At 57.5% G+C, this 90,183-nt stretch carries 90 protein-coding genes (1 of these 90 cut by a window edge); 43 read left to right on the top strand and 47 right to left on the bottom strand.

Going from position 1 to position 90,183, the window contains the following annotated elements; all coding sequences use genetic code 11:
* Window positions 1-341: 341 nt before the first annotated feature.
* Window positions 342-1,712 (top strand): TIGR03808 family TAT-translocated repetitive protein, encoded by a 1,371-nt coding sequence (locus tag RBB47_RS02740; protein WP_305984190.1) that lies wholly within the window; start codon window positions 342-344, stop codon window positions 1,710-1,712.
* A gap of 5 nt (window positions 1,713-1,717) precedes the next feature.
* Here the strand turns inward: RBB47_RS02740 and RBB47_RS02735 are convergent, their stop codons facing one another.
* Window positions 1,718-2,521, bottom strand: a complete 804-nt coding sequence (locus tag RBB47_RS02735) for a dimethylarginine dimethylaminohydrolase family protein (protein ID WP_305984189.1) — start codon at window positions 2,519-2,521, stop codon at window positions 1,718-1,720.
* On the opposite strand from RBB47_RS02735, the gene RBB47_RS02730 reads away from it, so the two are divergent.
* The gene (locus RBB47_RS02730; RefSeq protein WP_305984188.1) at window positions 2,483-2,983 is read left to right on the top strand and encodes a GNAT family N-acetyltransferase; all 501 of its coding nucleotides are present in this window, start codon (window positions 2,483-2,485) and stop codon (window positions 2,981-2,983) included. The two genes, RBB47_RS02735 and RBB47_RS02730, sit on opposite strands and share 39 nt — an antisense overlap.
* Window positions 2,984-2,994: 11 nt before the next feature.
* Here RBB47_RS02730 and RBB47_RS02725 read toward each other — a convergent pair whose 3' ends face one another.
* From RBB47_RS02725 to RBB47_RS02715, 3 genes are all read right to left on the bottom strand, one after another.
* Window positions 2,995-4,023, bottom strand: coding sequence for an asparaginase (locus tag RBB47_RS02725; RefSeq protein ID WP_305984206.1), 1,029 nt, complete (start codon window positions 4,021-4,023; stop codon window positions 2,995-2,997).
* 36 nt (window positions 4,024-4,059) lie between these two features.
* Window positions 4,060-5,238, bottom strand: coding sequence for an aminotransferase (locus tag RBB47_RS02720; RefSeq protein ID WP_305984187.1), 1,179 nt, complete (start codon window positions 5,236-5,238; stop codon window positions 4,060-4,062).
* Between the two features lie 181 nt (window positions 5,239-5,419).
* On the bottom strand, window positions 5,420-6,163 hold the full coding sequence (locus RBB47_RS02715; protein ID WP_305984186.1) for an ABC transporter substrate-binding protein: 744 nt from the start codon (window positions 6,161-6,163) through the stop codon (window positions 5,420-5,422).
* 414 nt (window positions 6,164-6,577) lie between these two features.
* Between RBB47_RS02715 and RBB47_RS02710 the strand changes: the two genes are divergently transcribed.
* The gene (locus RBB47_RS02710; protein ID WP_305984205.1) at window positions 6,578-8,116 is read left to right on the top strand and encodes a SulP family inorganic anion transporter; all 1,539 of its coding nucleotides are present in this window, start codon (window positions 6,578-6,580) and stop codon (window positions 8,114-8,116) included.
* Between the two features lie 172 nt (window positions 8,117-8,288).
* Window positions 8,289-10,133, top strand: a complete 1,845-nt coding sequence (locus RBB47_RS02705) for an adenylate/guanylate cyclase domain-containing protein (RefSeq protein ID WP_305984185.1) — start codon at window positions 8,289-8,291, stop codon at window positions 10,131-10,133.
* 20 nt (window positions 10,134-10,153) lie between these two features.
* Here RBB47_RS02705 and RBB47_RS02700 read toward each other — a convergent pair whose 3' ends face one another.
* From RBB47_RS02700 to RBB47_RS02690, 3 genes are all read right to left on the bottom strand, one after another.
* Complete coding sequence (locus tag RBB47_RS02700) at window positions 10,154-10,690, bottom strand: DUF2165 domain-containing protein (RefSeq protein WP_305984184.1); 537 nt, start codon at window positions 10,688-10,690, stop codon at window positions 10,154-10,156.
* Window positions 10,691-10,802: 112 nt separating this feature from the next.
* On the bottom strand, window positions 10,803-11,090 hold the full coding sequence (locus RBB47_RS30985) for a phosphopantetheine-binding protein (RefSeq protein WP_371932727.1): 288 nt from the start codon (window positions 11,088-11,090) through the stop codon (window positions 10,803-10,805).
* 133 nt (window positions 11,091-11,223) lie between these two features.
* Window positions 11,224-11,550: a hypothetical protein gene (locus tag RBB47_RS02690; protein WP_305984182.1), complete on the bottom strand. Its 327-nt coding sequence runs from the start codon at window positions 11,548-11,550 to the stop codon at window positions 11,224-11,226.
* Between the two features lie 345 nt (window positions 11,551-11,895).
* Here RBB47_RS02690 and RBB47_RS02685 point away from each other — a divergent pair, with 345 nt between their 5' ends.
* Window positions 11,896-12,285, top strand: coding sequence for a DM13 domain-containing protein (locus tag RBB47_RS02685; RefSeq protein WP_305984181.1), 390 nt, complete (start codon window positions 11,896-11,898; stop codon window positions 12,283-12,285).
* 99 nt (window positions 12,286-12,384) lie between these two features.
* Here RBB47_RS02685 and RBB47_RS02680 read toward each other — a convergent pair whose 3' ends face one another.
* On the bottom strand, window positions 12,385-13,770 hold the full coding sequence (locus RBB47_RS02680) for a homospermidine synthase (RefSeq protein ID WP_305984180.1): 1,386 nt from the start codon (window positions 13,768-13,770) through the stop codon (window positions 12,385-12,387).
* On the opposite strand from RBB47_RS02680, the gene RBB47_RS02675 reads away from it, so the two are divergent.
* Window positions 13,703-14,989 (top strand): hypothetical protein, encoded by a 1,287-nt coding sequence (locus tag RBB47_RS02675; protein ID WP_305984179.1) that lies wholly within the window; start codon window positions 13,703-13,705, stop codon window positions 14,987-14,989. The genes RBB47_RS02680 and RBB47_RS02675 overlap by 68 nt on opposite strands.
* A 159-nt stretch (window positions 14,990-15,148) precedes the next feature.
* Here the strand turns inward: RBB47_RS02675 and RBB47_RS02670 are convergent, their stop codons facing one another.
* The 4 genes from RBB47_RS02670 to RBB47_RS02655 all read right to left on the bottom strand — a co-directional run bounded on the left by RBB47_RS02670 (window position 15,149) and on the right by RBB47_RS02655 (window position 19,724).
* Window positions 15,149-15,700 (bottom strand): GNAT family N-acetyltransferase, encoded by a 552-nt coding sequence (locus RBB47_RS02670; protein ID WP_305984178.1) that lies wholly within the window; start codon window positions 15,698-15,700, stop codon window positions 15,149-15,151.
* A gap of 11 nt (window positions 15,701-15,711) precedes the next feature.
* Window positions 15,712-16,842, bottom strand: a complete 1,131-nt coding sequence (locus tag RBB47_RS02665; RefSeq protein WP_305984177.1) for a type III PLP-dependent enzyme — start codon at window positions 16,840-16,842, stop codon at window positions 15,712-15,714.
* Window positions 16,843-17,397: 555 nt separating this feature from the next.
* The gene (locus tag RBB47_RS02660) at window positions 17,398-19,032 is read right to left on the bottom strand and encodes a pyridoxamine 5'-phosphate oxidase family protein (protein WP_305984204.1); all 1,635 of its coding nucleotides are present in this window, start codon (window positions 19,030-19,032) and stop codon (window positions 17,398-17,400) included.
* 71 nt (window positions 19,033-19,103) lie between these two features.
* Window positions 19,104-19,724 carry a glutathione S-transferase family protein gene (locus RBB47_RS02655; RefSeq protein WP_305984176.1) on the bottom strand — a complete coding sequence of 207 codons (621 nt, stop codon included), beginning with the start codon at window positions 19,722-19,724 and terminating at the stop codon, window positions 19,104-19,106.
* A 175-nt stretch (window positions 19,725-19,899) separates the two neighbouring features.
* On the opposite strand from RBB47_RS02655, the gene RBB47_RS02650 reads away from it, so the two are divergent.
* The gene (locus RBB47_RS02650; RefSeq protein WP_305984175.1) at window positions 19,900-20,811 is read left to right on the top strand and encodes a LysR family transcriptional regulator; all 912 of its coding nucleotides are present in this window, start codon (window positions 19,900-19,902) and stop codon (window positions 20,809-20,811) included.
* Window positions 20,812-20,823: 12 nt separating this feature from the next.
* Here the strand turns inward: RBB47_RS02650 and RBB47_RS02645 are convergent, their stop codons facing one another.
* Window positions 20,824-21,714: a LysR family transcriptional regulator gene (locus tag RBB47_RS02645; protein WP_305984174.1), complete on the bottom strand. Its 891-nt coding sequence runs from the start codon at window positions 21,712-21,714 to the stop codon at window positions 20,824-20,826.
* Window positions 21,715-21,826: 112 nt separating this feature from the next.
* On the opposite strand from RBB47_RS02645, the gene RBB47_RS02640 reads away from it, so the two are divergent.
* From RBB47_RS02640 to RBB47_RS02615, 6 genes are all read left to right on the top strand, one after another.
* Window positions 21,827-22,117: a putative quinol monooxygenase gene (locus RBB47_RS02640; RefSeq protein WP_305984173.1), complete on the top strand. Its 291-nt coding sequence runs from the start codon at window positions 21,827-21,829 to the stop codon at window positions 22,115-22,117.
* Window positions 22,118-22,196: 79 nt separating this feature from the next.
* The gene (locus RBB47_RS02635; RefSeq protein WP_305984172.1) at window positions 22,197-23,207 is read left to right on the top strand and encodes a zinc-binding alcohol dehydrogenase family protein; all 1,011 of its coding nucleotides are present in this window, start codon (window positions 22,197-22,199) and stop codon (window positions 23,205-23,207) included.
* A gap of 70 nt (window positions 23,208-23,277) precedes the next feature.
* On the top strand, window positions 23,278-23,829 hold the full coding sequence (locus tag RBB47_RS02630; RefSeq protein WP_305984171.1) for a thioredoxin family protein: 552 nt from the start codon (window positions 23,278-23,280) through the stop codon (window positions 23,827-23,829).
* A gap of 14 nt (window positions 23,830-23,843) precedes the next feature.
* Complete coding sequence (locus tag RBB47_RS02625; RefSeq protein WP_305984170.1) at window positions 23,844-24,224, top strand: VOC family protein; 381 nt, start codon at window positions 23,844-23,846, stop codon at window positions 24,222-24,224.
* Window positions 24,225-24,313: 89 nt separating this feature from the next.
* The gene (locus RBB47_RS02620) at window positions 24,314-24,709 is read left to right on the top strand and encodes a GFA family protein (protein ID WP_305984169.1); all 396 of its coding nucleotides are present in this window, start codon (window positions 24,314-24,316) and stop codon (window positions 24,707-24,709) included.
* A 93-nt stretch (window positions 24,710-24,802) separates the two neighbouring features.
* On the top strand, window positions 24,803-25,411 hold the full coding sequence (locus RBB47_RS02615; RefSeq protein ID WP_305984168.1) for a YceI family protein: 609 nt from the start codon (window positions 24,803-24,805) through the stop codon (window positions 25,409-25,411).
* 15 nt (window positions 25,412-25,426) lie between these two features.
* Here the strand turns inward: RBB47_RS02615 and RBB47_RS02610 are convergent, their stop codons facing one another.
* Window positions 25,427-26,428, bottom strand: a complete 1,002-nt coding sequence (locus RBB47_RS02610) for a hypothetical protein (protein ID WP_305984167.1) — start codon at window positions 26,426-26,428, stop codon at window positions 25,427-25,429.
* Window positions 26,429-26,909: 481 nt separating this feature from the next.
* The gene (locus RBB47_RS02605) at window positions 26,910-27,857 is read right to left on the bottom strand and encodes an EF-hand domain-containing protein (RefSeq protein WP_305984166.1); all 948 of its coding nucleotides are present in this window, start codon (window positions 27,855-27,857) and stop codon (window positions 26,910-26,912) included.
* 249 nt (window positions 27,858-28,106) lie between these two features.
* Here RBB47_RS02605 and RBB47_RS02600 point away from each other — a divergent pair, with 249 nt between their 5' ends.
* Together RBB47_RS02600 and RBB47_RS02595 are read left to right on the top strand one after the other, a co-directional pair.
* Complete coding sequence (locus tag RBB47_RS02600; RefSeq protein ID WP_305984165.1) at window positions 28,107-28,835, top strand: response regulator; 729 nt, start codon at window positions 28,107-28,109, stop codon at window positions 28,833-28,835.
* Complete coding sequence (locus RBB47_RS02595) at window positions 28,832-30,268, top strand: ATP-binding protein (protein ID WP_305984164.1); 1,437 nt, start codon at window positions 28,832-28,834, stop codon at window positions 30,266-30,268. The genes RBB47_RS02600 and RBB47_RS02595 overlap by 4 nt, the downstream gene beginning before the upstream one ends.
* A gap of 7 nt (window positions 30,269-30,275) precedes the next feature.
* On the opposite strand, the gene RBB47_RS02590 is transcribed toward RBB47_RS02595, so the two are convergent.
* Window positions 30,276-31,466, bottom strand: coding sequence for an alpha/beta fold hydrolase (locus tag RBB47_RS02590; RefSeq protein ID WP_305984163.1), 1,191 nt, complete (start codon window positions 31,464-31,466; stop codon window positions 30,276-30,278).
* A 169-nt stretch (window positions 31,467-31,635) separates the two neighbouring features.
* Between RBB47_RS02590 and RBB47_RS02585 the strand changes: the two genes are divergently transcribed.
* Window positions 31,636-31,872 (top strand): hypothetical protein, encoded by a 237-nt coding sequence (locus tag RBB47_RS02585; protein ID WP_305984162.1) that lies wholly within the window; start codon window positions 31,636-31,638, stop codon window positions 31,870-31,872.
* 190 nt (window positions 31,873-32,062) lie between these two features.
* Here the strand turns inward: RBB47_RS02585 and RBB47_RS02580 are convergent, their stop codons facing one another.
* A complete protein-coding gene (locus RBB47_RS02580; RefSeq protein WP_305984161.1) occupies window positions 32,063-32,980 on the bottom strand; it encodes a LysR family transcriptional regulator in 918 nt (305 codons plus the stop codon).
* A gap of 151 nt (window positions 32,981-33,131) precedes the next feature.
* On the opposite strand from RBB47_RS02580, the gene RBB47_RS02575 reads away from it, so the two are divergent.
* Window positions 33,132-33,992: an SDR family oxidoreductase gene (locus RBB47_RS02575; RefSeq protein ID WP_305984160.1), complete on the top strand. Its 861-nt coding sequence runs from the start codon at window positions 33,132-33,134 to the stop codon at window positions 33,990-33,992.
* Window positions 33,993-34,228: 236 nt separating this feature from the next.
* Here RBB47_RS02575 and RBB47_RS02570 read toward each other — a convergent pair whose 3' ends face one another.
* From RBB47_RS02570 to RBB47_RS02555, 4 genes are read right to left on the bottom strand one after another with little or no spacing between them, the layout of a single operon-like run.
* Window positions 34,229-34,636, bottom strand: coding sequence for a cupin domain-containing protein (locus tag RBB47_RS02570; protein ID WP_305984159.1), 408 nt, complete (start codon window positions 34,634-34,636; stop codon window positions 34,229-34,231).
* Window positions 34,637-34,652: 16 nt separating this feature from the next.
* Window positions 34,653-35,564, bottom strand: coding sequence for a DMT family transporter (locus tag RBB47_RS02565; protein ID WP_305984158.1), 912 nt, complete (start codon window positions 35,562-35,564; stop codon window positions 34,653-34,655).
* A gap of 10 nt (window positions 35,565-35,574) precedes the next feature.
* On the bottom strand, window positions 35,575-35,919 hold the full coding sequence (locus tag RBB47_RS02560; RefSeq protein WP_305984157.1) for an antibiotic biosynthesis monooxygenase: 345 nt from the start codon (window positions 35,917-35,919) through the stop codon (window positions 35,575-35,577).
* Window positions 35,916-36,248 (bottom strand): NIPSNAP family protein, encoded by a 333-nt coding sequence (locus tag RBB47_RS02555; RefSeq protein ID WP_305984203.1) that lies wholly within the window; start codon window positions 36,246-36,248, stop codon window positions 35,916-35,918. Before RBB47_RS02555 ends, RBB47_RS02560 begins: the two co-directional genes overlap by 4 nt.
* Before the next feature lie 79 nt (window positions 36,249-36,327).
* On the opposite strand from RBB47_RS02555, the gene RBB47_RS02550 reads away from it, so the two are divergent.
* Window positions 36,328-37,026 (top strand): helix-turn-helix transcriptional regulator, encoded by a 699-nt coding sequence (locus tag RBB47_RS02550; protein ID WP_305984156.1) that lies wholly within the window; start codon window positions 36,328-36,330, stop codon window positions 37,024-37,026.
* Between the two features lie 114 nt (window positions 37,027-37,140).
* A complete protein-coding gene (locus RBB47_RS02545; protein ID WP_305984155.1) occupies window positions 37,141-37,782 on the top strand; it encodes a LysE family translocator in 642 nt (213 codons plus the stop codon).
* Between the two features lie 386 nt (window positions 37,783-38,168).
* Here RBB47_RS02545 and RBB47_RS02540 read toward each other — a convergent pair whose 3' ends face one another.
* The 10 genes from RBB47_RS02540 to RBB47_RS02495 all read right to left on the bottom strand — a co-directional run bounded on the left by RBB47_RS02540 (window position 38,169) and on the right by RBB47_RS02495 (window position 55,720).
* Window positions 38,169-38,312 carry a hypothetical protein gene (locus tag RBB47_RS02540; RefSeq protein ID WP_305984154.1) on the bottom strand — a complete coding sequence of 48 codons (144 nt, stop codon included), beginning with the start codon at window positions 38,310-38,312 and terminating at the stop codon, window positions 38,169-38,171.
* 214 nt (window positions 38,313-38,526) lie between these two features.
* Complete coding sequence (gene metH, locus RBB47_RS02535) at window positions 38,527-42,255, bottom strand: methionine synthase (RefSeq protein WP_305984153.1); 3,729 nt, start codon at window positions 42,253-42,255, stop codon at window positions 38,527-38,529.
* 331 nt (window positions 42,256-42,586) lie between these two features.
* Window positions 42,587-43,498 carry a methylenetetrahydrofolate reductase [NAD(P)H] gene (metF, locus tag RBB47_RS02530; RefSeq protein WP_305984152.1) on the bottom strand — a complete coding sequence of 304 codons (912 nt, stop codon included), beginning with the start codon at window positions 43,496-43,498 and terminating at the stop codon, window positions 42,587-42,589.
* Between the two features lies 1 nt (window position 43,499).
* On the bottom strand, window positions 43,500-44,510 hold the full coding sequence (locus RBB47_RS02525) for a metalloregulator ArsR/SmtB family transcription factor (protein WP_305984151.1): 1,011 nt from the start codon (window positions 44,508-44,510) through the stop codon (window positions 43,500-43,502).
* Between the two features lie 115 nt (window positions 44,511-44,625).
* Complete coding sequence (locus RBB47_RS02520; RefSeq protein WP_305984150.1) at window positions 44,626-45,501, bottom strand: LysR substrate-binding domain-containing protein; 876 nt, start codon at window positions 45,499-45,501, stop codon at window positions 44,626-44,628.
* 473 nt (window positions 45,502-45,974) lie between these two features.
* Window positions 45,975-46,853, bottom strand: a complete 879-nt coding sequence (locus RBB47_RS02515) for a hypothetical protein (RefSeq protein WP_305984149.1) — start codon at window positions 46,851-46,853, stop codon at window positions 45,975-45,977.
* 15 nt (window positions 46,854-46,868) lie between these two features.
* Window positions 46,869-47,876 (bottom strand): hypothetical protein, encoded by a 1,008-nt coding sequence (locus RBB47_RS02510; protein ID WP_305984148.1) that lies wholly within the window; start codon window positions 47,874-47,876, stop codon window positions 46,869-46,871.
* 173 nt (window positions 47,877-48,049) lie between these two features.
* Window positions 48,050-50,410, bottom strand: a complete 2,361-nt coding sequence (locus RBB47_RS02505) for a mechanosensitive ion channel domain-containing protein (protein WP_305984147.1) — start codon at window positions 50,408-50,410, stop codon at window positions 48,050-48,052.
* Between the two features lie 210 nt (window positions 50,411-50,620).
* A complete protein-coding gene (locus RBB47_RS02500) occupies window positions 50,621-51,706 on the bottom strand; it encodes a DUF2336 domain-containing protein (protein ID WP_305984146.1) in 1,086 nt (361 codons plus the stop codon).
* A gap of 492 nt (window positions 51,707-52,198) precedes the next feature.
* Window positions 52,199-55,720 carry an indolepyruvate ferredoxin oxidoreductase family protein gene (locus tag RBB47_RS02495; RefSeq protein ID WP_305984145.1) on the bottom strand — a complete coding sequence of 1,174 codons (3,522 nt, stop codon included), beginning with the start codon at window positions 55,718-55,720 and terminating at the stop codon, window positions 52,199-52,201.
* A 146-nt stretch (window positions 55,721-55,866) separates the two neighbouring features.
* Here RBB47_RS02495 and RBB47_RS02490 point away from each other — a divergent pair, with 146 nt between their 5' ends.
* A complete protein-coding gene (locus tag RBB47_RS02490; RefSeq protein WP_248159419.1) occupies window positions 55,867-56,346 on the top strand; it encodes an Lrp/AsnC family transcriptional regulator in 480 nt (159 codons plus the stop codon).
* Window positions 56,347-56,381: 35 nt separating this feature from the next.
* Here the strand turns inward: RBB47_RS02490 and RBB47_RS02485 are convergent, their stop codons facing one another.
* Window positions 56,382-56,663 carry a PepSY domain-containing protein gene (locus RBB47_RS02485; protein WP_305984144.1) on the bottom strand — a complete coding sequence of 94 codons (282 nt, stop codon included), beginning with the start codon at window positions 56,661-56,663 and terminating at the stop codon, window positions 56,382-56,384.
* Window positions 56,664-56,843: 180 nt separating this feature from the next.
* Window positions 56,844-58,112: an FAD-binding oxidoreductase gene (locus RBB47_RS02480; protein WP_305984143.1), complete on the bottom strand. Its 1,269-nt coding sequence runs from the start codon at window positions 58,110-58,112 to the stop codon at window positions 56,844-56,846.
* 112 nt (window positions 58,113-58,224) lie between these two features.
* Between RBB47_RS02480 and RBB47_RS02475 the strand changes: the two genes are divergently transcribed.
* The 5 genes from RBB47_RS02475 to RBB47_RS02455 all read left to right on the top strand — a co-directional run bounded on the left by RBB47_RS02475 (window position 58,225) and on the right by RBB47_RS02455 (window position 63,998).
* Complete coding sequence (locus tag RBB47_RS02475; protein ID WP_305984142.1) at window positions 58,225-59,199, top strand: sodium:proton symporter; 975 nt, start codon at window positions 58,225-58,227, stop codon at window positions 59,197-59,199.
* 59 nt (window positions 59,200-59,258) lie between these two features.
* Window positions 59,259-60,029 carry a DUF2259 domain-containing protein gene (locus RBB47_RS02470; protein ID WP_305984141.1) on the top strand — a complete coding sequence of 257 codons (771 nt, stop codon included), beginning with the start codon at window positions 59,259-59,261 and terminating at the stop codon, window positions 60,027-60,029.
* Between the two features lie 118 nt (window positions 60,030-60,147).
* Window positions 60,148-60,822 carry a ribulose-phosphate 3-epimerase gene (gene rpe / locus RBB47_RS02465; RefSeq protein ID WP_305984140.1) on the top strand — a complete coding sequence of 225 codons (675 nt, stop codon included), beginning with the start codon at window positions 60,148-60,150 and terminating at the stop codon, window positions 60,820-60,822.
* A gap of 167 nt (window positions 60,823-60,989) precedes the next feature.
* Complete coding sequence (locus tag RBB47_RS02460) at window positions 60,990-62,600, top strand: APC family permease (RefSeq protein ID WP_305984139.1); 1,611 nt, start codon at window positions 60,990-60,992, stop codon at window positions 62,598-62,600.
* Between the two features lie 27 nt (window positions 62,601-62,627).
* Window positions 62,628-63,998: an MFS transporter gene (locus tag RBB47_RS02455; RefSeq protein WP_305984138.1), complete on the top strand. Its 1,371-nt coding sequence runs from the start codon at window positions 62,628-62,630 to the stop codon at window positions 63,996-63,998.
* A gap of 22 nt (window positions 63,999-64,020) precedes the next feature.
* Here the strand turns inward: RBB47_RS02455 and RBB47_RS02450 are convergent, their stop codons facing one another.
* Window positions 64,021-64,503: an NUDIX hydrolase gene (locus tag RBB47_RS02450; protein ID WP_305984136.1), complete on the bottom strand. Its 483-nt coding sequence runs from the start codon at window positions 64,501-64,503 to the stop codon at window positions 64,021-64,023.
* A 331-nt stretch (window positions 64,504-64,834) separates the two neighbouring features.
* Here RBB47_RS02450 and purB point away from each other — a divergent pair, with 331 nt between their 5' ends.
* From purB to RBB47_RS02430, 4 genes are all read left to right on the top strand, one after another.
* On the top strand, window positions 64,835-66,163 hold the full coding sequence (gene purB, locus RBB47_RS02445) for an adenylosuccinate lyase (protein ID WP_305984134.1): 1,329 nt from the start codon (window positions 64,835-64,837) through the stop codon (window positions 66,161-66,163).
* A 180-nt stretch (window positions 66,164-66,343) separates the two neighbouring features.
* Window positions 66,344-67,093 carry a metallophosphoesterase gene (locus RBB47_RS02440; RefSeq protein ID WP_305984133.1) on the top strand — a complete coding sequence of 250 codons (750 nt, stop codon included), beginning with the start codon at window positions 66,344-66,346 and terminating at the stop codon, window positions 67,091-67,093.
* A 31-nt stretch (window positions 67,094-67,124) separates the two neighbouring features.
* Window positions 67,125-67,679 carry an alpha/beta hydrolase gene (locus RBB47_RS02435; protein ID WP_305984132.1) on the top strand — a complete coding sequence of 185 codons (555 nt, stop codon included), beginning with the start codon at window positions 67,125-67,127 and terminating at the stop codon, window positions 67,677-67,679.
* A gap of 105 nt (window positions 67,680-67,784) precedes the next feature.
* Window positions 67,785-68,153, top strand: a complete 369-nt coding sequence (locus RBB47_RS02430) for a VOC family protein (protein ID WP_305984131.1) — start codon at window positions 67,785-67,787, stop codon at window positions 68,151-68,153.
* Between the two features lie 325 nt (window positions 68,154-68,478).
* Here the strand turns inward: RBB47_RS02430 and RBB47_RS02425 are convergent, their stop codons facing one another.
* Entirely contained in the window at window positions 68,479-69,282 is an 804-nt protein-coding gene (locus RBB47_RS02425) for an HpcH/HpaI aldolase/citrate lyase family protein (RefSeq protein ID WP_305984130.1), read from the bottom strand.
* A gap of 329 nt (window positions 69,283-69,611) precedes the next feature.
* Between RBB47_RS02425 and RBB47_RS02420 the strand changes: the two genes are divergently transcribed.
* Window positions 69,612-69,938, top strand: coding sequence for a hypothetical protein (locus RBB47_RS02420; RefSeq protein ID WP_305984129.1), 327 nt, complete (start codon window positions 69,612-69,614; stop codon window positions 69,936-69,938).
* Window positions 69,939-70,164: 226 nt separating this feature from the next.
* Window positions 70,165-70,416 carry a hypothetical protein gene (locus RBB47_RS02415; protein WP_305984128.1) on the top strand — a complete coding sequence of 84 codons (252 nt, stop codon included), beginning with the start codon at window positions 70,165-70,167 and terminating at the stop codon, window positions 70,414-70,416.
* A gap of 295 nt (window positions 70,417-70,711) precedes the next feature.
* Here RBB47_RS02415 and RBB47_RS02410 read toward each other — a convergent pair whose 3' ends face one another.
* Window positions 70,712-71,035, bottom strand: a complete 324-nt coding sequence (locus RBB47_RS02410) for a DUF1476 domain-containing protein (RefSeq protein WP_305984127.1) — start codon at window positions 71,033-71,035, stop codon at window positions 70,712-70,714.
* Between the two features lie 326 nt (window positions 71,036-71,361).
* On the opposite strand from RBB47_RS02410, the gene purC reads away from it, so the two are divergent.
* The 5 genes from purC to RBB47_RS02385 all read left to right on the top strand — a co-directional run bounded on the left by purC (window position 71,362) and on the right by RBB47_RS02385 (window position 73,584).
* On the top strand, window positions 71,362-72,126 hold the full coding sequence (purC, locus tag RBB47_RS02405) for a phosphoribosylaminoimidazolesuccinocarboxamide synthase (protein WP_305984126.1): 765 nt from the start codon (window positions 71,362-71,364) through the stop codon (window positions 72,124-72,126).
* Window positions 72,127-72,259: 133 nt separating this feature from the next.
* A complete protein-coding gene (purS, locus tag RBB47_RS02400) occupies window positions 72,260-72,499 on the top strand; it encodes a phosphoribosylformylglycinamidine synthase subunit PurS (RefSeq protein ID WP_305984125.1) in 240 nt (79 codons plus the stop codon).
* A 16-nt stretch (window positions 72,500-72,515) separates the two neighbouring features.
* The gene (locus RBB47_RS02395) at window positions 72,516-72,623 is read left to right on the top strand and encodes a phosphoribosylformylglycinamidine synthase-associated small membrane protein (protein ID WP_305984124.1); all 108 of its coding nucleotides are present in this window, start codon (window positions 72,516-72,518) and stop codon (window positions 72,621-72,623) included.
* Window positions 72,624-72,640: 17 nt separating this feature from the next.
* Window positions 72,641-73,309: a phosphoribosylformylglycinamidine synthase subunit PurQ gene (gene purQ / locus RBB47_RS02390; RefSeq protein ID WP_305984123.1), complete on the top strand. Its 669-nt coding sequence runs from the start codon at window positions 72,641-72,643 to the stop codon at window positions 73,307-73,309.
* Between the two features lie 20 nt (window positions 73,310-73,329).
* Window positions 73,330-73,584, top strand: a complete 255-nt coding sequence (locus RBB47_RS02385; protein ID WP_305984122.1) for a DUF2164 domain-containing protein — start codon at window positions 73,330-73,332, stop codon at window positions 73,582-73,584.
* Window positions 73,585-73,656: 72 nt separating this feature from the next.
* On the opposite strand, the gene RBB47_RS02380 is transcribed toward RBB47_RS02385, so the two are convergent.
* The 6 genes from RBB47_RS02380 to RBB47_RS02355 all read right to left on the bottom strand — a co-directional run bounded on the left by RBB47_RS02380 (window position 73,657) and on the right by RBB47_RS02355 (window position 79,865).
* Window positions 73,657-75,090 (bottom strand): MmgE/PrpD family protein, encoded by a 1,434-nt coding sequence (locus RBB47_RS02380; RefSeq protein WP_305984121.1) that lies wholly within the window; start codon window positions 75,088-75,090, stop codon window positions 73,657-73,659.
* Window positions 75,091-75,142: 52 nt separating this feature from the next.
* Window positions 75,143-76,654: a tripartite tricarboxylate transporter permease gene (locus tag RBB47_RS02375; RefSeq protein ID WP_305984120.1), complete on the bottom strand. Its 1,512-nt coding sequence runs from the start codon at window positions 76,652-76,654 to the stop codon at window positions 75,143-75,145.
* Between the two features lie 11 nt (window positions 76,655-76,665).
* Complete coding sequence (locus RBB47_RS02370) at window positions 76,666-77,124, bottom strand: tripartite tricarboxylate transporter TctB family protein (protein ID WP_305984119.1); 459 nt, start codon at window positions 77,122-77,124, stop codon at window positions 76,666-76,668.
* 64 nt (window positions 77,125-77,188) lie between these two features.
* Window positions 77,189-78,145, bottom strand: a complete 957-nt coding sequence (locus tag RBB47_RS02365) for a tripartite tricarboxylate transporter substrate binding protein (protein ID WP_305984118.1) — start codon at window positions 78,143-78,145, stop codon at window positions 77,189-77,191.
* Window positions 78,146-78,294: 149 nt separating this feature from the next.
* On the bottom strand, window positions 78,295-78,978 hold the full coding sequence (locus tag RBB47_RS02360) for a GntR family transcriptional regulator (RefSeq protein WP_305984117.1): 684 nt from the start codon (window positions 78,976-78,978) through the stop codon (window positions 78,295-78,297).
* 83 nt (window positions 78,979-79,061) lie between these two features.
* Window positions 79,062-79,865, bottom strand: coding sequence for an AraC family transcriptional regulator (locus RBB47_RS02355; RefSeq protein ID WP_305984116.1), 804 nt, complete (start codon window positions 79,863-79,865; stop codon window positions 79,062-79,064).
* A 110-nt stretch (window positions 79,866-79,975) separates the two neighbouring features.
* Between RBB47_RS02355 and RBB47_RS02350 the strand changes: the two genes are divergently transcribed.
* From RBB47_RS02350 to RBB47_RS02325, 6 genes are all read left to right on the top strand, one after another.
* On the top strand, window positions 79,976-80,512 hold the full coding sequence (locus RBB47_RS02350; protein WP_305984115.1) for a peroxiredoxin-like family protein: 537 nt from the start codon (window positions 79,976-79,978) through the stop codon (window positions 80,510-80,512).
* Between the two features lie 557 nt (window positions 80,513-81,069).
* On the top strand, window positions 81,070-81,282 hold the full coding sequence (locus RBB47_RS02345) for a hypothetical protein (RefSeq protein WP_305984114.1): 213 nt from the start codon (window positions 81,070-81,072) through the stop codon (window positions 81,280-81,282).
* Between the two features lie 288 nt (window positions 81,283-81,570).
* Complete coding sequence (gene purL / locus RBB47_RS02340; RefSeq protein WP_305984113.1) at window positions 81,571-83,769, top strand: phosphoribosylformylglycinamidine synthase subunit PurL; 2,199 nt, start codon at window positions 81,571-81,573, stop codon at window positions 83,767-83,769.
* 42 nt (window positions 83,770-83,811) lie between these two features.
* On the top strand, window positions 83,812-84,045 hold the full coding sequence (locus tag RBB47_RS02335) for a BolA family protein (protein ID WP_305984112.1): 234 nt from the start codon (window positions 83,812-83,814) through the stop codon (window positions 84,043-84,045).
* Between the two features lie 100 nt (window positions 84,046-84,145).
* Window positions 84,146-84,481 carry a Grx4 family monothiol glutaredoxin gene (grxD, locus tag RBB47_RS02330; protein WP_305984111.1) on the top strand — a complete coding sequence of 112 codons (336 nt, stop codon included), beginning with the start codon at window positions 84,146-84,148 and terminating at the stop codon, window positions 84,479-84,481.
* 827 nt (window positions 84,482-85,308) lie between these two features.
* Window positions 85,309-85,590: an antitermination protein gene (locus tag RBB47_RS02325; RefSeq protein ID WP_305984110.1), complete on the top strand. Its 282-nt coding sequence runs from the start codon at window positions 85,309-85,311 to the stop codon at window positions 85,588-85,590.
* Window positions 85,591-85,610: 20 nt separating this feature from the next.
* Here the strand turns inward: RBB47_RS02325 and RBB47_RS02320 are convergent, their stop codons facing one another.
* Window positions 85,611-87,218, bottom strand: a complete 1,608-nt coding sequence (locus RBB47_RS02320; protein ID WP_305984109.1) for a DUF427 domain-containing protein — start codon at window positions 87,216-87,218, stop codon at window positions 85,611-85,613.
* 204 nt (window positions 87,219-87,422) lie between these two features.
* On the opposite strand from RBB47_RS02320, the gene RBB47_RS02315 reads away from it, so the two are divergent.
* Window positions 87,423-87,689 carry a hypothetical protein gene (locus tag RBB47_RS02315; RefSeq protein ID WP_305984108.1) on the top strand — a complete coding sequence of 89 codons (267 nt, stop codon included), beginning with the start codon at window positions 87,423-87,425 and terminating at the stop codon, window positions 87,687-87,689.
* Between the two features lie 43 nt (window positions 87,690-87,732).
* Here the strand turns inward: RBB47_RS02315 and RBB47_RS02310 are convergent, their stop codons facing one another.
* The 4 genes from RBB47_RS02310 to RBB47_RS02295 all read right to left on the bottom strand — a co-directional run.
* Entirely contained in the window at window positions 87,733-88,374 is a 642-nt protein-coding gene (locus RBB47_RS02310) for a GDSL-type esterase/lipase family protein (protein WP_305984107.1), read from the bottom strand.
* Between the two features lie 155 nt (window positions 88,375-88,529).
* Window positions 88,530-89,015 carry a DUF427 domain-containing protein gene (locus RBB47_RS02305; protein WP_305984106.1) on the bottom strand — a complete coding sequence of 162 codons (486 nt, stop codon included), beginning with the start codon at window positions 89,013-89,015 and terminating at the stop codon, window positions 88,530-88,532.
* The gene (locus RBB47_RS02300; protein ID WP_305984105.1) at window positions 89,012-89,401 is read right to left on the bottom strand and encodes a DUF4149 domain-containing protein; all 390 of its coding nucleotides are present in this window, start codon (window positions 89,399-89,401) and stop codon (window positions 89,012-89,014) included. The genes RBB47_RS02305 and RBB47_RS02300 overlap by 4 nt, the downstream gene beginning before the upstream one ends.
* A protein-coding gene (locus RBB47_RS02295) for an isoprenylcysteine carboxylmethyltransferase family protein (RefSeq protein WP_305984104.1) crosses the window boundary here: on the bottom strand, window positions 89,401-90,183 show its 3' portion. 93 nt of this gene lie beyond the right edge of the window; the window shows 783 of its 876 coding nt (coding positions 94-876); the start codon falls outside the window, past its right edge; its stop codon occupies window positions 89,401-89,403. Before RBB47_RS02295 ends, RBB47_RS02300 begins: the two co-directional genes overlap by 1 nt.

The following is a 90,183-nucleotide window of genomic DNA, read 5'->3' as shown; positions in this document are numbered from 1 at the left end:
TGTCCCGGCCGGTTCTCTATTTTGATGATGCACTTAGCCCTCCCGACCCTGCGCCGCGCTCTGCAGCTAACTAGAAGCCGATCCGGGATCTTCGCTGTGAGCTCCCCCTTCATCCTGAAGAGGACCAACAGGTCCGTCTCGAAGGACGGGCCTCGTATTCCGGAGTATTCCGCCCACACTTCGAGACGCTGCTTCTGCGGCTCCTCAGGACGATGGGCAGGCGGTTCTTGTTAACCCAGTTTCCGGCCAAATCAGCCATTTCGGCATGCCCTTTGCTGATTTCAGGGTGAAAACCCGATCCGTTTCCCATCCTGGGACGTTTCAAGCAAATGGCACCGCCGATGACACGTGAAACTTCAAAATTGAACCGCCGGGCGTTTCTTGCCGGGACAGCCCTGTGCCTTTCCGGGACAGCTGCGGCGGCACAAATGAAAGTCGCGGATCTCCGGGGGTCGATCGATTCTGCGGATCTCGGCCTGCTTCCCAATGCCGCCGACGACCAGACGGCCCAGTTCCAGAATGCTGTCAACCGAGCAGTTGAGCGCGGTCGCGCCCTGTTTCTGCCGGCTGGCACCTACCCGGTCGCCAATTTACGCCTGCCGTCGGGCACTCTGATCGTTGGTGTTCCTGGCCGCACCCGGCTCGTTTATCAGGGCGGCGGTGGCCAACTGATCCGCGCGGAAGGCGTCAGCAACATCGGTCTGCATGGGATCACGTTCGACGGAGCCAACCGCTCCATTGGTGACTTCACCGAAGGCCTGCTCCACTTTGTCGGCATACGCAACCTGGTGCTCGACAATTGCGATATCGCAGGCTCTTCGAAAATGGGCGTTGTGCTTGACCGCTGTTCTGGCCGTGTCGAGAACTGCCGAATATACGGCGCAGCCGAAGCAGGCCTTCGCTCCAACGAAGCGGATGGGCTTGCGATCACCGGAAACACGGTGACCGACTGTGCAAACGGAGGCATCTGGGTCCACCGCTGGCGCGATGGTGAGGATGGCACCATCGTCTCCGGCAACCGGATCGAACGCATTGGTGCCCGTTACGGCGGCACCGGTCAATTCGGCAACGGCATCAACGTTTTCCGAGCCCACGGCGTGATGGTTACCAACAACCGCGTCACAGATTGCGCTTTTTCCGCCATCCGGTCGAACAGCGGTTCGAACGTGCAGATTCTCGGCAATTCCTGTCTGAGATCCGGCGAATGTGCGATCTATTCCGAATTCAACTTCCAGGGTGCGATCATCGCCAACAATATCGTTGATGGCGCCACCACCGGCATTTCGATTGCCAACTTCATGGATGGTGGACGCATGTCGGTCTGTTCCGGCAATCTCATTCGCAATATCTCCGAAGACGGCCCGTACCCGCCGGAAGTCGCTGGTTTTGGCATCGGCATTGCCGCGGAAGCCGACACGACACTGACCGGCAACGTCATCGAAGGCGCGCCGAAATTTGGCATGCTGCTCGGCTGGGGTCCCTATATGCGCAACATCGCAGCATCCCAGAATGTGCTGCGGGACTGCGGAACGGGCATTGCCGTGACGGTGGTCGACGGCGCCGGACCTGCCGCCATTACCAACAATATCGTTCAAGGATCAAAACTCGGAGCCATCAAGGGCTACAGATGGCTGGAAGCAGCCACTGGCGAACTGAACGGAAGTTCGCGCTATGCCAACCTGACCGTATCGGGCAATCAGGTCAGCGCCTGATCTCATCAAGATGGTGTCGCGAAGCGCAGAGAAAGACAGGAGAGCCCTCCATCGAGCTTGCGCGCCTCATGTGTCGGCAAAACGACGGTTGTGAAGCCCGCTACCTCGATGGCCGCAAGAGTTTTTGGATACCCTTCCGGCACAAGCACCACGTCGTTCACCCGGATGACGTTGGCTGAATACTCTTCCCCTTCCGGAACAATAATGATCGTTCGGTCGCCAAAGAAACCGCTGTCCGCCATCGCCCTCGTCGCCAAAATGACGCCGTCGCCGAGCGTTGAGCACGCGGTCTTGAAGTGTAGAACGCCCTCTGGCGTTTCGCAGACCTTTGCCGAATATCCCCAATCAGCAAGCAACCCGACAAAGGCTTCGGCTCCTGCCACGTCTGTGCGCGCCGACAACCCCACCAGGATCACGTCATCCAACATCAACACATCACCGCCATCGACGTGGCCAGAGCCCGGCAGCTCAACGACCCTGTCGAACCTTGCCTCGAGCGCGGTGCGGATCGCGTCGCCCTCTCCCTTGCGGCTTGCCGTTCCTGGCCTTAGTTGGATGGCACCTTCGGGAAGACAAAAAGCAGGGTCCTCGACAAAACAGCTGTCAGGAAATTCTTCGAGCGGTGGCAACATATCGACATGCAGGCCCGCCTCTTGCAGCGCGCGGACATAAAGATCATGTTCTGCCCGGAACGCGGCGCAATCCGGGTCACCACTGTCGACAGCGCGGATACCGTTTGCGACGCTTTCAGACGGCGAGCGTGTGATCGCATGGGTGAAACGAAACGACAGGCCCGGGCGGTGCGCCATAAGGAAACTCCAATGAAAACAACAAACCAGGCAGCATCCATCCGCAGGGCGAAATTGCAAGATGTGCCTGCCATCAAACACTGTATCGACCAGGCCTATGCACCGGTAAAGAAGCGATTGGCGGATCTTCCGGACGTCTCGGCAGGATTGGAAGAGGACGTTGAAAAGAATGTCGTGCTGGTCGCCGAGACAGGTAGCAAGATCGCCGGATGCGCCATTTTGGAAATGAATGGAGGTGTTGCCCACCTGATGAACATTGCGGTTGATCCAGCATTCAAGGGCCTCGGCCTGGGAAAGATGCTGCTCGCCGCCGTTGAAGACACGGCCATCCGAAACGGCGTTCGCGAACTACACCTCGCGACCCATGTCGGCATGCCGGAAAATGTTTCTCTTTATACGCACTTAGGCTGGAGTGAAACTTCAAGAAATTCAAATAAAGTTCTGATGAAAAAAGAAATTTAAACCTGGAAGATCTAGGGAAGAGACGTTTTCAAGGTCGAAAGGAATTCCTCTCGGGGCCTGATATGCCCCGCTTGGGTGCCACGGCGTGTAAGAACCGGTGGATTGACAAGTTTGTCCAGCAATTCAGCTTCGTCTTCATTGAGGTCGAGCACAGCTTCCAGAACAGTGGCCATCGTCACTTCGGCAGCCCGTGTCGCGCCGTCGTCGCACTTCAGCGCAATACCGAAGCCAAGTTCCGGAATAGCGGCGCAAAAGACACCCTCAGCACCGGTCTTTACAAAAACCCTGCCTTTGAACCCGTCCATCACCTGCGTACAGAAACGGCCTGCCCCGGCAACCATGTAGGGTTCGTTGATGCAGGCATCGTATATCTGGCGCGCTGCATCGGCGCGGAGCGGTTCCAGCCCTTCCCCGGAGCCAAAAACAGCGAAGGCTTTGGCAAAATTCCGCAGCGGCGAGGCATAGGTCGGAACCGAGCAGCCGTCAATTCCACAGACATCGTCGGTCAGTGTGTCCCCGGTCATCTGCTCTATGGCAAGACGCACTTCGCGTTGCACCGGGTGGCCGGGCTCAACGTAGCCACGTGTCGCAACGCCCATCGTCTTTGCAAGTCCGAGAAAGCCGGCATGTTTGCCCGAACAGTTGTTGTGTAACCCACAGGGAACTTCGTCGGCCAGGATCAGCTTGGCAGCATCTTCCATGCGTTTTGGCCATTGCGGCCCACACTCAAGATCATCCTCTGTCAAACCCGCCTTCATCAGCATGACACGCGCGGCGTTTGCATGAATTTCCTCACCATTGTGAGACGCGCAGGCCAGCGACAGTTCCGCATCGGAGAGATCGAGTGCGTCGGCCGCGCCGGACTCAACCAGCGGCAACGCCTGGAGGGCTTTGATCGCGGACCTGGGGAAAACCCTGGCCTCGATGTCGCCAATCCCGCAAACAAGCCGTCCGTTTGCATCAACGATTGCGACGCTGCCACGGTGTGTGCTCTCCGTGAGGCTGCCACGGGTAACATCCACCAGAGCCGGATTGTCCATATAGTTTCTCATTCTGATTGTCAGCGTTACGCCAAGCTAAGCGGATTCGGCATTTCTTGCGGCCAAAAAAGCCGCGAGGCGCGCTACGGCCTCGTCGATCACCCAGTCCTTCTTGCAGAAGCAGAACCGGATATAGCCAGTGGGCGCATCCCCGCCATAAAACGCAGACACCGGCACAGCCGCGACACCGGCTTCGCGTACGAGTGTTTCGCAAGCCGCGACATCGTTGTTTCCAAGGCCCATCCCGTCGAAACCGCAGGTGAGAAAATAGGTCGCCGCGCAGGGCAACACCGTAAAGCCCACGGATCGCAGACCTCTGGTCATCCTGTCGCGCTTGGCCATCAACTCTTCGGCGAGGTTCTGAAAATAGTCGTCTTCTTTCGTGAGGCCGTAGGCAACGGCCTTCTGCAGATTGGGCGGTGTCGTGAAAGTGACCCACTGATGCGCCTTGGCGATCGGATCGATCAGATTGGCCGGTCCGGTGACATAGCCTACTTTCCAGCCGGTTAGCGAGAACGTCTTGCCGGCAGAGCCGATACGCACGGTCCGCTCGCGCATGCCATCGAAAGTCATGAGCGGCCGATGCTGGGCTCCGTCGAACACCAGATGCTCGTAAACCTCGTCGCAGATCGCATAGGCGTCATGCTGCTTGCAGAGCTCGGCGATCAGCTGCAATTCGGACTCCGAAAACACCTTTGCCGTCGGGTTCATCGGATTGTTGATCAAAATTGCCTTGGTGTTTTGCGAAAACGCCGCACGGAGAGCGTCGGCGTTCAGATCCCAGTTCGGCGGATTGACGCGCACCCTGACAGGAATGCCGCCGGCGCGGCGTACCAGCGGCAGATAGCAGTCGTAGAGCGGTTCGACCAAAACGACTTCGTCTCCGGCCGACACCAGAGCCAGAATGCTGTCCGCCAGGGCTTCGGTTGCGCCGGACGTGATCAGAACTTCGCTTTGCGGGTCAATGTCCAAGCCATAAAAACGCTTGTTACTTCTTGCAACTGCCTCTCGAAGCTCCGGCAATCCCAGCATCGGAGGATACTGGTTCGGCCCTTCCGTCAACGCATTCGCCGCCGCTTCCAGAATATCGTCCGGCCCGTCGACATCGGGAAACCCCTGTCCGAGATTGACGGCGTTATGCGCCATGGCGAGACGCGACATGGTTTCAAAGACAGTTGTGTCTATGCCGGTAAAAACCGGGTTGGTCGGCTTCATGAGGTCTCCCTGGAATGACTTCTTTTGGTTCTATTCTTCCAGGCGACACGCGTCGAGTGTTTTTAGCATCACGAGCAGCAACAGGCACCGCACACGCACTTGATCTTCTTCCATAATCCCGCTGCGGGAAGATACCTGGTGCAGATCCGAAAACAGGTCTGATCTGACACCAGAGCGCGAATTAACAGGTGGAACAGTTGCCTGGCAGATTGCCGATGACGATGTCCTTAGTCTTGCGTTTGATGATTTGCTCCATCTCTCCGCTGTTTTTCATTTCCTGAAGGACTTCTGTGATTTTTGGCAGCAGCGCTGCGTTTTTCTCGTGAATGAAGTGGTAGAGATCTACCGGCATGACGGCCTTGTCCAGCGTGACGACACTGTCCAGGTCCAGAGCATGGATCTGGATCCTGCCGGCTGTCTCTTCTGCGATAACGGCGTCCAGTTTTCCGAGCGACAACATCTCAAAGAGTTCCTGAAAGGACTCCGCCTCCCAAACGTGATGGAAATCCTTGGTATAGGTTTCGAGCTGCACAACACCCTGAAGGTGTCCAACCCTGGTATTCTTGAGGTCAATGAACACTTCACCTGAACTTCTCAATCGGTTCACGAACACAAGGTTTTGCAACCGCAGCAGCGGGACATCGACCTTGAGAAGTTCCGGGAATTTCGCCCCAACGGCACCGACGCGAAGGACCTCTCCGTCAACAACGCCGGTCGAAGACACAATGAGGGACCGCTTTCCCGAGGTGAAATAGATTTCGACCTTGATGCCAAGCTTGGCATAAGCGTGCTTGAGAAGTTCAGAGCCGATTTGCCCGTTTGGCACCATCTCGATCGTGGAAAACACCAGCTTTTTCTGCGCCTGGACGCCTGTCGCAGTGCTTAGAAAAAGCACAACCAGCCCAATCTTGACCAGCCAACGCAAGATCAATGCTCCCCCACTTCCCCTCATGGCGCTCCCGCAGCGGAAGCACGTCAACCGTAGAATAAATTTACCGAGTTAAGATACAACCGAAAAAACCCGGTAGAAAAACAACCAGATTTCCTTGCGTAAGCGCATTACAACTCTGGATTACTGGAATGTTTCCGGTAGAAACAATCCCAACATCGGAACAGTTATTGATACCGGGGCAAGATGCGCTGTCGTGCTTGTGTGCATAGCTGATATTCGCGCCCACTCTTGCTGCATTGCAGCAAATCGATTAAAAGGGACAGAATTGATCCAGGTCAATGCGTACGTCCCGGCCCGCCTGGGTGACCGTCTCAACCAAATCAGAACTGTCTGGAGCCCGTCTTGTCAGCACGTGCCGAGGCCATTGCGCCTGTACAATCGACCAAAATGGATGCCGCGCGCATCAAAACGGAACTGCTGGCTGGCCTGACGGTCGCGCTGGCACTTGTTCCTGAAGCTGTTGCTTTCGCATTCGTTGCGGGTGTCAATCCGCTTGTCGGTCTCTATGCAGCATTCTTTGTCGGCCTGATCACGGCCTGCATCGGCGGACGGCCGGGCATGATCTCCGGTGCAACCGGCGCACTTGCCGTTGTCATGGTGTCACTGGTCGCGCAGCACGGCGTTGAATACCTGTTCGCGACCGTTGTTCTGATGGGCATCTTGCAGATTGGCGTCGGTGTTTTGAGGTGGGGTAAATTCATCCGGATGGTGCCGCATCCGGTCATGCTCGGCTTCGTGAATGGCCTCGCCATCGTGATCTTCCTTGCCCAGCTCGGCCAGTTCAAGGTTCCCGACGGTTTGGGTGGTCTGACATGGATGTGGGGCACAGAACTCTATCTGATGCTTGGCCTGGTTGCGCTCACCATGGCGGTGATCTGGTTCCTGCCGAAGATCACAACCGCCTTCCCGGCGCCTCTAGCTGGGATCCTGGTGGTCTCCGGGCTCGTGCTCGGCTTCAACCTGGACACGCGCTCGGTCGGCGATCTTGCTTCCATTGCAGGCGGCCTTCCCGAATTCCACATACCCATGGTTCCGCTGACGCTTGAAACGCTGCAGATCATCCTGCCCTATGCGGTGATCCTCGCGGCCATCGGTCTGATCGAATCCCTTTTGACGCTCAACCTGGTCGCCGATCTCACCAACACGAAGGGTGGCGCTTCCAAAGAGTGCGTCGCGCAGGGCTCGGCAAACATCGTGACCGGCTTTTTCGGTGGCATGGGCGGCTGCGCCATGATCGGGCAGTCGATGATCAACGTGAAATCGGGCGCCAGAACACGGATATCCGGCATTGCCGCGGCTCTGTTCCTGCTGTCCTTCATCGTTATCGCATCGCCGCTGATTGAGCAGATCCCGGTCGCCGCACTTGTTGGCGTCATGTTCATGGTCGTGATTGGCACGTTTGCCTGGGCCAGCCTCAAGATCGTTCACAAGATCCCGCTTACCGACGCAGTTGTGATGGTCATCGTCACCGGCGTCACCGTTTACGCCGACCTGGCTGTTGCCGTGGTCGTCGGGGTCATCATCTCCGCCCTCGCCTATGCCTGGAACGCGGCCAGCCGCATCAGTGCCCGCATTGGCACCAGCAAGGAAGGCTGGAAGGTCTACCGTTTGACTGGCCCCCTGTTCTTCGGCTCAACAACAGGGTTCGTTGACCTGTTTGACCTTCAGAACGACCCGCAGGATGTCGTCGTTGATTTCATGGACAGCCGCGTTGTTGACCATTCTGGTCTGGAAGCGATCGACGCGCTGGCTACCAAATACGAAAACGCCGGCAAACGCCTGCACCTGCGCCATCTGTCTCCGGACTGCAAGAAGCTGCTCGCCAAGGCCGGAAACATGGTTGAAGTCTCCGTGCTCGAAGACCCGGACTACGAAGTTGCCGTCGACTACGGTCAGACGTTCGAGGAGCCTCAGAAGGCATCCTGACAAGACTGGACCCTCCCGAAACACTGGCCCCGGAAGCACAGCTTTCGGGGTCTTTTGTTGTTTTCCGTCAAAGGAACAGCGTCAATTGCAAAAAGCCGTCGAACGAGCGCGCTGAAACCGCTATGACACTATTGGCTCTTCGATGATCTCTCCGCGGTCCCGGGAATTCACGGTGTTGTTTCGCAATAAACTTTTTATCACGCCAACCCTGGCAACTGTCATCGGGACATTCGTTGTCGTCACTGCTGCCGCAATCCTGATCGTGCAGGCGATCACGTCGGCAAATGTCGTTCGGCAACTGGGTGGCGGCCTTGTCGACCTGGGCATGGACACCGCTGAATCGGCGTTCGTCGAACAGCTCCACGCAGTCACCGAAACGGCGAACTACACCCGCGCCAGCTGGGCGCTCGGTGAGCTCACTTTTGACGATCCGGACTTGCTGGTCACCTTCATTTACGGCGCTCTGGCTCCGCAGGACAGGGTCTCGTTCATGGTGATGGTTGACGCGCAAGGGATTGGCGTCGATGTCGACCGGGGCGATGCTGAAGGCGACTTGCTCGGCGGTGAAGTCGATCTTGCCGCGGAAATTCCGAGCCTGGTGCCGGTCACGGAAAAGGCGGCGGGCCAGAAGGAACCGTTCTGGAGCGAACCGCTCTACATGCCAGGCCGCAAGCACACCTATTTTATCTACGCGCAGCCTCTGTACGAAGGTGAATCGTATCGCGGCGCTCTCATGATCGGAATGTCCCTGGAACGGATTTCCGACATGACGTGGAACATCTCGACGGACGACATCATCATCTTTCTGATGAAGCAGGACAGCCACGAAATTGTTGCGCATCCGCTTCTTTACGAGAATTTCGAGGACTTGAGCGCGGATAGTCCGCTTCTGCATGTCAGCCAGATATCCGATCTCTTTCTCTCCGATTATGCCGAGATGGAGAAGATCAACAATGCGGACTACGACATTGCCGACAATCTTGACCTTCACACCGGGTATGACAGAGACGGCGAAAAGAGGTTCATCATCGTCGATCAGGAAAGCGAAAGCCTGAAGGGCCTTCCTGCCCGTATTGGCGTTCACTTTCCGGCCGAGTTCCTGGACCAGCCACTTCAGACGCTTCTGATCGCCATTGTTGTCGGCCTCGGGCTTCTGCTTGTTTCGCTTCTTGGGGCCATTCTTCTGGCGCGCCGCATCGCTCGCCCCGTTCGCCGGGCTGCGCTGGCAGCCAAGGAAGTTGCCGATCTGAAACTGGACGAGGTCGAACCGCTGCCGCCGTCGGTCATTCGCGAACTGGACGATCTGGCGAAAGGCTTCAATGCCATGGTCGGCGGCCTGACGGCGTTCAACCGGTATGTGCCGCGCACATTGGTACAGAAGCTTTTGAGCGAAGGCCGGGCGGAAGCTCCACCGGAAGACCGGGAAGTCGCCGTGCTCTTCACCGACATTGCCGGCTTCACGGCTGCATCGGAGGGCATGTCAGCCAGTCAGACCGCAGCGTTCGTCAACCATCACCTGTCTCTTCTCGGCGCTGAAATCACCCGGCAAGGCGGCACCATCGACAAGTATATCGGCGATAGCGTCATGGCGTTCTGGGGGGCGCCTGACCATCTGGAAAATCCGGCAGAACAGGCCGCCCGCGCAGCACTCGGCATGGCTGAGGCCATCCAGCGGGACAACGAAACCAGACAGGAACGCGGAGAGCCACCTGTGCGCATCCGCGTCGGCGTGCATATGGGTCCGCTTGTTGTCGGTGACATTGGCGCACCCGAGCGCGTCAACTACACGGTGATCGGCGATACCGTGAACGCAGCAGCGCGGCTCGAAAGCCTCGGCAAGGAAATCGACGATAGTGCCGAAGTGATGATCCTGGTGTCAGGAGATGTTGCAAAGAACCTCGGCGCGGATTTCAAACAGGAAGAGATCGGCCCGCAAAAGGTCAAGGGAAAAGCAGAACCGATTGATGTGGTCCGGCTGTTGCCGCCACCCGATCCGGCATCGAGACATTCGTCCTGAACCACCGGACGGCAGAACCGTTACTCACTCATGCCTTTGTGCGAGCTGTCACCAAAGCTCTCCGGCGTGGCCAGGAATAGCAGGTTCAGAAAAATGACGGCGGTGAACCTGAAGGACGACGGAATGCCGTTCCACGTCTCCGATTGCCACATCAAAAACCACTCTCCGCCGATCACCATGAAGCCGGTGAACCAGAGCAATACGCCCAACAACAGCCCCAGCACAGCCCAGGTCTTGGCGTCATGAAATTCTTGGGAACTGCCCCGAAGGTTTTGGAGAAGCTTCAAGGAACCGGTCAGCAACAGCACGGCCACGACGAGTTCTACAGCGACGATGAACCAGAATGCAGCCTTATGAAGCACCGGGTTTTCGACGGCGCGCCAGGCAAAGGCATTATCAGGAAATACCGAATCCATGTTCATCACATGGATGACGAACCGAAGGTTCGTGTCGGGATCGAAGACGTTCGAGAGCCCGGCAACGAAAGCAAACAGGCTGATGCTGGCGGTGATCAGGACTTTGGCAAGCCTGAGGCTGAATTCCGTCGTAAGAAGCATCGTTCGAACAGCCAATCAAGAATGGAAGGAAAGACACGCAAATCAGCGTCCCAGCCTGCCCGATTTGATCTGGCCGTTGCAACCGTGTCTGACACGAAGATCCGGCATCAAGTCAGGCCGCGGAGGATCGTGCAGACGTCTGTTGAGCAGATTGAACCGAGCTTTCGACAGCTCCCGCAAACGCTCCGAACGTCCACTCTCCCTCCATGAGTTCGCCAGCCCTGAAGGCGTCGCTTGGCAGGCAACACCCGAGTTCCCGCTCGACCGCCATGATCAGGCCGATGGCGTCCAGACTGTCGGCGCCCAACTTACTTAAAGTAGAATCGGGTGTGATAATCCAGCACGCGAGATTCAGATTCCTGGCAACAATTGACCTGACTCTTTCAGCAATTTCAGACATTTAAACCCTGATGCATAAGTCTATGCGTACGTTATTTTGTTATAACGTCCGAATAGCACCCGGGTTGTATGAAGGCAATCTTTGTATCAGTAGATTTAACAGGTTTCCTTTGTGCGTTGCGCAACGGAATGGATCACCTCACGCGCGCCCTGCGTTTCGACAAGACCCCGGCAAGCCGGTAAGCAGCAGCCGAAGACACAAGAACCGCCAGTAGCCCGATCCCGAGATCCACAAAGGCCGGGTAAGGCAGGCGGAACGCAAACTCGAAAATCTCCATGTAGCTTGCCGTAAAGACAAGAAACAGGACGCCGGCGATCACGAACGTCACGCCGTCTTTGGAAAGTAGTCCGCGCCGGTTCTCCGACTGAAACATGTTTGAAACCAGAAAGTAGCCGAGAACGGCAAGAAAGAAGACAAGGATCGCCACCAGCAGCAACCCGGCATCGAACAGCACACTCATTTTTCAGGCCCGGATAGTTGGTTTGTTTCAAGATTGGACAAGGTCCTGGTGCGCAAGCGCTCGGCTTGCCGCATCAAAAGACTCAGTCCCGCACGCGGTTCCTTCCACCGCGAAGCGTTAGGTAGGCATGAAGGGTGATGCAATCCAGAGATCTGGATGATTTGTAATGATAAGGCCGAACTGGAGCCTTCTCTGCCGGTAAAGTGCCACTCGCTATCTTGTGACGCCTCGGGATCGGAATGTGCATTTCAATGGCAAGTGCTCGAGCCAATCTTAGGGCACAGGCCGAACAGCCTTTACCGGACTTCCCCGATGACCCTTTTGGGCAGATTAGGATCACAGACCATGACGAACCGCAGACAGTTCCTCGCACTCACCGCCGGACTGGCGGCCGCAACCGTGTCGGCAGGAAGCCTGCCGGCCCTTGCTGGCAGCGGCGCTCGTTCCGGCAATTTCTCCGGGCGCAGCAACCACGTAACAACCGGCAAGACCGAACTCAGCAGCAACAATGTCGTTCTGCAGAGCAACTTCAGCCTCGACGGCGCACCGGACCCGCGTGTCGGCCTTGGCAAGAATGGAAAATATGACCCGAAGACAGATCTTGGTGCCCTGAAGAAACTGAAGGGCAAGCAGAGCTACAAGATCGGCGGCATCGACACTTCCAAGTACAACGAAGTTTACATCTGGTGCCGTAAGTTCAACGTCCCGCTTGGCGTGGCGAAGCTCGGGAATTGAAGCTGATTGGAATACCTGGCCGCCCCGGCCTTGCGCCGGGGCCCATGGCTGAAAGAGGTCCCGGATCATGTCCGGGACGGCACGTCTTTCAACTTACCCTCAGCGCACAAGAATGTTCTTGAACTGCCAGGGATCTTTCTTGTCCAGGTCCTCCTTGAAGAAACCCGGACGGCCATCCAGCGGTGTCCAGTCGGTGTAGTACCCCTTGACCGGCCCGAGATAGGGCAATTGGATTTCAAGACAGCGCTTGTAGTCCATCTCGTCGGTTTCAACGATGCCCGCTTCCGGGTTTTCCAGAGCCCAGACCATGCCTGCGATCACGGCGGAGGTCACCTGAAGACCGGTCGCGTTCTGATAAGGCGCCAGCTTGCGTGTTTCCTCGACAGAGAGCTGGGAGCCATACCAGTAGGCATTCTTCTTGTGGCCATAGAGCAGGACTCCAAGCTCATCGATGCCGTCCTGGATTTCGTCTTCTTCCAGTACGTGCAGTTTCTCCTGAACCTTGCCCGCAGCGCCAAAGAGTTCGTGAAGCGACAAGACTGCGTCGTTTGCCGGGTGATAGGCGTAGTGGCAAGTCGGTCGGTAGGTGACCTTCTTGCCGTCCTCCAGCGTGAAGTAATCCGCGACCGAGATCGCTTCGTTGTGCGTTACCAGAAAACCGAACTGGGCACCGGGCGTCGGGCACCAGGTGCGTACGCGCGTGTTGGCGCCGGGCTGCTCCAGGTAGATAGCCGCGTTGCATCCCTTCTTGTGGCTCTTTGCGTTGGCCGGCTTCCACTTTTCGTGCGTACCCCAGCCAAGTTCTGACGGCTGGAACCCTTCTGACAGAAACCCTTCCACGGACCATGTATTCCAGAACGTGTTCGGCGGCTTCGGTTCCTTGGCACGTTGTGTGTCCCGCTCGGCGATATGGATACCCTTGACGCCGACCTTCTTCATGAGCTTGGCCCAGCCCTTGCGGTCCGACGGCTCCTTGAACTTGACGCCGGTTTCGTTCGCAACGTCGACCAGCGCCTTTTTCACGAACCAGGACACCATGCCCGGATTGGCACCGCAGCACGACACGGCCGTCGTGCCGCCCGGTCTCCTCTTCTTTTCTCTGCGTACGGTTTCACGCAACGCATAATTCGTACGATCGGCTGCCGAGGCGTTTTCATCGAAGTAGAACCCAAGCCACGGTTCAACGACCGTGTCGATGTAAAGAACACCGAGCTTCCGACAGAGCTTCATCAGATCGAGAGAAGACGTGTCCACCGAGAGATTGACGACAAACCCCTGCCCCTCTCCTTCCTTCAGAAGCGGTGTCAAAATGTCTTTGTAATTGTCCGGCGTGAGGGCAACCTTCTGAAACTTGTAGCCTCTGTCGGTCACCAGTTTCGCATCCGTGTCGACCGGATCGATCACCGTGAAGCGGCTCTTGTCGAAATTGAAGTGGCGTTCGATCAAGGGCAGCGTTCCCTTGCCGATGGACCCGAGGCCGATCATCACCAGCGGTCCGGTAATGGTTCCATGGACCGCATGTTTCGTAGCAGCAGCTTTCGCCGCGGGCTTTGCTGAGGTTTTGGCTGCGGGCCTGGCAGCCGGTTTCGCTGATGTTTTCGTGGCAGGTTTTGCTGCAGCCTTTGCCGGAGCTTTCGCTGCAGGTTTCGCAGGCGTTTTTGCAGCTGGCTTGGCGGCGGCTTTCGCAGGCGCCTTAGGTGCGGCTGGTTTTGCTGCTCCCTTTGCCGCAGGCTTGGCTGCTCCCTTTGCCGCAGGCTTGGCTGCGGTTTTTGCGGCGGGCTTGGCTGCAGGTTTCGCAGGCGCCTTCGCTGCAGCTGGTTTTGCTGCTGCCTTTGCCGGCGTTTTCGCAGGCGCTTTTGCAGCAGGCTTGGCTGCAGATTTCGCAGGCGCCTTCGCTGCAGCTGGTTTTGCTGTTGCCTTTGCCGCAGGCTTGGCAGCGGCCTTTGCTGTGGGCTTAGCAGCTGCTTTCGCCGGGGCTTTTGCGGCGGCTTTTGCCGCCGGCTTCGCAGCGGATTTCGCAGGCGCCTTCGTTGCCGTAGGTTTTGCTGCGGCTTTCGCAGCAGGCTTTGCTGCCGCCTTTGCCGCGGGCTTGGCTGCTGCCCTTGCTGCAGGTCTCGCCGCCGGCTTCGCAGCGGCCTTCGCGGCGGGTTTGGCCGCAGATTTGGCAGGCGCTTTCGTTGCAGCTGGCTTTGCTGCGGCTTTGGCAGCAGGCTTGGCAGCCGCCATTGCCGCGGGCTTAGCAGCTGGTTTCGCCGGGGCTTTCGCCGCGGGTTTGGCCGCGGATTTCGCAGGCGCCTTGGTCGCGGCTGGTTTTGCCGCGGCCTTCGCCGGCGTCTTTGATGCGGCTGATTTTGCAGTGCTCTTTGCTGCAGGCTTTGCCGCGGGCTTTGCGGCTGGTTTCGCTGGGGCTTTCGCAGCGGGTTTGGCCGAGGCTTTCGCTGCCGGCTTCGTGGCGGCCGGCTTTGCTGCGGCTTTCGCTAGCGATTTCGCTGTTGCCTTCGCCGGGGCTTTCGCAGCAGGTTTAGCTGCCGCTTTCGCGGCGGATTTCGCAGCAGGTTTCGTGGCAGTTTTGGCTGGAGCTTTTGCAGAAGCCTTTGCAGCAGGTTTTGCTGCGGCCGGCTTCGCCGCAGGCTTGCGTTTCGCCGCGGCTCTCGAGGCCGGTTTCTTCGGCGCGCCGCCGTTGGATTCGTCGGTCATGTTGTAAACTCCAATCCTTTTTGCCACCCGGTGAAATTGTGGTCGGGCCGGCTCAATCATGTTCCCCATAGAGAAGCGCACTTGTTGCGCCTTGCCTTACAGGTGACCGGTTTTTGTCCGGATTTCAAGTCTTTGACGCGCAATTTTCTTGACGCCACCAAGCCATCTACGCCGATGTAACAATGAGGTCTTCAGGTATACTTGCACGGTAGGTCGCTCCACCGCTCGGCTCCCCGCAGGCCGCAAGGGCACCTTCAAGCATCGCAAGCTGACCGGGAACAAGATCAACCCCGAGAAACCGCGCATGTGCGACTGGTCCCGGCAATGTGACCTTGTCGAGCAAACCGGATGAAAACCCGAATCGAGCGTAGTACCCCAGATCACCGACCAGGATGACCGAGCCATGACCGTACATTGCGGCCTGGGTGAGCGCGTGCCGCATCAGTCGGTCGCCGATCCTCGCACCCCGGAGTCCCGGCGCGACCGCCAACGGTCCGAGCAACAGGCTTTCCGCACCGTTCCGATCAGTGACAGACCAGAGCCGGACAGTTCCAACGAAGGTGCCGGCATCATCTAACGCAGCAAAGGCGAGGACCGGCAAACGGCCTTCGCGCAGCCGCTCGGAGGTCTTTGTGAAGCGCTCCTCCCCGAAGCTGAGGTCAAGCAGCGCCTCGCGGGCGCCGGTGTGATCCGGCGCCTCGTCGACAATCGCAATCATGTCGGCAATTCCTAGATGACGAAGGATGCCAGAGGCGCAAATCCGTTGAAGCCGACCGACGAATAGGTCGTCGTATAGGCACCGCAGGCTTCGATCAGCACCTTGTCACCGATGGAGAGACTGACTGGCAGCTCGTACGGCGTCTTTTCATATAGAACGTCGACGCTGTCGCAGGTCGGTCCGGCCAGGACGCAGGGAGCGGTCCGGTCGCCATCACGCGGGGTGCGGATTGGATAGCGGATCGCCTCGTCCATGGTTTCGGCCAGCCCGTGGAACTTGCCGATATCCAGATAGACCCAGCGGACTTCTTCCTGAGCGGATTTCTTGGAGATCAGGACGACTTCGGCTTCGATCATGCCGGCGTTGCCAACCATGCCGCGGCCGGGCTCGATAATGGTTGACGGCAGCCGGTTACCGAAATGCTTGGACAGCGCCTGGAAGATGGCTTCGCCGTAGCGCGGTACGCCCGGAACGTCCTTCAGGTAGCGAGTCGGGAACCCGCCACCCATATTGACCATCTTCAACTCGATGCCGCGCAGCGCCATTTCCCGGAAGACGCTTGCCGCCATGGCGAGAGCGAAATCCCAGGCTTCGAGATTGGCTTGCTGGGATCCGACGTGGAAGGAGACACCGTAGGCTTGGAGACCGAGACGGTGCGCGTGTTCCAGGACGTCGGGCGCCATTTCCGGGTCGCATCCGAATTTGCGGGAGAGCGGCCACTCGGCGCCGACGCCGTCACAAAGGACGCGGCAGAAGACCTTGGAACCGGGAGCGACGCGGGCGATTTTTTCGACTTCCTCGACGCAGTCGACTGCGAAGAGGCGGACGCCGTATTCAAAGGCACGCGCAATGTCCTTCTCCTTCTTGATGGTATTGCCGTAGGAAATCCGGTCGGGATCGGCACCGGTTGCCAAAACCATTTCGATCTCGCCAACGGAAGCACAGTCGAAGGAAGATCCAAGGCTTTCCAGAAGCGACAGGATTTCCGGCGCCGGGTTGGCCTTCACGGCGTAGTAGACAGAGGTGTCGGGCAAGGACCGGGCAAATGCCTCGAAGTTGTCACGGACGATGTCGAGGTCAACGACAACGCAAGGACCATCATCGTCACGTCGTTGCAGGAAGTCACGGATCCGCTCGCTCATGGGGATCTCCCCTTTCAAATCAGGCCGCAGGCGCGCAAATTCCGGTTGGCGCGCTGCAGTTCACGTCGCAGGGTGCCGCAATACGCACCGGGCCTCCCCCGGGATGGAACCGGAGGCCGGGTTGACTGCGGCGACGGTTGGGCGAATGCAGCACCGAACGTGCACGCAAACGCTTTCCCGCGTCGGGAATGCCGTTGATTGGATCGGAGATACCGAGCCGCACGTCGGGCAAGGATGTAACAAGTGCCTCTTCAGTGACGCCGGAGATTGGAACCCCCGGCAGAGACCAAAAAAGCCCTCTTACGTCGTTGCTTTAAGCCGTACGGATCTGCTGCCCGCCCCTTGGCGGTTTTTGTGGCAGCGGCCCCTTAAGAGATGTTTGGACAACACCCCATGAACGACCTCGGGCACGTGCGAATTTGGGCAGGCGCTATATGCGCTCGTTTGAGTTTCCACGCAAGCGGAAAATTGCAACCCACGCAGTTTTTTTCATGACGCTTTCGTGAGGCTGCCGGGGCAACCCCGGCGGGGTGGTCGGCAACGGGCTCCACACTCTCAAAACGTTTCGAAGTGGATCCTGTTTTCCGCAACACCCCTGGCGCTCAGATCAGCTTTGAGCTCGGCGAGAAAACCGGCAGGTCCGCAAAGGTAAAACGCTGCCTTCTTGTCCGGAACCAGGCGCGACAAGAGAGCCCCCGAGACCCGCCCTTCTTCCTGATAGTCCTGCCCCTTCTTGTCTTGTGAAGCGGGACGGCTGAAAACTGTATGGGTCTGGAGGTTTGTCCTGCCATCCGTCAGGCGGGCAAGTTCCTCGCGAAAGGGCGCGTGAAGACCATCGCGCGCACCATGGACGAACCAGATGTCGCGGCCGTTTTCCTGCGCAACCAGCTGATGCAGCATACTCAGGACCGGGGTTATCCCGACGCCGGCGCTGACGAGGACAATCGGCCCCTCTCCGTCCTCCACCACAAAGTCGCCGGCAGGTATCCGGCTTTCCAGCATTGCACCGGTATCAAGGTGATCATGGAGAAATCTGGACATCAGCCCCTTTGCTTCCCGTTTCACCGAAATCCGGTACCGGTTTTCACTTGGCGAACCGGAAAGCGAATAGGACCGCTGAACCTTGGCGCCAACCTCAGGGATCATAACTTCAATCGGCAGGTGCTGGCCGGCCTGAAAAGGCGCAAGCGGGCCGCCGTCACGCGCTTCGAAGACGAAAGATGTCACGTCCGCGCTTTCCATTTTCTTTTCGACGAGCCGGAGAGAACGGGCTGTGCTGCCGTCTTGTTGCCAGCGCAATCTCAAGGCCGACCGGAGTTCGACAATCTCGCCGATTTCAAGCGTGACGAGCTGGCGGGCGCCCGGAAAACGGGCGACCTCATCTGAATCGAAGTCAATGGATGCCCTGCCCGTCAGTTGCAACAGGCTTCCCGTCGCAAAATCCAGAAAAAGAAAACCAGCTCTCTCATCAACAAGAATATTGCCCAGTGTGTTGTAAAACCTGTTCCCGGCATAATCCGGGAACCTGATCGTTTGCGGATCGATGACCTCCACGAAACCGCGTTCCCCACCGCGATGCGAGACATCCATGCCATAGGCCCGGCTATCACCTTCTCCGCGGTGCCCGCTCGCAATGAAAAAAGTGTCAGCGTTCTTTATCCAGTCTGCCTGAACATTTGTCAGAGCGGTTCCTCTATGGGCTGGCCCTGCCGGTTCTTCCGTGTTCCACCAGTATTCGCGCGAGCGTATGTATTGCGGGCAGTTCCCGAAAGACTGGCCGACCGCGAAACGGATCCCGGTTTCGTCCGACGACACCACTTTGCCGTTGACCCGGTTGCGGCGGCGCGTTGCCAGTTCGATGCCCAGAAGGCCGATTTCAGACCCCGCCGCCAGAGCGGTCTCAAGCGCGTCACCTTTTGCCGGCCGCGAAGAGATCTCCAGCGAAACCGGGTTGGACGACTGCACAAACCCGACCTCTCCCTCAAGCACGGTCGCCCAAGGACGGCCGCTTTCATCGCGGGCGGAGACGACCATAAATGGCTGTGCCTTAAAGAAGGTCCGGTGCTGGTCCGGCATGAAGTCACGAATTGCACCCTGGGCCCAGAGCTCGACGTCACGATCACCGAGTTTTTCCTGTACCTTGCGCTCACCATCATGGAACGGCGATGCTGCTTTGGGCATTTGAACCATCGGTCTCACACTGTTCTCCTTTCCAGGGGCAAGAGACCGGACATGTCTGAAACACGCCCGGTCAGAACGCGCTAGGCAGCAAGGCCAACCTTGGTTGCCGGCATGGCCACGAAACCGGGCAGCGCCTCGATACGTTTCAGGAGCGCCCGAATGTTCGGGTAAGGATCGAGCGACACGTTTCCTTCCGGCGCATGGGCGGTGTACGAATAGATTGCAACATCGGCGACTGATGGCGTCTGGCCAACCAGCCACTCGCGTCCATCCAGATGTGTTTCCAAAATGTCAAACACATAAGCCGCGATCGCTTGGGCTTTTTCCGCGTCGAGCTGGGCGCCAAACACGGTCACAAGCCGCGCAGCCGCAGGTCCATTCGCGAGTTCGTTTGCCGCCATCGACAGGAATCTTTGAACTTCGGCTTCTTCGGCGGGATCGGTAGGCAACCAGTCGGGAGCGTATTTGCGCGCCAGATAAACCAGGATCGCGTTGGAATCTCTGACGACCGTCTCGTCGTCTTCGATCACCGGTACTTTTCCAGCCGGGTTCAACGACAAAAACGGCTCTTTCTTGTGCTCGCCGGCTGCCAGGTCGACAAAAACCAGCTCGTGGTTGATCCCGGTCAGATTGGCGAAGAGTTCGACCCTGTGACAGTGACCGGACCGCGGAAAGTTATGGATGCGGATGGCGTTGCTCATGGTGGTTTTCCCTGAAATGTCTCGTCTTGGAGCGGTACCGGACACCTGTCCGATGCGCTGATGGGAATATGCCACTTACCCAAATCAGAAATAATCCTCGATTTCATTCAATGATTATGTACAAATCATAGACAATATGTTCCGACCGGATCAGTGCTGCGGAGGACGATTTCTCGTGGACAGAATTGAAACAATGCGCGCCTTTGTTGCCGTTGCGCAGGAAGGCTCTTTCACCGCTGCCGGGCGCCGACTTGGCCTCTCGACGAAACTTGTCAGCAAATATGTTCAGCAGCTCGAAAGCCAGCTCAAGACGCAGATGTTCAATCGCACGACGCGCAGTGTGTCGCTGACCGATGTCGGTGCAGCTTATCTGGAACACTGCCGACCGATCCTGGAACAGATCGACGATCTGGATTCACTTGTGCGCGAACGTCAAGGCGCACTTGCCGGTCAGATTAGGCTGACCGCGCCGACAGGATTTGGCAGTACTCGGCTCTGCGAGGCTCTGGCGCCCTTTCTGCGCCAAAACCCGGATGTGGAGCTGGACATGCGGCTCACCGACAACAGGCTGTCGCTTGTGGAAGAAGGGCTGGACCTTGCGATCCGTATAGGGTCCTTGAAAGATTCCTCGCTGATAGCTCGCAAGCTTGCCGATATGCCGCTCGTGCTGTGTGCGTCGCCCGACTATCTCGAGCGCCATGGGCGGCCTCAGGACCCAAGAGCCTTGAGCACCCATACCTGTCTCGTCGACGGCAACAGCTCAGGCATGAACATCTGGCGGTTCCGATCGAATGGCGACGAGCAGGTTCTCAAACTGAACGGAAGCGTCCGCTCGAACTCCCCGGGCGCTTTGGCGCGTATGGCCATGGGAGGTCTGGGCATAACGATTGCGCCGCTATACGCGATAGAAGACGCGCTCAAGGAAGGGTGTTTGGAACACGTGCTACCAGACTTTTCAACCGACACGTTCGGCCTTTATGCCCTTTATCCGCCGAACCGTCATCTGACGCGCCGGGTGCGCGCGCTCATCGATCACCTTGCCACCGAATTCAGCGCCCGCTGGACGCTGCCTGTCGCGCAGTCCTAATCCAAAGCGACCCTAGGCTACGTCTCGAAAGACCTTTGCCAGATGGTCGGCAAATGCACGAACCCGGCGAGCTTGAGCTCGGCCAGGCGGAAAGAGAATTTGCAGCGGTGAACCGGGTGGTTCGAAGTCGGGAAGAAGCGCCAGCAAATTGCCCTCATGCAGGTCTGTCGCACAATCAAATTCCGATTTGAGCGCAATCCCGCGCCCTTCCAAACACCATTGCCGAACAAGAGCACCATCATTTGCAATCAGTTTGCCCCCGACCCTGACAGCGTGTTTTACGCCGTCACGCCCGAACTCCCATAAATTGTCTATGTTCTGACCGAAGCGCATCAAAAGGCAGTTGTGGTCCCTCAAGTCGGCAGGTGTCTGAGGTAAGCCATGCTTGCGTATATAGTGAGGCGACGCACACACGATGCGGCGGCGCGTGGCAATGTGCTTTACCCTCAAAGTGCTGTCGCTGATGGCGCCGAAGCGGACCGCAAGATCGATCCCCAGACCAACGATATCGACATACCCGTCAGACAGATGCAGATCTATCGTGATCGATGGATGCGCAGACTGAAAGTCGGCGATCGCGCCGGAAATAATGTTCCGTCCAACATCCTCTGGCGCACTGATCCGGATCAGGCCGGACAGACGCTTTGCGCCAGTGCGAATCCTGTTGTCCAGGTCCTCTACCTCCCCGAGAACGGTTCTTGCGCCCTCGACAAGTGTGCGCCCCTCTTCCGTCAGACTGATTGAGCGGGTCGTCCGGTTCAAAAGGACCACGCCGTAATGGGTCTCAAGTGCCGCCAACCGCTCGGACACCGTCGTCGGTGAAAGACCCGCTTCACGGGCGGCGCCAACCAGGCTGCCCCTTTCAACGATCAGGAGAAACAAGGAAATATTGTCGAGTAACATTATACGGAAATCCCGGATTGTTACTCCGATTACGGCCTGTTTATCCGAATTCGTCAAGCAGCTATCTAGGGGACGAACCCTAGCACTCATTGCCAAACAAGGAGACAGACCCATGGCCAAGCTCACCATCGTTGCCAACATCAAAGCCAACCCCGACAAGATCGAACTGGTGAAGTCCGAACTCCTCAAACTGATCGAAACGACACGCGCCGAGGAGGGCTGCATCAACTACGATCTCCATCAGGACAATGAAAACCCGGCCCATTTCATGTTCTACGAGAACTGGGAAAACCGGGACCTGTGGCAGACTCACATGAGCGCCCCGCATCTTGCGGCCTACATGACCGCCACCGAGGGCGCTGTTGCCGAGTTCACATTGAACGAAATGAGCGTAATCGGCTGACTCGAGCCATTTGAAAATCTCCAATCAACAAGGGTGTGATTCCAATTCGCGCCCGCTGATTCAGTCTTGGAAGAGATCCATGAAAGCCGTTGCCCTGACTCACTATTTACCGATCGAGAACCCGAGTTCATTTCTGGATGTCGACCTGCCGAAACCCGTGCCCGAAGGGCGCGATCTGCTCGTTGCGGTCAAGGCCGTTTCGGTCAATCCGGTCGACACGAAAGTGCGCGCCCCGAAAGAGGCCGTAGAGGAAACGCCACGTGTTCTTGGCTGGGATGCGGCAGGTGTTGTTGAAGCCGTGGGGCCGAAAGTCTCTCTCTTTAAGCCAGGCGACGAGATCTACTATGCGGGTGACATTACCCGGTCCGGTTCGAATGCCGAATTTCAACTTGTTGACGAGCGCATCGTCGGTCGAAAGCCGCAGTCATTGAGTTTCGCGGAGGCAGCTGCCCTGCCCCTGACGACATTGACCGCCTATGAAGCGTTCTTCGACCGGCTCGGCATCGACCGCGATGGCGGCAGCAAAGGTGAAAGCATCCTGATCATCGGAGCCGGCGGCGGTGTTGGCTCGATTGGCATCCAGTTGGCCAAGGCTGCCGGCCTGAAAATCATCGCGACCGCCTCGCGTCCGGAAACAACAAACTGGGTCCGGGATCTGGGAGCGGACGAAGTTGTCAATCACCGCGAGGATATGGTTGCCCAGGTCCGCGCGCTCGGCTTCGATTATGTTGACCACATCGCGATCTTCAACGACATGCGCCACTGGCACGCTGCAGTCGAGCTCATTCGCCCCGAAGGTGGCATCGTCGCCATTGATGACACAGATCTGCCGATGCCCATGGACAGGATGAAACTGAAAGCAGCGAGCCTTCACTGGGAGTTCATGTTTGCAAGAGCGATGTTTCAGACACCGGACATGATCAAACAGCACGAGCTGCTTACCTATGTCGCCGGCGAAATCGATACAGGACGCATCCGCACCACCCTCGACACCGTTCTCACCCCCATCAATGCCGCAAACATGCGGAAAGCCCATGCGCTCATTGAAACGGGGACCGCGAAGGGCAAGATCGTGCTAGAAGGCTTTTGATATCCTGAGCGGCAGCGAAACCGGCTGCGCTCTGTAAAGCGCTGACATCCAAATCCAGGGAACAAGCTCCATGGCAGCACTTCAACCACCTGTCTGTGACTTCGACTGGCAGGCCCCGCACTTCACCCTGCCGGGAACCGACGGCAAGACCTATAGCCTCGCTGAATTGGCCGGCGAAAACAGCACTCTGGTGATGTTCATCTGCAACCATTGTCCGTTCGTCTTGGCAATTCTCGACAAGATCATCCGTGATGCTCATGACATGAAGGCCCACGGGATCGGCGTGGTCGCCATCTGCTCCAATGACCACGTTTCCTATCCGGCCGACAGTTTTGAGAACATGCAGCTCATGGCGGAAAAGCATGCCTTTCCTTTCCCCTATCTGCACGACGCGGATCAGAGCGTGGCCAAGAGCTACGACGCCGTCTGCACGCCGGACTTCTTCGGTTTCAACAAGGATCTCGGACTTCAGTATCGAGGGCGTCTGGATGCGACCCGCATGGGCACCGCGCCGGCAGACTTGCGCCGCGAGCTTTTTGAAGCCATGAAACAGATTGTGGATACCGGCCGGGGGCCTGAAGACCAGATCCCGTCCATCGGGTGCTCCATAAAGTGGAAATAGGAGAACGGGCAGATATGCAGATCAATCAGCTCAACCATGTCAATCTGCGCACCACGCAGCTTGAAACCATGATTGCCTGGTACCAGGATTTCTTGGGCATGACGAGCGGCCCGAGACCCGATTTCTCATTTCCCGGCGCCTGGCTTTATGCCGGCGACACTGCCTTCGTGCATCTGGTCGGTATTGACGGTGAACCTGGGACGGGCTCCGAAGTGGAGCTGAAGCTGGAACACTTTTCCTTTTCGGCAACGGGCGCCGAAGAGTTTGAGACAAGGTTGCGAGACCGGGGTGAAACCTATCGCAAGTCCGGCATTCCGGAGATGAACATCATTGCCATCAATGTGTGGGATCCGGACGGCAATCACATTCACGTTGACTTTCAAGCCGGCGAGTGAGCGCAGCGCAGGCGGTCAATCTGAAGGCCTTCGACTATCAAGTAATGCCGGTCCGAAAACGCAATAACCGCTGAATGAGAGAGCCAACAATGATCGAAGGAAGCTGCCATTGCGGCGCGGTTCACTGGAGACTTTCTCAAAGACCGAATTCAGCGACAGCCTGTAGCTGCACCATCTGCCGCCGCTACGGCGCACTATGGGCGTACGGCCATATCGATCATGACATTGAAGTCACCGGAGAAACGAAGGCCTATCGGCGCGAAGACGGCGGAGATATCGACTTTCACTTTTGCACGAACTGCGGCTCGATCACGCATTACATCACCACCCATCGCCAAGAGAATGGACGCGTCCGCGGGGCGGTCAATTTGCGCATGAGCGAACTCGGAGCGGTTTCAGACATTCCAATTAGACACTTTGACGGCTTCGATCGCTGGGAAAGCCTGCCCCGGGATAACAGAACCGTGAAGGACCTCTGGTTCTGAGGTCTGGCCATTGCCGTTGCGCCGATACGCGCTAGCTCAGCTCTTAACAACCTGCACGCGCGCGCTCCCAACCGGTTTGGGACGGCGACAACAATGAGTATTCGCGAGGTGAGCATGCTGAAAGTTCTTGGAGCCACTTGCGTTTTGGCAATGGCAACCACCCAGGTCCTTGCCGAACCGCATCGGTATGAAATCGACCCGACCCACACGACAATCGCCTTCATGGTCGACCACATCGGCTATGCGGACACGCTCGGTGTGTTTTTGGAGTTCGAGGGCGGCTTCACCTATGACATGGAGACCAAGGAGCTCTCCGACGTCGAAATCACCGTCAAGACGGCCAGCGTGGAATCTTTCAACAAGGCCCGTGACGATCATGTTCGCAACAAGGACTTCCTGAACGTGGAAGCCTTTCCGATCATGACCTTTACCGCACAGGGTGGAACACCGCAGAGCGAGACGTCCGGAACGGTTGAGGGCAATCTGAGCCTCCTCGACAAGACGCAACCGCTCGTGCTGGACGTCACGCTCAACAAGGCTGAGAAGTATCCGTTCGGACACAGCCGTTTCACGCTTGGGATCAGCGCTCGCGGTACGGTTCAGCGAAGCGCATTCGGAATGACATATGCCGTCGACAACGGGTTCGTCGGCGACGACGTTCAGCTCATCATTGAAACCGAGGCAATGCGCGTCGAGGAATGAGTCCTGACCGTGGGCTTATACGGCCTTGTCCATAAGCGGACGCAAGGCCGGGTGAACGTTCGGGCTCTCTTCGCGGATGAACCGCAACAGAGCCTTTTCGTTCTCGTGCAGGACCCCGTCCCGGCCGATCCGGTCCACGAGCCAGCTTGCCTCGTCGTGGGTAACGACCTCGTTGGCGGCGATTTCCGCTTCCATCGAAGCGCCTCTGGCGGCGAACGGATCGGACTTGTCGGCATAAGCATCGCGAACACCGCTGATACCGCCGCTGACCATTTTGCGGAAGAAGCCGCCGAGGCCGCCCGAATAACCGCCCGGTTGGTCCAGCCAGTCTTCGCGGGCGAGTGCAACGTCGCGCGCAGGCGGCACAAAGCCGGACATCGCCATCAGGTGGTTCGCGATGGCCTTGGCAAAAAGTTCCGACCAGGCCGGTGCGTTTTCGGCTTCGATCGTTGCGTCGTTCAGATCAAACAGAATTTCCGCCTCGGCCCGTGAGATGGCGATGCCGCCGCAGCCGGCACCTGCATAAAGCACACGGCGCAGAATTTCGACTTCACCGTCGGAAATAACGCCTGGCTTGAGTTCAGAGCCTGAGCGCGTCGCTCCTTTGCCCGTTATCACGGAATCAGCAACTGTCTTCAAGGCGAACTGCTCAAGGCGCTCCGGTGCTTCGCGGGCCTTTTCAAGCACATGCAGAACGGCATCAAGCTCGGTTCGGCTGCAAACATGCCCGTCAGCAGTGATCTGGCCGATGAGCCAGTCCGCGTTTTCTTCCGAAGCGTATCCTTCCGGACGGGCCTGATGGACCAGGATATCGCCGATCGCCTCGGGGAACAGCTCGTACCATGTATCCGCATAGGTCAACCCGGCATTGTTCAGCTTGAACAACGCTGCGCCCTCATCGAGTGAAACCGCCATATCGCCGTAGATAAAACGGCGCAAGGTGATGACATCGTCTTCGCTGACATGTCCGCCTGCGATCTTCGCATCGACAAAATCGGTCAAATTCGGCTTGGTCATGGGACCTCCCTGAAACTAAGTGGGGATCATTGTGTCAGGAAAACCTTGAGAATCCCGTAACGCGGGAGCAATTCGGCGCGGTAGAGAGATTGCCCGGCAATACGTTCGCGATTTGGAAGATAATTTTCTTCAAACCCTATCCCGACGACGCTCGCCAGATCCGTCTAATGCGCGCACGGGAACGGGTCTTAAATCATCTATGTTTCGTGAGTTCCCTCTCTATTGGGGAGAGAGATCGACCAGTCGGCAAGACCGAATTTCAAACGCTGACCTGACCTGCTGAAGTTGAGAATGCCCCAAGGGAAGCAAGAACCGCGTTCCCAAGAACAAAGGTCCATGTCTCCGATGCGATGTCGCAATTCCAAAGGGCTGGTTGTTTTGAAAGACAAAAGGGAGCCACGGATGTGGCTCCCTTGTCGTTTCCCCGCATGTGGTGGGCGATGTTTGCGGGGAGACTGGTTGTTCAGCCTGAATTCCGCGATCAGCCGCGGTGTTTCTTGCCTTTGCCACCTTTCTTGCCGCCCTTGAAGTCGGCCTTGGTGATAACCCCGTCCTTGTTCCGGTCAGCGCGGTTCATCAGGTTGTCGAGGCGCTTGCCGGCTTCTTCCTGGGTGATCCCCAGGCTGCCGTCGGCATCAGCACGCTGGAACTGATCGACGATCCGGTTCTCGTTGACGGCCAGCCACAGCGGGCCGAAGTCTTCAAGCGTGAAGGAACCGCTGCCATTCGTGTCGGCAATTGCGAAGAGCTCCGCGCGCTTGGCATCGAATTCCTCGCGGGTGACCGAACCGCTGCCGTCGGCGTCGAAGAGACCCATGAACATACGGGCCTGACCACCGCGCCCGCGCTCGCCGCCACGGCCCCGGCGCTCGCCGCGCTCCGCGCGCTGCTGATTCTCGCCGTCATTTGCCGCGTCCTGGCCGCGCTGGCCACGCACACGTTCAACCGTTCCGTTCCCATCCCGGTCAAGGCGATTGAACATCCGGTTGGCGATCTGGTCCGCCTCATCCTGGGTTACGGTGCCGTCGCCGTTTGAATCCATGAACTGGAAAGCGCGAACCATCCGGTCATTTGAGCGCTCCATGAATTGGGCCTTGAACTCCTCAAGGCTGATCTCACCATTGCCGTCCGTATCGGCAGCCGCGAATTCCTGTGCCCTTACATCCGAAATTTCGGCTTCGGTGATCACGCCATCCGCATTGGCGTCAAAGCGTTCAAACAGGCGCTCAGCGCGCATCTCGTGGCCGCGCCTTTTACCGTGGCGCTCGCCCCGGTGTGCTACCTTCTGGCCGTTTATCTGCTCCATCTGTTGCCCCCCGTCCCCGGTCGCAGCTCCGCTTTGAGCGGAGGCAGGCAGGCCGGCGGTCAGCGCGGTTCCCGCGACACTCGCAGCCAAAGCGGCAATTGCAAACTTCTTGAACGGTTTCATTCCAACAACTCCTTGTTCGTTGATGGGCTCAAGGTAGGAGGCAATTGTCGCAGGAATACCCGCCGAATGGGCCTTAAGTGTCGCGATCTGTCCCGCTGGGCGCCGACGATACACTTTGTTACAAGTTCAATTCGCGCAGGACCCCGCCTGTTATTATTTTAGCCTTAGAAACAAGGGCCTTGATTGCCCGGACGACCTGATCGCGGTTCGGCGTGGCGCCTGAGCGGCGAAATTTGACTGGAGAGCAACGTGAGCGACCCGAGCCCGCATATTTTGGTGGTGGACGATCACCGCGACATCCGTGAGACGCTGGCGCGCTATCTCATCAAGAACGGACTGCGCGCAACGGTGGCCGAAAACGCCGCGCATGCGCGCAAGGCGTTGAAGGCAGCTTCGATCGACCTCGTTGTGCTCGACATCATGATGCCGGGTGAGGATGGGTTGTCGCTGTGTCGGCACCTTGTCGAGACCGGCTCCATGCCGGTGATCCTCCTGACCGCAATGGCCGACGATACCGATCGGGTGATCGGACTTGAGATCGGTGCCGACGACTATGTGACGAAGCCCTTCAATCCGCGCGAACTTCTTGCCAGGATCCGGGCGGTCTTGCGCAGAACGTCACTGGTGCCAAAAGAGCGCGACCCGATCCAGCAGGAGAAGCTTTTGTTCGACGGCTGGTCGCTCAACGTCTCGCGGCGCGAGTTGACCGACCCGGGCGGCGATGCGGTCGCACTTTCAAGCGGCGAATTTCAGTTGCTTTGCGCCTTTTTGAAACGCCCGAAGATGGTTCTGAACCGAGACCAGCTTCTGGACTTGACCACCGGACGAACACCTGCGGTGTTTGACAGGTCCATCGACAACCAGGTTTCGCGCCTGCGGCGCAAGATCGAAATCGACCCCAAGGACCCTAAAATGATCAAGACGGTCTGGGGCGGCGGCTACATGTTTACCGCCGATGTGAAAGAAAACGCTGAATGAACCTGCCCGACATGACGAAAAGGGTGCTCGGCTTCCTTTGGCCAAAAACGTTGGCATCCCAGCTGATTATTCTGCTCCTGGCTGCGATCTTCGCGGCACAGGCGCTGAGCATCTGGATCTTTCAGGACGAGCGGCGCATAGCGCTGGTTGCGGCAGCGCGCGACAACCTTCTGGCGCGGGCCGTGTCGGTCGCCGAGTTGCTGGAAGATACGCCCAAGCCGCTGCAAAACCGTTTGCTTGAAGCCAGCAGCAGCCGCTTCGCCGTGTTCTGGCTGGGCAACACGCCGCTTGCGCAGGAGCCGGGAACGTCCCGTTTTGAACAGCGGCTTCAGGGGATCATTTCAAGCCGGCTGCAGCGCGGTCAAACAGTCCACCTCAACATTCTTGCTGACGAACGGCGCGGCCCACGTAGCCGTGAAAGCAAAAAGGACGACCCGCCGAGCTGGCGCTCGGTCCCCAAGAACGAACGGCCGCACAATCTGCGCAAGATCATGAACAAACCGGAAGACCTGTCGTTGTCGATCCAGCTCAGTGATGGAGACTGGTTGAACGTTGCGACGAGCTACCGCCCGCCCTCGGGCACGTATAGGCCTCTTCTTGTTCAGCTCGGTCTGACCACCCTCCTTACGGTGCTTATCATCGGCTTCGCGGTGCGCAGGGTGACGCGTCCCCTGAAAACCCTTGCGGTGTCCGCCGAAAAATTCGGCCGCGGCGAGGAACAGGAACCTTTAGAGCCCAGTGGCCCAAGGGAAGTCAGGGCGCTGACCTCCTCTTTCAACGACATGCAGGATCGTCTCACAAGGTTCGTAAAGGACCGTACACGGATGCTTGCAGCAATCAGCCACGATCTGCGCACACCGATCACGTCACTCAGGATCAGGGCGGAATTCATCGACGACGACGAAAACCGCGAGAAGATGATCGAGACGCTCGATGAAATGGCCGCCATGACCGAGGCAACCCTTCGTTTCGCCAAGGACGAGGCCCAGTCCGAATCCGCAGAAGAAACCGACCTCGGCGCAATGCTGGAGAGCCTTGCGGGCGACCAGCAGGATCTCGGGCACAGCTGCAGTGTCAGCCTGGAAAAGGAGATCACGCTTTCCTGCCGTCCGCTCGCGCTCAAGCGCGCGCTGCGCAATCTGATCGAAAACGGCATTCGTTATGGCGGTGGTGTCCTGATCGAGGCGACGTCAACAGCCGAGGAGATCGTCATTCGCGTGCGCGACAACGGACCGGGGATACCGCAGGACAGGCTCAAAGATGTCTTTGAGCCCTTTGTGCGGCTGGAAGAATCCCGCAGCGAGGAAACCGGCGGCATCGGCCTCGGGTTGGCGATCACCAGGTCCATCATCCATGCCCATGGTGGCACGATCACGCTCAAGAACGGAACGGATGCGGGATTGGAAGCGGAGGTCAGACTGCCGCGAAAGTAAACGGCAGCTAAGTGTCTCTGTCATCTGCCAGAAAGGCCAGTTGAGCATCAACCACCTTGCGCCACGCGGAGTGGGACGGAAGCAGGACATGATTGTTGCTCTCAACCTGAAGGAATTCAGCGCCGGGAATTTCGGACGCCAGCAAACGCCCCTGTGACACGGGATGAACCGCATCGCCACTTGCGTGAATGACCAGCGTCGGAACCTTCACATCTGCGAGCCTGTTGACGACATCGAACTGGTCGAAGGCTTCCCTGATAGCGACAGCGTTTTCAGCGGAACTCGAGGCAAGCTGAATCTCGACCATATTGTCCATTTCCGCCTTCGAGGCCCCGGGGCAGAACACGGATGTGAACGCCACCATGAAGGGGCTGTCCGGCTTTCCCCAGCCTGAACGGATCAGGGCCATCAGGGCGCTTGCCTCTTCGCTCGCATATTGATGATCCCGCCTTGCGCGCCCTTGCGCAAATCCGCCGTAAAAAACCAGACGGCTGACGCGCTCCGGATAGGTAGCCGCAAAGATGATGGAAATGGGCACACCCTGGGAGGATGCGATCAAGGGAAACGTTTCGAGCCCCGCAGCATCGACGACCGCCTTGAGATCGGCGACATAATCTTCAATGTCCGTTCCTCTGAGATCCGCATCCGATAGGCCGCTCCCTCGCTGGTCGTAGCGAACTAGGCTGTGGCGGGCGCTGAGTTCTTGCAAATAAGGCGCCCAGACCGGACTTTCCCAGTCTTTTTCCAGGTGGGTCATGAAGTGCCCTGCCCGCACGATCGCCGGTCCCTTGCCGGAACGCGCATAGGCGATGCAGGTGCCGTCATCCGAGCGGGCAAAATGGATCGTCTGTTTGCATGGCGGCGCACCGGATTTTGCTACGGCCTCGCTGTTTGTCTTCACCGAAGCAATCAATTCCAGCCCGCGGCGCTGCACTGTGCGTATGACCGCCTGGGTCTTGCCGTTGTCACCGACAGCGGTCCTTGCCGCATTGATACGAGCACTGATCGTTGCCTCCGACACGATCCGTCCGTCCCAGACCCGTTCAACAATCTTGTCCTTCGAAACCAGTTTTCCGGCATTTTCCAGGAGCAGGCAAAGCAGTTCGAACACCTGCGGCTCGACAGAAACATCCGCCCCAAGTCTCTGAAATTTATAACTTTCCGTATCAAGAATACAATCTGCAAATTCGTAGCGCATGCCGCTCCCCGGGGACCTTGTCCGAGGCCGTCAAGGTACTCGAAGCGACGCATATCCGCAATTTGGCAAACCGAAAATCAAGAAAAACACAAGGCCTTCTAAAGGTCTCCTTCAAGCGCAGCGCCGCTGATCCGCGCATGCTCGCAGCATCAGATCAAGGAGCAACACAATGACCCCTGAAGAGATTGACATCAGAAGGCTTGAAGACGGATCCATCGATTTTGCCTTTTACGACCGCCGCGCGAGAGCGATCCGAAGCGATGAGGCGTATAAGGCAGTCGCCCTGGTGGCCACCGCAGTTAGAACCGCGTGGACATCGCTGACGAAGATGGCGTCGCGAAAGACGCACTGTGCATCGGACGCGGGTGTCGATAAGGTTCCGCAAGCCGCCCTGGCAAGTACTTGAAGCAGCGCGGTTCTCGCACGCGATCGCTCGCCACTTCATTCCAGGTTTGTTTCCCATCGAGACAGGACACTGTACTCCGTTTGCAAGGCAACCAAGCGAGCTTCGTTTCGCCGATACCGCACATTGAATGAATGACCGCTTTCCATCTCAGCTCATGCCTTGCATGCCGACTGCATTGCAGGCCGTTGCATCAATTCGAAGCAGATGCTGGATTGAGGCCGTCGACCGTTCGCACTTTCTCCGCGATGAGCTCAATGAAACGCGATATCCTGGCCGGGACGACCTTCGACGGATGCCGGACTGCATAGAGAGGCAGCTGTTTTTGCGTGTAGTCCGGGAGAACCGGAACGAGTTCGCCTCGGGCGATGTGGTGCGCAAAAGCCCAAAGCGGGCCTGTATGAATGCCCACGCCCTCGGTAACCGCTTTGACCGCAGACCGGACCGAGTTGATTGCAATACCGCCTGAACGCTTCACGCGCAAGACACGCCCGCCAGGCTCAGTAAGTTCCAAAGGATTTTGGCGATTGGCGGAGGCGAAAAAGACGTGATCATGATGCACCAGGTCGTCAGGATGTTGCGGCGTTCCCTTGCGCTTCAGATAGTTCGGAGAAGCCACCAAAACACGTGGCACATCCGCCAGTTTCCTGGCAATCAGGCTTGAGTCCGGGAGGTTACCGACACGCAGCGCAACGTCGATGCCAGTCTGGGTCAGGTCAACGAACCCACTCGCCAGAACCAGGTCATATTCAACGTCCGGGTACTTGTCTCGATAATCCAGTAGCCAGTCGGCGACAAATTCCTGTCCGAAATCAATGGCCGAGGTCACACGCAACAGCCCGCTGGGAACGAGATCTTCTCCGCTGACTTCTGCTTCCAGCGCCTCAAGTTGATCGATGATTGACGAAAGCCTCTCAAAATAGAGTTGGCCCTGCGCAGTCGCTGTTGTGGTGTTGCCACTGCGGTCCACAAGCTTAGTTCCAAGTCGTTGTTCCAAATGAGTGATCCGTCGCGAGATTCCAGACGGGTCCTGACCCAATGCGCGCGCAGCGGCGCGAATGGAACCCAGCTCGACCACTTTCAGAAATGCGATTTCACCTGCTTGCTTCATGGTGTGTTGCTATTTCATCCACACCAAGTTGTCAAAGCAACGACTGATGTTGCGAAATTCAATCACATAACTTCCGTTCACGAACGCCGAAGCCTTCATCGAGATCGATGGGACTTCAGACCCTGAGCCTCAGAAAACAGGAGACGAGGACATGACGCACCGTGAAAATTCCTTATCGCGCCGTTCGGTTTTGACCGGAATGGGAGTGGCCGCTCTTGCTGGCGCTGCTGCAACACAGGCCAGCGCACAAGTCGCCGGAGCCAAGCCCCTGGCAGGAAAGGTGGCTATCGTTTCAGGCGCACGCAACAACATGGGCCGCGCGTTTTCTGTAAAGCTCGGCGAGATGGGTGCCAATGTCGTGGTGCACTACCACCGCGCTGAAACCCGGGATCAGGCCGAAGAAACCGTTCGCTTGGTTGAGGCACAGGGCGCACAGGCTGCATTGACCATGGGTGACCTCGGCCAGGTAGACAACGTGCGTGCGATGTACAACACCGCCGAAGAGACCTTTGGCGGCGTCGATATCGTTTTGAATCATGCAGGTGCAATCCTCAAGAAGCCGTTGGCGGAGTTCTCTGACGATGAGTTTGAACGCCTGGATGCCATAAACAACCGCGGCCTTTTTTACAGCTTGCGAGAGGCAGCGACGCGCGTCCGCGACGGTGGCCGTATCATCAATACCGGCACATCTCTTCTTGCCGGGGCCGCTCCTGGTTACACAATCTACTCCGGCACCAAAGCACCGGTTGAGGAATATACCCGGATGCTTGCAAAGGAATTAGGCGCGAAACGGATCACGGTTAACTCGTTTGCGCCCGGTCCAGTGGATACGCCCTTCTTCCACGGACAGGAAACGGAGCAATCGGCAGCTTATGCCGCAAGGCTGTCAACCGAGCAGCGCCTAGGCGCCATCGAGGACATCGTGCCAATCGTCGCGTTCCTGGCCAGTGCGGAGTCCCAATGGGTCAATGGGCAAACGGTCTGGATCAACGGCGGTTATCTGACACGATAATTCCGCCGGCAGTGCTTGTTGCGTCCGGGATTTTGGTCGGACGTTCATCACACCCAAGCGACTGACGCCTTGTTCGCCTCTGCGACACAGCCTGCTTGATCAAGTGTAACTGGTCTGGGACCGAAATTGGGCGACGCTGTGAATGAAATTGCAGCGTCGTCAAAGTGGCGCGTGTTTCGTTTTTTGAATCGATGAAAGCCTATTGTTCAGTCGGCTGCACGTTAAGCGGATGTGTATTAAGGCCGAGCGTAGGTCGCTTCGTCCACTTCTTCGAGCCAATCCGCCACTGACCCGTCCATTTCCTCGTGGATCGCAAGATGCACCATCGAAGTGTTCGGGCCGGCACCGTGCCAGTGTTTTGCGCCGGGCGGTATCCAGACGACGTCACCAGGCAGGATCGGAAGTTTGTCCTGCCCCCAGAGCTGTACAAAACCCGCTCCGTCGAGCACCTGAAGTGTCTGCCCGAGAGGATGCGTGTGCCAGTGCGTCCGTGCGCCGGGTTCGAAGGCAACCCTTACCGCCCTCATGCGCGCGGGCACAGGAGCATCCATGACCGGGTCCTGCCAGACCACACCTGTAAAATAGTCCGGATTGGCGCGTTTGCTCGGCCTTGAACCGGCCTTGTAGACGGTCAGAAAGCTCATGAGATCTCCTTGCCAGTTATTTCACGGCGCTTGCCGGCTGCGACGCATTCCTGCCCCTCGGCCAGTTGATCAGAACGACGCCCAGAATGGCAAGGCAAATTCCGGCGAAGGTCTCCAGATCCAGGCTCTCGGACAGAAACACGACGCCGAGAAACACACCGACACCGGCACGCAGATAGGCCTGGCTCGCGGTGCCCATCGGGCCGAGCGTCGACAGCAGGCGGAAATAGATCAAAAAGGCAAAGGCTGTGCAGACCAGTCCGAGAACGATCATTGACACCCACCCGGTCGCGCCTGGCGTCAGTGTCCAGGGCGCTTCCGTCAAAAGGCTCAAAGGCACAAGGACAAGTGCGGAGCACATCAACATGCCCGTCGCCGGAACGATCGGTGGAAGATCCTTGAACAGATGTCCGCGCAGTGCCGCTATTCCGTACAGCGCAGCGCTCAAGAAGACTGCAAGCTGTGGAAGCAGATTCTGGCCGAGCGATTCCAGCGCACCAATGCCGATGATCATCACGACACCACTGAAACCGAGCAAAGCCCCGGTCAGCTGGCGCTTGCCAGGCAGCTGCCCGCGCTTGAGGAAAAGAAAAGACAGTGCAAACACCCAAAGCGGCGACGTGGAATTGAGCACGCTTGAGACCGCCGTTCCCGCGTATTGCTGCCCCCAGGCCAGGAACAGCCATGGCCCTGTGCCGTTCAAAAGAGACTGGATGAAAAATTGCTTCCAGTGACGCCGGTCGAGCGGCAGGCGTATCCCTCGAGCCATCATGATCAGCAAAAGCACCACGGAGGCCAGCAGTACGCGGACAGCCATCAGCGTTGCCGGGGGAACCGTTTCCAGAGCAAGTCCGATCCACATGTAGGACGAGCCCCAGCAAAGGGCGAGAACGCCCAGCAGTACAAATTCGAAAGATCGGTGAGGCATTTTGAATGCGCTAGCCGTTGACTTCGCGGCTGTCGGCAGGAGCCTGATCGCGGTCTTCCATGCCGTAGTCCCTGAGAACATGGGCAACCCGCAGACGATAGTCCTTGAATATGGTTGCCCGCCCCGCCTTCTGCGCCTTGCGGTGAGCGGTGAGACGCCGCCAGTTGTTCAAGGCCTCTTCGTCCCGGAAGAAGGACAGGGAGAGCAGCTTTTCCGGATTCGTCAGGCTCTGAAATCGCTCGACGGACAAAAACCCGTCGATCTCCTCCACAAGGGGCCGCATTTCCGCGGCGATGTCGAGATAGTTCTGTTTTTTGTCCGCATGCGGAATCACTTCGAATATCACTGCGATCATTGACTTTTTTCTCCCTCCCCATGCGGTGCGGACGCCAGTTTCAGGAAGGTGCGGTCCTCCCGCAAGATGAATTTTTCCCTTTGTGCGAACTCGTAGTTCAATTGACCGAGAGGATCCGACGCCAACTTCGCCCGGTAGGCCTCATAAGCCGCGAGGTTTTCGATGGAATAGACGCCGTAAGCGAGGGTCGTGGAGCCTTCATGAGGTGCGAAGTAGCCAATCAGATTCGCGCCACAACGGGGAATCGCCTGCCCCCAGTTACGCGCATATTGCTCGAACTCTGCGCGTTTGGTCGGATCGATGTGGTAGCGGATGAAACACGTGATCATGCTGCGGTCCTTTTGGGTGGTCATGATGATTCCTTTGTGCCATGGTTCGGCGCGAGAATGCTTCGATGGAGATCGAACTATGAAGGAAGGACCAGACATTGCCCGGATCGGTGCGCTGATCGGAGACCCGGCCCGCGCCAACATTCTGGGTGTTCTGTTAGGCGGAAAGGCACTGACGGCAACTGAACTGGCAACGGAGGCCGGCATCACGGGACAAACCGCGAGTTCACATCTCAAAAAGCTCGTTGATGGCGGTTTGTTGACGCAAACCAAGCAAGGCAGGCACAGGTATTTTGTGCTTTCGGGGCCCGAAGTCGCAGCCGTTCTTGAGGCCGTGATGGGACTTGCAGCGCGCAAAGGGCATACGCGGGTCCAAACGGGTCCGAGAGATCCAGCCATGCGCGTGGCACGGGTGTGCTACGACCATCTCGCCGGAGATATGGCCGTGAGAATTTTCGACAGCCTGCAATCGCGAAGCTTTCTGAAAGTAACTCAAGACAAAGGCGCACTTGGCCTCACGGAAGACGGGGAGCGCTTTATTTCGGGCCTCGGAATAGATCTTGCCAGTTTGAAATCAGCCCGGCGCCCGCTCTGCCGGGCCTGCCTTGATTGGAGCGAAAGGCGAAACCATCTCGCCGGATCACTTGGCGCAGCTTTACTCGTTCGATTTCAGCAGCAAGGCTGGCTACGTCGCGCCAAGACAGGGAGGACGGTCTTTGTTTCTCCAAATGGCGAAACGGAATTACGACGTCTCTTTCCGATTGAAGAACACCGCTGAATCCGGGGCATTGTCTGAAGGAAAGTCCGGTACGGTCATAGTTCGATCGCCGTCGAAGCACCTATGTTGCTGATCACCTTATGTTGACGGTCCACCGCAGAGTAGGAGACCGCAATGGAACAAATTTCAGTATTTCTGCCCGGAATTCTTCTGGCCTATTCGGCCTTTCTCCTCGCCATCATCAGCCCCGGACCGAATGTTCTTGCCGTCATGGGTACTTCCATGAGCGCGGGCCGCCTGGCGGGACTGGCGCTTTCACTTGGCGTAGCTGCCGGTTCGCTGACCTGGGCGACCCTCACCGTTCTCGGTTTGTCGGCACTTCTTGCAAGTTATGCCGTCGCTCTCACTTACATAAAGATTGCGGGCGGCGTCTATTTGCTTTGGCTTGCCTACAAGTCGTTCAAAGCAGCACGGTCTGATCGTGATGTTGAGGTCTCGGAATTGGATGGCGGACATGGCACCCGGGTCGGATATGCGGTACGCGGTTACGTGATCCAGATGACCAATCCGAAAGCAGCGCTAGCATGGATTGCGATAATTTCGCTCGGAATGCAAAAAGGCGCCCCGATTTGGGTTGGGGTCGTCATCGTACTGGGCACATTCGCGCTGTCGTTGTTGATTCATGCCCTTTACGCTCTGGTCTTCTCAAGCCCGGCGATGGTCCGACTTTATGCAAAGGCAAGACGCAGCATTCAAACCCTGCTCGGATGCTTCTTTGCATTTGCTGGCGCAAGACTGCTGTTTAGCCGTTCTTAAGACGGCTACCCGAACCCCTAGCTGAATGGCACGGAGCCAATTGACCCGGATTTCGGATTCGCCAGCGAAACGCGATCGGAGCGGTAACTTGGTTCATCACATTGAAAACTCCATCAGTCAGGCACGCCTGACACCCGGGTCATAATTGGACCAGTCAAGTCATCTCCGGTGTTGCGGAGCTCGCTCAAGACCCCACATTGCATCGCGCCGGACCCCGTTTTCGAGCTGAATTGCTTCCAGCACTTGGCTCCGCATTGGTCAAAAGAGCTCTGAAATACAAAAAACCCGGCATTCGCCGGGTTTTTTAGAGGTTAACAGACGCCAGGGGCACTCGGCGTCCAATCTTGTTGTCGTGTTTTTGGGGCCTGATCGGGGTTGGCCCAATTTCAGGAACCGCGTACCGATTCCTGAAATTTCGGGATTGCTTCCCGCCAGGACCGGTACAAACGAGCCGGAAGCCAAGCCAGCCGGTTCCGGTTGTAGTCCTGACGGTGCTGGACCAGGAGTATCCTGGCTACGTGCACGTTCATTTTTCTCTCCTTTGGGCACCGGCCGAAGCACGCGCCACATGATGAGATATATATTAGCGCACTCTGTGCACTTTACAAGGGCGCACTCGGTGCATTTTTGAAAAAATTTCCATTAAAAGTGCCGGATCGCTAAATTTACCCATAAAAATGAGACCTCCGGCGGAAGTTATCCACCGGAGGCCTCGAAAAAACTGGTATAATTTACAATATGCAGCTACTCCGCCGCTTCCATTCGGGCAGGATCGTAATTCAGAATCGGTGCCAGCCAGCGCTCGGCATAGCTAAGATCCCAGCCTTTACGCACAGCATAATCTGCAACCTGATCCTTCTCGATTTTGCCAACTCCGAAATAGTGGCTGTCAGTGTGGGCGAAATAGAGACCGGAAACCGATGATCCAGGCAGCATTGCCCGGCTCTCCGTCAACTGGATGCCCGTAAGCCGCTCCGCATCGAGCAAATCAAACAGCGTGTCCTTTTCCGTGTGGTCGGGCTGGGCCGGATACCCCGGTGCCGGACGGATGCCCTGGTATTTTTCCGCGATAATATCTTCAGCCGGAAGAGTTTCGTCAGCCGCATAACCCCAAAGATCTTTCCGCACAATCTCATGCAGTTTCTCGGCGAAGGCTTCGGCAAGCCGGTCCGCAAGCGCCTGGGAAAGGATCTTGTTGTAGTCGTCCCCTTCTGCCGCATAGCGGGCGGCAAGGTCGTCTTCACCATGCCCGGACGTCACCGCAAACCCGCCAACCCAGTCATTGATACCGGTATCCAGCGGCGCAACGAAATCGCTGAGGGCGATATTTGCACGGCCTCCGGCTGTCCGCGACATCTGCTGGCGAAGCGTATGGAAAGTCGCGAGTTCTTCACTGCGGCTTTCATCTGTGAAGAGACGGATGTCGTCTCCGACCGCATTCGCCGGCCAGATGCTGGCAACACCGCGCGCGGTAAGCAGTTTCTTCTCGACAATCTCGTCAAGCATCCGCCGGGCATCGTCATAGAGTGCTTTGGCAGCCGGACCGTAGCGATTGTCGGTGAGTACGGCCGGATATCGTCCCTTGATCTCCCAGGTCGCAAAGAACGGCGTCCAGTCGATGACCGGCACCAGCTCTTCCAGCGGGAAATCCTCAAAGACGGTTCTGCCCGGTTTTTTCGGGGCTAACGGCGGCTTGCCGTCAAAGTCGCATTTGAAGGCGTTTTGGCGTGCGACTTCAATTGATGTGCGCTGCTGTGTCCCACGGCTCGCCGCATGCTTTTCGGCAATGTCGGCATATTCGGTACGAATGTCCGCGAAGTAGGGCTCGCGGGCGCCTTCGCTCATCAGCTTGGTGGCAACACCAACCGCCCGGCCCGCATCCGTGACATAGATTGCCTGACCGCGTTCGTAATTCGGATGGATCTTGACCGCCGTGTGGATCTTGGACGTGGTGGCACCACCGATCAGAAGCGGCAGGTCGAGATTTTCGCGTTCCAGCTCTGCCGCAACGTGGCACATTTCGTCGAGCGATGGCGTGATCAGGCCGCTGAGCCCGATCATGTCGGCCTTTTCCTCTCTGGCGGTTTCCAGGATCTTGGCCGCGGGCACCATCACGCCGAGATCGATCACCTCGAAGTTGTTGCACTGGAGCACAACGCCGACAATGTTCTTGCCGATATCATGGACGTCGCCCTTGACTGTCGCCATCACGATCTTGCCGGCCGAGGAATGCCCGGTAAGTCCGAGTTCTTCCTTTTCCTTCTCCATGAAGGGCATCAAATAGGCTACCGCCTTTTTCATGACGCGCGCGGATTTCACCACCTGCGGCAGGAACATCTGTCCGGAACCGAACAGGTCACCGACGACATTCATGCCGTCCATCAGGGGTCCTTCGATCACATGGAGCGGACGATCGAAGGCCTGCCGGGCTTCCTCGGTATCCTCGACGACGAAATCGTCAATGCCGTGGACAAGTGCATGCTCCAAACGCTTGGCAACACCCCAGGTGCGCCAGGTGAGATCGGCTTCCTTCTTCTTGCCCCCCTCGCCTTTCCAGCGTTCGGCAGCATCCAGCATCCGGTCAGTGGCGTCGTCCCGGCGGTTCAGAACCACGTCTTCGCACAGTTCACGCAATTCGCCATCGAGGTCGTTGTAGACAGCAAGCTGGCCGGCGTTGACGATGGCCATGTCCATGCCGCGCTGGATGGCGTGATAGAGGAAAACCGAATGCATCGCTTCGCGCACGGCTTCGTTGCCGCGGAAGGAAAAGCTCAGGTTGGAAACGCCACCTGAGACGTGCGCATGAGGCAGGTTTTCGCGGATCCAGCCGGTCGCCTCGATGAAATCAACACCGTAATTGTTGTGCTCTTCAATGCCGGTGGCCACCGCAAAGATATTCGGGTCGAAGATGATGTCTTCCGGCGCGAAACCGACCTTTTCGGTAAGCACCTTATAGGACCGTGCACTGATTTCCGTTTTGCGCGCGAGCGTATCGGCCTGGCCCTTTTCGTCAAAGGCCATAACCACGACCGCTGCGCCGTAACGGCGGATCAGTTTCGCTTGCTCGACAAAGGCTTCTTCCCCCTCCTTGAGCGAGATGGAGTTGACGACGCCCTTGCCCTGGATGCACTTGAGACCGGCTTCGATAACCGTCCACTTGGAACTGTCAATCATCACCGGAACGCGCGCTATGTCCGGTTCCGCGGCAACCAGATTGAGGAACGTCACCATCGCGTCCTCTGAATCCAGCAGGCCCTCGTCCATGTTCACATCGATGATCTGGGCGCCGTTTTCCACCTGCTGCCGGGCGACATCGAGCGCCGTCGCATAGTCACCTTCCTTGATCAATTTGCGGAATCTCGCCGAGCCGGTGACATTCGTCCGCTCGCCGATATTGACAAAGTTGGTCTCCTTGGTCAGCACGAAGGGCTCAAGCCCAGACAACCGCATATGCCGCTCGATCTCCGGGATCTGACGTGGTGCCTTGTCGGCAACCGCATCGGCGATTGCCCGAATATGTGCCGGGGTCGAGCCGCAACAGCCGCCAACAACATTGACCAGCCCTGCAGACGCGAACTCTTCCAACAAGCTCGCCATGTGCTCCGGGCTCTCGTCATACTCGCCGAATTCATTCGGCAGACCGGCATTGGGATAGGCACAAACCAGCGTGTCAGCGACCCGCCCGAGTTCGTCGATATGCGAACGCATTTCCTTTGCACCCAGAGCGCAGTTGAGACCGACGGTCAGCGGATTGGCATGACGAACCGAATTCCAGAAAGCTTCGGGCGTCTGTCCTGACAACGTGCGTCCGGAGAGATCGGTGATCGTACCGGAGATCATCACAGGCAGGATGGTGCCGGTTTCTTCAAAGACTTCGTCGATCGCAAACAACGCTGCTTTCGCGTTGAGCGTGTCGAAAATGGTCTCGACCAGGAGAAGATCTGCCCCTCCGGCGATCAGGCCGCGCACTGCCTCGGCATAAGCGATCCTGAGATCGTCGAACGAAACGGCTCGATAGCCCGGATTGTTGACGTCCGGCGAAATGGACGCCGTCCGGTTGGTCGGCCCGAGGGCGCCAGCGACAAACCGCGGACGCGAAGGGTCTTTCTCCATGACGAGGTCGCAAGCTTCGCGCGCCAGTTTCGCGCTCTCGAAATTGAGTTCGTAAGCCAGGTCCTCCATGCCGTAGTCGGCCTGGGCAATTGTGGTGGAGGAAAAGGTATTGGTTTCCAGAATGTCTGCACCGGCTTCCAGATAGTCGACATGAATTTTTCGAATGGCGTCCGGCTGGGTCAGGCTCAAGAGGTCGTTGTTGCCCTTTACGTCGCTTGGCCAGTCGGCAAAGCGCTCACCCCTGTAACCCGCTTCATCCAGTTTCAGGTCCTGGATTTCAGTCCCCATGGCACCGTCAAGCACGAGAATACGGGTCTTGGCGAGGTCGCGAAGGCGCTCAAAGGCATCGGACTTGGTCACGGGTCATTCCTTCCAGAAGCTCTGGTTCAGTTTGTCGAGGAGCCGCGCGGTTGACGGCGCCTCAAGATGCGGTTCACACGGGCCGAGATGGGACCCGGCCGCTCGTTCATCTTCCCGGCCAGGCAAAACGCGAGCCGGGACCGGAGGGTCGGGGTCCCCTCCGTTTTCTGACTTCAATGCTCCGACCTCCCCGGTCCCGGATTTTCGCTGCACTGCGTCCAGTGTGACGACAGAAAATCCGAGGCATATTCTCGGTGCAGTCTCAGATCCGGGTTCAGATCTGCCGTTTGGAGACCAGTCAATCGTGCTGGTACATGCCCGGCTGTCCCTTTCAGGCGGCCAGGTTTTCCGGTTCGTGCTGTCCCATGCCGAGCATGTGGCAGATCGCAAAGGTCAGGTCGGCCCGGTTCATGGTGTAAAAGTGAAAGTCGCTGATACCCCGGTCGACCAGATCCATGACCTGCTCACACGCAATCGAAACTCCGACCAGCTTCCGTGTCTCCGGATCGTTCTTGAGCCCGGCGAACCGGCGCGCGACCCATTGCGGGATCGATGTGCCGCATTTGGCCGAGAACACCATGGTCTGTTCAAAATTGTGGATCGGCAGGATCCCCGGCACCACCGGAATGTTGATCCCGGCCGCAGCAATCCGGTCCAGATACTCGTCGAAAACGTCGTTGTCGAAGAAGTACTGGGTGATTATCCGGTCGGCCCCCGCATCCACCTTGCGCTTCAGATTGTCGATCTCGCTCTGCCAGTTTCCGCTTTCCGGGTGCTTTTCCGGATAGCCGGAAACGGAAATGTCGAAATTGGCAATTCTCTTGATCCCTTCAACCAGATCGGACGCATAGGCATAACCGTTTCCATGCGGCACATAGCGGCTGCCGATCCCCTCAAGCGGATCTCCGCGCAAAGCGACCAGGCTGCGGACACCAAGATCCCAGTAGTCTTTGACGATCGCATCGACCTCTTCGCGCGACGCACCGACACAGGTCAGGTGGGCCGCCGGGCTGAGGTCGGTTTCCGTCAGAATACGCTCGACCGTGCGATGCGTCCGCTCGCGTGTCGATCCGCCTGCACCATAGGTCACAGAGACAAAGGACGGATTGAGCGGCGCCAGACGCTGAACAGTGCTCCATAGCGTTTCCGCCATCTTGTCCGATTTCGGCGGGAAGAACTCAAAGGACGCCGTGATAGGCGACGGTGCAGCCTGGTGGGATAAACGGGAGGAGAATTCAGTCATATCAGGCGACCTCTCGGGACGTGTCGCGCGCGGGCCAGTCAGTGACGACACGCCGATCACGGGCAAGCCAAAGCGTTACGGTAAGGTTGTTGTCGGTGTCTTCACCGGGAACGAGGTCCGTGACCTGTTCCAGATCGAGTTCAAGCGCTTCCAGCCACCGCTCCATCTGGTCATGGGCGAAGCCGAGCCGGCGATGCGCATGGCTGTCACGCAGGAATTCCAGCTCGTGCGGAGCAAAGTCGACGATCATCAGGCGGCCGCCCGGGCGCAGCGCGCGCGCCGCTTCGCTCAGCGCGCGGGATGGCTCGTCCAGAAAGTGCAAAACCTGGTGGATCGCGACAACATCGAAGGAACGCGGCGGCACATTCAGTGCATAGACATCGCCGTGGCGAACCTGCGCATTGCCAAGGCCAGCCTTGGCAAGATTTGCCCGGGCCACTGCCAGCATGTCGTGAGAGGCATCTACCCCGAGCGCGGAGGTATACTGGTCTGCAAAAACCTCAAGCAGGCGGCCGGTTCCGGTGCCAAGATCAAGGAAGGACTGAAACGGTGTGTCGCCAAGCGCCGCGCGCATGGCCGCTTCCACGTCTTCTTCAGATACATGAAGCGAACGCTCGCGATCCCAGGTAAGCGCGCGCGCAGCAAAGTAGGCAGCAGCTTCTTCCGCTTTCGCCTTGCGGATTGCCCGAAAGCGTTCCTGATCGGCAGACAGGACCGGATCGTCCTTCGAAATGCGTTCGACAAGACCACGCACAAGCTCGCCTTCCGGGCCATCGGCAAGTCGGTAGTAGACCCAGGACCCTTCCGGAAACCGCCGGATCAGATCGGCTTCGGCAAGCAGTTTAAGGTGGCGGGAAATCCTCGGCTGGCTTTGACCAAGAATTGCGGTGGCATCCTTTACGGTCAGTTCGCTTTCCGCCAGCAACGCGATCAGCCGAAGTCGCGTTGTTTCGCCGACTGCCCTGAGGGCGGTCAGCGTGTCTTCCACGGAAAGGGTCGTTTCTTCAGTCATGCACTCAGCCGTATGCTTCCTAGGCATCAATGTCGATATAAAGATATCTTTATATCAATCATCAGATCGATGCAAGCAATAGAAACAAATGCGACGCGATTTGGTCTGAAATCGACTAATTGAACTCTTCTTCCTCCTCTATCAGCCAGTCCAGAAAAGAACGCGTAAGCGATTGTTGCGGCTGGCGGCCGGTCACGATGGCGCCGAAACCATTCTCGATCCGGTGAAATCCGAACGGCGCAACCAACCTTCCATCCGCCAGTTCCTCCTCAACGAGCCGTTTTTCGACCAGCGCGGCGCCAAACCCTGCAAGGGTTGCCTCTATGACAAGAAATGTATGCGGATAGGCCCGGCTCGATTTCGACTCTATCTGGATACCGGTACGCCGCGCGTACTCTCCCCAGACATCTCCGGTGAGTTCCTGAACGCATCGGCGCTCAACCGAGATTTTGTCCCCTTGAATTTCCGTTTTCAGGCCCGGCGCATGAACAATCCCGAAGGCAACATCTCCAAGACGCTCGATGTCTTCGCGGTCGCCGAAGTCCCAGCGCAGCCTGTCCCACGTCAGGATCAGATCGGCTTCCGGGTCCGTTATGCGCGATTTTCCGGTCATCTTGAAGTTCACCTGCGCCTCCGGATTGCGCTGATAGAACCGGGGCATACGCGGCATCAGCCAGCGCATAGCAAACGTCGCGCTGACGCCGATATCAAGACTGTTGCTCTGCGAGCGCGCTTTGAGGTTTCTCCAGGCACTTTCAAGCTCCTGAAAGGCAGGTTGCACTGCCTTTGCAAGCAAAGCCCCTTCCTCGGTCGGGCGAACACCTGACCCAACCTTTTCAAACAATGGCAAGCCGGCCATTTCCGATAGATGCGCGATTTGTTTGCTTACCGCTCCATGCGTCCGTCCAAGCTCCTCTGCGGCTGCACTCATGGACCCGAGGCGCACCGTTGCCTCAAAAGCGGGAAGCGCGTTGAGCGGTGGCAATTTCATGCTGGTCTCTCCTGTCGGTCTGGACGTTGAAACTACCGCAAACTCGCAGAAGGAGGTTGTGATCATTACTCACAATAGAGAGAAAATTTCTCCTTCGACATTGAAGCCATCTGGCGGCATTGTCGGACAGACCCAGGCAACGCTCAGGGTTGGCACCATGAGAAAATATCCAAATCACGCGCAATTGCAGAATAAGTCACGCCGACAAAGCTCCGCTCTGGTTCTGCCGGAGGTTGAGCCCACGTTCGTAAGTGCGCACAAACCTGTTCCTGTTTCTCACAAGAAATCTATCTTCAGCCTGCTTCGAACGCTCTGGATCGAGTGGCGAAACCGCAGGCGATTTGTCAAAGAAAGAGACCGGTTGGTGAGATCTGAACCAGACAGCGTGCTTGAGGATCTCGGCCTTTCGCGCGCGGAATTGGAAACATATCCCTATCGCCGTGGCACGGCGCAAAGGCGAAAGGCCGCAGAGATCATTCCTCTTGAAGAGGAGCGGCAGCGCCAGCCAGCATATGGTCGAACGTGCCGTCCTGAACGCAGGCGGGAAGATCGCCTGACGGGATAAGCTCTGTTCCGACCAGTTCGCGTTCGTAAAGCTTGCGGATATCGCTGGTATCCACCGTCTGACCGTGTACGACCGACTCCAGTTTGGTCTTGAAGGCTTCCAAGCCGCCCATTGAAGAAAAATGCCAGCCGGCATCCGGAATGATTTTCACAGGTTTGCTGATACCGGACAAGTTGTTGTTCCGGACCCTTAAAAACGGCTGAGCGGCAAAATCCGGAATATAGGATTTCTTTGTCATGCGCGCCTTGGTCCGGCGCAACTGCTGCGGTGTGGTCAGGTATTTGCGCTCGATCATTCGCGAGCCAAGCAGCCATGTCTTGCCCGGTACGATCCGGTCGAGATGATGTTTGTGCAGACTTTGCTCAAAGACGAGCAGCCTGTTTTTGAATACACGCCTTGCCAGCACATCCGCGAGGACGGGAGCCCGCACTATTTCGTCCACGTCCGAGAGCAGAACAAGGTCGTCAGGCTGACAGTTCTCGAGCGCCTGGGCGATACAGTTCCGCTGGTAATTCTCCCGTTCCCAGTCTTTTTGCCGCCGGTTTTTGTAAACGCCCAGCGCCGCCGGGAGCTCCTCCGGAAAGCGGACCTGCAGATCAATGATCTTGTCAGCCCAAGGCGCAAACCGGTCCCGGTTCTCGTCGAAATAAAATGGCTTGGGTGATCCGCGCTGTGTTTGGTCTGCTTCAACAAGCACAAATCGATCGACGCTTGCTGCCATCTCCCGCAGGCGGATTTCCAAGAGGTCGAACTCGTTGTGAAATACAAAGCAGTCGTACAGCATCATTGTTCAAGACGTTTCCTAAAGGCTCTTCCACAACCTGAATTTTCCCCGAAGCGCTTTTTCCTGCAAAAACCGCTTCGCCGTGAAACTCGCCGGAAGCCGAAGATCAGCCGCCGAATAGGATCCCGACAGGAAAGCCTCATCAAACCGCTTCATCACGGCTTCGGGTCTATACGGTGCAACGGACGCGCGCGCCAGATCCATATCCTTCAGATCGGGAGCATAGCCGGTCAGCAGGCGCAAAAGGTCACCCCGTGTTCGGTACAGCCACTCCGATTTCGGCGTCATATGGACATGGTTCTGATCCATGCCCCCTGCCCAGCTGAAAACGGGTTTGCCGAAATAGAGAAACTCGGCAATCGCCAAGCCAAAGCTTTCACCGATCTTCTTCGCATTCAGACCAGCATCGCAACTTGCGATGAAACGTGTCTTTTCCTCGGGGGCGACAATCGGGGGCAAAAAGCGAGCGCGCGGGTGATCGATAAACTTTTCCGTATTCACGAACAGAAAGTGGAGATCCGACCGGCGCTCAAGTGCGCTGCCGACGGCGTCCAGAGCAAACGGCACATTAAACTGATCGAAACCGCCATAGCGCCCGACCACGAACGCGTCCGCGGGAATACCGAGGTCGGAGCGAAGGGTCCCGGCAGGTTCGGGCAAATCAACAATATGCGGTACGGCGGGAGCCCGCCCGCCGGTCATCCACTCGGCAAGCCAATCGGAAACATAGGCGTAGACATCGCCATGAGGTTCGAAGTGCCGGAATACCGCGTGAACACCGTTGCGGTTCGCACTGATATTCAAAGGCCGTTCACGTCCGTCTCGAATGAAGTAGCAAAAATCCAGTTTGTCCCCTTCGCTGACCTTGCGTTCATTCATGCCGGGTGCGATCGGAACAACGCGCAAGGACTTGCGGAATTTCTCGACGACCGACGGGTCGCTGCTGGACTCAAGGTAATAGACGAAGGCCTCATGGCCCAAGATTTCCTGCACGCCAATCGCGTAGTCATAAAGAGCAACGCTCATCCCACGTTCGTTTATGGCTCTGGCGTCAAATCCGATCCGCATTCCGGTCCTGTCTAAAGGGCTCTGGATAGTCTGCGGGACCGATATCGGATTTCATTCTCAAGGTCCATGGAATTGCGCCCCGCCCGGCAAAAGAAGCGCGAGCAAGCCCGCGCCTCCTTCCAAGACAGTGTTTAAAGCTGCTCTTCTGCAGGATCGCTGCCCGCTTCGTCTGGATCGAAAATCCCTGCGGCACCGCCGCCGCCGGCGGCCGCGGCAGCCTGAACGGCGGCCCTGGCCGCTGCCTGGGCAGTTTCGGGAGAGACCTGTTCGTTTTCACCGTCTGAACCGGCCACGCGCACAGTCACCTGGCGATGCGCGAACTTGATACCGTTCTTTTCGAAAAGGTCACGCAGCCCCGCATAAACAACCTTGCGCAGCTCGAACTGCTTGCCGGGCTTGGTCGTGAATTTGACCCGCGCGATCATGGCCGAATCTTCCATCGACAAGATGCCTTGCGACTTCAGAGGCGCCAGGAACATCGGCCCGTAATACTCGTCGTCCAGAAGCTCCTTGCCAAAATTCTTGATGAGCTTGCGCATCTTGTCGACATCCGTGTCGTAGGTCACCCGGAAGGCGAGCTTCATGACAGCCCAGTCGCGCGAGAAATTCTCAACCTGCTGGATCTCGCCAAACGGAATCGTAGTCAGCGCGCCGCGGTGGTGGCGCAACTGCATCGAGCGGATCGAGATTTTTTCCACAACCCCCTTGGCACTGCCGATATCGATATACTCCCCTTTCCGGAAGGCATCATCGAGCAGATAGAAAGCGCCTGAGAAAATATCGCGAATGAGCGTCTGCGCGCCGAAGCCAATGGCCAGACCAACCACACCGGCACCTGCAAAGAGCGGGGCAATGTTCACGCCAAGCTCCGACAGCACAACCATTGCGGCGATCACGACGATCGTAATCAAGAGGAAGTTCCGGAAGATCGGCAGAAGCGTTGCGATCCGGCTTTCGCCGGTTCCGCCAACCTCGGCCTCCTCGTCCTTTTCAGCAGGCGCTTCCTTGGCGATTTGCCGGTCGATGACGATCTTGACCGCTTCATAGGCCATGTAGCCGAGGAACATCACCAGCAGGACTTCGACAAAGGACCCTATCAGGGAGCTGCTGCCCGCCAAGGGAACGCCCCACATCGCAGCCAGCAAATCCAACGATCCGAAGAGGACAATGATCGACGCTCCACGGTCAAACAGGTCGCGGAAAGGCGACCTTTCCGCTTCCCGGTCGGCCGCTTCGGCACGGGCCTGAGCCAGCGCACTTTCCGCGTCGTCTTCGGTTCCTTCGCTTTCTTCTGCGCGCTTGATGTCTTCAACGATTTTCGCCTGCGCATCGGGCGTGTCGAGCCGGGGAAGAAGGAACTTGTCGATGAGCAGGATCAGGATCCCGTAAGCGATCGCAGCCAGCAGCATCACCTGCAACGGTGCCCCCACAAGCCCGGTCGCATCCGGAAGATCCAGCAAGATCCGTACTGCGGAGATCCCCCAGGCAATCACGAAATAGATGATCGCTGCGAAGTGCCAGATATTTGCCAGAACCTTGCGCCACATTGGAACGGCGCCGTCCTCATCCCCGCGGATCAGCCTTGCAATTACTTTGCGGTAGGCAATTGAAATTCCGATCAGGATGATCATCGACAACGCGGATGCGCCGATCAGGGCAATCTTGTGTGCATCCTCCGAAAGCCCGAGCCGCTCCATCCAAAGGCAGAAGCCGATGGAAAAAAGCGAGATGGCGCTGCCGACAAGGAGCGCGCGGTATAGACCATTGGCTTCCTCGCCAGACATGTTCAGAAGCCGATGGCTGTCTGCATCCGGCGCTAGCAGGTTGAGAAAGATGATCCGAAACACCATGAAGGCCGCCAGCACGCCGAACACGACAAGCGCTGTTTCGTTGGCAGCTTCCAGACCGGAGCCGACCATCAGATAGATGATCACGGCGACGACAAAGAACAAAGCCACACCGACGATCATCAGGATCGCCCGCAACAGCAGATAAACAATCTTGTCCGACCTGCTGATAACGTCAGACCTGTAGCTGTTTCTGAACTGACGGCGCCCCCAGCGCCCCAGCAGCGTCATGGCCAGAATACCGAAAATCACACCGGCAGCGATGTCGATCAGGGCAACTGGAATCCAGTTCAGTCCCCTGTCCTCACCTTCTGCCTTGAGCGTCGTGAGCATCGTCTGATGGATGACCGGAATTTCGCCCAGGATCTTCTTGAAGACATCCCGCGCCGAAACAGCGTGATCGACAAACTCGTCGACATTCTGAACGAAACCGTCCCCTTCTTCTTCAGGCTCAACGTGGGCGCTGGACGTTTCCGTTGCAGCGGCAGCCGCACCGTCTGTATCGGACTTTTCCGCGTCGCTCTCCGACTCCATTCCGCTGATCACGCCGGTGATCCCCTGGGCCTGCGCCGGCTTGTTTGCGAACGAAAACACCAAGAGGGCCGCGACAATGAGCGTTGCAAGCCCGGCCGCAAGGTATGTCATGAAGGCGCGCAAACGGGATGGAGGGAAAAGGGTTACAGAGGAATGCATTTCAGCCCCGTACGAGTCGAAGTTATTGTTGTTGCCTCTGTTAAGCACGGTTCCGCAATTTTTTAAAGAAACCAGTCAGCCATCATCCGAAAGCCGGCAAGCAAAAAGCCCGGCATCAATATGCCGGGCCTGACGTTTTCCGATAGATGTCCGCCTAAATGTTCAACCGACGACGTCGTTGTTCCAATGGGCCATCTTGCGTTTGGCTTCGGCAACACTCAACCGGCTGAATTGCGCCATTGCCTCGCTCCGCACTTCGGGTGTCAGCCGGTGGCGCCACGGACCGATAGAAAGCAATGCCCCCACGGAGATCGATGAAAAACCGTAGGCCTTGGCCAATATGATGAAGGCCTCGGGATTCGCGCTGACCATGCAATGGCTGAGTTCTTCCACGTCACAGCGAACCAGATAGGCGAAGGTCACGACGACTTCGGCAAACCGGTCTTCGGAGGCGAAACGGCGAAGCGCCGCCTCGTTCACCATGCCGCGCTTGGCCAGCAGGAGCACTCGGCTCTTGGCCGTTTCGAAATCGTACCGTCCCAGCCAGTATTGGTTGGACATGTGTTTTGCCGCGATGTCGGCCGCCTCGCCCACGAGTTCGGCTTCTTCGGTCCGTCCGGACTCCCGCAGTTTTTTGCGCACCTCATCGCTGGCGATCGCAACAAGACTGGCAATATGCGCCTCGGCGAGATCTCCGCGATCGCTCAAGAAATTCTGCAAGGTCGCGTCCGAAGCCGCGTCGCTGATAAGGGATTGCATGGACGTGTCGGAAAGGCTGGCGCCGTCATTGCTCGCCACCTTGCGTTTCACCTTCAGGTCGCCTTCCTGGACCAGGATATCGGTCACGTTTTCGGACAGGACTTCGCGCTGTGCAATTGCATAACGATGCGAGTTGCCGCGTTTTTCGGCGATCGCGATCAGATCTTCGTCGTTCAAAATGGTTGACCGGACGAGGATAGGCTCGGCTATTTCAATCTCGTCATCAGCAAGTCGGCGGATGGTGTCCTGCGGTCCGCGCCGCAAACCGGACATCTGCTCTGCCACGTATTTGCGAACTTCCGCCTCGACCATGTCGACAAGGCGAAAGAGAACCGAGTCGTAGATGCCGACCTGCTCATCCGAACACCGTTCCGAGGTGAGGGCAAAAAGTGTGGCGACATGCCGGGCCAATTCCGCCCTGCGGGCGCTTCCAGCTTCACCGGTAAGCTCAGAAAAGTTCACCAGTTCTGTTTTCAACGCTTCACTCATGCTTCGATACCAGCTTTCAGGTTTGGTGCCATCGCGGCATTGGTATCGAAAATGGATCTGAGTACTAAAGAAGAGCCGAAAACGATCGTCGGGAATGTAATCGTCTTTGTAGAAAATTTTCCGAAAATTCGATTAAGCTCGTATGCATACACAATAACTCCCTGAAAGTTATAAGCAAAGTCGGTTGCAACTCACGTTGCAGCAACCAGGTTTCACACAGGAAAAAAATTGTAAATTCGATCTAAAAATTTTTGTTGCTTTCTCGGATTTACCGGCGATTTCACAACCTTGGCAGGTTTTCGGGGAAAAACCGCCATATCCCGGGCAAATGCGACCGCAACGCACGAGTGCTTCAAGGGTCTGGACGCCCTCTCCATGAGCGTAGTCAGGGGCAACTTCTGTGGTCTGATCGCTTCAGACAAATTTGGGTCCTGAAACACAAAATCGGCGCCAAAGGCGCCGATGTTCCAAGCTCACTTTCGGTATTGATGGCTACTCGGCTGCTTCCAGAAACGTACCGGCAATGTTGCGGTTGTCGCCTCCGTCACTGTCCGTCTTGTTCAGCTGATCCAGAAGCACCTCTCGCTTGTCGGCAGCTTTCTTGAGGTTTGCCTCCTTAACCGGACCGAACCCGCGCACAAGATCGGGAACGCGTGCCAGCTCGACCAGAAGGCCGTAATTGCTGTCTGGCAGGCGATTGAGAACCTCCGCAATATCTTTCGTGTATTGCAAGATCAGCTCACGCTCCGCCTTGCGCTCCGACGTCCGGCCGAATGGGTCGTACCATTTACCCCGCATTCCCTTGAACTTTGCCAGAATGCCGAAAGCGCGGAAGATCCAGGGACCGAAAGCGATTTTCTCTGGGCACCCGGTTTTCGGGTCCTTGCGATGCGCGAGTATCGGAGGAGCGAGGTGAACCTTGACTTTCCTTGGGTTTTCAAACCGCTGGGCAATCTTTTGCTTGAATGCCGGGTCGGCGTAGAGGCGCGCAACCTCGTACTCATCCTTGTAGGCCATAACCTTGAAGAGCATGTCTGCAACGGTCTGTGTCAGCCGCATGGTTCCCGGCCCATGCGCTTCATCTGCAGCTTTCACCTTCTCAACGAGATCACGATACCGGGCCGCGTAGGTGGCATCCTGATAAGCGGTGAGTTCTCTTTCGTTAAACGCGATCTTGCCGTCGAGGCTGAAGCTTTGTGGTTTCACCTCGGCAGGAAGGGCACTCAACAGTTTCGCCGGCTCGGCAGCAAGCACGCGCCCTGCCCGGAACGCCTTGACATTATTGGCAACTGCCGCGCCGTTTAGTTCAAGCGCGGTTTCGATCGCGTAATCGGAGATCGGCAGCGCGCCACTTTGGAATGCCATTCCAACAAGAAGCATGTTTGCATAGATGGCGTCACCCAGAAGCTTCTCGGCAATATCAGCTGCGTTCATTGCCTGATAAGCACCTGACGCTTCGCGAAGTGCCGTATCCATCCGCTGTTCGTCAAAGGAGAGTGTCTGTTTCAGCACGAACTCGGCGGTCGGCGCCACCTTCGTGTTGGCAACCGTCACGGTGTGACCGCGGCGCGCCAGTGCAAGCTGGTCCGCATTGGTGGCAACAACCATGTCGCTTGCGAGCATCAGATCGAGGCTCGCCGTCGGCACACGCGGTCCTTCAATTGATCTGTCGCTGGAGGCGAAGCGGATATGCGACGTCACCGGCCCGCCCTTTTGCGCCAGGCCGGTCATATCGAGGGTCGAGGCCTGTTTGCCGTCCACATGCGCCGCCATTGCCAGAACCGCGCTGATCGTGGTGACGCCCATGCCGCCGATCCCGGCAACGAGTGCGTTGTAGGTTTCATCGAGCGACGCCAGCACCGGCTGCGGCAGGCTTTCAACAAGCGCGTCGACATCCACATCCGCTTTTTGGGGTTTGCGCAGGGCTGCACCGTCGATTTCAACGAAGGACGGACAGAACCCCTTGATGCAGGAAAAGTCTTTGTTGCAGCTGGATTGGTTGATCACCCGCTTCTCACCGAAAGGTGTTGCGAGCGGTTCAACGGAAAGGCAGTTGGACTGCACCGAACAGTCGCCGCATCCTTCACAGACCCGGTCGTTGATGAAAAGCCGCATGTCCGGATCGGCAAACTGGCCGCGTTTGCGCCGCCGGCGTTTTTCCGCAGCGCAGGTCTGATCATAAACGATGACGGAGACGCCGTTGAAGTCCTGCAACTCCTTTTGGACGTCCATCAGCTCATCGCGATGATGGATCTTCGTGCCCGGCGCAACCGGTGTCCAAGACCCGAAGTTTTCCGGATTTTCCGAAACGACCGCAATCCGCTCGACACCTTCCGCTTCGAGCTGACGGGTGATCTGGGGTACGGTCAGCTGGCCGTCCACTTTCTGACCGCCGGTCATCGCAACGGCGTCGTTGTAGAGGATTTTGTACGTAATCGGCACATTTGACGCGAGTGCCTGGCGGATAGCGAGGATTCCGGAGTGGAAATAGGTCCCGTCACCCACATTGGCAAAGACATGCGTGTCACCCGAAAATGGCTGCTGACCGACCCAGAGGACACCCTCGCCTCCCATGGCGATTTGACCTTCGGTCGTGCGGCCCGCCATTTCCGTCATGGCGTGACAACCAATGCCGGGCATGGAGCGTGAGCCTTCCGGGGTCTTGGTTGACGTGGAATGCGGACATCCGGAACAAAAATAGGGAATGCGTGCGGCCCGTTCTGCGTGACCCTGCGCCCACATGACCTGCTTGGTCATCCGGTTCGCGACCGCACCCATGTCTTCCGTCACCAATTCCTGCGGCAGCCAGGCCATGAGGCCCTTGATCAGTTCGGCGACCGAGAGTTCAAGAACATCCGAAAGGAACGGTGAACCGTCCGGACGCCGCTTGCCCCAGATTTCTGGGCGGCTCATTTCCGGCCAGTGATAGGAGATGTTCTTGATCTGAGTTTCCATGAAGGCGCGCTTGTGCTCAACGACCAGCAGGCGCTCTGCACCGCGTGCAAATTCCCTCAAGCCAAGCGGTTCCATGGGCCAGGTCATGGCAACCTTGTAAACAGCGAGCCCGATCGCCTTGGCAAGGTCTTCCGTAACGCCCATGAGGTTCAGCGCCTGCAAGAGGTCACGATACGCCTTGCCGGAAGCGACAATCCCGAGCTTGACCTGGCCGCGCGTGCCGAACGTGACACGATCCAACCCGTTGGTACGGACATAGTTCTGGGCTGCCGGTATCCGCAGATCGCGAACAAGGCGCTCAGTTTCCAGCCGGTTGCCAAGCAACAGGTCGCGGTTCTGGCGATAGTCCTTGCGCGGATCTCCGTCCAGCGGCCGGATCAGACGCAATCGGTCTGGCGAAACATTGATCGTTGCGGAAGCATCCATCGTATCGGCGATACAGATCAGAGCCGTCCACAAGCTGGTGAAACGGGACATCTCAAGGCCATGCAGACCGTAGTCGAGCACCTCCTGAATATCCGCGGGGTTGAGCACCGGAATCTCGGCATGCTCGAAAAAGAATTCGCTCTGCGCCGGCAAAATGGAGGATTTGGCGAGGTGATCGTCACCTGCAAGCGCGAGCACGCCGCCATTGCGGTCGGTACCGGATGCATTCGCCTGGCGCAGGACATCACCGGCCCTGTCGACACCAGGCGCCTTGCCGTACCAGACGCCGAACACGCCGTCGTAGTCTGTAGGACGGCCAACGCCGCCTTCTCCGCGCAGCTTTTGGCTGCCCCAGACGGCGGTTGCACCAAGTTCTTCGTTTACACCTGGCTTGAAGATCACATCATGGGCATCAAGATGCCGACCTGCCCGCATAAGTTCGGTGTCGTAGCCTGCAAGCGGCGAACCACGGTACCCGGATACAAAGCCACCGGTCTGCAATCCAGCCTGCCGGTCCAGCCTGGCCCGGTCCAGCAAAAGACGGACAAGCGCCTGAATACCCGTTAGATACACCTGTCCTTCTGCCGCGACATACTTGTCGTCCAGGCTCACGGTTGGCATATGAACGTTCATTCGGCGTCCTCCAGAAACGTGGTTCTTTGCGGCTGCGCCTCCCCGCAACCAGTTCTATGAGTAATATCATCCTTTTCGCGGGCAATTTCTGTGCTATCGTCACGGGCAATGACCCGCAAACCGCACAAAAATTCCTAAAATAGCCAATGACCGATAAATATCTTCTCGACCCGTCCGACATTCGTGTTCTCCGAGTCTTGCAGAGGGACGCATCGCTCTCGATCGCGGAAGTCGCGAAAGAGGCCGGCATGAGCCAGACACCTTGCTGGCGGCGGATCAAACGCCTCAAGGAACAGGGCATCATCCGCCAGATCACTGCGATAATCGACCGGGAATCCGTTGGTCTCGGCTTTGTCGCCTATTCTTTCGTAAAGCTTGCCGTGCCGAGCCGGGAAAATATGGAGACGTTCGACAAGCTGGTGCATCATTGGCCCGAAGTCGTCACATGTGAGCGCATCACCGGAGCAGTCGACTACCTGATCAAGGTGGTCACCGACGACATCAAGACATACGACAATTTTCTGCGCTTGAAGCTTTTGGACAACACGCTTGTTTCGGACGTCCAGTCCCGCATTGTTGTTAACACGGTCAAGGATACCGTCGCTCTGCCGCTCCGGGAAAACTAGGACAAAACACACACAATCTGTCTTGCTTCGTGCCGCTAGTCGTTTTCGACCTTGATCACTTCGCCGGAAGTCGAATCGACCTTGATTTCGAGCTTGATGCCGTTCAGCGTGACGTCGGCATCGATGCGGTTGTTCTTTACCTCGATCTCGCGAATGTCATAGCCATTGGTCTCAAGAGAACGTGCTATGTCTGAGACCGATGTTCCGATCGTGTCGCCGGCTTGAATCTGCGCAAATGCTGCCGCACCGCTTGCGACAATAACGGCCGATGACAAAAGCCCTGTTCTTGCAAGGCGTCCGATTTTGGAATGCAACATGTCTGTCTCCAGGCTGCGCCGGCAATTCGCCAGCTTCTGAGCCCGAGATGGGAATTGGTGAAAAAGTTGCAAATTAAAGATCTTCCATGATCCAGACGGCAGATTGGCAATTCAGGCCGACAGCGTGAGTGCGTCGTGCTTGGGGGTGTTGCTCAGAAATCCGTCTTCGTTGGCGCGGGATCAGTCGAAAAACCTTGCCGGCGCGAGACCCGAAATGTCCAGGACCGGTCCCTTGCCTGCAATCTGCTCCGCCAGAAGCCGTCCGGTAACGGGGCCGAGCGTAAAGCCATCGTGGGCGTGGCCGAAATTGAGCCAGAGACCCGGGATCGTCGGTGACGGTCCGACGGCGGGCAGAGAGTCGGGAAGGCAGGGCCGAGATCCCATCCACGGTTCCTCCTCCAGCGCCCTGCCAAGCGGAAAGATTTCCCCTGCCCGGCGTTTCGCGAGTTTGACGATTTTGGGGTTGGGAGGCGCGTCGCGTTCCGCAAGCTCCACACCGGTTGTCAGACGAATGCCGTTTTCGGTCGGAGTAAGCGCGAACCCGTTTTCGACGTCCACCACCGGTCTTGACAGCGAAACGCCTTGCCTTGGCTGGAAATGCATGTGGTAGCCCCGTTTGGCGACAAGGGGATAATCTTCGCCGAGAGCGCTCAGCAGGTCCGCCGACCATGCGCCCAGGGCAACGACCGCCTGGGGAGCAAAGATGGATCCGAGTTCGCCCTCAAGGCTCCAGCCTCCTCGCTGGGGTTCCAGCTTTCTCGCATCCGCCCGGATGTAACTGCCGCCATCCTGGACAAAGCCACGCCAGAAAGCGTCAACCACGGCGCCGGGATTTGAGACGGAACAGCTTTGTGTCCAGTGGACGGCGCGCGCGCTGTTCGCGTTCAGCCCCGGCTCGAGTGTGTTGAGTTCAGCGGGTGTAAGTTCGTCATAACTGACGCCGAAAACCCGGGCATAATGATGCTCGGTCTCGCTTTTTTGGTATCCCGCCTCGCTTCTGTAGAGATGAAGCCAGCCCCCTTTTCGATAAAACCGGTCCGCCAGCGTCGCTTCTGCAATGTCCAGATGATCCTGCACTGCGAACGCCCTCAAGGGAGCGATCACCCTGGAATAAGTTTCTGCGCCGCGCCCGATGCTGGCTGCATGATATCGCCGCAGCCAGGGCAACAGCCGCACAAGCGTTCCAAAATCAAAGGAGACGGCGCTTGATTGTCCGAGAGCTATTCCCAGCAGCTCCAGGGGCCGCAGGGGGATTGCATGCGGGGTAAAGCCGTTGCACTGAACAATGCCCGCGTTGCCAAACGAAGCTTCTTCACCGGGGTGCCCGCGATCGACAAGAGCAACTTCAAGGCCCAGCCTGCGCAGATGCAGGGCCGTGCAAACGCCGACGATCCCCGCTCCCAGAACGATGATATCGAAAGACTTGAGTTGCCTTGCCTGTTTTGCCATGCCCTTGCCGGAGTTGATGAGGAGACAGCAATCTGTCTGGTAACCCCGCTCCGGTTCCTATAAGTAGCCCAAGGAGCCTGCCTGACCTTGCGGCTTCGGGAGATAACCTTAGATGATTCGATTGCTCGGGGCAGGTTTGGCATTTATCGGTCGGCACGGAACGGCAGCCCTGGCCGTGACGGTCTTCATCGGCATGGCGCTTCCTGCGCTGTCATCCTATCTTCGCCCTTTTCTGACGATTTCCGTCTTCTCGCTTCTGACGCTTGCCTTTCTTCGGGTGGACCAGGAAGCCATCAAGCTTCGCTTGAAGCGGCCGGCACTGCTGATTGCGGCGCTGATCTGGATGATGCTGGGCGCACCGCTCCTGACCTATCTGCTTATCAAGTATCTGGGCCTTGCGGCACTGGGACCGGACGTTGTTCTCGCGCTCTACATTTCAACTGCAGCGCCTCCCGTCATGGCGGCACCGGCTTTCATCTACTTGCTCGGTCTCGACGGCACGCTCAGCCTGGCGCTTTCGGTCGCGGCATTTATCGTGACGCCGCTCACAGCGCCGTTTATCGGCAGTTTGATGCTTGGCCCCTCGCTTCCCTTAAGCGTGGGAAGCCTGGCGGTCCAATTGTCCCTTCTGCTCGTGGGTGCGTTTCTGCTGGCGGCAATTCTCAGGCGGCTGGCGGGCCGTGAACGTCTTGCGCGCAGCGCGCACCAGATCAGCGGCGCCAACGTTCTGCTGCTGCTGGTGTTTGCAATTGCTGCAATGGATGGCGTTGCGGCGAGTTTTGCCGCCAAACCGCTTTACACGCTCTGGATAACCGGACTTACCTTCTGTCTGGCGCTGGTCCAGATCGGTCTGTCCTTGATCCTGTTTTCACCTGCCTCGCGCGAGGATGCCTACGCGGTCGCCCATACCTGCGGGACCCGCAACATGGGGCTCATGGTTGCCGCATTTGGTGGAACCTTGCCTGAATTCACCTGGCTCTGGTTTGCCGTCGGTCAGTTTCCGATCTACCTGCTGCCGATGTTTTTAAAGCCGTTTGTGAGAGTTTTCTGCCGGTTAAACGCGAATTCTGTGACGCCACAGGCCTGAATTCATGGTCTTATGTGCTTTGTTCCCGACGAAGATGCTTATTGTCGAAGGAGAATGAAATGCAAGCGCTGTCACGATTGTTGCGAAAGACACCAACCGGTGTTCTGGGCTCACTGGCCGCCGCTTTGCTCTTCTCCCTTTCGCTCTCGCCGGGTCAGGCGGGCGACACGGCAAGTCTCGAGATTTACGGCTTTTCCAAGCACGGAGACTACTTTGCCTTTGAACAATACGGCGTGCAGGACGGGTCCGGCTTCCCCTATTCGGAGATCTTTGTGCTGGACGTTATCGCAGACAAGTGGGTGAAGCCCTCCCCCATCCGGCGGAGCGACGAGGTGAGCGAGGAAGGTGGCTATGATGAAGACACTTTCCTTGTTGCGACACGCGCAAAAAATCTCAACACAGCCCAAACCCTGCTCGATGCAAAGGGCATTGTCGGCAAGGGCAGCACCGTTGCCTTCAACCCGCCGACGGAGCTGACCTCCAATCCGCACAAGATGCTGGTGTCTCCCAGACTGCCGCTCCTGTCGGGTGAAACGCCGGTCGAGCTGACACTCACCGAGCACCCCTTGGAAAACACGGAATGCGCCAGCTACGATGTGGCGACAAAGGGCTTTCGTCTGACCATGGTCAATAACGGCATTACCCGGACCTTGAACAATGACACCATCGTGCCCGACAGCCGGCGCTGCCCCTTCGCCTACAGGATCGAACGGTTCTTCACCTATTTTCCGCGCGAAGCCCCACCGGTCTTTGCCGTTCTGATCCAAATGGAAAGTCTCGGTTTCGAAGGCCCCGATCGCAGATATCTGGCGATAACCGGGCGGCTGTGAAGGTCTAAACCGATTGAGTGGGTATGAGCTGACTTGCCCTTGAAGGTCATAAGTGTTAGCGCGGCATCGACACACAAAACGTCACGTCTGATGCCTTCGGCCGCCTCGGGAGACAATCATGCCGCGCGACATCACAATCGCCCCCTCGATCCTCGCCTCTGATTTCTCCAAGCTTGGGCAGGAAGTTCGCGATGTCATCGATGCGGGGGCCGACTGGATCCACCTGGATGTGATGGACGGGCATTTCGTGCCGAACATCACCTTCGGCCCGGATGTGATTGCAAAGCTGCGGCCGCACACAGACAGCGTCTTCGACACCCACCTGATGATAGAACCGGTCGACCCCTATCTGGAAGCCTTTGCCAAGGCGGGTTCAGACATCATCACGGTGCATGCGGAAGCGACCACTCATCTCGACCGGACGCTGCAGGCAATTCGCGGCCTTGGAAAAAAAGCGGGTGTTTCGCTCAATCCGTCGACGCCCGAAAGCGTTCTTCAGTATGTCATGGACCGGCTGGACCTCATTCTGGTCATGACGGTCAACCCCGGCTTCGGCGGTCAGAAATTCATTCATTCCCAGATCGAAAAGACCCGCCGTATCAGGGACATGATCGGTGACCGGCCGATCGACCTTGAAATCGATGGCGGTGTGACGCCGGAAACGGCCCCTCTTGTTGCCGCTGCCGGTGCCAACGTGCTGGTCGCCGGCTCGGCAGTGTTCAAGGGCGGCACAACTGAGGCTTACGCTGCAAACATCTCTGCGATCCGCTCGGCAGCCGCTCAGGTTACTTGACCCGGCTGCCCTTCTGCCGTCCAAGTTCGGGGCGTCAAAGCGAGCGCGACGACACAGCCAGATCAAATCTTTCGCAATGATGCCCTAACCGCTCTTCCCGCTGAGACCCGGCCTCGGCTAAGGTTTGTTCAAGAGGTATGGAGTCTTGGGGGGACGTATTGGCACATATGCAGCGCAGCATCGGTCTGCTGAGCCTGACCTTTGTCGCCATCAGCGGAATACTGGGCTCCGGCTGGCTGTTTGCCCCCCTGCTTGCCGCACAGGCTGCGGGTCCCTCGGCCATGATTGCATGGGTCGTCGGTGGTTTTGCAATGCTGTTGCTGGCGGCAACCTTTGCTGAAATCGCCGCTATCCTGCCTGTCCCGGGCGGCATTGGCCGCGTCCCGCATTTTTCCCATGGCTCGGTTGTCTCCATGACCATGGGGTGGACGGCCTGGATCGGCTACAACACCACAGCCACGATCGAAGTCGAGGCGGTTCTGCGTTATTCCCAAAGCCTCGCACCGTGGCTGTATTTGCCCGGCGGTCAATTGTCGGTCGGCGGTCTGGCGGTCGCCTGCCTGTTGTTGCTGGTCTTCACGGTCCTGAATGCCTTCGGCGTCAAGTTTTTTGCCCGCATCAACACGGCTCTCACATGGGTGAAGATCGTCGTTCCTGCCTTGCTCGCCGCCGTCATCCTCACCTCCGAGTTCCGCTTTGGTAATTTCAGCGACTACGGCGGTTTTGCGCCGGAAGGCCTGAAAGGCATTCTGTCGGCCATTTCCACCGGGGGCGTGATCTTCGCTCTGATCGGTTTCCGTCATGTCATCGACATGGCCGGGGAAGCGCGCAATCCGAAAGTCAATGTGCCGCTTGCCCTGGTTCTCAGCCTCGTTGTCTGTCTTGTGATCTACGGCGGCCTGCAAATCGCGTTTCTGGGCGCACTGGATCATGCACAACTTGAACGCGGCTGGCCGCAACTTCATTTTGCCGGAGAGCTCGGTCCAATGGCTTCACTCGCAACCGCGGTCGGCGCGCTCTGGATCGTGAGCATCCTGGACACCAGCGCCCGCATTTCCAGCTTTGCGTCGGGCCTTGTCTCCGTCGGCTCCAACGCACGGCTCGGCCTCGCAATGGCGCAAAACGGCCTCTTCCCGAAATTCATGGAAACGCTGTCGGAACGTGGCGTGCCGCTGTTTGCGCTGCTCGTGAACTTTGTCGTGGCGGCAATCTTCTTCGTTGCGCTGCCGTTCCGGGAAGTCATCGCTCTGAACACCTCTTCGATCGTGCTGTCTTTTGTCGTCGGTCCGATCGCCGTTCTGGCATTCCGGCGCCTTCTGCCGAACACGCCGAGGGCGTTTTTTCTGCCTGCGGCACCTTTTACGGGCTGCCTCGCTTTCATCGTCGCCAGCCTGATCATCTACTGGAGCGGATGGGATACGATGACCCATCTCGGGCTCTGTCTGGCCATTGGGCTGGTGCTGCTGCTCGTCCGTAATTCGCAAGGCGGTTTCGACAGTCTGGATTGGCGCGAAGCGCTCTGGCTGGCCCCTTATCTTCTTGGCCTGGTGATCCTGTCCTATCTGGGATCCTTCGGTGGCGGATCGGGTCTCGTGCCGCTCGGCCCCGATATTGTTGCCGTCGCGCTTCTGGCAACCGGTGTCTACTTCCTCGCAAACCGACTCAGCCTCCACAAGGACAAGTTCAGCCGATACCTGGCTGAGGAAGAATTGGAGGAGATCAACGAATACGATCTTGCAGAAGACGCACCAGTGGAAAAACCTGACTTCAAGTTCTAGGCTCCAATTTTTAAAATACAGGCTGCAATGGCGTTCGAAGAGCAAAGAAAGTGGTGGTTGCTGGGCGCCATGAGCGGTGTGCTTGGTCTTATCGTACTTGATGAGACGATCGTGACCGTCTCCCTGCCCTCCATTACCGATGAACTTGGGTTGTCGGTTGCTGCGTCCCATTGGGTGGTGAACGCCTATCTTCTGAGTTTCACCTGCGCTGTCGCCGTGGCCGGACGTTTCGGCGATCATTTCAGCAGAAGGCGCTACTTCACGATCGGCGCAGCCTTGTTCGCGCTCGCATCCTTGCTTGCAGCGCTTGCCTCCAGCGGCACCATGCTTATCGCAGCAAGAGCACTTCAGGGTATCGGTGCCGCGATCATCTTTCCGACGTCGATTGCGCTGATCACCGCCGCGTTCAAACCGGAAATACGAGGCGTCGCCTTTGGATATCAGACAACGGTCGGCGCCATTTTTATGTCTTCAGGACCCCTGATCGGAGGCTTGCTGACCGAAACGGTTTCCTGGCGCATGATCTTCTGGATCGGAATCCCGTTCCTTTTCGCAATCGTGCTTCTTCTCTGGCGCATATGGTCACCTTCCTACGACAAGCGAAAGTCGCAGGCCTCTGCCGCGATGTCGAAACTCGATACGATCGGTCCCGTTTTTCTCATCATCGCGCTGCTCGGACTTGTCATAAGCGTCATGCAGGGCCCGTCCTGGGGCTGGTTTTCACCGGTAACCTTTTGCCTCTTTTTCCTCGGCTGCGCGCTTCTGGCAAGCTTCTGGTATTGGGAGGTCAGGAACCCTGCACCGCTTCTGGACCTGACGCTGCTGAAGATCCCTGAATTCAGGGGTGGCGTGATCATCTTCGCGGTCTTCCAATTCGAAAAAATCACGATTTTCGTCTTCATCGCGCAGTATTTGCAGGACGCCGTCGGTATGTCGCCTATCTTGTCCGGCATTGCAGTTTCGATCGCGATACTGCCGACGCTCGGCACGTCACTCCTGGTCGGCAACGCCACCGACCGCCTCGGCTCCCGTCAGGTGATGGTCCGCGGCATTGCGATCCACGGCATGGCTATCGTGCTTCTGGCGCTGGTCAGCCTGTGGCAAAGCTATCTTTGGACGCTGGTTCCTCTGATCCTTTGGGGGGCTTCCATGCCCAGCATCGCTATCCCGCTCAGGCGCGTGCAGATGAACATGGTTCCGCAGGAAAAACACGGTCAGGCGAGCGGCATCAATCTGACTGTTCAAATGCTGGGGGGAAGCCTCGGCCTTGCAGCCTGCAGTGCGCTTCATACCGAAACGAAAAGCTTCGCAATTCTGTTCCTTGTTATCGGTGTAACGACGCTTTTGTCGATTCCCATAACGCTGCGAACAATTGAGAAAAGAAAGGCTAGTGCATAGTCAGGAAGCCGACGCACCTTGTTCAGCTCAAGGCACGGCGCGGGCTGGCAGGTGATTTTTCGCCGGCAAGCCGGTGAGCCAAGCCTGCGGGATAGAGCTCCAGCCCCTTGGCGTCCAGTTCCGCAAGCGAAACCCATTTGGCAAGCGCTTGGGTCTCGTCGCTTTCTTCAAAAATCAGGGCATCCATCTTGTAGTAGCTGCTGTCATGAAAATGGGCATGGCACGCAAAGACAATCTCGTGGCCCATCACCCCATGGTGCTCAAAGATGTTCTCAAAAACGAAGTGTGTATCCAAAAGCGTGATGCGCGCACCGAGTTCTTCCAGAAACTCCCGTTGCAAGGCATCCCGCCAGGGTTCACCAAACTCAACGGTGCCCCCGAGCGGCCGCATGCCGGTAACCCGTCCGCTATCGTCATACACATCGCACAACAGAAGCGCATCGTCCTGCCAGATCAGGGCATGTGCCTTCACCGTTATGAAATTTGCCGGGCGCCAGACTGGCATCATGAAGCTCCAACTTTAGGGTACGGACTCATAAATGAAGTTGATTTGGTTTGGATCGTTTTGACCAGCGGCACGGAGCGAAAGTGCAGGAAATGTTGTTCATTTTCAAGCCGTTCGCGACGAAGCAGATGGCCAAAAAGACCAAATCCGAAGGACGGTAAAATGGCTTCATAGATTGGTCTGTACCCTATAGTGCCGTTCACGTGGATAGCCCTAAAAATTCACACAGTCACCGGGTGCTGCAAGCAAAATCCGCCTCGTCGCATTGAAGCACGCGCCCCCCTCTGCTATGCCGCAGCCATATTCCCTTCCACATGAGGTCTTGCCCGCGATGATCCCGCGCTATTCCCGTCCCGACATGGTTTCCATCTGGTCTCCGGAATCGAAATTCCGTATCTGGTTCGAGATCGAGGCCCATGCCTGCGATGCGCTTGCGGACCTCGGCGTCATCCCGAAGGAAGCCGCCGCAACGATCTGGGAAAAGGGCGGCAACGCGACATTCGATATCGACCGCATTGACGAAATCGAGCGCGAAACCAAGCACGACGTCATCGCTTTCCTCACCCATCTGGCTGAAATTGTCGGACCTGACGCCCGTTTCGTGCACCAGGGCATGACGTCCTCGGACGTTTTGGACACATGCTTCAATGTCCAGCTTGTCAAGGCGACCGATATCCTTCTTGAGGACATGGATGCGCTGCTGGGCGCTCTCAAGCGCCGCGCAATGGAACACAAGAATACGGTGTGTATCGGCCGGTCCCACGGCATCCATGCTGAGCCCGTCACCTTCGGCCTGAAGATGGCGGAAGCCTATGCCGAGTTCGACCGCTGCAAGAAACGCCTTCTCGCCGCGCGCGAGGAAATCGCCACCTGTGCAATTTCCGGAGCTGTCGGCACCTTCGCGAATATCGACCCGCGTGTTGAAGAGCATGTTGCTAAGGCCATGGGCCTCGTTGCCGAACCCGTGTCAACGCAGGTTATCCCGCGCGACCGGCATGCGATGTATTTTGCTACGCTTGGCGTGATCGCATCCTCCATTGAGCGGGTCGCCACGGAAGTCCGGCACCTGCAGCGCACCGAAGTGCTGGAGGCCGAGGAATTCTTCTCTAAAGGTCAGAAGGGTTCTTCCGCCATGCCGCACAAGCGAAACCCGGTTCTCACCGAGAACCTGACCGGACTTGCCAGGCTTGTGCGTGGATATGCCGTTCCGGCCATGGAAAATGTCGCCCTGTGGCACGAGCGCGACATCTCCCATTCGTCCGTGGAACGCATGATCGGACCCGACGCCACCGTCACGCTTGACTTCGCTCTTGCCCGCCTTACCGGTGTCATCGACAAGCTGATGGTCTATCCGGAGCGCATGATCGGCAATATGGACCGCCTCGGCGGGTTGGTTCATTCCCAGCGCATCCTGTTGGCGCTGACCCAGGCAGGCTCCTCGCGCGAAGACGCCTACCGCCTCGTACAGCGCAATGCCATGAAAGTCTGGGACAGTTATCAGGTCGCCGGCTCCGCCTCGGTCGATTTCCTCACCGAATTGCTGGGCGACGAGGACGTTCGAAAGTACTTGTCCGAAGACGAAATTCGCGACCGCTTTGACCTCGGATACCACACCAAGAATGTCGACGTGATTTTCAAGCGCGTCTTCGGGGAGAGCTGAGGCCGTTTCGTTTCAATGAAAGTCTTCGACTTGACGCTGTCCCGGCCTTGAGCCGGGACCTCGTTCTGAGCATGACGCAATGGACCCCTGCCCAAGGCCGGGGACGCAAAGAGCAGATACATCGACTGACATCGGTCAAACAGGCCAACATTTTAATGACACTCATCACCGGAGTTCTTCATGAAAATCGCGGTTATCTCGGACATTCACGGAAACCTTCTCGCGCTTGAAGCCGTTCTGGCCGACTTGAAAGCCGAAAGCCCGGACATCATCGTCAACCTCGGCGATTGCGTTTCAGGTCCGCTTTGGCCCGAAGAGACCGGGACCATCCTGCGTGAAACCAACTGGCCGACCGTTCGCGGCAATCACGATCGATACCTCCTTGACGATCCGGTCGAGAAAATGGGACCGACCGACCGCTTCAGCATTGAACGCTTGTCGTCGGAAAACCTCGACTGGCTGAAAACAACCCAGCCTGTCATCCGTCTGAACGACGAGGTGTTTCTGTGCCATGGGACGCCCAGGGAAGACGACAGGTACCTGACCGAAAAGGTCGAGGGTCCGAAAGGGCATCTTCCCGACGAGGATGTCCTGCTGAGTGAAATCAAAGAGGAGAGTTCACCCGTCATCTGCTGCGGCCACACCCATATTCCACGATTGATCCGGCTTAAGGCGACGGGCCAGACAATTCTCAATCCTGGAAGCGTTGGCTTGCCGTCCTATGAGGACAACCATCCCCAACGTCACAAGATGGAAGTCGGCAGCCCTCACGCCCGCTACGCCCTGATGACAAAAACCGGGGGCAACTGGAACTTTCACGAAAAGATCCTCGCCTACGACTGGGACGCAGCCAGCCGCGAAGCGGAAAAAAACGGGCGCTCCGGCTGGGCAAGGGCCCTTGCGCACGGTTTTTACGGTCCCCTATCCTGATGCCGACAGATTTTGAACCCTGGGGTGCGGTATGAAAATTTCAGAGACGGACATCTTGCTGATTCCCGGTTACGGCCAACCGCTTCCCGGTCACTGGATCCTGCGCTGGCGCGACAAGATGACAACGGCGCGCGTCGTTAAGCAGGCCGAACTGCATGCCCCGACAAAACGGGAGTGGCTGGAAACGCTCGAAAAGGAAGTGGATGCCGCCGAAAGACCGGTCGTTCTTGTTGCCCATTCGCTCGGCTGCATCCTGGTGGCCCACGCAACGCACGCGCTGAAGGACAAGGTCAAGGGCGCCTATCTCGTGGCGCCGTCGGACTGGGACCGGGACGGCCTGGTCGAAGAATTCGACGGCGGCGATTTCAAACCGATCCCCCGCGACCCCCTTCCCTTTCCGGGACATGTTGTTGCCAGCCGCAACGATCCCTACTGCGACTTTGAGCGTGCTCAGGACCTCGCCAATGCCTGGGGGACAACCTTTCAGGATGCAGGAGAAGCCGGCCACATCAACCTGGAAAGCGGCCATGGTCCCTGGCCGGAAGGCATGATGTCTTTTGCCCATTTTATGAAACGGCTCGGATGACGTTGCCTGCTGCTCGATCGCCTGGCGTTCCGAAGTGTCGCCTCACGGCCATGGTTGGTCCGTACCCTGGATTGACGTTGCACTGAGACATGTCACGAAACAGCTATGAAGTTCGTCAATCCGCTCCCGTTCGTCAGAGACATTGAGCATTCAAAAGCTTTTTATGTCTCCGTCTTGAAGCTCGAGGTCCTGGAGGATCACGGGGATTTTGTGCGCTTCGCAAACGGGTTTGCGCTTCATTGTGGCAAATCGCTGTTTCAAACAGTTTTTGGCAAGGAACCGGCAGAGACAGTCCCGTACGGACGGCAAAACCTCGTGCTCTATTTTGAAGACGACGATATCGACGAAGCTTTCGATCGGATTTCGCCCCATGTCGAGCTTATTCATCCAATTGAGAGCCAGTCATGGGGACAGAGGGTCTTCCGCTTCTATGATCCTGATCGCCACATCGTGGAAGTCGGCGCTCCCCAATAACCGGGAAGTTCAGCTCACCTGACACGGTGCCGGTTTCGCGATCTTGGCGTTTGGACAGTCGAGGGTACGGACTCATAAATGAAGTCAATTTGGTTTGGATCGTTTTGACCAGCGGCAAGGAGCGAAAGCGCAGGAAATGTGGTTCATTTTCAAGCCTTTCGCGACGAAGCAGATGGTCAAAACGGCCAAATCCGAAGGACGGCAAAATGGCTTCACCTCGCGGCGTCAACGCGCTTGACCGGGCATAAAGCCCGCTCTTCACACGCTTCCTTGCGTGATTTCGCCATTTATGCCGCCAAATCGGCTTCATTTATGGGTCCGTACCCTAGTATCCTGCTTTGGGTCCGTCGCTTGGCTCAAGCCAACTGATCTCATCCAAGGCACTTCTTGCGGCGTGATCCAGCAGCATCGTGTCGACCCCGTGCGACATCAATCGATACCCTTGCGAAATGGCCTGCTCCACCTTTTCCCCGCTGAGGCAGAAAATACCGGCAAGCTTGCCGGCTTCACGTGTCTTGGCAGCGATCTCGCCACAGATGCGCGCTGTCTCTTCACCATCCGGGTCCAGCGCACTGCCCTGTGAAAGTGACAGGGACAGATCACTCGGTCCGACAAAGATACCATCCAGCTCCGGAACCGAGAGGATGTCGTCGAGGGCTTCAACTGCCTCCCGTGTTTCGATCATCGCAAGGGCGAGCGTCTGACGGTTGGCGTTTTCAAGGTACTCTTCATTGGATTGTCCGGACAGCATGGTCGCCCGGTACGGCGACCAGCTCCGCTCGCCGGCTGGCGGATACTTGATGGAACGGGCAAACGCCTCTGCTTCTGCTCTCGAATTGATCATCGGAGCTATGATGCATTCTGCGCCCATATCGACGAGGCGGCTGCCCATCGCATTGTCACCAACGGGAATGCGGGCAATACGGTGTGCGCCGCCAAGAGCAGTAAGAGCGAACGAATCGACAGCCGCGTCGAAATCGAACATCCCGTGCTGCAGATCAAGTGTCACGGCCTCATAGCCGGCTCTGGCAAGCAGTTCCGGCACCATCGGTGCCGACAACAGGCACCAACTCGTAATGACCGGTTGTCCGGCCCGTAATTTGTCGGCAAGAAACGATCTTTCAGACACAAGCAACTTCCTTCAAAGCAATTCAACCGGACACTCGGTCGATCCCGCCTATGACGCGAAGACCGGGCAGTGACCCGTGGTATCCGACAAGCGTCCGGAAAACGAGTGCTTTTTTCCCGCACGGCGCCAAACGAGCCCCATTTCGTCTCCACCCCTGCGCGGCCGGCCGACGTCGGCCAGTTGGGTTCCTGGGGAAATAGTTTTTTGACATAATTGACAAACTATTTTGCAAGTGGGAGAAGCGACAGCGTCGGCGTTCACTCAATGCTGGGCAGGTCCACAAGACCTTACCGAAGACCTGCGCTCTTCGGCGACCCAAAGGAAAAATAATGACAGCAAAATCTTCAATCGTCGCGGCCGCACTTCTCGCAACCGCATTTTCGGTCTCCGCACACGCGGAAGATCTGGCATTCGGTCTCATCAACGAAACCGACGTCGCGATAACCGGGTTCTATGTGTCACCAGCAGACTCAAACAACTGGGAAAGCAATCTGATGAGCGGCGGTTACCTTGACGGCGGATACGAAATCGACGTGTTGATCCAAGACGGTTTGTCGACCTGCGTATACGACATCCGTGCGGATTTCGAGGATGGCGAGATCTATGAGGACTATGACCTGAACCTCTGCGATCTGGGCGCCTACACTTTCGAATAAGGGGCCTTGAGCTTCGAATGAAGGCTATACGCCCGCCGAAACCGGCGGGCGTTCCCTTTTGAACGCCAAAACTGAAAAACAGGTTGGAATTTTCCATTTTGCTTGACCATGAGTGCTGCTTTTCTTACTCTAAGTCATTGCAATTTTTATATTTTGAAAAATGTTTCAATCTGTAGCAATACTCGCGCTAATTTCGGCGTTTTTCTACAGCGTAGCAATGGTTGCGATGAAGTCCCATGCGGAGCTGCCAAGCATCGGTCTGGCACTGATCATTGGAGCCGCACTCCTCACGGCAGGCGCTTTCGAAGTGTTTGCCTTGAGGCAGGAAAGACTGGGTCTGATTTATGTCGGCATCCTGGGTGCGGAAGTTATCTTCATCGGTGCTATGGCGCACTTGCATTTCGGTGAGAGTTACTCGGCCCGCGAACTCACCGGCATGGGGCTGGTCCTGATAGGAACAGCGATCGCCTGGACCTGACTTTCAGGTTCGTGACCGGATACGCCTGGAACGTCTTGAGATCGGAGCACCCACCCGGGTCGCGTCCGCACTAAACTGCTGCGTCCGCTTTCCGGCCTCCGGGCGGCCATCTTGGCATCTCAGGCGTGGACCAATTTCACGCAAACGAAGCACTTTGTCGCCCCCATGCCTGAAGGTTGCCGAGCCTCAAAGCAGAGCATTTTGATTGAAAGCAACGGGTCACTTTTTTGGACCACAAAAAACGCCCGCCGTTTCCAGCGGGCGTTCCAGTATTGAACTTTAACTGCGCTCAGGCTCAGCCTTCGTTTTGAAGCTGCTCGATCGCGGTTGACATCAGTTCATCCATGTTGCGGCGAATCTGATGGTCTGACTGCTCAACGTTATTGGTATCAAAGTCTGCCCGGATCTTGCGGAAGACGTCTTCGTCACCCGGCTCTTCGAAATCTGCACGGACGACTTCCTTGGCGTATTCCTCGGCTTTTTCGCCTTCATAGCCCAGCAGTCCGGCGGCCCAAAGGCCCAAAAGCTTGTTGCGGCGCGCGGTTGCCTTGAACCGCAGCTCCTCGTCATGCGCGAATTTGTTTTCAAATCCCTGTTCGCGCTTGTCGAATGTGCTCATACTCTTCGTCTCCTGAACTGCGCTCGTGCACTGTTCCCCATATGGGGTCTGTTTGGCCTCTTGCATATCCCCGCAGGCCCGGCAAATCAACGCAGTAGATACACACTTGCGTCAAAAGCACTATAAAGCTGCAATTACCGTGGGAGTATGACCGCGTTGGAAAAACATAAGATTGTACTTTTGCCGCTCTTCGGGTAAGTTCCGCGCCGCAAAACAGGGATTGCAGCCTCATTGGCACCTGCCGGTCGACCAGGATAGGTCCCGCGGAAATTTGACGAGGTTCGCGACTCCCCTTCAATGGTTTCACGAAAAACACGGTATAGCCCATGAACCGCCGCCGGCGCATCTATGAAGGTAAAGCAAAGATTCTGTATGAAGGTCCGGAACCGGGAACACTGGTTCAGCACTTCAAGGACGATGCGACCGCTTTCAACAACAAGAAACATGAAATTGTCGACGGCAAGGGTGTTCTCAACAACCGTATTTCCGAGTTCATCTTCAATCACCTGAACGCCATCGGCATTCCGACCCATTTCATCCGCCGCATGAACATGCGCGAACAGCTGATCCGTGAAGTTGAGATCATTCCGCTGGAAGTCGTGGTTCGCAATGTCGCTGCCGGTTCCATCGCCAAGCGCCTGGGCCTGGAAGAAGGCACGCAGCTGCCGCGCTCCATCATCGAGTTCTATTACAAGAATGACGAACTGGACGATCCAATGGTCGCCGAAGAGCATATTACTGCCTTCGGTTGGGCGACGCCCCAGGAGTTGGACGACATGATGGCCCTCGCCATCCGTGTGAACGATTTCCTGTCCGGCCTGTTCCTTGGTGTCGGTATCCGCCTGGTCGATTTCAAGATCGAATGCGGCCGCCTGTTCGAGGGCGACATGATGCGCATTGTCGTTGCCGACGAAATCTCGCCCGACAGCTGCCGCTTGTGGGACATTGAGACCAACGACAAGATGGACAAGGACCGCTTCCGCCGCGATCTCGGCGGCATGCTGGAGGCCTACCAGGAGGTCGCCAAGCGCCTCGGCATCATGATCGGCAACGAGCGGCCGATAAATTCCGGCCCGACGCTGGTCCAGTGAGACGAAAACCCCCGCAATCCGAAAGATTGACGGGGGTTTTTTCATTCTCGCGCCTTCCTCCCTTCCAGAACCGGACAAGCTGGTGTAAGGAGCCACGAAAGCGGCCCGCCCGACTTGATGGAGACAAAAACACATGAAAGCACGCGTCATCGTCACCTTGAAAAACGGTGTTCTCGATCCCCAGGGAAAGGCCATCGAAGGCGCTCTTGGGGGGCTCGGCTTCGATGACGTCGGCTCCGTCCGCCAGGGCAAGGTCTTCGACGTGGAACTCAGCGGTTCGGACAAGGAGGCCGCCAGGTCGGAACTGGAAGCCATGTGCGAGAAACTGCTCGCCAACACCGTGATTGAAAACTACGCGATCGAGATCGCCTGAACCCCGGATCCGGATGATGGATGACGATACCCGCAAAGCCATAACCTTCATGGCGATCAAGGCGGCGGTCTTTATCCTGGTTCCGGCCCTTGCGGCGATCATCGCCGTCTTTGTCCTGCTCTAGAAAATCGGGATCGGAACATGAAAACCGCCGTAATCGTTTTCCCAGGCTCCAACCGCGACCGCGACATGTTTCACGCCCTGGAGCTCATCACCGGTGCGCGGCCTCAAAGCGTCTGGCACACCGAAAGCACCCTGCCCGATGTCGACCTTGTCGTCGTTCCAGGCGGCTTTTCCTATGGCGATTATCTGCGTTCAGGCGCCATTGCCGCGCGGTCGCCCATTCTGAAGGATCTTGTCGCCAAAGCTGAAAGCGGCGTGTCCATTCTGGGTGTCTGCAACGGTTTTCAGATCCTGACAGAAGCGGGCCTCCTGCCCGGCGCCCTGATGCGGAACGCGGGCCTGACATTCGTCTGCAAGGAAGTGAAAATGGAAACGGTCAACAACGCGACCCGTTTCTCGTCCAAATTCACCAAGGGGCAAGTCTGGCGCTGCCCGGTCGCACATCACGACGGCAATTATTTTGCTGATGCCGATACACTGAAACAGATCGAGGACAGCGGCCAGGTCGTTTTCAGATATGCAGACGGCACCAATCCGAACGGGTCAATCAACAACATCGCCGGGATAACAAATCAAAAGGGCAATGTTCTCGGCATGATGCCGCACCCGGAAAACCTGGTGGAAGCGCTCAACGGTGGGCTGGACGGACGGCTGCTTTTCGAAAGTCTTCTCGACCAGGCGGCCTGAACACTCGAAAGGACGAAGCAATGAAGGACCTGGAACTGGACAAGGACGTCAGGTCTCGCCTCGCCGATCAGATCCGGCGCTATCTCGACGATGAGCTCGAAGTCGAGATCGGCAATATGGACGCCGAGTTCCTGATCGATTTTCTGAGCGGTTCTCTTGGCGCCCACTTTTATAATCTTGGCCTGAAAGACGCGCTCGCTCTTTTCTCGCGCAAGGCCGAAGATGTCGCCGACGAAGTGTACGCCCTGGAGAGAAAAGTCGAAGACCGGCGCTGAGCGCCGGTCCCGGTTCGTCAGGTCCCGTTTCGCCATGTCTCGGCGTTGGCCGGGCCTCTGTTTTCGGTCGCCTCAGCGCTTTTGCCGCAATAAGTCTGCAAGCACAGTCACATCGGCAAGGCCGACCGTTTTCCAGGCCGTTTCAATCAGGCGATCCTGACCCGGCCCGTCGAGCAACCCTTCGCAGCACGAACGCACCTTTCCTTCGAGCTCAGCGTCGCTCATCGGGTTTTCCGGACCGCCGCGATAGCGCTCATCCGCCCAGCCGGCGACCTCAGTACCATCGTTCAGTTCGATCGTGATCCGCGAGCGCATGACGTCAAAGCCCTGTGCTTCGATCTCCTGGTCGAGTTCTGTGCGGATCCGCCGCTGCATCGCCTGCATGGCCTCGCTCTCCACGAACTCATCGGAAAACTCGCGTTTGCCGGCCTTGCGCGCAAGAGCGATCATGGCGAGAGCCGCCGGCAGGGAGAACTTGGCTTGCAGATGGTTTGCGGCAATCGGATAGCGGATCGGCTTCAAAATGTTGGTACCGGCATGCACGGTAACCCCTCTGATCGTCTCGGGCGCGATATCTGCATCCGTTACCAGCCGCAACATGAGATCAATTGTCGGATGGGTCAGGACACCACAGGGATAGGGCTTGATCGAGACGCCGGGCTCCAGAATTGTCCAGGTCCTGCCGAAGCCCTGGCTGACTTTTTCCTGACTGATGCCCCCACCCTGAACGGCAAAGAAACCCCATGGACCGTCAAGTGCCTGAGGATCTGCCGTGTAGCCACGGCTCGCCAGAAGGGCGGCAGTGATGCCGTTTTCACAGGCCCGTCCGACATGGAGCGGTTTGGTCATTGTGCCGAAGTTGCAGCGAATACCGGCTGCAAGGCTCGCTGCGATCCCGAAGCCCCAGCGCAATTTGTCCCCGGTCAGGCCAAGCAATTTCGCGGCTGCGGCGTAGGCACCGAATGTACCGACCGTACCGCTGGAATGCATGCCGCGCATATAATGCTGCGGCAACATCCACTCCGATATCTTGCACTCGACTTCGAAGCCCGTCAGGAAGGCCAGCATGAATGTCTTGCCGTCAACATTGCCGAGCTTCTGCGCCATGACGAGCGACGCGGTCAAAGGCGGTATCGTTGGATGCGTCAGAAGACCATAGATATGCGCCGGATCGACACTGACCTGGCTGTCGTCCCAGTCATGGGCGTGACCGGAGGTCCCCAGGACACGGGCTGCCATGGGCGCCGGAACACGCATTTCCTGGCCGATGACACGGGCATCGGCGCGCCCGCCCGTGTCCATGGCTTCCTCGATCAGGATCTCGACCATCTCGTGATCAGAACCTGCGACGAAGAGGCCGAGCCCGTCCAGCACGCAGCGTGTCCCGAGCCGGATGGCCTCTTCCGGCAAGTCGTCAAAGCTGACGGTTTCCACGAAGTCCGCCGCTGCGTCCGTGACGGCGATGTCTTCGGGTATGTCTGCAAAGATGTTCCTGGCAACAGACATTGGGAATGATCCTTCTATTCAGATAGTTCGGGGATTGGGGAATGCGCTCGCGTCACTCGTTGCCGTGTGCCAGGCGATCCGCTTCCTCGCGTTTTCTCGATTTGATGAGCCGGCCGATAGGCGTCGAAAAGATGCTGACGACGGCAAGGATGAAGAAAAACACCGCGATTGGCCGCGTGAAAAACTTCCACGCATCCTGATCGAACAGGATCATCGACTGGGCGAGTGAATTCTCCACGAGGTGTCCAAGAACCAGGCCCATGATGATGGGTGCCGGCGAGAAACCTGCCCGGTTGAGGAAGTAGCCGATAAAGCCCGCAATCAGCATGATGTAGACATCGTTGAGCGATTGCCCCACGCCGAAGGCGCCGACGACACACAGGCAGAACACGGCCGGCCAGAGGAACTGGCGCGGGATCAGCGAGATCCGGGAGAAGTAGCGCGCTCCGACCAGCCCGAAGGCAAGGAACACGAAGTTCGCCAACAGCATCGCAAAGAAGATCGCATAGAGCAGGTTCGGCTGGTTTTCGAACAGATAGGGCCCGGGACGCAGCCCGTGGATCTGCAGACCACCGAGAATGACGGCAGCCGTTGCCGAACCGGGAATGCCGAGCGCAAGGGTGGGCACCATGGCACCGCCCGTGGCCGCATTGTTGGCAGCTTCAGGTCCTGCAACGCCTTCAAGTTCGCCCTTGCCGAAGTTCTCCTTGTTCTTGGACCAGCGCTTGGCTTCGTTGTACCCGATCATCGCCGCGACAGTGCTGCCCTCGGCCGGCAGAATGCCGACAAAAGTTCCGATGCCGGAAGAACGCAGGATGGTTTTCCAGACGCGCTTGAAGTCGTCGACTGTTGGCAGCTTGAGGGCCGACATCGCGAACCGCTCGAGAGGACGGTCCTTTTGTCCGGCCTGGTCCAGCAATTCAGCCATAGCGAACAAGCCGATAAGCACTGGAATAAAGCTGATCCCTTCGTAGAGCTCGGGAACGCCGAACGTGAAGCGTTCAACACCCGTGGTCAGATCCACCCCGACGGTGGCGATGAGAACACCGAACGCTCCGCCGATCAGGTTCTTGATCGCGGATTTGCCGCTGATCGAAGCCAGCATCGAAAGGCCGAAAACGGTCAGCGCGAAATATTCGGGGGGCCCGAACCTGTAGGCGATCGTCGCCAGGAAGGGCGCAGCAAAAATCAGCACGAACAGACTGAAGACGCCGCCGGCAACGCTCGAGGCTGCCGCCATGCCGAGCGCCCGGCCCGCCTGGCCGTTTTTCGCCAGCGGATACCCGTCGAAAGCAGTCGCTGCTGCAGGTGGCGCTCCCGGCGCATTGATGAGGATCGCGGTGATTGACCCGCCGAACGTTCCGGCGCAATAGAGCGCGGCGAGCATTGCAATCGCCGGTATCGGGTCAAGATAGATCGTGAACGGCAGCAACAGTGCCACTGCCATGGAGCTTGAAAGACCGGGCAACGCACCGACAAGAACGCCAACGAGGGTTCCGGCGCAGATGAGAAGCAAGGTCTGTGGCTGCAGGATTTCGAGCAGGCCGCCAACGAGCATTTCCATGGGCCCCTCCCTTAGCTGAGGAATGCCAGCGGTCCGAGCGGAAGCCGCAGACCGAGCAGGATTTGAAAGACGATGTAAATCGCGACGGGAACGGCAACGGCGAAGAGCGCGACAAGTTTGAAGTCACGCGCGCCCCAAAGCAGCGGCAGCGAACCGCAAACCAGAAAGAACGTCAGGGGAACGCCGATAAATGGGGTTGCAAAGGCCGCAGCTCCGAGAAGTCCGGCGGTTGCCCACATCTTCCAGGGCGGCATATCCGACGAGGTTTTCTCACCGCTGCGAAGACCTTGCGCAATCATGAGGACAGCCAGGGCTGCAATCACGCTGAGAACAAGACGCGGCATATGGGTCGCAGGCATGCCTTGTGCCGCTCCCAATGGATCGCTGTCAAATGTCGTAGTCACATAATAAAGTGCGGCGCACAGGATCAAGATGAGGCACCCGGGCACCAGATCCTTCGGAAAAGTCATGGCACATCCTCCCTTGCCAGCGCGGCGCACACCGGTTTGGCATGCGCCGCAAAGACCCGTTTGATTATTTTCTCAGGCCAAGATCGCCGAGAGTCTGGTAGATGTTGGCGTACATGGAGCGGATCTGCTCATCCCACTCTTCGGCTCCGCCAATGGAGGTGTTGTCCAGACCGATACCTTCCAGATAAGCTTGGTAGGTGCCGTGGTTCATGGCCTTCAGAAGCTTTTCTTCCAGCGCCGCAACGCGCTCGTCCGGCGTGTCAGCCATGACAACGATGCCGCGAACGGTAGAGAAATTGACGTCTTCGACGCCCAATTCCGCAAGTGTCGGTGTGTCCGGAAGGGCTGACAGTCGCTTGGTGGCCATCACGGCAAGCGGAATGAAGTCGCCCGATTCAATTCCATCAACTGCTTCACCATAGTTCAGGCCGGCCGCCTGGATGTTTCCGCCCATCAGGTTGGTCACCATCGCACCGCCGCCGTCAAAAGGCACATAGGCGATTTTCACGCCGGATTTGTTGGAGAACGTGATCGCCGCGATGTGATCGATCCCTCCGGCCTGCGTGCCACCCCACTTGATCGGCGCTTTTTCACCGGCTGCCTTCAGATCTTCAAAAGACGTAATACCCGAGCTCTTGGAAACGACGAGAATAATGGGATCGTCGGTAGAGCGCACAACACCCTTGATTTCGTCGACGCTGATCGGCGCCCGGCCCCGGGCCATGGTGATCAGGTGCGTCGGAGTGATTGCCATGAGGGTATGACCGTCGGCGGGCTTGCCGGAGACATATGACATGGCAACGGTGCCGCCTCCACCCTTCTTGATCTGCACGAATGCATCGGTTCCAAGCTCACGGCGCGCCCGGATCAGCATCGTGCGCGCTGTGGTATCGGTGCCGCCACCAGCAGAGGCGTGAGTTACGACTTCGACTGGTTGAGAAGGAAAGTCGTTCGCCAGGCCCTGCCCGGCCATAAGCGCAAGTGTGGTTGCGGCAATCGCCGCTGATTTCAGAAAAGTCATTCGATCCTCCCATCGATTTGGGCACGACGCACGAAGTCGAGCGTCAATGGGAGCGCAACCTAAATTGCAAACTGTAAACTGTCAACAGTTTTCAATTTTGTTTTTTGGCTGACCTCTGCGTTCAGATCTCACCTGCTTAAGCTTTGGGTCTAGGAAGGTGCGGACATGCGTGCCCAGCCACCGGCAACGTGCCGGCGCATGGCGCTGTCTGCCGCTGCTGCGTCACGGGCCAGCAGTGCATCAATGATGGCGCGGTGCTCCTGGTTGGAAACGAGGAGATTGCCTTTTTGAACAAGTCCTCGGCGCCGGAACAAATGGAGTTGGTTGACGATCCAGCGGTAACTTTGCTGCAAGGCCGGGTTTTCAGCCGCGCTCACCAGCAAACCGTGGAAATCGAGATTGAGAGTGTAATAGCGGGACAGATTCCCCTCTCCTGCCGCAACATCCATTTTTTCAACGAGTTTCAAAAGGTTGTCCAGCATCTCGTCGCTCGCACGCTCAACGATCAGTCGGCCCGTGAGACCGGCAAGCGCGCCGCGGACCTCGTAAAGATCGCGGGCTTCCTCAAGCGTCATTTCCCGCACATACATGCCGTGATTGGTAGCACTGACGAGCAATCCGGCCTGTTCCAGACTTCTGCAGGCTTCGCGGATCGGTCCCCTGCTGACGCCGAGACGGCCCGCTAACGCGCTTTCATTGATCCGGTCGCCGGCTTCCAGCTCCCCCGAAATGATCATCTCCTCGATCGCCTCAAGCACAATCGTGCTCAGGGTTTTGGAGCGGCGGCGGCTGATCTGTTCGAGCGCCGAGTTGCTGGATGATTCATTGGACATGGCTGAAAAATAAGGCCTGGCTGAAAACTGTCAACGATAATGCAACACCAGTCGCACGGCGCTTGGGCGGTGCTTGATCGGTTTCAGGCGGCCTGTTTGCGCTTTTGCTTCGGTGGATAGCCAAACCGTCGCGAAAAGGCCCTCGAAAACGCCGCCGGGCTGGAGAATCCGCAAAGGGTGGCGACCGACTTGACCTGGCGCCCGGTCTCAAGTTCTGCGCGCGCAATATCCAGCCGCCAGTTGGAGAGGTAACCCATCGGTGTTGCGCCCACCAGATCCTTGAAGGTGACGGCAAACTGGGTGCGGGACATGCCCGCGGTTTCCGCGAGTTTTTCCAGCGTCCAGGTTTCTCCCGGTGCTTCGTGAATTGCAACGAGCGCTGCCGCGATCCGCGGATGGGCCAAACCATTCAACAATCCGGTATCCGCCTTGCCCTCTTCCATTGCATGACGCAAGAGCCGGATCACAACGACCTCGCACAGGCGCTGAAAGGCCGCCTGCCCTCCGCACCGTGGTGTCGTTGCTTCCTCTATGAGCGGCGTCACAACAGCCGTCAGATAGGGTTCTTCAGAAAGAGGCACCGAAATACAAGCAGGCAGCGCATTGATCAGCTGCTTGCCGATCCCCGTGATCGTAATATGTGCAGCCACCAGAGGCGTTTCGCCAGGTTGAGGGGCAGTCTCGGGAAAATCCTGGATTGCCTCATCCCGGAGCGGAGAAAACACCAGCCGGAGCGCGCCGTCCCGATGCGTAAAGATGACCAGATTGGCGGCACCTATGTTCGGCTCTTCGACAAGTGCATTGACCACATGCACCCTCAGTCGGTCGATAAGCGATGACAGCCGATCCAGTTTCCCGCTGAATGACGTTCGGTATGCTACGGGCACTTTCGTACTCCTGATCATCTTTTTAGGATGTTTCTTCTTCATCCGTTCGCTATTTTAAGCCTATAGAGAGGCAAATGTGAAGCCTTGGTCCAACCAGCATGAGGAAAAAGATGCTTGTCCCACGTCAGCAGGTCCCTGGCCTCGCCGTAGAAACCCTGAATTCCGGTTCGTTCGATCTCGCACAAGACGGCGCGGAGTTTGCCACGCTCGTTGTTTTTTATCGCGGTCTTCATTGCCCGATCTGTGCGTCCTACCTCAAAGAACTTGGCCGCCTCACCGATGACTTCGCTGCAAAGGGCGTCAAGACCATCGCAATCTCATCCGACGACCAGGACCGCGCCCAGAAGATGGCGGACAAGGTCGGTATCGATAGTCTGCGCTTCGGCTACGGCCTTCCGCTGAGTGTCGCGAAGGAATGGGGCCTTTATATCTCCACCAGCCGCGGCACCACATCCATCGGCATCGAAGAGCCGGCCCTCTTCTCCGAACCGGGCGTTTTCCTGGTGCGGGGTGACGGCACACTCTATTTCGCATCTGTTCAGACGATGCCTTTCGTTCGCCCGCATTTCCAGGAAATGGTCGGTGCGCTCGACTTCGTCCAAAAGAACGACTACCCGGCCCGCGGCGAATATACCGGCGCGGTCTGAGTGTCGTACCTCCGGGCCGGGATCCCACTCCCGGTCCGGGGTCAGACATTACCTGCAAGACTTGATTGTCCGAATAGTCTCCCGCACCGCCGAAAAGCGCCGGGCAATAGCGTTAATTTTCTTGGTTTTTCAGTATAGCTTCTTAGTCTAGCGCGCCTGATACAGCGGCATTGCGGTTGCGGGGGCATTCGAATATCCCCAAAAGACCCAGGTTTTTTCCTCAACTTTATGTTATCGAACGCTGTTCGATGACAGCTCAGTTATAACACTTAAATATTTGAATTTATTGAGAAAAAAGAAAAAGACCCTGACATCTACGCCGAGCCGAAACCGCTCAGGCGAGATGGAGATACCGAGATTTACCTAAACTTTTAATCATATTGAGTCGTTATTCTTTACAATCCTATTGCAACCTATTACTCTACGTATCGTTGTTTTTAAACTACTATATCAAAAGTATTACCTGATACTAAAAAGACGAACACACAATGGAACCCAGTGACAAAGCAATAGTGTTTTGCAAGAAAATTCTTGACAAAAACAGATCGAGCCACGGTTTGACCATGCAACTAGACAATCACACTGACGCTTTAACAGAGCTGACCCCGGAACGCCTTTTGCTGCGTCTCATGCGACTGGAAAACACGGTCCAGGAGCTCCGCCAGCAAACCACGTTCAAGGACAGGGAAATCAAGCGCCTGGAAACGCAAATGCGCGAGTGGCAACAGGTCACTTTGAAACTCCAGTCGCGGGTCGCCAAGCGAGCATAATATTGATGTGGTGCGATGGCCGCGCCCCTCGCGGCCAAATAGCCCAAGCGCTTTCAATCGGACCGGGATCTTGATAAGGCCCCGGTGACAGGGTGCAGTTGAACATAAGAGCGTTCGCGCAGCGGCTTTGTAGCCGCACTGTCGGGGTGAGACAGCCTTGTCCCGCCTCCATGAAACAAAGTTTCGCCCTTCCCCTCCCTTTTCCAGACGCAATCTGCTAAACGGCGGCAACACTGCCCGGCCGTACCCGTTCGGCCATTCGCAGCAGCCCCAACGTAGCGGAACGCCATGATCCCGAACGACATCAAGATCACGCCCGACCTGATTGCTTCCCACGGCCTGAAACCGGATGAATATGAGCGCATCCTGGACCTGATCGGACGAGAACCGACCTTTACCGAACTCGGAATCTTCTCGGCCATGTGGAACGAACACTGTTCCTACAAATCTTCGAAGAAATGGCTGAAAACACTGCCTACCGAAGGCCGGCGCGTGCTTCAAGGCCCGGGTGAAAATGCCGGTGTCGTCGATATAGGCGATGGTCAGGCCGTGGTCTTCAAGATGGAGAGCCACAACCACCCGTCTTATATCGAGCCGTATCAGGGAGCTGCGACTGGTGTCGGCGGTATCCTGCGCGATGTCTTTACCATGGGTGCCCGTCCCGTCGCGGCGATGAATGCACTGCGATTCGGCGAACCGGAGCATCCACGCACCCGTCATCTTGTTTCCGGAGTCGTTTCCGGCGTCGGCGGCTACGGCAACTCATTCGGCGTCCCGACCGTGGGCGGCGAAGTCGAGTTTCATGCCCGCTACAATGGCAATTGTCTGGTAAACGCCTTCGCGGCCGGACTTGCCCGGTCCGATGCGATTTTTCTCTCCAAGGCGGAAGGCATCGGCTTGCCGGTCGTCTATCTCGGCGCCAAGACCGGTCGCGACGGGGTTGGCGGCGCAACGATGGCATCTGCGGAGTTCGACGATACGATCGAGGAAAAGCGCCCGACAGTTCAGGTCGGCGATCCCTTTACCGAAAAATGCCTTCTCGAAGCCTGCCTTGAGCTTATGGAAACCGGCGCAGTCATCGCAATCCAGGACATGGGTGCCGCCGGCCTGACCTGCTCCGCCGTTGAAATGGGTGCCAAGGGCGATCTCGGCATCGAGCTTGATCTCGACAAGGTGCCGGTGCGCGAAGACCACATGAGCGCCTACGAGATGATGCTGTCGGAAAGCCAGGAACGCATGCTGATGGTGCTGCGTCCGGCCATGGAGCAGGAAGCTGAAGCCATTTTCAGAAAGTGGGGTCTCGACTTTGCCATTGTCGGCGTCACCACCGACACGCTCCGCTTCGTCGTCAAGCATCAGGGCGACGTGGTTGCCGATCTTCCGATCAAGGAACTCGGCGACGAGGCTCCCGAATATGACCGGCCCTGGGCGGAGGCTGCCAAATTGCCGCTGCTTGCCGCAACTGACTTGGAAGAGCCCGCCGACTACGCAAGCGCGCTGAAAGCTTTGGTCGGAAGCGCCAACGGCTCCTCCCGCCGCTGGGTCTACGAGCAATACGACACACTGATCCAGGGCAACACAGCCGCTTCGCCGGGCGGCGATGCGGGCGTGATCCGTGTCGAGGGAACACGCAAGGGTCTTTCCTTTTCAGTCGACGTGACCCCGCGCTATTGCGAAGCAGACCCGTTCGAGGGCGGCAAGCAGGCGGTTGCCGAAGTCTGGCGCAACCTGACTGCCGTTGGATCGGAACCGCTGGCAGCGACCGACAACCTCAATTTCGGCAATCCGGAAAGGCCGGAGATCATGGGCCAGTTCGTCGGATGCATCAAAGGCATCGGCGAAGCCTGCCGTGAACTCGACTTCCCGATCGTCTCGGGCAATGTCTCGCTTTACAACGAAACCCACGGCGAAGCGATTTTGCCAACCCCGGCAATCGGCGGCGTCGGCTTGCTGCCGGACGTGACCGTGCGTGCAGGTGCAGCATTTGCGAACGAAGGCGACGCCATACTGCTGATTGGCGGCTTCGGAAAACACCTTGGTGCGTCTCAGTATCTTGCCGACATCCTCGGACGGGAAGAAGGCGCTCCTCCCCCGGTCGATCTTGCGGCCGAGAAGCGTCGCGGTACGCTGGTGCGCCAGTTGATTGGTGCTGCCCGCCTGACCGCTGTTCACGACATTTCCTCCGGAGGCCTCGGCGTTGCCCTGGCTGAAATGGCCATCGCAGGCGGCATCGGGGCAACCGTCAAGATCGACGGACCGGCGCACGCGGCATTGTTTGGCGAGGATCAGGGGCGATATGTGCTGACCGTGTCGCAGGAAAGAGTGGATGCCGTCCTGGAAGACGTTTTGGATGCCGGTATTGAAGTTCAACTAATCGGCAAAACGGGCGGTAAGGATTTGACTGTTGAGGGTGTTCTCACCATATCCGTTGCAAACTTACAAAAAGCACACGAAGATTGGTTCCCGAATTACATGGCTGGCAGCTAAGCCTTTTGGCTTTCAGGAACTTAAAATAAGGACAGACGTACGATGCCGATGAACGCGAACGAGATCGAAACCCTGATCAAGACGGCTCTGCCTGACGCTCGGGTCGAGATCCGGGATTTGGCTGGCGACGGCGATCACTATGCGGCAAATGTCGTATCGGAATCCTTTCGCGGCAAAAGCCGCGTTCAGCAGCATCAGATGGTGTATGAAGCTCTGAAAGGAAATATGGGCGGCGCTCTGCATGCTCTTGCGCTGCAGACCAAGGCCCCAGACTGAGTGGAACGAACAAACACGTTGCCGCAAACCAGAGCGGCAGCTTTAAACCGCTTGCGAACATGACCGGCACGGCGGACGAAGACATAAAGGACGAACGAACATGAGCATCCAGGACTGGATCAAGAACGAAGTCGACAGCAACGACGTGGTGCTGTTCATGAAGGGCACGCCGAATTTCCCGCAATGCGGTTTTTCCGGTCAGGTCGTTCAGATCCTCGACTATGTCGGCGCGCCTTACAAAGGCATTAACGTTCTTGAGGACGATGAACTGCGCAACGGCATCAAGGAATTCACCAACTGGCCGACCATCCCGCAGCTCTATGTAAAGGGCGAGTTCGTCGGCGGCTGCGACATCATCCGTGAAATGTTCCAGAACCAGGAGCTCCAGGGCCTGCTCACCGAAAAAGGCGTCGAGACTGCCCAGCAGTCCGCCTGAGCTTGATTCAAAATTTCAGAAAACAACACGAAGGGACGGTTTTCCGTCCCTTTTTTCGTTTTGATGTTTTGAACCATGCCGTTCCAGCAAGGGAACGGTCGGGACACATACGCATAATGACCTCCCTGCTCTGGTCGTCCTACGTCTCGACCTTGAGACTCATGCCGTAACCGCTCCTGGAGCGAAGCGGTGTCTTTGGGGTTATCTCCTCGGCAAAAACTTGTCATTCCGGCTGAAGCGCTGCGAAAGGCCGCAATCCAGTAAACTCTTGCCTGACCACCATTTTCTATCATTGGCCACGTGGAATACTGGATCCCGGTCTTGCCGCTTATGCGGCAAACCGGGATGACAAGTCCGGGAGAGCATTGCGTATCGGCGCTGGTCGGCGGAGGAGAGACACGCGCAGTTCCCTCCCTGCTCCGGTCGTCCCATGGCTCGACCATGGGACCAATGCCGTGCGCATTCATGGAGCAAGGCCATATGCTTGGGCGAATGCGCCGCTTGGATTGCCGGATCAAGCCCAAGAATGACAGCTCACGCGGGCTTTCTTTACCAGGCCATTGGACAAATCGGGCTGAAACAGGCCGAAAACACCCTTTTTCCCGACAGGATGCCCACCGAATCCACCCCTAATTGCGGCTTATCCAACGCTAAACCGAATCAAATCTGGCTGAATTGGGGCAAATCCTCGGCAAAAATCAACGAATCGCCTAAGATGAACCCCAGGTGAATGCGGATGTCAGAGTGAGTACAGGTGCGTTCCGCCATTCTCCGACCATATCGCAGGGCCAGGCGTGGAGCTTGGCCGGGAAATGGGACCGGGGACGATGAACAAGTTTGCTGTTGCAACCACCTCTACTTTCGCACTGGCCTTGGCCGGGCTCGGCTTTGTCATATCAGGAAATCCCTCAAGCGACCGGGAGTTGCGCCGGGTCGAATGCCAGGCGATCACCATGTTCACACCGACACAGAGTAAGAGTGCGGAAGAGCTTTGCGCCAACTATGGCGGAGTTGCCGAACTGGGATCCGAACCAAGCAAGGCCGGCCTCGTAATCCTTGTTCGCAATCAGCCCATGGGCGGATTTGCAGGCGGAAACACGGTCCGCTGAAGTCTTTCTTTGAAAGTCGGTCAGCTCTCTGGGGATTGGTTGCCCAATATTGCGAGCGCTTCGACCGGCTCGGCCACATTGTGCAGGTTCAGTTTTCCGAGACTTTCGGTGGAAAACCCGGACGCACGAGCGACTTCTCCGGACGCCACGATCGCCTGACCGTTGATCTTGCCGTGATCACCGAGCCGGGCGGCAATATTGGCGGCGCTTCCAATCACCGTGAAGTCCAGCCGTTCTTTTGATCCGACATTGCCGTAAGTGACATCGCCATAGGCAATGCCGATGGCGCATGACAATGCCAGCGTGTCCGCTTCCTCATCCGGTTCAGCCAGTGCCGAGACAATTTTGTCCGCGCTCTCGACCGCGTGGCGGCATGCTTGCGCATGTCCGGACGTTGCCGGGAAAATCGCAAGCACGGCATCGCCGATGAATTTCAGCACCTCGCCGTCATGGGCGTTGACGATGTCCGTCGCCGTCTCGAAAAACCGGTTGAGCACGGCCACATACTGGTCCCGGCCGAGTTCGGCTTCCAGCCTTGTGGAATGACGCAGATCGCAAAACAGGATCGCAGCATCAATCTCATCGCCGTCGCCGCGCCGGATCTCCCCTCCCAGGACCCGCGCGCCCGTGCGTTTGCCCAGGTAGGTTTCCAGGAGAGTGGTGGCGTTGGATGTCAGTGCAAAGACCTCGAACAGCCTGCTGAGCAAGGCGGAACACTCGAAGATGAGGCCCAGGTTTGCTGTTGTGAACCCGTTTGGATGGTCGCATGCCAGCGTCAAAACGTTGATCCGACCGTCCGAAAACGGAAGCGGCATGGCAACGTAGTCGGTAACCCCCTGCTCCTTCAGATCTTCCATGATCGGAAAGTTGAACTCGTCCGGATTGGTGTCCAGCCGCTGCCTGACACCGCCAAGCCCGTCCGCAACGTGCTGGAACGGGCTGTCCTTGAAGACCGGGCTTTCAAGGATTTCATAGGACGGAAAACGGCTTGTCACCTCCTCCTCACCCCGAACCCAGATGCAGTTCTGACCCGCGATCATCGGATGCAAGGACCAGATGAGGATGCTCATCCGGCTAACGGCGACACCATCTTCCACCAGCTTGTTGCCGAGCGCGGCAAGCAGATCCTGCGGTGTCTTTTCCAGCCAGGCTTCACGCAAAAGCCAGTCGACGATCGGTCCGGAAATATTCCCGGTTGTCATTTCGTCAATGGGAGCACCCTGATGGTCGATGCTGGTCGCGATACCCGGCATGAAGGCATAACATCCGTCGACGGCCTGTCCTTCCGGCAACGCGTTTGGATAGTGCCACGCGCCGTTCTCAAACACTTCTTCACCCAACGAGACGTGACAGTAGGAGGCTGTCCCCTTGAACGGACAGAAGGTCTTGTGTTCAGTTGTCGGCTCCAAACCGGCAACTACATCTTCTGCGGGAAAATAGACGACCGGCGGCAATCGGGTTTCATACATCACCCGCGCCCTGGTCGAACGGGCGATCACCTGCTCTCCCCGTCTGGCTGTCACCTCGCCGGAGAGCTGCTCCACGACGATCCCGTAGTCATTTGATGTCTGCTGCACACGAACGGTCATGGCGAAGAGATAGGTGTGCAAGCGGATTGTGTCCAGCACTCAGTCGAGCGCCGACAAGGTCGTTCGGACGATCTGCCGTCCTGCGGGAGCGCCACAGACGGGGTGCGCCTTGTTTGCTCTACGCTTTGAATGTCGGACTGTCCAGCGTCTCATTAATCTGCAAATATGGCCACGGTTCCCTTCACAGTATGTCTTCGAAGCTGAGCGCCGGAGGCGGCGAAACAAGCGTTCACGGAGGTCCTGATGCGAAGAATGCACAGCCTTGCTCTCATTACAGCGCTTGGCGCATCGCCTGCCTTCGCCGATAGAGCGCCAACGCCTGCAGAAACGGAGGAAATCGTGAAAGCGCTTGAGATCGAAGGCTGCAGCGGAGGAGACTACGAAGTTGAAGAAGAAAACGGCGCAATTGAAAAGTACAAGGTCACCGATGCCAGATGCCCCCACGGCGTCATCATGAACTTCGATCTTGATTCTGCCTTCTCCGTGATTTCGAGAAGCATTGAAGACTGACGTGTCGGGCACGGCGTAAGGCGACCAGCGGTCCCGCCAAGCCTTACTCCTGGAACCAGCTGTCCCATGCATCCCAGTTGTTGACCAGGCTGGCGATCATTGCGTAGCCGGTACCGTCACAGTGCATCTTGTCGCCACGGGTCAGGCTGTTCATGTAATCGCGATTGGCGAGCAATGGTGTCTGCAAATCGAAGTAAGGCACGTTGAGCTTTTGTGCCGAGGCCACGAAGCGCCGATTGAGCGCAATCGCATCGGTCTGCTTGAAAGAAAGCTCAACTCCCGTGCTTGGAAACATTGGTGAGCAAGCCTCGTTGGCAGGCGGCAATCCGATCCACAATGTCGGGTAGAGGTTGGAGACTTCGGTGACCAGCGCTTCCGCCGCCTCAACCGAGGCATCTTCTTCCACATGACGGCCGGAGCCTGCGACTTCCGCGATATCATTGATCCCGAACTGAAGCACCACACGGTTGTCTGCGCCCCCCGGCAAGCGGGTCTTGCACTCGCCTTGCCAGCGGTCCGCAATTTCAGGCGTGGTCTCGCCGCGTATGCCAAGATTGTAAAATGACAAACGGATATCGCGCGTAAATCGACGCTCGCACAAACGCCCGATCCAGCCGAGGCAACGCTCATCCCCGGTTCCGCTGATGTAACTGTCACCGACGAAGCAGATACGCAGGTCCCGCATGAAGTCCTCCCAAAAGCTAGCCCGTCTAACCTCGCCTGATCAGCACGGGAGGTCCAGTCCGATAATCGCTGAACGCACCTACGGGAACTCAAAAAAGGAAGCTGTGTCTGAAACTTGCCTTGAAAGTTTGCCGGAAGCCAACAGCTTTAATCACGTCACCAATGTTCCGTTCCCGGCGCGCCTTTTGGAAAACCACTCAGGTTTGCAGTGATCCAGCCGCCGTAGAAATCACCGGCCTGCGCATCGACGCGCATATCACCGACATGGCAGCTGTCCATCTTTGTCGCGTAAAACGCAAGGTGATGCCTGATACTCGAAAAGGCAGAAGTTGGATCGTCATAACACCAGGCTGCATGGCGGCGCGTGATGCGACCGGCGCTCACGTCGAAATAGCGCGCAACACCCTTCCATTCGCAAAAACTTCCGCCCTGTACCGGTCGCAAGTCGCACTCAAGCTCTTCGCGTGGAATATAATAGGTTGGCGGATGATGCGTCTCCAGGACCCTCAGCGCGTTGTTCGTATCGACGATCAACACACCACCCAATCTGATGCGGATCCTTTGCGGCACTGCTTCGACCGCCGGTGGGCGCGGATAGGACTGCACGTTTTCTACGGGAAGATCGGGGGACTTTTCCATCATATGAAACGCACCAGAACATAAGCTGCGGCAGCAATGTGAGCGAGTGTAATCGTCACGGACAAAGCATGAAGCAACTGGAACCGCCGTTTTTTGCCCTCGTCAGTTGCCGTGTTGATCGCCGGCATGAGGACTTGCCGGGTCGGGATCGTGGAGAGCGCAATCCCGGCCATGATGACAGCAGAAACGGTGTCGCCGGATATCAGCAGCAACGCGGCGAGTGCCGAAACCCCGAGAACAAACAGATAGAAATACGGAAATGCACGCCGTATCGTCGGGCTCGCCACATCCGGAGGCAGGGCTGAAAATACGAATGCGGCAAATCCGAAAGCATAAAGCACCATGCCGCCAAAAAGTGTTGCTGTGACCAGCAGTGCGACCGTCTCCATCAATCCGCCTCCACTCCATTCAAACGCCGTGAGCGCATCCGGCCTTCACCCGTCCCGGGACCCGGCATCGTGTGTCTTGGTCTGCTTCCTCGCGGGATCATGTAAGGCACCTGCTGGCAATAGGCTTTGAACCGGGCGCCGTAGATCGCCCTGAAGCGCTTTTCCTTGAGCAGCGGCGCGAGGAGGCAGTAGCTCGTCAAACTGACGGCAAGCATCAGTTGATCCGGCGTCCAGACCGGAACGGTCCAGAGCGTCAGGGCAAAGGCAACGTAAATGGGTTGGCGAATGAAACGGAAAAGCCCGAGGGTCGGCATGTCGGGAAAGATCGGTTTCACATTCGCCAGAAGCGACATCCAGCCAAGTGCACCGGACTGCACTTCCGCCCCTGCATCAAAACTTGCCTTGAGCAACAAGAGCCAGGCAAATCCATAACTCGCACAAAGCAGCCAGAACGCGACCCCTTCCGCCTGCCACCAGATGACGCCAGACGGCGTCCACAAGGCAAACAACGCAAGCAATTGCATGGAAGCGATCGTGGCATAGGTCGTCGTCGACAAGGTCTCGCCGTGGGCTCCGGGCACCACTCGTGCAAGCACCCGCCGGCCAGCCGGTGTCAACAGGGCTGAATGCGCGAGCGGAAACTGCAGCACCAGAAACGCGTTGACGAGAATAGCCCAGGGCCAGGGGATCTCCCCGAGGCTCTTCTCCATGCCGAAAAACATGGCGACCATCATCGCGGCGACGGCCAGTGCAAACACCGCGTGGCAAATCATTCCGAAAAG

The organism is Roseibium sp. MMSF_3544 (assembly GCF_030732845.1).
GTDB lineage: Bacteria > Pseudomonadota > Alphaproteobacteria > Rhizobiales > Stappiaceae > Roseibium.
Note: the sequence above shows the minus strand (reverse complement) of the source record. Positions and strands in the feature narration are given on the sequence as shown.

Coding starts and splice junctions, on each gene's coding strand:
- RBB47_RS02680 (WP_305984180.1), bottom strand. CDS start 13,770: ATGATCGGCCTCGGGTCCATCGGCAAGGGAACGCTGCCCTTGATCGAA.
- RBB47_RS02520 (WP_305984150.1), bottom strand. CDS start 45,501: ATGAAATTGCCACCGCTCAACGCGCTTCCCGCTTTTGAGGCAACGGTG.
- RBB47_RS02610 (WP_305984167.1), bottom strand. CDS start 26,428: ATGACCAAGCCGAATTTGACCGATTTTGTCGATGCGAAGATCGCAGGC.
- RBB47_RS02690 (WP_305984182.1), bottom strand. CDS start 11,550: ATGAGTGTGCTGTTCGATGCCGGGTTGCTGCTGGTGGCGATCCTTGTC.
- RBB47_RS02415 (WP_305984128.1), top strand. CDS start 70,165: ATGAAGTCCCATGCGGAGCTGCCAAGCATCGGTCTGGCACTGATCATT.
- RBB47_RS02435 (WP_305984132.1), top strand. CDS start 67,125: ATGAAAATTTCAGAGACGGACATCTTGCTGATTCCCGGTTACGGCCAA.
- RBB47_RS02670 (WP_305984178.1), bottom strand. CDS start 15,700: ATGATTGCGATTGTCGACGAGGCGCCGGATCACACCGGCGCCCGCGAG.
- RBB47_RS02725 (WP_305984206.1), bottom strand. CDS start 4,023: ATGGACAATCCGGCTCTGGTGGATGTTACCCGTGGCAGCCTCACGGAG.
- purB (WP_305984134.1), top strand. CDS start 64,835: ATGATCCCGCGCTATTCCCGTCCCGACATGGTTTCCATCTGGTCTCCG.
- RBB47_RS02360 (WP_305984117.1), bottom strand. CDS start 78,978: ATGTCCAATGAATCATCCAGCAACTCGGCGCTCGAACAGATCAGCCGC.
- RBB47_RS02540 (WP_305984154.1), bottom strand. CDS start 38,312: ATGAACGTGCACGTAGCCAGGATACTCCTGGTCCAGCACCGTCAGGAC.
- purS (WP_305984125.1), top strand. CDS start 72,260: ATGAAAGCACGCGTCATCGTCACCTTGAAAAACGGTGTTCTCGATCCC.
- RBB47_RS02470 (WP_305984141.1), top strand. CDS start 59,259: ATGCAAGCGCTGTCACGATTGTTGCGAAAGACACCAACCGGTGTTCTG.
- RBB47_RS02410 (WP_305984127.1), bottom strand. CDS start 71,035: ATGAGCACATTCGACAAGCGCGAACAGGGATTTGAAAACAAATTCGCG.
- RBB47_RS02580 (WP_305984161.1), bottom strand. CDS start 32,980: ATGAAGCAAGCAGGTGAAATCGCATTTCTGAAAGTGGTCGAGCTGGGT.
- RBB47_RS02585 (WP_305984162.1), top strand. CDS start 31,636: ATGACCCCTGAAGAGATTGACATCAGAAGGCTTGAAGACGGATCCATC.
- RBB47_RS02545 (WP_305984155.1), top strand. CDS start 37,141: ATGGAACAAATTTCAGTATTTCTGCCCGGAATTCTTCTGGCCTATTCG.
- RBB47_RS02635 (WP_305984172.1), top strand. CDS start 22,197: ATGAAAGCCGTTGCCCTGACTCACTATTTACCGATCGAGAACCCGAGT.
- RBB47_RS02710 (WP_305984205.1), top strand. CDS start 6,578: ATGGATGCCGCGCGCATCAAAACGGAACTGCTGGCTGGCCTGACGGTC.
- RBB47_RS02495 (WP_305984145.1), bottom strand. CDS start 55,720: ATGAACGTTCATATGCCAACCGTGAGCCTGGACGACAAGTATGTCGCG.
- RBB47_RS02420 (WP_305984129.1), top strand. CDS start 69,612: ATGACAGCAAAATCTTCAATCGTCGCGGCCGCACTTCTCGCAACCGCA.
- RBB47_RS02735 (WP_305984189.1), bottom strand. CDS start 2,521: ATGGCGCACCGCCCGGGCCTGTCGTTTCGTTTCACCCATGCGATCACA.
- RBB47_RS02325 (WP_305984110.1), top strand. CDS start 85,309: ATGAACAAGTTTGCTGTTGCAACCACCTCTACTTTCGCACTGGCCTTG.
- RBB47_RS02555 (WP_305984203.1), bottom strand. CDS start 36,248: ATGATCACGTGTTTCATCCGCTACCACATCGATCCGACCAAACGCGCA.
- RBB47_RS02740 (WP_305984190.1), top strand. CDS start 342: ATGACACGTGAAACTTCAAAATTGAACCGCCGGGCGTTTCTTGCCGGG.
- RBB47_RS02350 (WP_305984115.1), top strand. CDS start 79,976: ATGCTTGTCCCACGTCAGCAGGTCCCTGGCCTCGCCGTAGAAACCCTG.
- RBB47_RS02595 (WP_305984164.1), top strand. CDS start 28,832: ATGAACCTGCCCGACATGACGAAAAGGGTGCTCGGCTTCCTTTGGCCA.
- RBB47_RS02305 (WP_305984106.1), bottom strand. CDS start 89,015: ATGATGGAAAAGTCCCCCGATCTTCCCGTAGAAAACGTGCAGTCCTAT.
- RBB47_RS02700 (WP_305984184.1), bottom strand. CDS start 10,690: ATGCTTCTTACGACGGAATTCAGCCTCAGGCTTGCCAAAGTCCTGATC.
- RBB47_RS02525 (WP_305984151.1), bottom strand. CDS start 44,510: ATGACTGAAGAAACGACCCTTTCCGTGGAAGACACGCTGACCGCCCTC.
- RBB47_RS02430 (WP_305984131.1), top strand. CDS start 67,785: ATGAAGTTCGTCAATCCGCTCCCGTTCGTCAGAGACATTGAGCATTCA.
- RBB47_RS02575 (WP_305984160.1), top strand. CDS start 33,132: ATGACGCACCGTGAAAATTCCTTATCGCGCCGTTCGGTTTTGACCGGA.
- RBB47_RS02615 (WP_305984168.1), top strand. CDS start 24,803: ATGAGTATTCGCGAGGTGAGCATGCTGAAAGTTCTTGGAGCCACTTGC.
- RBB47_RS02685 (WP_305984181.1), top strand. CDS start 11,896: ATGACGAACCGCAGACAGTTCCTCGCACTCACCGCCGGACTGGCGGCC.
- RBB47_RS02385 (WP_305984122.1), top strand. CDS start 73,330: ATGAAGGACCTGGAACTGGACAAGGACGTCAGGTCTCGCCTCGCCGAT.
- RBB47_RS02560 (WP_305984157.1), bottom strand. CDS start 35,919: ATGATCGCAGTGATATTCGAAGTGATTCCGCATGCGGACAAAAAACAG.
- RBB47_RS02625 (WP_305984170.1), top strand. CDS start 23,844: ATGCAGATCAATCAGCTCAACCATGTCAATCTGCGCACCACGCAGCTT.
- RBB47_RS02480 (WP_305984143.1), bottom strand. CDS start 58,112: ATGGCAAAACAGGCAAGGCAACTCAAGTCTTTCGATATCATCGTTCTG.
- RBB47_RS02590 (WP_305984163.1), bottom strand. CDS start 31,466: ATGCGCTACGAATTTGCAGATTGTATTCTTGATACGGAAAGTTATAAA.
- RBB47_RS02370 (WP_305984119.1), bottom strand. CDS start 77,124: ATGACTTTTCCGAAGGATCTGGTGCCCGGGTGCCTCATCTTGATCCTG.
- RBB47_RS02510 (WP_305984148.1), bottom strand. CDS start 47,876: ATGAGCGTTGCTCTTTATGACTACGCGATTGGCGTGCAGGAAATCTTG.
- RBB47_RS02485 (WP_305984144.1), bottom strand. CDS start 56,663: ATGTTGCATTCCAAAATCGGACGCCTTGCAAGAACAGGGCTTTTGTCA.
- RBB47_RS02660 (WP_305984204.1), bottom strand. CDS start 19,032: ATGGTTCAAATGCCCAAAGCAGCATCGCCGTTCCATGATGGTGAGCGC.
- rpe (WP_305984140.1), top strand. CDS start 60,148: ATGCCGCGCGACATCACAATCGCCCCCTCGATCCTCGCCTCTGATTTC.
- grxD (WP_305984111.1), top strand. CDS start 84,146: ATGAGCATCCAGGACTGGATCAAGAACGAAGTCGACAGCAACGACGTG.
- RBB47_RS02440 (WP_305984133.1), top strand. CDS start 66,344: ATGAAAATCGCGGTTATCTCGGACATTCACGGAAACCTTCTCGCGCTT.
- purC (WP_305984126.1), top strand. CDS start 71,362: ATGAACCGCCGCCGGCGCATCTATGAAGGTAAAGCAAAGATTCTGTAT.
- RBB47_RS02720 (WP_305984187.1), bottom strand. CDS start 5,238: ATGAAGCCGACCAACCCGGTTTTTACCGGCATAGACACAACTGTCTTT.
- purL (WP_305984113.1), top strand. CDS start 81,571: ATGATCCCGAACGACATCAAGATCACGCCCGACCTGATTGCTTCCCAC.
- RBB47_RS02335 (WP_305984112.1), top strand. CDS start 83,812: ATGCCGATGAACGCGAACGAGATCGAAACCCTGATCAAGACGGCTCTG.
- RBB47_RS02570 (WP_305984159.1), bottom strand. CDS start 34,636: ATGAGCTTTCTGACCGTCTACAAGGCCGGTTCAAGGCCGAGCAAACGC.
- RBB47_RS02365 (WP_305984118.1), bottom strand. CDS start 78,145: ATGACTTTTCTGAAATCAGCGGCGATTGCCGCAACCACACTTGCGCTT.
- RBB47_RS02310 (WP_305984107.1), bottom strand. CDS start 88,374: ATGCGGGACCTGCGTATCTGCTTCGTCGGTGACAGTTACATCAGCGGA.
- RBB47_RS02505 (WP_305984147.1), bottom strand. CDS start 50,410: ATGACATACCTTGCGGCCGGGCTTGCAACGCTCATTGTCGCGGCCCTC.
- RBB47_RS02380 (WP_305984121.1), bottom strand. CDS start 75,090: ATGTCTGTTGCCAGGAACATCTTTGCAGACATACCCGAAGACATCGCC.
- RBB47_RS02490 (WP_248159419.1), top strand. CDS start 55,867: ATGACCGATAAATATCTTCTCGACCCGTCCGACATTCGTGTTCTCCGA.
- purQ (WP_305984123.1), top strand. CDS start 72,641: ATGAAAACCGCCGTAATCGTTTTCCCAGGCTCCAACCGCGACCGCGAC.
- RBB47_RS02475 (WP_305984142.1), top strand. CDS start 58,225: ATGATTCGATTGCTCGGGGCAGGTTTGGCATTTATCGGTCGGCACGGA.
- metF (WP_305984152.1), bottom strand. CDS start 43,498: ATGACTGAATTCTCCTCCCGTTTATCCCACCAGGCTGCACCGTCGCCT.
- RBB47_RS02565 (WP_305984158.1), bottom strand. CDS start 35,564: ATGCCTCACCGATCTTTCGAATTTGTACTGCTGGGCGTTCTCGCCCTT.
- RBB47_RS02455 (WP_305984138.1), top strand. CDS start 62,628: ATGGCGTTCGAAGAGCAAAGAAAGTGGTGGTTGCTGGGCGCCATGAGC.
- RBB47_RS02550 (WP_305984156.1), top strand. CDS start 36,328: ATGAAGGAAGGACCAGACATTGCCCGGATCGGTGCGCTGATCGGAGAC.
- RBB47_RS02620 (WP_305984169.1), top strand. CDS start 24,314: ATGATCGAAGGAAGCTGCCATTGCGGCGCGGTTCACTGGAGACTTTCT.
- RBB47_RS02515 (WP_305984149.1), bottom strand. CDS start 46,853: ATGATGCTGTACGACTGCTTTGTATTTCACAACGAGTTCGACCTCTTG.
- RBB47_RS02630 (WP_305984171.1), top strand. CDS start 23,278: ATGGCAGCACTTCAACCACCTGTCTGTGACTTCGACTGGCAGGCCCCG.
- RBB47_RS02315 (WP_305984108.1), top strand. CDS start 87,423: ATGCGAAGAATGCACAGCCTTGCTCTCATTACAGCGCTTGGCGCATCG.
- RBB47_RS02665 (WP_305984177.1), bottom strand. CDS start 16,842: ATGAGCGAGCGGATCCGTGACTTCCTGCAACGACGTGACGATGATGGT.
- RBB47_RS02645 (WP_305984174.1), bottom strand. CDS start 21,714: ATGTTACTCGACAATATTTCCTTGTTTCTCCTGATCGTTGAAAGGGGC.
- RBB47_RS02640 (WP_305984173.1), top strand. CDS start 21,827: ATGGCCAAGCTCACCATCGTTGCCAACATCAAAGCCAACCCCGACAAG.
- RBB47_RS02375 (WP_305984120.1), bottom strand. CDS start 76,654: ATGGAAATGCTCGTTGGCGGCCTGCTCGAAATCCTGCAGCCACAGACC.
- RBB47_RS02655 (WP_305984176.1), bottom strand. CDS start 19,724: ATGAGCAACGCCATCCGCATCCATAACTTTCCGCGGTCCGGTCACTGT.
- RBB47_RS02300 (WP_305984105.1), bottom strand. CDS start 89,401: ATGGAGACGGTCGCACTGCTGGTCACAGCAACACTTTTTGGCGGCATG.
- RBB47_RS30985 (WP_371932727.1), bottom strand. CDS start 11,090: ATGTCTGAAATTGCTGAAAGAGTCAGGTCAATTGTTGCCAGGAATCTG.
- RBB47_RS02395 (WP_305984124.1), top strand. CDS start 72,516: ATGGATGACGATACCCGCAAAGCCATAACCTTCATGGCGATCAAGGCG.
- RBB47_RS02730 (WP_305984188.1), top strand. CDS start 2,483: ATGGGTGAAACGAAACGACAGGCCCGGGCGGTGCGCCATAAGGAAACT.
- RBB47_RS02605 (WP_305984166.1), bottom strand. CDS start 27,857: ATGAAACCGTTCAAGAAGTTTGCAATTGCCGCTTTGGCTGCGAGTGTC.
- RBB47_RS02450 (WP_305984136.1), bottom strand. CDS start 64,503: ATGCCAGTCTGGCGCCCGGCAAATTTCATAACGGTGAAGGCACATGCC.
- RBB47_RS02500 (WP_305984146.1), bottom strand. CDS start 51,706: ATGAGTGAAGCGTTGAAAACAGAACTGGTGAACTTTTCTGAGCTTACC.
- RBB47_RS02460 (WP_305984139.1), top strand. CDS start 60,990: ATGCAGCGCAGCATCGGTCTGCTGAGCCTGACCTTTGTCGCCATCAGC.